This is a genomic window from Myroides gitamensis (genome assembly GCF_029894455.1).
GTDB lineage: Bacteria > Bacteroidota > Bacteroidia > Flavobacteriales > Flavobacteriaceae > Flavobacterium > Flavobacterium odoratum.
The window spans coordinates 2,594,428-2,709,770 of sequence record NZ_JARYHN010000001.1; the positions used below are offsets into that span (position 1 = coordinate 2,594,428).

Here is a 115,343-nt window from a genome sequence, read left to right on the forward strand (position 1 = left end):
ATCAACCATTTTCAATGTACCGAGCTTAGGTAAACTAAAGTGCTCTGAGCTGTATTTACTGCGTTTGCGCAAGATATTTTCTTCTTGTGTAAAGGTATTATCAAAAATATCTTTACTGAGAAAAACTTCTTTTTCCTTAAGCGTTTCACTATTTAAATACTGAGCTTGCAAAGATTCTTGAGCCGTTGCAACAAAACTACCGCAAAGAATAAACAAAGCGAATAACTTTTTCATATCTACTTTCGAGTATACGTTTGAAAAGTAAAAGCGTAGGCGTGTCGTTCATCTTGTGGATGATAACTCTCCTTTACCAATTGCCAATCGGAAGTTGAGAATTCAGGAAAAAACGCATCTCCCTCAAAAGAAGCGTGAATTTGAGTTAATTCTAATTTATCAGCGTAATCCAAAGCTTGGTGATAGATCTCACCTCCTCCTATCACAAACACTTCTTCTTCTTTTTGAGTAAGTGTTAGGGCTTCCGCTAAACTATGTACAACAATGCAATGTTCAGGAACAACGTAATCTTGTTGTCTGGTAATAATCACATGTGTTCGATTAGGTAATGGCTTAGGAAACGATTCAAACGTTTTACGCCCCATTATAATATAATGATGAGAAGTTAATGTTTTGAAGTGTTTAAAATCATCTGGTAAATGCCAAATGATTGCATTGTCTTTTCCTAATACCTTATTCTCTGCAATTGCTGCTATTAAAGTGATCATTATTTACTGTTTTGAATCGTCGTGATTTAAATCGCGTTTTACATCCACCAAAGGGAAATCTTTCTCCACTTTAGCGCGTAATTGTCTAATTTTTTCTTGTTGGATAGCGATTAATCGTTCAATTTCTCGCTCTTGCCAAGCAGGTCCCATAAAGCGATTAATAACTAATACATTAATCACGTGAAACAAGAGCAATAAGCCCCAAGCCCCTACGGCGTAAGTCCACCAAACGCCAACAATTTGCGGGTCTTTCACCCACATATTGATTCCGTATAGTACGATAGACCCTAAAAGAAAAACAACAAAGTGAAACAACAACATCTTACGTTGTTTGATTCGATTCTTTGCGTATTCGTACTGTTTAATTGCTTCCGTTTTTTCCATAGCATTTTTGGATTAGAATTATACAGATACTTTACCTTTTATCGCAGGATGAGATACATAATCTTCTAGTGTAAAATCCTCATAGGTAAAGCTAAAAATATCTTTTACAGCTGGATTGATTTTCATTTTTGGTAGTGCATAAGGTGTTCTACTTAGCTGTAGATTTACTTGTTCAATGTGGTTGTTGTAAATGTGAACATCTCCAAACGTATGAACAAAATCGCCCACTTCTAAATCACATACTTGAGCAACCATCATTGTCAATAATGCATACGAAGCAATATTAAATGGCACTCCTAAGAAAACATCTGCACTGCGTTGATACAGTTGACAAGACAATTTTCCTTCTGCTACATAAAATTGAAAAAAGGAATGACATGGAGGTAAAGCCGCTTTATTATTCGCTACATTTTCAGCAAAGGAAACGCTAGTATCCGGTAATACACTTGGATTCCATGCAGAAACCATAATACGTCTACTATCTGGATTATTTTTTAAGGTATCGATTACTTCTTTGATTTGATCAATTCCCTCACCGTTCCAATTGCGCCATTGATAGCCATATACAGGTCCTAAATCTCCATTTTCATCTGCCCATTCATCCCAAATACGAACTCCATTTTCTTTTAAATAAGCGATATTTGTTTCTCCTTTTAAAAACCATAAAAGTTCATGGATAATGGATTTTAAATGTACTTTTTTAGTCGTCACCAAGGGAAATCCTTCTGCCAAATCAAAACGCATTTGATGACCAAAGATACTCTTTGTTCCTGTTCCGGTACGATCTCCTTTTTGTACGCCTTTATCTAAAACTTCTTGTACTAAATTTAAATATTGTTTCATTCTTTCCCTCCTTAATTAACTATGATCGCTTACTAATTTCGTCTCTAATTCTTGCTGCCGTTTCGTAATCTTCATTACCAATAGCTTCATTTAATAATCGTTGTAAATCTTGTAATCCAAATTTACTATAGCCTTTTCCTTCAATATCTAGTTCTAGAAATTGCTCTACTTGACTTGCGATATCGTCATCTGCAGGATCTTCCTCCTCTACTTCTGGGTTTCCACTTAAAATAATTCCTGCTTTATTCATGATATCAGGATAGGTATAAATTGGAGCAAAAAAGCGAATCGCTAAAGCAATTGCATCGGATGTACGCGCATCCATCACTTCTTCGATTCCATTTTTTTCCCAAACTAAACTCGAAAAAAACACGCCATCCACTAATTTGTGAACGATAACATGTTTCAGTTGAATATCAAATGTATCGGCAAAACTTTTAAATAAATCGTGGGTTAAAGGTCTTGGAGGTCTAATTTCTTCCTCAATAGCAATGGCAATAGCCTGTGCTTCAAAAGCTCCAATAACAATAGGTAATTTTCGATCCCCATGCTCTTCATCTAAGATAAGGGCATAGGCACCATTTTGAGAATGGCTATATGAAATTCCTTTAACTGTCAGCTTAATCAAACTCATAATTATCTTTATAAAAACAAAAAACAGTAACTAAATCAAAGATAAACAATCTTTAGATTTTAGTTACTGTCTAAGTCAATTATCTAAATCAAAAAATGCTGATTACGCGTTTTTCGCTTTGAATTCTTTTAATTTCTCTACTAATTGAGGTACTACTTGGAAAGCATCTCCTACGACTCCGTAATCTGCTACTTTAAAGAAAGGAGCTTCTGGATCTGTGTTGATTACTACTTTCACTTTAGATGAGTTCACCCCAGCAATGTGTTGGATTGCTCCAGAAATACCAACAGCGATATAAAGATTTGCTGCAACTGGCTTTCCTGTTTGTCCTACGTGCTCTTCGTGTGATCTCCATCCCACATCCGATACCGGTTTAGAACAAGCTAGTGCCGCTCCCAATACTTCTGCTAAATCTTCTAACATTCCCCAATTTTCTGGTCCTTTCATACCACGTCCACCTGATACTACGATATCCGCGTCAGCGATTGTTACTTTTCCAGATACTTTCTCTACTCCTTCTACTTTTAAGCTGAAATCAGCATCATTTAAACTTGGAGCAAAATCTTCTGCAGCCGCAGCACCAGAAGTTTCAACCAATCCAAATGAATTTTTCCCTAAAGCAATTACTTTTACATCTGAAGTAATTTCAGTAAAATTAAATGCTTTATTTGAGAATCCTGTTCTTTTTACTACAAATGGAGCAGTACTTTCAGGTAAAGCAATTACGTTTGATGCAAAACCTGCATTCAATCCAATTGCAACTGCTGGAGCTGCATATAAACTATCTGTTGAAGAAGATAATACAACTACTTTAGCACCTTCTTTTTGAGCTGCTTGTTTAATTACATCTGCATATGCTTTTGCGTTGAATGTATTTAATTTATCGCTAGATACTTTTAATACTTTATCAACACCATATTTTCCTAATTCGCTAACATCAGCAGCATTAACTGTTACAGCAGTAACCGTTGTTCCCATTGATTCTGCTACTTTCTTCGCATAAGAAGCTAATTCTAATGCTACTTTTTTAAATTTTCCTTCTGCTGATTCAGCATATATTAAAACTGACATACTTTTTCTTTTTAAGATTAAAAACTACTAGATTAGATCACTTTTGCCTCGTTGTGCAACAAATTGATTAACTCATCTAAGTTATCAGGAGCAATCATTTTACAAGCTGATTTCGCAGCTGGTTTTTCGAATTTCACTGCTTTAGTTGCAGCATCCGCTCCAACAGGCTCAAGCACAGTTAATGCTTTTGTTCTAGCAGCCATAATTCCACGCATATTTGGAATACGTAAATCTTTCTCATCTACTAATCCTTTTTGCCCTCCAATAACCATTGGTAATTTTCCAGATATTGTTTCTTTACCTCCATCAATTTGACGGATTGCTTTTACAGCTGTTTCATCCACGTCCATACCTTCACATGAATTGATGAAATCATATCCTAAGATAGCAGCTAACATTCCAGGAACCATTCCACCATTGTAGTCTAATGATTCTTTTCCAGCTAATACTAAATCATATCCTCCGTTTTTCACTACTTCAGCTAATTGCTTTGCAACGAATAAACCATCAGTAGGCACAGCATTTACACGGATTGCTTCATCAGCACCAATAGCCAATGCTTTTCTCAATGTAGGTTCTGTGTCAGCTCCTCCAACATTTACTACAGTAACTGTAGCTCCTTGTTTTTCTTTAAACCAAATGGCACGTGTTAATGCATACTCATCGTTAGCATTGATCACAAATTGTACCCCATTTGTATCAAATTCAGCATCACCATTTGTGAAATTGATTTTTGATGTAGTATCAGGCACGTGGCTGATGCAAACTAATATCTTCATTATTATTATAGTTTTTTGTTTTACAATATTACTTGTGAACGAAAATAAGAATTAATTTCGAACTTTTTACTATGCAAGCATACTAATTTAGTTTGAATTAACCAAATAAAATTTACTAAATCGCCTAATAAGTCATAATCTTTATTGTGATTTTGTTCTTCAAATATTCATTCTTTGAAACAAAAGACAAAAAATTAAAAAGTTTGTAATTTCCAATTAGTCAAGATTCTATACTGATTGTAAAAAAAAAGTGCTTAACTTAGGTCAAACACTTTTCATTTCTTTGTCTGCTCCGTTTTTAAAAACTAACATTAACGATTAAATTTTCTCCTTCTGCCACGCCATTTTGAACTAGTGTACCATCTTTAAATACTTGAACAGTCATTTTAGAAACACTACTTTCTCCTTGAACAGCATGACCTGTAACAGCTACTACTACAGGTACATCTCCTGCAAAAGAACGGCTCCATCTTCTTCCATCATGATCCATAGTCTCTGTTTCCCTAGCCCCTTCTTTGACTTGAATACTCGTTATGCGGGCTTTTCCTGAAGTTTCTACAATCACCTCATAACGAAGAACTTGCTCTACATTCACCTCTAAATCTACCTCTTGTTTATGCCCATAAGCAACCATACCCACAGCAATAGCTAATACACTTAACGCTGTCATTTTCATTTTTTTCAACATAATTCACGGATTTTAAATTTAATTACAACTCTTGCAATACGCAAGATTTTTCTATTAAACCCTATATCAAAAAAACATCCATTTTCTCCTTTATATACTAAACGTATAAGCAATCGTATCTATATAATTGAATCTTATATCTAATTTTTTTTCTTCTTCAAAAAGAGAGACCGAATCATCTCCTTCTTTGCTTATCTTATAAACAAAAAAAGAGTCCAGCGGGGCTGAACTCTTTTTTTATATCTTTCGAAGTAGCTATACTTCTTTCAAGAATAAATTTAAATTACATTGAAATAGTTGCTACTAAAATACTTCCATCTGCTTTTGATGTCTTTACTACTTTTCCGTCTTTTACCACTTCTAAAGTTAAGACACCTGCTTTATCTGCAGCATCAACTGTACCCCCTGTAACAGAAACAGCTACTACTTTTTTACCAGAGAAAGACTTAGACCACTCTTTTTTTCCAAGCTCTGTAATCGTTTCTGTAGCTCCATCTTCAACCACTACAATATTATTAATTAGCGCATTATCCGATGTTTTAGCTACAATTTCATATCCATCCCCACTTGATGAATTGTCATCACTATTACATGAATAAAGCCCCATTGAAACCATCGCACATACAAGTGCAACCTTTACCTTTTTCATCATACTTTCTAGTTTTTTTTATTGTTTACAAGTACAAATAAAATGATGATTCGCAAATTGTACAACATTTTTTAACGAATCGGCAAAACTTCATCACCTTGCGTATTTTTTCCACAACCACACCCCTACATCAGTAGCTAATTTTGCCAAAAATTCACTCTTTCTCTCCTGATATCTCAACATCTTCCTACCACAGTACACTACTTCTTTTTTCTTGTATTCTTATTCCCGTATTCGAGAAGTGCCGTTAAAAAAAACAAAACAGAAAGTAAGATAAGCGAGGTAAGGATATTTTTTCATACTTTTGCTCCTATTGAATAATTTTACGGAAAATAAGAACTTATGAGAACGATTCAATTTAGAGAGGCCGTATGTGAAGCTATGAGCGAAGAAATGCGTCGCGATGAAACCATATATTTAATTGGAGAAGAAGTAGCGGAATATAATGGTGCTTATAAAGCTTCAAAAGGTATGTTGGACGAATTCGGTCCTAAACGCGTAATTGACGCTCCTATTGCAGAACTTGGTTTTGCTGGAATTGCTGTTGGTTCTGCTATGAATGGAAACCGTCCAATTGTTGAATTCATGACATTCAACTTCTCTTTAGTAGGAATCGACCAAATCATAAATAACGCAGCTAAAATGCGTCAGATGTCAGGTGGTCAATTCAACATTCCAATTGTATTTCGTGGACCAACTGCTTCAGCAGGACAATTAGGGGCTACTCACTCTCAAGCTTTTGAAAATTGGTATGCAAACGTACCTGGATTAAAAGTTGTGGTACCATCTAATCCTTATGATGCAAAAGGTTTATTGAAATCTGCTATTCGCGATAATGATCCTGTGATTTTCATGGAATCAGAGCAAATGTACGGAGACAAAGGAGAAGTGCCTGAGGGAGAATATACTATTCCATTAGGAGTAGCGGATATCAAAAAAGCAGGTAAAGATGTAACGATTGTTTCTTTTGGTAAAATCATCAAAGAAGCATTAAAAGCTGCTGAAGAATTAGAGAAAGAAGGAATCTCTTGTGAAGTAATTGACTTGAGAACTGTACGTCCATTAGATCAAGAAGCAATTTTAACTTCTGTAAAGAAAACAAATCGCTTAGTGATCTTAGAAGAAGCTTGGCCATTTGGAAGTATCTCTTCAGAAATCACGTATTTAGTTCAAGAACAAGCATTTGATCATTTAGATGCTCCGATTCAAAGAATTACAACTGCAGATACACCTGCACCTTATTCACCAGTTTTACTTGAACAATGGTTGCCAAATGCAAACGATGTAATCAAGGCAGTGAAAAAAGTACTATACAGATAAACTTTTTTAAGTAAAAAAATATTGTATATTTGAATTACTCCATCTTATTTTTAATAGGATGGAGTTTTTTGTTTACTCCCAAATTGATTATGAAAAAAAAGATATTATTTTACCTAGTTTTCCTTTTATTAGCTAGCTTTCAAGGCATTGCCCAAACAAAAGTAAGTGGTAGAATTAAAGATACGAGCAAAGTTGACGTATCTTATGCAAGTGTGTATTTCAAGAATTCCACCCAAGGAGTGATTGCAAATGAGCTTGGAAAATTTTATTTGGAAACTGAAAATAACTACGACACCTTAGTCGTATCATTCGTTGGATACAAAACAGCGTATGTTCCTTTAAAAAGCCGTACTAACCTCGATTTGAGCATTACCTTAGAAGAGGACAATATGCTTGAAGAAGTGCGTATTTTCACAGGTAAAACCTCCAAAAAGAACAACCCTGCTATTGATATCTTGCGTAAAATTTGGGAACGCAAGCGCAAAAATGGTTTGTACATGTTTAGTCAATACGAATTTGACAAATACGAGAAGATTGAATTCGACCTTAACTCTATTGACAGTGCATACCGCAAGAAAAAAATATTCAAAGGCATGGAATTCATTTTTGATCAAGTGGATACCAACCGCATTACAGGAAAAACATACCTCCCTATTTTCATCAATGAGAATATCGGACAAGTATTTGGAGATAATGTCGACAACAAAAAAATAGAAAAAACCTTAGGAAACAAAAACTCAGGTTTTGATACCAACCAACATATTATTGAGTTTGTCAAAGATTTATATGCAGAATATAATATCTACAATAACTATATCAAGATTTTTGATAAAGACTTCGTCAGTCCTTTATCTCGAACAGGAATCAATGTATACAACTACGTTTTAGCAGATAGTGCCTTTATTGATGACAAATGGTGCTATAATATTGTATACTATCCAAGACGAAAAGGAGAGTTGACATTCAAAGGTGATTTCTGGGTCAATGACTCCACCTTTGCCATCAAAAAAATTAATATGGAAGCCAGTCGTGATGCAAATATCAACTGGGTAAAAGAAATTTATATTGAGCAAGAATTTGACGTATTGAATGATTCCGTTTTCTTATTGACGCGTGATCACTTCATGTCCGATTTCGCTCTTTCGAAAAAAGAAGAATCCAAAGGAATCTATGGTAAGCGAACAACGGTGTACCAAAACCATCAATTCAACATCAAGCATCCAGATGATTTTTATAAAAAGGATGTCAATGAATATGATGAGTCGATTTATACTCGCTCGGATGATTTCTGGCAAACTTATCGTTTTGAACCTTTGAGTAAGGATGAGTTTGGTATCTACAAAATGTTAGACACCCTAAAAACCGTACCTAAATTTAGGTTTCTCTTCGACTTAACATCAACCATTGCTAGTAATTACTACAATATTCCGAAGTATAATTTCGACTACGGCCCTATTTTCTCGACCTTCGGTTACAACGATATTGAAGGCTTGCGTATGCGTGCTGGAGGGCGAACTTATTTTGGACCGAATGACAAATGGAGATTAGAAGGATATGGAGCCTATGGTTTCAAAGACAATAAATTCAAATATGGTATTAGTGGAAAAGTCTTACTTCACAGCCCATCGCGTTTTATCCTTTTTGGAGGAAACCGCCGCGATGTTGAGCAAATTGGGGTAAGTCTAACAGAAACGAATGATGTCTTAGGCCGTAGTTTCGCCTCGAGTTCTCTTTTTGCTAGTGGAGATAATTCCAAGCTTACCGACATCAATCTTTCAACAGTAGGGTTAGAGATTGAACCAGTCAAAAACTTGCGTTTATTAACGACATTCAGTTATCGAACATTAAAACCAGCCTCAGACCTCTTTAACTTAGATTACTATGTAGACAAAGAACGCACGATTATTTCAAATGAGACGAAGCAATCGGAAGTGGAAATGGCTATTGATTATACACCAGGGAAAAGAACGATTGGTTACGGCGTAGATCGCAAGGAAATTGATCAAAAATACCTCAAATTATACCTGCGTTACAGTCATGGTTTCAAAGGAGCTTTTGACAGTAATTTCCAATACGATAAATTGCAGTTATATGCTCGAAAACCTATTTTACTAGGTGGTTTTGGAACGTTTACTACTACATTTGAAGCAGGTAAAACCTTTGGAGAAGTTCCATTAGGTTTACTAAGTGTCGTACCAGGTAACCAATCGTGGTTTAACATCGAAAATACGTTTGCCAACCTGGATTATTATGAGTTTGTAACCAACGAATATGCTTCTATTCACTTAGAACACAATTTTGGAGGGCGTTTACTTTCCAGAATTCCATGGTTTAGGGATTTAAACCTAAGAGAGATTGTGGGGATTCGCGGAATCTACGGTAAAATTTCTCAAGAGAACATTAATTTGAATGCTTCTCAATTGGTATACAAAGCACCCGAAGATTTTTATTATGAATATTATGTAGGTGTAGGTAATATTTTTAAAATTTTCAGACTTGACTTAAGCTGGAGAGGAAATTACTTGGATATGCCAGATGCGAGAAGGTTTGCAATTCGAGGTTCATTTGGAATTTATTTCTAATATTGTGGATAAAACTTGGTAAACAGCACGAATTGAAGTATTTTTGCACCCATTATTAAGTTATTTGACTATAAAAAATAAATGAATATGAGTACATTCGAAACTTTTGATGCCTTCGTTGAGATCCCAGCAGGTAGTAGAAATAAATACGAATATGATTTTGATTTAAAACGATTGAGATTTGATCGTTTACTTTACTCAAACATGAGATATCCAGCTGACTACGGTTTTATTCCTGAAACGTTAGCTTTAGATGGAGATCCACTAGACGTACTAGTATTGTTTACTGAACCATCTCTTCCAGGAATGGTTGTTGAAGTAAAACCTATTGGTATTTTTTACATGGCTGATGATAAAGGACAAGATGAAAAGATTCTTTGTGTTCCTGTTTCTGATCCATTGATGAACAAATTAAACGACATCGAGGATGTGAATGAGCACTTCAAAAAAGAAGTAGAACATTTCTTCAAAGTTTACAAAGACTTAGAAAACAAAAAAGTTACTACAAATGGTTTTGGAGATAAAGCTGCTGCTGTAAAAATGATTCAAGAATGTACAGCGCGTTTTAATAACTTAGAAAACAAAGCAGAAGGTTTATTCAGCATCCGTTACTAAGCACAAAACAGTACAATACTATATAAAAGCTACTTCAGTTATTGAAGTAGCTTTTTTTTATGCCCGCTTCTTCCCTCTTCTTCCAATTAACTATAATCTTTTCTTTTACTCCACCTCCTATCAAAGTTTACGCTTCTTCAAAAGAAAACCCTAAGAACGAAAAAGGTTCAAAGTAGCATAGGAGATAATTCGAATAAATGCTTACTTAAAAGTACTCTGTATCTTCTTTTATTTCATCAAAAAAACCGCAATTATATTTAACTATACAAAAAAACAAAACAGATTACATATAATAATCACATTAAAATAGTGTATTTGATTAAAAATTATTATTTTTCAATTCAAAACATTTCAAATGGAAGAAGCAATAAAATTTATTAATGGCATACTATGGTCGAATGTATTTATCATTTTATGTCTTGGAGCGGGGTTATTTTTCACAATCAAAACGAAATTTGTTCAAGTGCGCTACATCAAGCAAATGGTAAAACTACTCTTCACGGAAGGATCTTCTGAAAAAGGGGTAAGCCCCTTTCAAGCGTTTAGCATCGCCATTGCTGGGCGTGTAGGCGTGGGAAATATTGTAGGCGTTGCTACTGCAATAGCTTATGGAGGGCCTGGAGCCATCTTTTGGATGTGGATGATTGCTTTTTTAGGTAGTGCTTCTGCCTTTGTTGAATCTACCTTAGCTCAGATTTACAAAGAAGAAAAAAATGGTCATTATTGCGGAGGGCCTGCTTTTTACATTGAAAAAGGGTTAAACAGTAAAAAGTTAGCCTTAGTCTTTGCTTTTGTAACGATTGTTAGTTGCGTGCTATTTTTACCCAGTATCCAAGGAAATAGTATTTCCATTAGTATTAAAGATGCTTTTCAAGTTCCTCAATGGATTACGGGACTTGCCGTTTGTGTTTTACTTAGTCTGACCGTATTTGGAGGTGCTAAAAAAATTGGCCGAATTGCGCAAGTTGTTGTTCCTTTCATGGCAGTCATCTATATTGTTATGGCTGTTATTATCATTGCCATAAATGCGAAAGAAATTCCTTCTATTTTTGCCTTAATCTTCCGCTCTGCGTTCAACTTAGAAGCTACTTTCAGTGGTATATTCGGTGCTGCTATTGCTTGGGGGGTGAAGCGCGGGATTTATTCCAATGAGGCAGGACAAGGTACAGCTCCGCATGCTGCAGCAGCTTCTGAAACATCTCACCCTGTTAAACAAGGACTAGTACAAGCTTTTTCCGTTTATATTGATACCTTATTTGTTTGTACGGCTACGGCGTTGATGATTTTATTTACTCATCAATACAATGTTTTTGATGAAGCAGGGAATTACATTGTCAATAACATCCCCGGTGTAGAGGTAGGTTCTGCCTATACAGTAAAAGCAATTGCTGTACACTTTCCTCTATTTGCCAGTCAATTCATTGCTATTGCGTTAACCTTCTTTGCTTTTACAACAATCATGTCTTATGTGTTTATTGCAGAATCTAATTTTAATTATCTAACTGATCAACCGAGAACTATTCTTCGTTGGTTGATGCGTTTGATTTTATTAGCTACGGTATTTTATGCGTCTATCAATGAATCTTCTACTGCTTGGGGCATTGGAGATATTGGCGTCGGACTTATGGCTTGGATTAACTTTATCGTTATTTTATTCCTATATAAACCCACAATTATTGCACTGAATGATTATATCGCACAGCATAAACAAGGACGCAACCCTATCTTTGATCCAGAAAAGCTAAACATTAAAAATGCGAGTACTATTTGGCATAGATTACTAAAAGAAAGAAAAAGTTAGTTGAACGCTAACAAACTCTTTCCTAACTTTGTAAAAAATTAAAAAACAAAATCATGCATTTTACCATTAGACCTGCACAAAAGGAAGATTTTGATGTTGTTCCTGAATTAATGTTACAAGCGATGGAAGACATCGTATTCAGTTTTATTCAACAAGAAGATATTGAAGAAGCAATTAATTTTCTAACTACTTTATTCAAACAACCAGATAACTTATACAGCTATCAAAATACATTTGTTGCTGTAGACGACGAAGAGAATGTGGTTGGCTCAATTACGGGATATAACGGAGATGATTTTATCAAACTAAGAGAGCCTGTACTAGAATTAATGCGAAACAAATACAACAACAATATGATTCCTGAACCTGAGACCGAAGGTGGAGAGTATTACCTAGACACCGTTGCGGTATCTCCTCTAGTACAAGGAAAAGGGGTTGGCAGTCATTTATTAAAAGCAGCTACAGATTTTGCTCGATCTCAACATTATAAACAAGTAGGATTAATTGTAGACTTAGAAAATCCTAATGCTATGAAATTATACGCAAGACTAGGATTTGTTCAAGGAAAACAACTTGATTTCGTTGGTGGAGAATATTATCACATGTACCTAAGATTCTAATTTATATAGGGGAATATCAAATTGATATTCCCTTTTTTCGTTCCCTATCTTTATTCCGCTCGAGACCCTCTCTTTTTGATAGAGATTATTTATATTTGCCTAAAAATAATAACAATGAGTAAAAATATCACGCCCTATAAAGATTCTCAGCTTGGAAAGAAACAACAAGTGGAGCAAATGTTCGATACAATTTCAGGCAACTATGACAATTTGAATCGAATGATCTCATTAGGGACGGATCAAGGTTGGAGAAGAAAAGTACTACAATTGGTTGCGGAGACAAATCCGACAACGATTTTAGATATTGCAACGGGTACTGGTGACATGGCGATTCTTTTATCAAAAACTAACGCTCAGAAAATCACAGGTTTAGACTTATCTGCAGGGATGCTGGAGGTAGGTAGAAAAAAAATAAAAGCTTTAAACCTAGACAATCGCATTGATATGATTCAGGGTGATTCTGAGAATTTACCCTTTGAAGACAACTCCTTTGACGCCATCACTGTGGGCTTTGGAATACGAAATTTTGAAAATTTAGAAAAAGGTTTAACAGAAATTTTAAGAGTATTAAAACCTAATGGAATTTTTATTATCTTAGAAACCTCAGTTCCGACTAAATTTCCTTTTAAGCAAGGGTACTTCTTTTACACTAAAAACATTATGCCATTCATGGGTAAACTGTTTTCAAAAGATCAAGATGCTTATAAATATTTATCTGATTCTGCTAAAAATTTTCCTTTTGGACAAGAATTGAACAATATTTTGGTAAAAGTTGGGTTTAAGACTGTAAAACACCGTCCGCAAACGATGGGTATAGCAACCATATATTCTGCTTCAAAGTAGTTATGAGAAAACTGTTTATCTTACTTATTATTCTATTCACCTCTGCAAATGTATCTGCACAGTGGATTTTTGGGAGAAATCCAATCTTAAATAAATCGGATTGGGACAAACAACGTGTCCACTACGGTTATTATATTGGAACAAATTTCTTGAATTTCAATTTTGACTACGATAAAGAGTATTACGATAAGCTCAAAAGTTTAGCTGGTGAATACGGCAGTGATCATACAGAAATACAAGTAACAACTAATATGGGTTTCAGTGTGGGACTTGTAGGGAACTTGCGTATTATGGAATATTTAGATTTGCGTTTTGAACCAGGATTAATCTATTCGAAACGCGATTTGAAATTTCCTCGCGCTTTTGTCATGGATTATTACATGAAAAACAAGCCCAATTCGGTTCCTACTATGCAGGAAATAACCAATTCCAGTACAAAATCAATCAGCTCTACGCTGATTCACTTACCTTTACTTTTAAAGTTTTCTGCTTTGCGTACAGGAAATATTCGCCCTTATGTACTCGGTGGATTTTCTGCTGACTTAAACTTAAGTAGCAATCACAAATCAGATGATGATAACTACGAAGGGGTTTGGAGAATGAAACAATGGACGACGAACTACGAATTAGGTGTAGGTGTTGATATTTACTTTGAATACTTCAAATTCAGCCCTTCAATCCGCGGTGTATTTGGTTTAGGCGATGAATTAATTCGCGATAAAGATCCGGATAGCCCTTGGACTGGTCATATTAGTTCAATGAAAACAAGAGGAGTTTTCTTAAACTTTACTGTACATTAAAAACACTTCTTCGGAATTCACTCAACACAATAGAGGTAGCCATAGCAACATTCAAACTTTCTGTTTGTTGTAAATTTCCAAAACGAGGAATTGTAATTTTACGAGAAATAAGCGCTTCTATTTCGGCAGAAATACCATTGGCTTCATTTCCCATTACGATTACGCCAGGTTTTACCTCTTTCATCTCATAGATATTTTCACCGCCTAAAAAGGTTCCATATAGTGGCACCTTTGCGCTTTGTAATAGTTCTGCTAAATCAGTATACACGATATTTACACGAGATACAGATCCCATTGTTGCCTGAATTACTTTAGGATTATAGCAATCTACGGTTTCTGATGAACACACTATATGGCTAATACCAAACCAATCGCATAAGCGAATAATGGTTCCTAAATTTCCCGGATCACGAATATCATCCAAAGCAACTACCCAATCCGAAAAATCAATCGTTTTACTTTCTAAGCAATGAAATACAGCCAAACAATTAGGCGTCGTAGTCAAAGCGCTCATTTTCTTTAAATCATCCGCAGAAACTCGCGTTACTTGATGTGTAGGAACGCCAAAATCCATCTCGTTTGTTACATATAAATGGTCTAAAACAAAAGATGATTGCAAGAGTTCTTGGATCACTTTAATCCCCTCTGCAATAAATAATTGGTGCTCTTTTCTATATTTTTTTTGATGAAGGCTTTTTATTCGCTTAATTTGGTTTTTGGTAACCATAAAAAAATGTATTTTTGATCTGTATATATCGATGTAATAAAGTTGGGCAATTTTTTATCAAAAATAGTATTTATTCTTATAATCTCTGCATGTTTTTTTTCGTGTTCCATAACGAAGAATGTGCCAGAGGATTATGATTTATTAATGGAGAACAGCATTGTTATCAATGATAAGAAAACATCTAAAGAAGAGATCTACAATCAGCTGTACCAACAACCTAATAGCAAATTTCCTGTTATTGGGTCGCGCCTGCGTTTGAATTTATACAACTTAGCAAGACAAGATGCAGATTCCAACTACCATGCTTGGTTAACTAGACATCCTAAAACAGACAAAACCTTAGAAAGCGTACTTTCTCGCAAACAAGTTAATCGCTTAGGTCAATCGTTCATCATTGCGGGTTTCAATAATTTCTTAATCAAAACAGGTGAACCTCCTGTATTATACGATAGCCTTAAAACGGAAAAATCCTTAACGCGATTGAAAAACTATTATTTCAACAAGGGGTATTTTGACACGAAGGTTACGAATGAAACCAAACGCATCGGTGAGCAGAAAATGACGAATTCCTATTTTATCACTACAGGAAATCCTTACCTGATTGATAGTATTTCTTATTTGATTGGTACACCTGCATTAAAGACATTATACGAAAGCAATCAAGCCAAAAGTTTACTGAAAACGAATACGGTATTTGATGTAAAGAACTTTGAAGAAGAACGCAAACGCATCACTTCTATTTATCGAAATCACGGGGCTTATCACTTCCAAGAAATCAATATTCGCTATGAGGTTGATACTATTTTAGATAGTAAAAATAAGGCCAACATTTTATTGATTGTCGATCAACAAACGGTCAAATCTGGCGATACTTTAAGTCAGGTTCCTTTTAAGATTTACCAAATTAGCAAAGTGAATATTTTCACGGATAATGTTTCTAAAAACAAAGCGTATGTATTGGACAGTATCCAATACAATGGTTTTAATATTTATAGTTCAACGAAACTCCAATATAAGCCTAAAGCTTTAACGGATGCGATATTTATTACTCCTGAAAGTACTTTCAGTGATTCGAGACGTATTCTTACCTCTCGTTCTATCAGTAATTTGCGCATCTTTAATTATCCTGTAATTGAATATGTTGAGGACCCTACTGATCCTAAAGGCGAAACTTTGATTAGTAATATCTATTTGACCTCGCGTAAAAAGATGACTTTCAATCCTTCTTTGGATGTGACCCACTCGAACATTCAGGATTTTGGAATTGGTGGTAGCATGGGACTATTATTTCGAAATGTATTTAGAGGGGCTGAAATTTTAGAATTTGGATTACGAGGAACCATTGGGTCCTCAAGGCAAATGAGCAACCCTAACGATGTGTTTTTCAACGTTACAGAATATGGAGCGGATATAAAATTAACTTTCCCACGCTTTTTATTCCCTTTTGCATCCAATAAAATCATCCCAAAAACCATGCTTCCTACAACGGCTATGAGTTTTGGTTTTGCAAGACAACGAAACATTGGTTTAGATAAAGACAATTTCACTGGTATCATCAATTACAGCTGGTATCCTTCACGCAAAAATTCTTTTAGCGTGGATGTAGCCAATATTCAATACGTAAGAAATACAAACCCGAACAACTACTTTAGTGTCTATAAATCTTCGTACAATACCCTAAATAACATTTCAAAAGAGTATGATGTACCTATAGACTACGTAGATGAAAGTGGAGATTTAACTATACAAGGTGAAGGTGCGAATCGCTTCATTAATGACGCATTAGCTACAACTAACCCTATGGGAATTTCACCAGAAGACTACAATGAAATTCGCAGTATTCAAGAGCGCAAGGTTCGCCTTTCTGAAAACAACTTAATTTTAGCTTCGAATATTTCCTTTAATTCATCAACGAGAACCGGAATTAATGATAATAGTTTCTATACTGTTCGCGCGAAAGTGGAAGCTGCTGGTGGATTACTTGATTTAGTTATGAATCGCGTAAGCGATAAAGAAGGTCATACAGGAAAGAGAACTTTATTTGATGTCGAATATTCACAATACATTAAAACGGAATTGGATTTTGTAAAGTATTGGGATATTGGACGTCAGCAAATTGTTGCGATTCGTCTATTTGGTGGTTTGGCGGTTCCTTATGGTAATGCCAATTCCATTCCGTTCTCTCGAAGCTATTTTTCAGGAGGATCCAATGACAACCGTGGATGGCAATCGTATCGTTTAGGTCCAGGTAAAAGCGGAGGAACGAACGATTTCAATGAGGCTAATATGAAACTCTTCTTCAGTACGGAATATCGTTTTAATATCACAGGTAAATGGAATGGGGCTTTCTTTGTGGATGCAAGTAATATTTGGAACGTATTTGACAATGTTGAAGACAAGAACTACACCTTCAATGGAGTAAGCTCATTCAAAGATCTAGCAGTGAGTTCTGGTTTTGGTATTCGCTACGACTTTAGTTTCTTTGTATTCCGATTAGATATGGGATTCAAAACGTATGATCCTTCGATTTACTCCAAACGCAAATGGTTTGGAGAATTTAGTATCAAAGAGTCTGTCTTGAATGTTGGTATTAATTATCCATTCTAATCAAATAATAATTAGTATTTTTGTCCAATAAATTAAACACACGACTATGGCACACAATATTAAACCTGGAGTAGCATTTGGAGATCAAGTGCAAGAAATATTCAACTATGCAAAAGAGAAAGGTTTTGCTTTACCCGCTGTTAACGTGACTAGTTCTAGTACAATTAATGGTGTATTGGAAACAGCGGCAAAACTAAATGCGCCTGTTATTATTCAATTTTCGAATGGTGGTGCATCTTTCATGGCAGGAAAAGGTTTATCTAATGAGAATCAAAAATCTGCTATTGCAGGAGCTATTGCAGGAGCAAAACATGTACACGCTTTAGCTGAAGCTTATGGTGTGCCTGTTATTTTACATACGGATCACTGTGCAAAAAAACTATTACCTTGGATTGATGGTTTACTAGATGCTAGTGAAGAACATATGACAAAATACGGAAAACCGTTATTTAGTTCGCATATGATTGATTTATCTGAAGAACCAATCCAAGAAAACATTGAAATTTCTAAAAAATACCTTGAAAGAATGGAAAACATGGGTATGACTTTAGAGATTGAATTAGGAATTACAGGAGGAGAAGAAGACGGAGTTGATAACTCTGGTGTAGATTCTTCTAAACTATATACACAACCAGACGAAGTAGCTTATGCTTATGAAGAGCTAAGTAAAGTAAGTCCTCGTTTTACCATTGCAGCAGCTTTTGGAAACGTACACGGGGTTTACAAACCAGGAAACGTAAAACTTACGCCAATCATCTTGAAAAATTCTCAAGACTATGTGGCTAAGAAATTCAACTTAGGACATAATCCTGTTGATTTTGTTTTCCATGGAGGTTCTGGTTCATCATTAGAAGAAATTAGAGAAGCAATTTCTTATGGTGTAATCAAAATGAATATCGATACAGATATGCAATTTGCTTATACAGAAGGAATAAGAGATTATATGACTTCAAAAATTGAATATTTAAAAACACAGATAGGAAACCCTGAGGGAGCGGATGTACCAAATAAAAAGTACTACGATCCACGTGCATGGGTAAGACAAGGAGAAATCACTTTCAATGCTCGTTTAGAAGAAGCATTTAAAGATTTAAACAATGTAAACACATTGTAATTTCTTCTCTAAACCTATTAACATAGTATAAACAAAACAGACATTTATGGCTTGGTTTAAAAGAACAGAAAAAGGAATTCAAACACCAACTGAGGACAAAAAGGATATACCAAAAGGTTTATGGTACAAATCACCAACAGGTAAAATTATAGATTCTGAAGAACTAGAAAAGAACCTTTGGGTAAGTCCAGAAGATGGTTACCATGTTCGAATTGGCAGTAAAGAGTATTTTGAAATTCTTTTTGATAATGGCGATTACAAAGAAATAGCAAAGAGTTTATCTTCAAAGGATATGTTGAAATTTGAGGATACAAAAAAATATGTAGATCGTTTAAAAGAAGCTACTTCAAAAACGCAATTGAATGATGCTGTGCGTGTAGCCGTTGGAAATTCAAAAGGAGAAAAATTAGTTGTTGCTGCAATGGATTTTGCTTTCATCGGTGGATCTATGGGATCTGTAGTAGGTGAAAAAATTGCAAGAGGAATTGATTATTCTTTAAAGCACAAAATTCCTTTTTTAATGATTTCTAAATCAGGAGGAGCTCGTATGATGGAAGCTGGTTTTTCATTGATGCAAATGGCAAAAACTTCTGCTAAGTTGACGCAACTAAGTGATGCTAAGATTCCTTACATTTCACTTTGTACAGACCCAACAACAGGAGGTATTTCTGCATCTTTCGCTATGTTAGGAGATATCAATATCGCTGAACCAGGTGCTTTAATCGGATTTGCTGGACCGCGAATTGTAAAGGATACAACAGGAAAAGATTTACCTGAAGGATTCCAAACATCTGAATTCTTATTAGAACACGGATTCTTAGATTTCATTACACACCGTAAGGAATTAAAGAAAAATGTAAACTTATACTTGGATTTGATTTTAAATCGTCCAATTAGATAATAAAAAAAGAGTTGCTGTACAGCAACTCTTTTTTTATTATCTTCAGATTATGTAGGCGAATGGCCATTCGCCTCTTCATTTCATTTTCTCTTTTCCCCTTTCCAATCTCCATTCTCCATTCTTCAGTATTACATTCCAGATCGAATCGCTTCAACGGGGTCTAATTTCGCTGCAGAACGCGCAGGTAAATACCCCGATATCAATCCTATAATGATAGATAATCCCAATCCAATACCAATATTAAACAGACTTAATACAAACTCAAAGTCCAGTAATACACTTACTCCTTTCGCAATCATCCAAACGACAATAATTCCCACTAATCCCCCGATTAAAGCCAATATAATCGACTCAAACAAGAATTGTAAGAGAATAACACGTCGCTTAGCTCCTATTGCTTTCTGAATGCCTATTAAGTGCGTGCGCTCTTTGACAGACACAAACATAATATTGGCAATCCCAAATCCTCCTACCAAAAGAGAAAACATACTGATAATCCACCCTACTACATTCATCTGCCCAATAATATTATCCAAAAATTCCATCATTCCACCGAATACATTGACAAAGAAATTGGTATCCTCCCCTACTTTTAAGCCGCGGAACGCACGTAATTTGGTTATTATTTCATCTTCAAAATGTTTGATATCTGCTTTTTCGTTGGGCTTTAAAATAATTACAGGTGTATACGCTTTGATATTGTCTCCAAACATTTGTCGAAATAAATTTACGGGGATATAAGCTGTTTCATCGTGACCTCCTCCTATAGAGATTGCTCCTTGCTTATCCAAAACACCAATCACCACAAATTTACGTCCGTATAATCGGATGTTCTTTCCTAAGGGATCTTGTCCAGGAAAAAGTGTATTGGCGATTTCATTTCCAATGACAATAACTCCGCTTCCATTCACCGCTTCTGATTCATTAAAAAAACGCCCACTCGCCATTTTTACATTGTCGAGGTATTGCATATCTGCACTACAAGGACGAACAATAACATCATTAGCATAATAACGATCCGCCTTCATATTTTCATTGCGCACGAAAAAATTAAAGGAAGCATATTCAACATCACTTAAATTTCGCTTTAAATAATCGTATTCTTCATAGGTTACATTCGGGAACTGATCAATCTTCCAACGCGGAATTTCTGATGGACCGAAGGAATGATTAAACACATAAATCATATTGCGATCAAATCCACTTAATTCAGATTTTATCGTGCGATCCATCGAATCTACAGCTGCTAAAACGGCAATAATAGAAAAAATCCCCACTGTCACCCCCAGGAGAGAAAGCAAGGTTCTTAGTTTATTTGTTCTCAATGCATTGATTGCAAATTGAAAACTACTGAGTAAAAGCCTAAAATATATTATCATAGCATCAAGTTCAACGACCATCCTATTAGTAGAAGAAGATTACAAAAGTTACACTTCCCTCCTATTTTTCTTTTAAAAAACAAGACAATTTACGCCTCTTAAAATTAAAATAAAAACTTCTATATTAACTTTATAAATACCTAGACATTAGTTATTTTTGCCGTTTAATTAATAACACACAATGAACACAACTAAAAAGATTCAATCGGCCTTAATTTCTGTTTTTAGCAAAGACGGATTAGAACCTATTGTAAGAGAACTACACAAAAACGAAGTAACTATCTATTCTACTGGTGGTACAGAAACTTTTATTAAAGATTTAGGTATTCCTGTTGTACCTGTTGAAGATATTACTTCTTATCCTTCTATCTTAGGAGGTCGAGTAAAAACTTTACACCCAAAAATTTTCGGTGGAATCTTAAACAGACAAGATCACGAGGGAGATATTCAACAAATGAAAGAATTTGAAATTCCTCAAATCGATGTAGTCATTGTAGATTTATATCCATTTGAAAAAACAGTTGCTTCTGGAGCGAACGAAGCAGATATCATTGAAAAAATTGATATCGGTGGTATTTCATTAATCCGCGCAGCTGCTAAAAACTTCAAAGACACGGTTATCGTACCTTCAGTAAATGAATACGATTTGTTTTTACAGATGTTGATTGAGCATAATGGTTCAACAACATTAGCACAAAGACGTTTACTAGCAACTAAGGCATTCCATGTTTCTTCACATTACGATGGAGCAATTTTCAACTACTTCAATGAAGCGGATGATACATTAAAAATCAGCCATGCAGAGGGAATTGAATTGCGTTATGGAGAAAACCCACACCAAAAAGGACACTTCTTTGGTGACTTCGATCAATTATTTAAAAAATTGCACGGAAAAGAATTGTCGTACAACAACTTATTAGATGTTGATGCTGCGGTAAACTTAATGAATGAATTCAAAGGAGAGCAACCAACATTTGCTATTTTGAAACATAACAATGCTTGTGGTGTAGCGCAAAGAAACACAATGAAAGAAGCGTATGTAGATGCTCTAGCTGGAGACCCTACTTCTGCTTTTGGAGGTGTTTTAATTGCGAATGGCACAATTGATGTTGCAACAGCACAAGAAATCAACCAATTATTCTGCGAAGTTGTGATTGCACCAGCATACGAAGAAGCTGCAATTGAAATCTTAAAAGAGAAGAAAAATAGAATTATCTTGGTTTTAAATGAAATTGAATTACCTAAAAAACACGTACGTACTTGTTTAAATGGTATTTTAGTTCAAGATAAAGATAATGTAACTGACAATAAAGACCATTTAACAACCGTTACTAAAGTAGCACCCTCTGATCAAGAAGTAGTTGATTTATTATTTGCTTCTAAAATCTGTAAGCACACCAAATCAAATACTATTGTTTTGGTAAAAGACGGTCAGCTTTGTGCTTCAGGAACAGGACAAACATCAAGAGTAGATGCTTTACGCCAAGCAATTGAGAAAGCTAACTCATTCGAGTTCAACCTACAAGGAGCTGTAATGGCAAGTGATGCATTTTTCCCTTTCCCTGACTGTGTTGAGATTGCTGGAAATGCTGGAATCACAGCGGTTATTCAACCAGGTGGTTCTATTAAAGACGATTTGAGTGTTACTTACTGTGATGAAAATAAAATCGCAATGGTTTTCACGGGGATTCGTCATTTTAAACATTAATTTACTAATTTTGTAGAACAACATAAATATTAACTCTAAAAGCCTTTTATATCTATGGGATTTTTTGATTTCATGACGGAAGATATCGCAATCGATTTAGGAACTGCGAATACCCTTATCATTCACGATGGAAAAGTTGTCGTTGACAATCCATCAATCGTTGCTAGAGATAGGACAACGGGAAAAATTATAGCCGTTGGAAAAGAAGCGAGTTTGATGCAAGGGAAAACTCATGGTAACATCAAAACAATACGCCCTTTAAAAGACGGAGTTATTGCTGATTTTGACGCATCAGAAAAAATGATAAGCCTCTTTATCAAAAGCATACCAGCTCTAAGAAAAAAAATGTTTACACCAGCCTTGCGCATGGTTGTATGTATTCCTTCAGGAATTACTGAAGTAGAAATGCGTGCAGTAAAAGAATCTTGTGAGCGTGTGAATGGTAAAGAGGTTTATTTAATACATGAACCTATGTCTGCTGCTATTGGTATTGGTGTAGACATCATGCAACCAAAAGGAAATATGATTGTTGATATCGGAGGAGGAACAACAGAAATTGCTGTTATTGCTCTTGGAGGTATTGTGTGTGATAAATCTGTAAAAATTGCAGGTGACGTATTCACGAATGACATCATTTACTATATGCGTACGCAACACAACTTATTTGTTGGAGAGAGTACAGCAGAAAAAATTAAAATACAAACAGGAGCTGCAACTGAAGATTTGGAAACTGCTCCAGAAGATATGCTAGTTCAAGGACGTGACTTGTTAACAGGGAAACCAAAACAAGTAACTGTTTCTTACCGTGAAATAGCAAAGGCATTAGACAAATCAATACAACGTATCGAAGATGCTGTAATGGAAACGTTATCTCAGACGCCTCCAGAATTAGCAGCTGATATTTATAACACAGGAATCTACCTTGCTGGTGGAGGATCTATGTTGAGAGGATTAGACAAACGAATCTCTCAAAAAACGGATTTACCTGTTTATATTGCTGAGGATCCATTGCGTGCAGTTGTACGTGGAACGGGCCTTGCCATCAAAAATATTGACAAATACAAAAGTGTATTGATAAAATAAACTAACCCATGCAGCAAATAATTAATTTCTTTATAAAAAACAGTACTAAGTTACTGTTTTTGCTGCTTTTAGTTATATCATTTGCCCTAGTACTCCGAACTCATACGTTTCACAAGAGTTCATTTATTAGTTCGGCAAATGGTGTGACAGGTTACGTCTATGAAAATGTAAATAATTTAAAGGAATACATGCGTCTTAAGACTGAAAATGACGCTTTAGTTCTGGAAAATGCCCTACTGAAAAAACAGGCTTTTAATAGTGCTGTTGTAACAGACTCTGTCCCTATTGAATTACCTCTTCTTACAACCCAAGAAGATATATACAACGTTATCGTAGCCAAGGTGATTAAAAATGAATTTAATACCAAGGAAAACTACTTAACGATTAAAGGTGGAGAACGAGAGGGTATTACAAAAGATTTAGGAGTAATCAATAGCAACGGAATTGTAGGGATTATTCAAAAATCATCCACAAAGTATTCTACCGTACAGAGTATCTTAAACGCAAAATCTAAAATCAATGCCAAGATTAAGGGATCAAATCACTTTGGTACCTTACAATGGGATGGTAAAAGCACAGGGTATGTTCAATTAAATGACATTCCCCGCTTAGCAGAACTCTTCCAAGGCGACACGATTGTCACTGGAGGTATTTCGGATATTTTCCCTGAAAATATTCCCATTGGTACAATCGAAAAAGCGTATACTACAGAAAGCTCGAATTACTTTACCATTGAAGTCAAACTTTTTAATGACATGACAAACTTAGGGTATGTATATGTGATTAAAAATAACGACATTAAAGAAATTATTGAACTAGAAGAAGCTACACGCAATGAATAGTACTATTTCCAATATTACGCGTTTTGTTATCTTGCTAATCGCACAGGTATTAGTATTTAACAACTTGGATTTATTTTCTTTTATAAATCCATTTCCGTATATACTTTTTATTGTACTTTATCCAACTGATGGCAACAAAGCGCTCTTTTACGTTTCTAGCTTTCTATTAGGATTAACCATAGACATGTTCGAGAACTCAGGAGGTGTACACGCTGCAGCTTCCTTGATACTCGCTTTTAGTAGGCCCTTAGTGTTGAAATTTTCATTTGGTATTAGTTACCAATACCACAACCTCAATATCTTCAAGAAAGTAACGAAAGATTTATTTTCCTCTATGGAGGTAATGGGTTATTTAATTATTACTGTAGTAATTCACCATGTTGTACTATTTGCATTGGAATTCCTGCGTTTTAATTTTATATTGGAAATCTTATTGCGAACTTTACTTACCACAGTAGCGACATTAATTAGCTGTATATTAATCCTCTATCTGATCAAACCATCTAAACGATGAGAAAGTTATTACTTCCTATTATCATAGTTGCAGTAACTATAACCATTCTTATTCGACTGTTCTATTTACAAGTCGTAGATGATACCTATATCAAAAAATCAGAGAATAATGCCTTAAAAATCGTTTATGAATATCCTGAACGCGGATATATATTCGATCGAAATAAAAAATTATTGGTCGCGAATCAACCTTCGTATGACATCATGGTCATCCCCAGAGAGGTAAAAGATATCGACACTCTAGCTTTGTGTAAATTACTCGATGTAACCCTCGATGATTTCAAAACAAAACTACAAAAAGCGACGGTTTATAGCCCTCGTCTTCCCTCTGTCTTTTTAGCGCAGTTAAGCAAAGCGGAATATGCTGCTTTTCAAGAAAAAATTCGCCATTTCAATGGATTTTATGTACAAAAACGTTCCTTGCGTGACTACCAAGTCAATGCAGGAGCTAATGTCTTTGGTTACATTCGCCAGGTTAATGAAGATAACATCAAGAGAAACCCTTACTATAGATCTGGAGATTTAATCGGTATTCAAGGGGTGGAACAGCAATATGAAGATATTCTTCGCGGTACTAAAGGAGTAAAATACATCCAACGCGATCGTTTCAATCGCGAGATTGGCTCTTTTAAAGATGGAGTTTATGATACTATTTCCATTAAAGGGAGTGATATCACCTTGACGATTGACTATGATTTGCAAGCTTATGGGGAGCTCTTAATGAAAAATAAACGAGGAGGAATTGTAGCGATTGAACCAAAAACAGGTGAAATTCTTGCTCTAATTAATGCTCCGTCGTATGATCCGTCCCTATTGGTCGGAAGAGAACGCTCTAAAAATTACACCAAATTATACAATGACTCTTTAGCAAAACCTTTATATAATCGCGTATTATCGGGAGAGTATTCTCCGGGTTCACCTTTTAAAATCCTAACGGGTCTAATTGGTTTGCAAGAAGGAGTTATCACAGAACACTCTGCTTTTTCATGTAACAGAGGATTTTATTATGGCCGTGGTGCCTGGATGGGATGTCACGATTCCGGAACATGGAATTTAAGACATGCGATTGCTTTATCTTGTAATACCTACTTTGCACAGACGTACAAAAAGATTATTGAGAAATATAAATCACCCGCAGAAGGAATTGATCGTTGGAGCAAGCACTTAGAAAGCTTTGGTCTAGGACAGTTTTTAGGGTATGATTTACCTGAAGGTCGAAAAGGTCATATTCCCAATTCGGAATATTACGATCGCTGGTATCCCAACAAAGGATGGAAAAGTACCACGACAATTTCCAACGCAATTGGACAAGGTGAGGTAATCATGACTCCAATGCAATTAGCCAATATGGCAGCCGCTGTAGCTAATCGCGGGTATTATTATACCCCTCATATCATCAAAAACATTGAAGATCACAATATTGATAAAAAGTTTGTTACCAAACAAGTAACTACAATTGATCCGAAACATTTTGAGCCAATCATCCAAGGGATGAATCAAGTGTTTCACATTGGTACTGGACGTAGTGTTGCGGTTCCACAGCTAGAGATGGCTGGAAAAACAGGAACAGTAGAAAACTTTACGCGTATCAATGGAAAGCGTTATCAATTGGCAGATCACTCTGTATTCGTCGCTTTCGCACCCGTAGATGATCCTAAGATTGTTATTGCCGTTTTTATTGAAAACGGGGTATGGGGAGCACGATGGGCTGCACCTATTACGAGTTTAATGTTACAAAAATATCTACTTCCAGAAATTGTTCGTCCTGATTTAGAAAAACGAATGCTAGAAGGAAGCTTAGAAAGTGAATACAACAAAGTTTTACAACTATACAATTTAGCGGATAAGCAGCAAAAATAATGAGAAGCGGAAGCGTACAAAAGCATATCGATTGGATAACTATTATGTTATATCTTTTACTAGTTGTAGCGGGATGGGTAAATATTTACTCTACCTCACTACCTAGTGAAGAAGCCAGTATTTTTGATTTTAGTCAAATCTATGGTAGGCAATTGGTCTTTATTTTGACGTGTATTCCCTTAATCATCCTCATTCTCGCTCTAGATACCAAGTTCTATGAGAAGTATGCCCTAATCTTTTATATTATCGGTATTCTCTCTATTCTTGGTCTATTTGTCTTTGGTAAATCAGTAAAAGGTCAAACCAACTGGTATCAGATTGGTGGATTAGGGGTTCAACCTTCCGAATTTGTAAAAACAACTACGGCCCTGTTATTAGCCAAGTACTTTTCGGACAACCAAGGTACTTTAAAGACGCTTAAAGAGCAGGTAACCGTTTTTATGATCATTGGTATACCAACCTTATTAATCTTAAAACACGATACAGGAAGCGCCATGTTGTTCGCCGCATTAATCTTTGTATTATTTCGCGAAGGATTACCTTCTTGGTATTTATGGTCCGCTTTTATTACAATAGCACTCTTTGTTGCAGCATTGATAGTAAAACCTTCCCTAATCATCACATCTATTGTATTATTAACACTATTACACTACTACTTTAACAAAAACATCAATAGAAACCCCTTTATTTATCTTATTTTAGCCACCGTAATGTGCGGCTTTGTTCTATCTGTTGATTACGTGTACGACAATGTACTTGAACCCCATCAAAAAGATAGGATAAACGTTTTACTCGGTGAAAATGTAGATCTTCAGGCCGAAGGATATAACCTCAATCAATCGAAAATTGCAATTGGTTCAGGTGGTTGGTATGGCACTGGTTTTTTACAAGGTACCCAAACCAAGGGAGGCTTTGTACCAGAACAACATACCGATTATATATTTACTACGGTTGGAGAAGAATGGGGATTCGTTGGTTCTAGTACAATTATCGTTTTATTTCTTTGTTTATTTTTCCGCTTAATCTATCTAGCAGAAAAACAAAAAAAGCGATTTAATAGAGTCTACGGGTATTGTGTCGTGAGTTTTTTATTCATTCACTTTGCCTTTAATATTACCATGTTAGTAGGATTATTCCCTACTATCGGGGTTCCACTTCCCTTTTTCTCCTATGGAGGATCGAGTTTAATTGCTTTTACATTACTACTATTCATCTTTTTGAAATTGGATGCCAATAGAATCAATGAATGGTAAAATTCGAACAACAATAGAATCAAAATAGAGAAAAAGAAAAATGAAAAAAACGTTTTTAATCGCTGGTATGATGCTACTTGGCACAACCGCTATGCAAGCACAAGAAGTACAAAAAGAAGAGTCTACAACAATTTTACCTGAAGTTCCTGTTGCGGAGATTGTAGAAAGCGCTGTAGAAGAAGCTCCAACTATGAGTACGGAAGAATTAAAGGCATTTGAGCAAGAACAAAAGCAAATTGAGCGCGAGCGCAAAGCAGAGCTTAAAAAGCAAAAAGAGATTGCTAAAACCCAAAAGAAAATCCAAAAAGCAACAGAGAAGCTAAACAAGACGAAAGCGAAGTACAACAAAGAGAATGACACGTTTAATCGCGATATGGCTTTAGGTAAAATTGCTCCTGTTCAAGAATTAAAAATCAAAACAAAACTGCATAAATACCAAACGCAAATTGCCAATTTGGAATTTGACATTAAAGCAGAAGAATACAAATACGAAACATTAACAAAATAAGAAAAAAGCGAAACTTAGGTTTCGCTTTTTTTGTTTACGGTTGACAGTTGACAGTGTATGAAAACAAAAAAACCGATAACTTTCGTTATCGGTTTTTTTCTGATGTGGTGCCTCCAGGAATCGAACCAGGGACACAAGGATTTTCAGTCCTTTGCTCTACCAACTGAGCTAAGGCACCAGTTGCTTATCAATAGTTTAAAATTTGTGGTGCCTCCAGGAATCGAACCAGGGACACAAGGATTTTCAGTCCTTTGCTCTACCAACTGAGCTAAGGCACCAGTTTTAAACTAAGTTACTAAAAGCTAATTTTGTGGTGCCTCCAGGAATCGAACCAGGGACACAAGGATTTTCAGTCCTTTGCTCTACCAACTGAGCTAAGGCACCAATTGGCTTTTAGTAGTGAACTTTTGTTCTCTTAAGCGGTTGCAAATATATAATACTTTTTTATTCTTCCAAAACTTCTCTAGCAATTTTTCTTTATTTATCTTTGTTAAACTAAGCAATAGAAACATGATCTATACCCTTGATATCGGAAACACCAGAACCAAACTCGCTATGTTTGAAAACAATAGCCTTTTGAAAACCGAATATCTTTCAACAAAAAACTTACAAGAAGAACTTTTATTTTTTTTAAAAAAAAATAAAACAAAGCCGAAAATTATACTCGCAAGCGTCGTTCATTTGGATTCTGAGCTGCTCAATTGGCTTCAAACCCATACTGATTTCATTCAAATCAGCCATACAACTCCTCTTCCTGTAGTGAATAAATATCAAACTCCTCATACCTTGGGGATCGATCGGCTAGTAGTCGCTGCTGGATCTACTATTGTTTATCCCAATACTGCCCGTTTAATCATCGATGCAGGAACTTGTATTACCTACGACTTTGTCAATACTGAAAATGAGTATTTAGGTGGTGCTATTTCACCTGGTTTACAATTACGATATAAAGCATTGAACGATTACACAGCAAAACTCCCTTATTTGCAAACGGAAGATATTAATTATTTTATCGGAAAAAATACAAATGAATCCATCCAATCGGGGGTTATCAACGGAATTGTTGCAGAAATAGACAATATTATCGACCATTATAAAAAAGATTATTCTGATTTAACAATAATTTTAACGGGTGGGGATACAGTTTTTTTGGCTAAAAGATTAAAAAATATAATATTTGCTAATCCAAACTTTCTTTCTGAAAGTCTGAACTATATATATCAATACATAATTGAAAATGATAAAAAGAATCATTCTTAGCTTTAGCCTTATTTTATCCGCTCAAGCTTTCGCTCAGCAAGGAACTGCATCTCCTTATTCGTATTACGGAATTGGAGACTTAGGTTACAATGGTACAAATGAATATAAAGCTATGGGAGGTACTAGTGTCTATTCAGATAGTTTGCACCTAAACTTATTGAACCCTGCTGCTATTAGCAAATTACAGGCTACTACATTCACTGTTGGATCTACCTCGAAGTTCTATAATTTCAAATCAGATAACAGCAATGACAACATAAAACGTCAAACAATTGATTATTTCGTTGTAGGATTACCTATTTCTAAAAAGTCAGGGGTTATTTTTGGACTTCAGCCTTATTCTTCTGTTGGTTATAAAATCGAAAGAGAGCAAATGAATGAGTTGAATCAGAAAGAATTCAATCAACTAGAGGGAACTGGAGGAATTAACCGTGTATTCTTGGGTACAGGATATGAAATAAACAAAAACTTTCAGGTTGGTATTCAAGCTAGTTATTTCTTTGGTAACACAGATAATACAAATACCATCGCGTTATTAGATGCTGGAGATGGATTTGGTTTGCTTACTAGTACAAATGAAAAAAGACGAATTGATTACAAAGGATATGAGATTCGCGCTGCTCTTCAATATGAAGGAAAATACAAAGGGTATGATTGGAAAGCCAATCTTACGTACAGTCCTGAAACGAAGTTAACAGCTGATAATGTAACGAACCTGAGAATTATCAATGCAAATGGTGGTATTGTTGATTCTAAAGAAATTTTTAATGGAAGTACGAAATTAACGAAACCGCAAGAATTAGCAATTGGAGCTGGTATTGGGAAAGATTTAAAATGGTTTGTTTCTGGACAATTCACGTATATTGAAAACAGTAAATTAGCATCAAGCTGGAGTACGGCCCAATATGCGGGTTATGAAGATACCAAACGTTATGCTGTTGGAGGTTTTTATATTCCTAAATACAATTCTTTCACAAGCTATTTTGATCGCGTTGTATATCGTGCTGGATTCCGTTATGAGAACACAGGTTTAGTATTGAAAAATGAATCAATCAACGACTATGCCTTTTCACTTGGTGCAGGATTCCCACTATTTGGGCGTTCTTTGTCTAATGTGAATATCGGGCTTGAGTATGGAAATAAAGGAACAAAAAACAGTGGATTAGTTAAAGAAAACTACTTTAACCTTTCTATCGGTTTATCTTTAAACGATTTCTGGTTCTTAAAACGTAAATTTGATTAATACAACTTATACATGTTGTTAACTAAAAAAACACTTTTTATTTCTTTACTACTCAGTAGCATCAGCTTTTTTTCTTGCGAGAGTAAGTTTAGAGATATTCAAAAAATACACGACAAAGCTCCATTTTATCCAGCTGGAATAGCAGAAAAAATGCGAGGTCAATACATTGATTCCGGAAGAGTCAAAGCGATTTTAGTTAGCGAAAAAATGCTTGATTACTCCACTGTAAAATACAAGTTTACCGAATTTCCAGAAGGAATTAACCTGACGTTTTTCGATAACAACAACAATAAAAACACCGTAGTAGCCGATTATGCTATACAGTATACTGCAACAGAGCTTATTGATTTAAGAGGCAATGTGGTGATTACAACACATGATAATAAGAAATTAGAATCCGATCAGTTGTACTACAACCAAAGATTAGATTGGTTTTACACCAATGGTAAATACAAAGCTTCGACAGACAAAGAAAACTTCACCCAAGGTGTAGGTGTTGACTTTGATGGAAAGCTAAACATTATTAAAGCTAGAAATAGCTACGCAGAAAGTATTAAAAAAGAAGAAAACTAAACCTATGAAAGCACTACAACTTATACCTTTTCTATATTTATTTGTTGCCATTCTATTCATCTATGATGGGGCAACTAAAATCATGGCAGGTGAGCCCTTCTCAAATTATTGGACAAGCTTTCTTGTTGCAGGTCTAGCTATTTTTATGTTCTTCTTCAGAAGAAAATACAGCAAAAGAATGGTTGACCATTACAATAAAAAATAATCATCAAGAAAATATACGTAAAACCGTAAAGTTTAAAACAAGCTTTACGGTTTTTTTTATCCTATAAAGCTCCTTTTTTCTTACACTTTCCTACTTTCATCTTTTTTTTATTTTTAGTCCATCCCTCGTTTTTCTCACCATTTTCCCCATCTTGAATCAAGCTTTAAGTAAAAAATTCTGTTTTTTAACATTAAAAAACAGCAGGAAACACATTCTTTCTTCAAAATAATAGGTTTACCCCTTTTATTATTAAAGAGATAATTGTATTTTCGCTCTCTGAAAAAAATTACACATAATAAAAAAACATGGCAGTTTTATCAAAAATTAGACAAAAGTCGGCGCTGTTAATTGCAGTAATTGGTATTGCTTTATTAGCATTCGTTATTGGAGACGTAGTTAGAAGCGGAGGTGCTGGTTCTTCAAGAAATATTGGAAGCGTAAATGGTGAAGATATCAATACGCAGATTTTTCAACAGAAAGTTTCCCAAGCGGAGCAAGGGAATCAAATGAGTAGAAATCAAGCCTATCAAATGGTTTGGAATACCGAAGTGAATAATATACTGCTAAAAACGGAGTTCGAAAAATTAGGTTTACAAATTGGAAAGGATCAATTAATCAACGTAGTGAAAACCAACCCTATGTTTGCTAATAGTCCTGAATTCCAAAATCAATTAGGACAATTCGACATGGCTAAGTTCAATGCTTGGGTTATGGCAATGAAACAAGCTGGACCAGAACAATGGCAAGCTTGGTTAAGCTATGAAGTTGAGTTAGAGAAATTTGGTTTACAACAAATGTACAATGCCTTGGTAAAAGGTGGAGTATACACAACACAAACAGAAGCTAAATATGCTTACCACGGTGAAAATAGCAAAGTAACTTTTGACTATGTAACTGTTCCATATAGCACAATCAATGATGATCAAGCGAAAGTAAGTGATTCAGAAATTACAGGTTATATGCAAAAACACGAAAATAGATTCAAATCTGAACCTACACGTGAGTTAACTTATGCTTATGTTGAAAGCACACCTTCTGAAAAAGACAAAGAAGATGTAAAAGAAACAGTTGAAGCTTTCTTAAAGCCAACAGTTCAATACAATGCTGAAACTAAAAAGAACGATACAATTGCAGGTTTTAAAGCAACAAAAGACTTAGTTGCTTTTATCAATGCAAATTCAGATGTAAAATTTGATAGCGTTTATTATGCTAAAAAAGATTTACCATTAGAATTCCAAGAACAATTATATAACTTACCAACAGGAGAAGTATTTGGTCCTTATTTATTCAATGATCATTACTGTATTTCTCGTATGGTAGGCAAAAAAGCTGGAGCAAAAGCAAATGCTGCTCACATCTTAATTTCGTATGCTGGTGCACCACAAAGTGCTGCTACTAGAACGAAAGAAGAAGCAAAAGCAAAAGCGGATGAAATCTTGAAAAAAGCTACTGCAGCGAACTTTGCTGAATTAGCTCAAGCTGAATCAGAAGATCCAGGATCAAAAGCAAACGGTGGTAAATACGAAGATATCGCTAAAGGACAAATGGTTAAACCTTTCGAAGATTTCATTTTCAACAACGCTACAGGTAAAATTGGAGTAGTTGAAACAGACTATGGATTCCACGTAATTCAAGTATTAGGAAAATCAGAAGGTGTACAAATTGCTACATTGGCTAGAAAAGTAGAAGCTTCAGAAGCAACAGCTGACGAAGTATTCGCAAAAGCAACAAATATTGAATCTGCTGCAACTTCAGGAAACTTAGTAGCAGAAGCAGAAAAAGTAAATGCAGTTGTTCAACAAAACGTAACAGTTCGTCCTTTTGACGAGTACTTACAAGCAGTTGGAGCAAGAAGTGAAATCGTTTCTTGGGCATTTAACAAAGAGACTAAAGATGGAGACGTAAAGCGTTTTGACATTCCTGATGGTTATATCATCGCTACTTTAGCTTCAACAAACAATACTGGTTTATTACCAATTGAAGAAGCTAGAAAAATTGTTGAGCCAATCTTAATGAATGAGAAAAAAGCTCAAGTAATTAAGCAAAAAATGACAGCTGCTACAGTAGAAGAAGTTTCTAAACAAACAAACGCTTCAATCGCAACTGTATCAGAAGTATCAAGACAAAACCCGTTAATTCCAAATATCGGAAACGAACCTTTAGTAGTTGGAACAGCTTTCGGAACAGCTTTGAATCAAAACTCAAAACTGATTGATGGAGCAAATGGAGTTTACATGGTAAAAACAACCAACGTTGCTTTAGCACCAGATTTAGACAACTACAACAACTACAAAACAAGAACTGAAAATGCAGTTCGCATGAGCGCTTCATCTAAAGTGTTACAAGCACTGAAAGAACAAGCTAAAATTAAAGACAACAGAATTGGAATGATCCAATAATCATATCAAAAGCCATCTACGATTAGATGGCTTTTTTTATTCTTTTCGTTTAACTAAGAAAAATACCTTATTTTTGCCCTGAATTCTATATTTAACACGATACATATGAAAGCATACGTTTTCCCTGGTCAAGGTGCTCAATTCACTGGAATGGGTAAAGATTTATACGAAAGTTCAGCAATTGCAAAAGAACTATTCGACAAAGCAAACGACATTCTTGGGTTCAATATCACAGACATTATGTTTGAAGGAACTGCAGAACAACTAAAAGAAACGAAAGTTACACAACCTGCTGTATTTTTACATTCTGTTATATTAGCAAAAACAATTGAGAACTTTAATCCAGAGATGGTTGCAGGACATTCATTAGGTGAATTTTCAGCTTTAGTTGCCAATGGTACCTTAGCTTTTGAAGATGCTTTAAAATTAGTATACCAAAGAGCTATGGCGATGCAAAAAGCATGCGAAATCGCACCTTCAACAATGGCTGCCGTATTAGGTTTAGAAGATGCTATTGTAGAACAAGTATGCAAGGAAATTGACGGTGTTGTTGTTGCAGCAAACTACAACTGCCCAGGTCAATTGGTTATCTCTGGAGAAACAACTGCAGTAGAAAAAGCATGTGAAAAATTAAAAGAAGCTGGAGCAAAAAGAGCTCTATTACTTCCAGTAGGTGGAGGATTTCACTCGCCTATGATGGAACCAGCTAGAACAGAATTAGCTGCTGCTATTGAAGCAACAACATTCAACCAACCTTCTTGCCCTGTATATCAAAATGTACCTGCTCATGCAGTAAGTGACCCAGAAGTAATTAAAAATAATCTTATTGTACAATTGACAGCTCCTGTAAAATGGACACAAGCAGTACAACAAATGATTGCTGATGGAGCAACTTCATTTACAGAAGTAGGTCCAGGAAAAGTTTTAACAGGCTTAATCAAAAAAATTGACAAAGACGCTGAGACTTTCAATATCTAAAATTCAACTAACCATACTTATAAAATCCTTGATTCCAAAAGTGTCAAGGATTTTCTATTTCATTAAAAACCGTGGAAAAATTATCACTTCAAGAGTGGGTATTAATCTTTACACTCGCTAGCTTAACCGCTTTAGGTCCATTAGCTATTGACATGTATTTACCTGCTTTTCCAAAGATAGCTACTGATCTACAAACAGACGTAAGCTATGTTCAAATATCTTTATCAACCTTCTTAGGAGGCTTAGCAGTAGGTCAATTATTTTGGGGACCAATATCAGATAAATATGGAGCTAAAAAGCCCATTATCTTATCATTGAGTATTTTCATCCTCACTTCTTTTGCTTGTTTGTATGTCTCTGATATCAAAATGATGTGGGCATATCGTTTTTTACAGGCTTTCGGAAGTAGTGGCGGACTTGTCATTGCGCGTTCTATTGTCAATAAACGATTCGATAAAGACAAAACACTAAAGATATTTAGCATCTTAGCCCTTGTTGGCGGGGTTGCGCCTATTGTTGCGCCTATTTTAGGAAATGCTGTACTCAAGTACTTTGATTGGCCTCATATTTTTACTGCCATGGGAGTGTTTGCTCTTTTTAGTATTGCCATGACCTTTACCTTTTTAAAAGAAGACTTTTCTAATCGCTTGCCTTCTTTAGAAGTAAAATCCATCATTCAAAACTACTTGAGGCTTTTTGAAAACAAAACATTCATAACCTATACCTTGGTTGGAAGTATCGCCTTCAGTTGTTTGATGCTTTACATTTCCAATTCTCCTGTACTTGTGATGGAAGTTGGAGGATTGAGTAGCACAGCCTTTAGCATCGTTTTTATGGTGAATTCGTGTGGGTTAATGGTCGGTTCATTCCTTACCTCCTCTTTTTTAAGAAAACGCCTAGAACCGAAGCAAATCATAACCTTAGGTACTAGCATACAATTAATTTCGGCTTTGGTCTTGTTTGGGTTCATTGTAACAGATGCCTCCATTTATTTCCAATTGGTGCCGCTTTTCTTTTTTGTTTTGCCCTTGGGGATGCTTTTTCCTACTTCAACCACTTTGGCTTTATCACCATTTAAAGCAGAATCAGGTATTGCCTCTCGCCCTATTTGGGGCTTCTCAATTGGCGTTTACCTTTTTGACTTCTGTCCTATTAAATACACTAAACAATGGTTCTATGTATGTTGTTGCACTCTCTTTAGCGGCTTGCGCCCTATGTTCCTTGCTCATCAATACATTGACTCAAAAAAATTAAATAAAAAAAGCCTTGATTTCTCAAGGCTTTTTTTATAGGGTTCAAGGACTATCTTAAAAATGCTTTAATCTCGTCCGTGATAAATTTAATTTGATCTGCCTCTAATTCAGAGTGCATCGGTAATGACAATACCTCTTTCACCAATTGATTTGTCACTGGAAAATCTTCTTCCTTATAACGAGGATCTAGATATGCCTTTTGATTGTGCAATGGAATTGGGTAATAAATTGCACAAGGAATTCCTTTTCCTTGTAAATGTGCCATCAATGCATTTCTATCTGCATTCACGATACGCAAGGTATATTGGTGGAATACATGACTATCATCATCCCCTTCTACTTTTGGCGTAATTACATTCGGATGATTTGCTAAAGCTGCAGAATATTGAGCTGCTGCTTCTCTTCTTGCTTTGTTGTATTGATCTAAACGCGGTAATTTTGCGTTTAATACTGCTGCTTGTAAACTATCTAAACGAGAGTTAACCCCAACAACATCGTGGTGGTAACGCTCATACATTCCGTGATTCACAATTCCGCGAATGATATGTGCTAATTCGTCATCATTTGTAAAAATAGCTCCACCATCACCGTAACAACCTAAGTTTTTAGATGGGAAGAACGATGTTGCTCCAACATGAGCAATTCCTCCCGTTTTTACTTTTTTACCATCCGAAAAAGCATAGCTTGCTCCAATACCTTGTGCATTATCTTCAATTACATATAAATTGTGCTCAGCAGCAATTTTCATAATTTCCTCCATGTTAGCTACGTTCCCAAATAAATGTACAGGTACAATTGCTTTCGTTTTAGGAGTGATTGCTTTTTTAATCGCTTCTACATCAATATTCATGCTATTTGGACAAACATCCACTAAAACAGGAGTTAACTGTAATAAAGCAATTACCTCCACTGTTGCAGCAAAAGTAAAATCAGCTGTGATTACCTCATCACCAGGTTGTAACCCTAGTCCCATCATAGCAATCTGTAATGCATCAGTTCCATTTGCACATGGAATTACGTGCTTTACCCCTAAATACTTTTCTAAATTAGCTTGAAAAGTATGTACTTGAGGTCCGTTGATAAATGCAGAAGATTCTAAAACTTCTTGGAAAGATTGATTTACTTCTTCTTTAATTCCTTCATATTGACCTTTTAAGTCAACCATTTGAATTTGTTTCATCACATTGGATTTAGTAGTATCTCAAAGTCTCTGGCTCCTCCTTATTTTAGAGCCAAACAACTTGACTGTCGATATGTTTTACAGCTACAAAAATACTAATTTCTTTACTTCAAAAATCTTTTCTTTACTAAAAGAAACGTAATTTCGCTAGATAAACTATTCCCTATGCTATTTCTTTATAATCTACTTATTCATATCGCCACTGCAGTCTTGCATCTGATTGCCTTATTTAATAAAAAGATTACCTTATTTGTTCAAGGACGAAAAGCTTCTTTTGCTATTTTAAAGGAACAGATTCAACCTAGCGATCGCGTCTTTTGGATTCACGTAGCCTCTTTGGGAGAATACGAACAAGGTTTACCAATCATGGAAAAACTGAAGCAACAATTTCCTACACATAAAATTGTTTTAACCTTCTTTTCTCCTTCAGGATATGAAGTTAAAAAAAATAACACCATCGCTGATGCGACCTTGTATCTTCCTATGGATACAAAAAGCAATGCTCAAGCCTTTTTGAAACTCGTTCACCCAGAAAAAGTTTTTTTTGTCAAATATGAATATTGGCCAAATTACCTCAATCAACTAAAAAAACAACAAATTGAAACGTACTTGGTTTCTGGCATTTTCAGACCCAATCAGGTATTTTTTAAATGGTATGGTGGTTTTTACAGAAATGCCTTGCATGCCTTCACTTATTTCTTCGTTCAAAATGAAGAATCACGTGCGCTTCTTGCCTCTATTCAACTTAACAATAGTACCGTAGTTGGTGATACGCGTTTTGATCGCGTAAGTCAGATTTTAGAAAACGATAATACCTTGGCTTTTTTAGAAGAACTAACACAGGGTAAAACCAAAAAGACAATTGTAGTGGGGAGTTCATGGCCACAAGATGAAAAGATCATCGTTGATTACATCAATCAAACACAGGATGACACCCTCAAATTTGTCATCGCTCCACACAATATTAAACCAGAGCAGATCAATCAACTCTATCAATCTATTGAGAAACCCAAACAACTCCATTCCAACTATATTCCAGGTGCGACCGATTTAGCTCAAACGCAGGTCTATATTATTGACGCCTATAGTTTGTTAACCAAAGCCTATAGCTATGCTACAATAGCTTATGTAGGTGGTGGTTTTGGAGCGGGTATTCACAACATCTTGGAAGCAGCCACTTTTGGGGTTCCTATTCTAATTGGTCCGAATTACAAGAAGTTTCAAGAAGCTAAAGACTTAATTCAATTAGGCAGTTGTATAGTTATTAACAATGAAGTCGACTTTATTAACAATTTGACCGAGTTATTAACAAATGACACATTGCGTTGTGAATTAAATCACATCAGCTCTACCTTTATTCTAAGTAATAAAGATGCAACAAACAAGATATACAACCACGTATTCAATAAGTTACAATAAAAAATATTTTTATATTCATTAAAAAGTTATTAACATTACATTCTATTACCTTAGCAATGAATTGTTGATAACTTGAAAAAAGTGAAGTTGGCTCTTGCCAATAAAACGAAAAAAAGGTAAGTAAACACTTTTGTTTACTTACCTTTTATAATATGAATTAATAATTACACTATAGGTAACTTATAGAAAGTTAGAGGTATATAAAAATTATATGAATACCGAACGAGCAATATAAGGCAAATTATTGATTCACACAACACCTTTAGTACTATTTGTTAAATTAAACTCGCACCTTAAGATTATTTATTTTTTAAACGATCTCAATCTTTACCTAGGCTCCCACTTCCTTTACTTATCTTATAAAGCCTTGGGAAAACGATTTTTTTTTAACATCCCTAGTCCATCTTTCCTTTTCTATTTTCACAGTTAGATTATCACTTTTATTTTGCTGAATCTCACAGTAAGAAAATGAGCGTTCATCACTGCTCATCGTCCGTTTACCTCCATCATTATAGTAAAAACAACAATTCTAAACTATCGTTCTATTTTTCGCACTACTCTTTCCTAAAAATCGAATAAAACGGCATATCGGCATTTAACACGGTGTTTATTTTTCTCAAAATACACTTAAAATAGTGGATGGATACGCAAACCGTAGCTCCTATTACCTGAATAGTTGTATCTTGCCTGAAATAAAAAAATAACGAACACTTTTATGAACTTAAGACTTAAAAACGCATTTAAACTGCTCGTTGCACTTCTTATTGTTCCTGTTTATGCACAACAAGGAGGTATGTGGATTCCTTCTTTGCTAGAGGGAATGAATGAAAAGGAAATGACGACCTTAGGAATGAAAATGTCCATTCAGGATATTTATGATGTGAATAATTCAAGCATGAAAGATGCTGTTCCACACTTTAATGGTGGATGTACATCAGAGGTTATTTCTCCTCAAGGATTATTATTGACAAACCACCACTGTGGATATGGTCAAATTCAGGCACACTCTTCAGTAGAGCACGATTATTTAGCAGATGGTTTCTGGGCTAAATCACAAGCAGAAGAATTGCCAAACGACAATTTGGAAGTTACTTTCATTGTGCGTATTGAAGACGTGACAAGTGCAGTCATGCATGGAATAAAAGCAAAAGATACTGAAACCCAAAAACAAGAAAAAATCAACGCGAACATTTCGCGTACTGTTGCTACCTTCCCGAAAAAGGATTGGCAAGAGAACAAGATTAAATCTTTCTATGAAGGAAATCAATACATTTTATTTGTTACAGAAACCTTTAAAGATGTGCGTTTAGTTGGAGCTCCGCCTTCATCAATCGGTAAATTCGGATCTGACACAGATAACTGGGTATGGCCACGTCATACAGGAGATTTTTCTTTGTTCCGTATTTATGCAGATAAAAACAACCGTCCAGCTGCTTATTCAAAAGACAACGTACCCTATACACCGAAACACTTCTTCCCTATTTCATTAGATGGAGTAGCACAAGATGACTTCACTATGGTATTTGGATACCCAGGTCAAACACAAGAATATTTACCTTCTTATGCTATCGAGCAAATCATCAATGATTTGAACCCAGCTAAAATTGGAGTACGCGATGTTGCTTTAAAAATTACAGATGAATACATGCGTAATGACCAAGCGATTAAAATTCAATATGCTTCTAAATATGCAGGTACTGCCAACTACTGGAAAAAGTGGATTGGAGAAAGTCAAGGATTGAAAAAGAGTAATGCTGTAGCAGCGAAAAAAGCATTCGAACAAGATTTTATTGTACGAGCAAAGAAGAGCAAAAACGCAAAAGAGTACACTGCGATTTTACCTCAATTCGAAAAATTATACCAACAGATTGCTCCTTATTCATTAAGTAGAGATTACTTCATGGAAGTAGCCTTGCGCAATGGAGAATTATTAGCAGCAGCTTGGCGTGTGTATGGTGTTGAAAGCGCATTAAACAATGAAACTCAATTCCAAAGTAGAAAAGCAAACTTGTTGCGTTCACAAGAGCGTTTCTACAAAAATTACAACAAAGATGTTGATCAAGATGTATTCAAAGCTATTGTAACCTTATATAAGGAGAAAGCACCAAAAGCTTATTTAGCTCCTGAATTACAACAAGCAGATGTAGCTTCTTTAACAAAGGACATTTACACCAACAGTAAATTAACTTCGTATGAAGGGCTAAAAGAACTATTAAGTGGAGATGCAAAACAAGTCAAAGCTGCTTTATTAGCTGATAAAGGCTATGTTTTTGCTAAAAGCTTAATTGAGAATTATCAAACCGCTATTTTACCTCAATATGAGGCTTTAGATTTAGAGATTAAAGCATTACAGCGTACCTATATGAAAGCGCAATTAGAACTTTATCCTGATGCTAGAATTTTCCCTGATGCAAACAGTACACTACGTGTTACGTATGGTAAAGTAGATGGATATGCACCAAAAGATGCTATTTATTATGAGCCTGTTACTCATTTAGATGGAATCATGGAAAAATATGTTCCTGGGGATTATGAGTTTGATGTACCAGCAAAATTAGTTGAACTATATCAAGCTAAAGATTACGGTGCTTATGCAGAAGACGGTAAACTACCTATAAACTTCATTGCAACTAACCACACAACAGGAGGAAACTCAGGAAGTCCAGCTATTGATGCGCACGGAAACTTAATTGGGTTAAATTTTGACCGCGTTTGGGAAGGAACGATGAGTGACATTTATTATGATCCAGCTATCTGTAGAAACATTATGGTAGATGCACGCTATATTTTATTCATTATCGACAAGTTTGCAGATGCAAAACACCTGATAAATGAGATGAAATTGGTAAATCCTAAAAAAAACAAAAAATAACACACTGATTTACAGTGTATTATAAATTATTTTTTTATAGAAAAATATTTTACAAAAACAAATTGTTGAATGAAATATTTTCTATATTTGTATCGAATTAATAATTAACTTTTATAACTTTAGTAAAATGAAAAAAATCGCATTAAGCATTGCTTTAGTAGCTATGATGGGTGTATCTTTTGTTTCTTGTAAAGATACTGCAAAAGAACCTGCAACAGAAGAAGTAACAACAGAAGAAGTAGCTGCTCCAGTTGAGACAGTTGTAACTGAAGAAGTTGTAACTGAAGAGGCTCCAGCTACTGAAGAAGCTCCAGCTACAGAAGAAGCTCCAGCTACAGAAGAAGTTGCTAAATAATTTTAGCTAGCAATAAAAAAAAGCTCTCACTAGGTGAGGGCTTTTCTTTTTTATATGCGTTTCGCTTTTTAATTTAAAGCGATTAATTCTTCTATCAATTTTCTATCATTCGATAAACGAGGCACCTTGTGCTGTCCCCCCAATTTATCACTCCCTTTCAGCCAATCATAAAATAATCCTCGGCGCGCTTGATGTAAGACCAAAGGGTTTAATGTCATATTATTATAACGCTTGGCTTCATAATCGGAATTCACTTCCTGGATACATTTATCTAATACTTCAGCAAACTTGTTTAAATCTTGTGGTGCTTTGGTAAATTCAATCATCCATTCATGCGCTCCTTTTTCTTTACCTACCATAAAAATAGGTGCTACGGTATATTCAGCAATTTCTACTTGAAACAATGAACAAGCCTTCGCTAAGGCTCGATCTGTATTCTCCACCATTAATTCCTCGCCAAATACATTGATATGATGCTTTGTTCTACCTGTAATCTTAATTCGATAGGGCAATAAACTAGTAAAACGAACGGTATCCCCAATCAGATAGCGTACCAATCCGGCATTCGTCGTAATTAACATGGCATAATTTTTCCCTAATTCTACATCGCGTAAAGAAACGATTCGCTGTGCACTTGTTCCAAAAGTATCCATCGGAATAAATTCATAGAAAATACCATAATCTAGCATCAACAACAGTTCATTGCAGCCATTTTGATCTTGAATAGCGAAAAACCCTTCTGATGCGTTGTATATTTCATAGTATTTGAAATCACCACTTGGCAACAATTTCTGGTATTGCTCTTTATAAGGTTCAAAACTTACCCCGCCGTGAAAATATACTTCCGCATTTGGCCATAGCTCTAATAAGCTTCCCTTGCCCGTATCTTGCATAATCTTATTGAAAAGCACCAACATCCAAGAAGGCACTCCCATAAAACTAGTTACATTTTCATTTTGAACTTCTTTGATAATGGCATTCATCTTGGTTTCCCATTCTGCCATCAATGATGTTTTATTGGAAGGAGTACTACTAAACTCAGCCCAAAAAGGCATATTATCAATCAAGATTGCCGATAAATCTCCAAAGATGGTATTATTGTCTTCATACAACTGTTTACTTCCTCCTAAACGCAGTCCTTTACCTGTAAATAGCTGTGAATTTTCATTGTTGTTGAGATACAAACACAACAAATCTTTGGCTGCTTTATAATGGCAGTTTTCTAGTGCTTCATTACTAACTGGGATGAATTTACTCTTTGCATTGGTTGTACCACTTGATTTAGCAAACCATCGAATCGGTTCAGACCAAAAGATGTTGTTCTCCCCTCTCCTCGCCCTTTCTATATAAGGTTCAAATTCTTCATAGGTATAAATGGGCACACGTTCCGCAAATGTTTCATAATTTTTAATACTAGCATAATCATATTGCTTTCCTAGTAAAGTTTTTTCATTGGCTTTAATCAAACCTAAAAAAACATCATTTTGTACCTCATTTGGGTACTTTCGAAATAAATCTATTTGATGAATTCTCTTCTTGAGAATCCATGAAGCAATAGAATTAACAATTGTCAGCGCCATATATACATTATTAATAAAGTAAACTCCTTTTTCTTGTAAAAAGAGAATCTAAACAATAAAATTTGTTTTTGTACTTTTACTCCTTACCCAAAAATAACACTTTTATTTATGCTATACGAAGGAGTTTTAAACAAAATGCAAACGGAATGGAGCAGCCCTATTGAATACTATTTAGTCTTTCAAAATAACTTCATCAATTTGAATCAAGTATTAGATCGTCAACTGAAGATTTCATTTGTCGATTATCAATGTTTGAATTGTGGGCAACACAAAAAAATCTTCCGTCAAGGGTTTTGTTATGACTGTTTTTATGCAAGTCCGGCAGTAGGTGATTGGATTATGCGTCCCGAATTAAGTACCGCTCATTTAGGCATTGCAGATCGCGATTTGGACTACGAAAGCAAGGTTCAATTACAACCTCATATTGTCTATTTGGCTGCATCTAGCGATGTGAAAGTAGGTGTTACTCGAAAAACGCAAGTTCCCACGCGTTGGATTGATCAAGGCGCCTCAAGTGCTATCCCAATTGTTGAAGTACCCAACCGCTATTTAGCTGGAATAACGGAAGTTGCGTTAAAAGGACTTTTTACGGACAAAACCAATTGGCGCAAAATGTTGCAAAATGATACTATTACAACGGATTTACTTGCTATTAGAAATACTCTAGCAGATAAACTCCCAGTAGAAGTACAGCCTTTCTTTGATACAACAACAGCTGATTTGTATGAATTGAATTATCCTGTACTAGAATTTCCTACAAAAATCAAAAGTTTAAACTTAGATAAAACACCAACCTATCAAGGCGTTTTAAAAGGAATAAAAGGACAGTATTTACTATTCGAAGATGGTACTGTTTTTAATATTCGAACGTATGAAGGGTATGTTGTTCAACTTGATATTGAATAAAAAAAAGAGGTTATTCTTCGTCTAGGATAACCTCTTTTTATTCTAATCTAGCATTTAATCGATTTTCTATTGTTCTAATTCTTTGAAGCAAATCTTTCCATTCTAAACTATGCCCTAGTATCATATTCTCTTGCATCAATTCATAATCCGATTTCCAATTCGATAACACCTCATCAGGTGGTATAATACTCAGTTTTCCTTTTTTGTGATTCAAATAGTCTATACCCCGTATAGGATTCATTATTTTACGATGTGCTACAATTAATTCAAATAATTCATTATTTGCTAAGGCTTCTTCTCCATAACTAGACTGCATGATTTTATCCAAATCATAAAGATGCCTACTTAATCTTTCAACTCTTATTACACCAGTCGGTTTTAAAAACTCCTCATGTAGCAATAAAACTTTTTCTAAAAAAGTCCGTGTCGGAACAACAACACGTACATTAAAGAGAAGTATTGAAAAAATCTGTTTAGTATAATACTGATCAATAAAAGAAGAAATTAATTTTGATTCAACAGGTTCTGTCAGAGATCGAGCTCCTATTTCTAAGATTACGCGTTTTTGGATATAACTAACAACCTCTGGAATTTCAGATACGTAATACACTTCTAAAACCATAGGATCGCTCATATCATTTACCTCATTTTGGTATCTAATTTCATATGAACTCGAAGAAATCCCTAACAACTCTAATTGACGAATCAATTCTTCTCTAAACTCATGTATAATGAAATGCCCTGAGGCTTTTCTTAATTGCTTTATTTTTGTCTTTGAATTGACCACATCAAAGCCCAATAAACTTTTATCAAGAATTAAATCAATGTCCTTTGAAAAACGCTCAATCAGATGATACGCTTTACTCAATGAAGTACCTCCTTTAAAAAAAATAAATTCCGTGTATTTCGACTGAAAAATAGCTTTTAATAAAATAGTAACCCACCAATCCTTTTCTATAGCAAAAATAGGTAAACCATAAAAATTTCCTGTTTGTTCTAATACCTTCTTCTTTTGTTCTTTTTTTAGATCAATCCACATACGCATTGGAATAATAAAGTCTATTAATTTCTTTTTGAATCCATACTGGAGCGTATCTCAATTGACTTTGTATCATCTTTCTATCAACTTTTAGTACAGCAGGTGTAATTTGCTTCAAAAATAAAAGAGTTACTTCTTCTTGTCCTTTTGCTTTAAAAGCTTGAACAATAAGATAAAGCAATTGATCTTTTATTTCGAAAGTTTTAGGCACTGTACGTTTAAAAAGAAGTATACGATTCCCGATTTTAATTTCTCTTGGAGAACCATCAGTTAAGTAAACTGCTTTCAGCGGAATTTGCGTAGTTAATCCTAACAAATATTGAGCCATAATTCCAGTTGGAGCAATTCTAATTTTATCGCGTTTTGCTACTTCTTTTGCAATTTCTTCAACACTTGGATAAATTGCCCCTAGTACTGTATCACGCTTGGGTTTTACATAAATTCCTGTAGCAAGTCTCTCAATACATTGTTTTTTCTCCAAACGAAAAAGCACCTGACGAATATTGTCAGATGTACCGTATTTCACAAAATCATCTGCAAAAAAAATAGTGCGTTTCGATGATTTAATAATTTTATTTTCTATTTGATTATGAATTGAGTAAGACATAAAATTACATTTTAATATGTAACAAAAATAATACAAATTTGTGACAAAATACTCTTTAATTTACAATTGTAAAAGCCTTATTTCAACTTGATATTGAATAAAAAAAGGAAGCTGTACAGCTTCCTTTTTTTGTTATTCGCTTTTTTCGTTATTCACTTTTCTTTTTACCAAAAAGATCTTTCAATCCTTTTCCTATTTTCTCTACCGTTTCTTCGGCTTCTTTTTTCTTTTTCTCACTTTCTGGCGTAGTCTCTCCTGTAGTATTGTCTTTGTCCTTATTTCCACCAGTCAAGAGATCTTTTAATGCATCTTTTCCTTTATCTAAGTATTTGTTTGCCTGATCTTCTGCTATTTGTTTGGTCAGGTTTGTTACGACTTCATTCATATTCGTTCCTACCTTTGGTGCACTAAAATCACCCGTCAATCCAACTTTTACAGGAATAGCATCATATTTCGCGCTTTCTTGTGGGCTTAATTTAGTCAATAAATTCGCTACATCAGAACCAAGCATTTTAGCAGGTACTTTAAAATCTAACGTATAATTCATCTGTTGATCAAAACCATGTTCTCCAGAAACTTGAACATTCATGTCTTTGACTTTCAAATCAAAAGGAGAAACTTGTACTTTCCCATCTTTAAACTTCAGGTGAATACGCTTATTATTCAAATCAAGTTTACTTAAATCAACAAACTTCACCGCTGAATCTAAAGAAGACAACAACTTTGAATTTGCTACATTGACTTGTGAATTTAAGATATCACCCGTAAGATCCCCAGAAAGCGTATTCATTATAGGAGAAAAATCACTGCTTGCCAATTGTCCATCTAATTTGATGTTAGCATTAATATTTCCTGCGATAATTCCCGCTATAGGCGCAATCTTTTTCAAGAACTCAAATTGAGTAAATGTCTCTTTAATATCGAGTGTTTTCAGTCCTAAATCCATAGCAAACTTAGGTTGTGTTCCCTTGGTTGATACATCCCCAGCAAATAACAATTTCCCTCCGAATATATCTGTTGTCATATTTTCTAAGCGTGCTGTTTCATCCTTTACAATCAGGCGACCTTTTACATTTTTCAACGTTAGATTATCATACACCACGGTTTTAGCATCTGCATTCAAAGTACAATCCAAGAAAGCAGGAATTTTTAACGATTCTGCTGTCTTTGCCGCAGGTGCTTGCTCTTCTTTTGCTTTCTCTGTTGTAGGAGCTGTATCCTCTTTTAATAAATCCGCTAGAATAAAGTTTGTTGAGCGAACATTAAAATTTCCTTTCAACGTTTGTTTATTGAATAAGAATCCATACAAATTATCCAAACGTCCATCTGCTGCTACGTCCGTTTGTCCTGTAACTAAAGCAAATTTATTCAAGCTGACAAAATTCGGATTAAATGTAATCGCTGCCTCTTTGATATCCAATGGCTTGGCCATGGCATCCGATGCAAAATGGAAATTTGTCAAACTAATATCCCCTGCATTTCTAATATTTTGATACTGACTCTTCTCTACGGAATTCATATCAAAATTCGTTGCTACATTGGCTTTTAAAATTCCCGTTAAAGGAACGTCCATTTGTATTGGATAAGCCTTTGTCACATTGGCTAAATTGATTATTCCGTTCAACTTAGCATCTACGATAGGGTTCTCTGTGATATTTTTAATATTCGCACTTGCATTGAATACATCTTGATCAATTTTAAACGACAGCTTATTCAAATCAACATAGGTATCTTTCATTAGCCCTGTTTTATTCATGATTTGCATATCCAATACAATTTGCTCTACTGCTTTTGGCAAATCAGGGTACTTGAATGAAGCTTTATTCGCAGCCATTTCAATCGCTAATGTAGGAATAGTCGTTTCCGTTAGATTTCCTTTCACTTGCCCTGCTACTTTAAATTCACCTGTTGTTGTTACCCCTTTCAGCCCTCCTGCATATGCTTCGGGAATTAATCCTAAAAAGTTTTTAAAGTCTGAATCTGGTGTAGCGAAAGACAAATCAAAAGCCTGCCCCTCTTCTAACAGTTGAACTTTTCCATCAAATTGTAAAGGCAGTTGATTAATCAATGCTTTATTTTCTTTGAAGGTGTAAATCTGTTGATCCATATCCATACCAATCATAGCATCCAAAGACAGCTGTACTTGATTCAAGAAAGCAGTTCCGTCCATCACAAAAGAGACCTTCGCCTTTGATTTTGTATCTAAATCTAAAACATTAGCGGTTAAATTTCCTTTTCCTTCATGATTAAACTCGTCAATAACAAACTGCATTTTTGAACTTAAATCCGTGTAAGTAATCTTCGTATTTTCAATTTGATAATGTTGCAGAGCCAGAGAGAATGGTTTATCTTCTTTATCCTCCTCTTCTTCTTTATCCTCTTCATCTTTCAATGCGATGTCGTAGTTGGCAATGCCTTGTTCATTCACTAAAACATGGATTGCTGCATCTTTTAGTAAGATTTCTTCGATGTTCATCGGCTTATCTGCTCCATTGAATAATTCCATGACAGACATCTGCAATCCGATGGTTTGTGCCTGCAATAATGTATCCCCTTGAAAAGGCGCTGTATTGACAATCGTCAGCCCATCAATCGTTACGGTTGCTTTCGGGAAATTCTTTAATAAACTCAAATTTACTTTATCAAAAGACACCGTTGCAGTTAGGTTATCATTGATTGTTTTGAGTACTAAATCTTGAATTTTTCCTTTAAATAAAAATGGAGCGACAAGTAGTAAGAGGAAAATCCCCAGTACAACTCCACCAATCCATAATCCAACTTTTTTCTTCATAGTCATTTAATTTTCATACAAAATAACAAAAAAAAGAGTCAACTCAAATGATATGAGTTGACTCTTTCCTATATTAGGTAAATCTTAACCTATTGAATCTTAATTTCGAAAGGCATGATTGCCTGTGCTCCTTTTAGTGAATTAAAGTAATTTAATCGCTCCATCATTTCAAAATTCTCTTGTCCGATTTTTTCTTTCAGCAATTCATCTTGTGTTTGCATGATTGATGCACCTAAGAAGTTGCGCAATAAATCATTGAATTTTAATTCGTATTCTGGATAACTAACGACGTTGTAATCTTCGATTTCTACTTTACTTGCCGCATAAGCAATTGCTGCATCTAATCCTCCTAATTCATCCACTAATCCTTTTTCCAAAGCATCTACACCTGTCCAAACGCGTCCTTGTGCAATTTCATCTACTTTTTCAAATGTCATTCCACGACCAGCCGCTACGCGATTTACGAAAGTCTCATAAATAAATTCGATACTTTCTGTTACTTCCGTTTTAAACGATTCGTCTACTTTTCTGAATGGGCTATAAGAAGCTGCATTTTGATGTGTTTTTACTTGTTCTGCATTCACACCATATTTGGTTGCTAAGGTGCTAAAGTTTGGCAACATACCAAATACTCCAATCGATCCCGTAATCGTAGCTGGATCAGCAAAAATACGATCAGCGCCACAAGAAATATAATATCCTCCTGAAGCCGCTAAATCTCCCATAGATACAATTACAGGTTTTACTTTTTTCGTCAATTCAATTTCTCTCCAAATCAACTCCGATGTTAAAGCACTTCCTCCTGGGCTATTTACACGCAATACAATTGCTTTTACTTTGTCATTCTGACGTGCTTTTCTCAATGCTCTATTCACAGATCCTTCTCCAATAAAGCTCACATTCCCTTCACCATTCAAGATTTGTCCTTGAGCATAGATTACGGCTATTTGATCTGTTGTTGTTTTTTTCGTGCTTGGTGCACCTGCTTTGATGTATTCTAATACATCTATTTTGTTGTATTCTTTATCTTGTGCAAGATCTAATGCTTTTTTAATTCCAGCGTGATATTCATCTTCATACGCTACTTTATCCACCAATTTTACTTGTAATGCTCTTTCTGGTGTACGAGCAGCTAAGTTCGTTGCGATAGCATTTAAACTATCTACAGAAATATTTCTACTTTTCGAAATATCGTTTACGAAGGTTCCCCAAATAGAGTTCAAGAAAACTGTAATTTGTTCTCTGTTGGCTTCACTCATTTGTTTTTCTAAATAAGGCTCAACCGCACTTTTATATTTTCCGTGGCGAATCACTTCCATGTGAACCCCTGTTTGATCTTGCAATCCTTTTAGATATAAGATTTCTGTTGATAACCCACGGAAATCAACCCCTCCTACTGGGTTTACGTATACTGTATCTGCAACAGAGCTCAGGTAATATTCTCCTTGTGAAAACGTATCAGCATAAGACACTACAAATTTTCCACTTTGTTTAAAGTCTTGTAATTTTTCTCTAATTTCTCTGCGTTGTACAAATCCTAAAGAAGAAACGTTATTGAGCAATGAAATTCCTTTGATGCGGTCATCTTCTTTTGCTTGTTCTATTGCCATCAATACATTCGAAACACCGTCTTTACTTTCGTCGCTAAAGTTGAAATCTTTATAACTAAACTTTCCACCGTAATCATATTGAACGGTTGATAAATCTAAGGTAAGAACGGAATTATTCTTCACGATTACTTTATCTGAGCTTCCAGCTACGGCAGCAAAGACAATTAAACCAAAAAACAACAAACCGAAAAAGATGAACAGTCCTAGTAATGTTGCTAATAAATTTCTTAAAAACTTCATAGTATTCTATTTTACTGGATTAGTATACGCTATCGAACAAATGTTACAAAATAAGTATTTTATTTTCATTCAATATCTCCTACAAAGTTAGCATTAATTAAAATTTCTTTTACTTACTTTTGTCCCATGAATACGCAAAATACGCTGGTTTTATCCCTTGGAACCAATCAAGGCGACAAAAAAGCAAACCTTAATAAAGCTATAGACCTGATAAATAACGAAATAGGAACTGTTATTACTGTATCTCCTATTTACGAATTTCCTGCATGGGGGTTTGAAAGTGAGCCATTTTTTAACTGTGCCCTAGTTCTTCATACCCTTTTAGATGCACAAACTGCTATTGCTAAAATCTTAGAAACAGAAAAAAAGTTAGGCCGCATTCGTCATCAACAGACGGGTTATGCAGCGCGAATTATTGATATTGATATTATTGCGTTCAACGATGCAATCATCCAAGAACCCAATTTAGTGGTTCCTCATCCGTTGATGCAAGAGCGTCTTTTTGTGTTACAACCCATGGCTGATTTGCAATTAGACTGGGTTCACCCTATATTCAAAAAAAACTGCCAACAATTAGTACAAGATTGTACCGATCAAACGACATTCAAAAAAGTAGATGTACTATCAGCTCCCTTGCAAAATCATCCCCTACGCAAATTAAATTTCGTAGCCATTGAAGGGAATATTGGAGCCGGTAAAACAACGTTGACACACCGCATTGCGGAAGATTTTAACGCCAAGAGTATTTTTGAAGGTTTTGCTGACAATCCTTTTCTTCCTAAATTTTATGAAGATGCCAAGCGTTATGCCTTTCCATTAGAAATGTCCTTCTTAGCGGATCGCTATGCTCAACTTTCGGATGATTTAGCTCAATTTGATTTGTTTAAAGAATTTATCATTGCGGATTATTATATTTTTAAATCCTTGATTTTTGCTCAAATCACCTTAGAGGAAGATGAATTCCGCTTGTATCAACAAGTGTTTGATATCATGTATAAAGAAACACCGAAACCAGACCTTTATGTTTTTCTCTATCAGAATACCGATCGCTTATTGGAGAATATTCAGAAAAGAGGGCGTTCCTATGAAAATGATATTTCAGGACAATATTTAGATAAAGTTACTCAAGGTTATTTCAATTTCATGAAAACCCTACCAGCAGAAAAAGTATTAGTCATTGATATTTCTGATTTAGATTTTGTAGCCAATCAAGCAGATTATATCCAAATCTTAAATCAGATTGAAAATAAATTGACAACATAAAAAAAGCTCCAATAACCTTGTGTTGATTGGAGCTTTTATATTTTTATCGCATTTGCTGAAATAAATCCCAAATGACAATTCCTGTACTTACTGCTATATTCAAGGAATGCTTTGTTCCGATTTGTGGTATTTCAATTACACCATCACTCAAATCTACTACCCCTTGAGAAACACCTTTTACTTCATTTCCGAATACTAACGCATATTTTTGCTCGTCTTCGATTTGGAAATCGTTCAACATCACACTATTTTCTACTTGTTCAATGGCTTGAACGGAAACTCCTTCTGCCTTCAATCGCTCTACAACCTCAACAACATCCTTGACATATTCCCAAGCGACAGTTTCTGTTGCTCCTAGTGCAGTTTTGTGTATTTCTTTATTGGGTGGTGTTGCTGTTATTCCACATAAATACACTTTCTCTACCAAAAAAGCATCACACGTTCTGAAAACAGATCCGATGTTATGTAAACTTCTTACATCATCTAATACAACAATAATCGGTGTTTTGTCTGATGTTTTAAACTCGTCAACACTCTTTCTATCTAATTCGCTATTGGCTAATTTTCGCATAATAATGGACTATATTTTTGCAAAAATATTGATTAAACTAATACTAGACCAATATTTAATCCATGAAAATTAAAAAGGGGCTTTCCTTAATTACTTCTTTCCGTTTGGTGTAAATAAGTCTATATTTTTAACTAATCTTTCATATCGTTTAATTGTTAAACCTTTTGAAGTTCAATATTTTTGTAGGCTAAAATTTGAATATGTTTCACGAATTAATCAAAAAAGTAATTACCTCTGCTGTTCTCATCTACACTGTTCGTTGTCTTCTTGGTTTCTGCATAGGCTATTATCTTTATATTCACTTTGAGGATCATGAAACCTTGTGGACGATTATTTCGATTATTTTAGTCATTTCACCAGAGGGACAGAATTCAAAAAAGCTCTCTATTGAGCGCTTTAAATCCAATTTGGTTGGTTCAGTTGTGGGTTTAATTTGTTTGGAAATTCACACCCCTAATTTGTATGTCATTCTTTTTGGTATTGTCTTGACAATTCTAATTTGCTACTTTTTCAAAATCCTAAACATGGCTCGTGTAGCCCTTGTCGCTTTGGTTATTATTCTAGTTCAACAGAGTACTGGATTGACAGAAATGACTCCCTTAATGCGTTTCTTAGCGGTAACCATTGGCTGTTTAATTGGTTTAATGGTTGTTATTCTAACCTCCATGCCAATCCGTCGATTGAAGCGATATTACGACCTTCCTTTATCGTAAAAAATCTTTCTCTTTTAGCTATCTCGCTAATCTTACTGTATATTTGTACCTTCGTCTAAATACCTAAAAACACAAAATATGGCTGCGAAAGAAAAAGCGACAAAAGAAACTCCATTAATGAAGCAATACAACGAAATAAAGGCTAAATATCCAGATGCTTGTTTGTTGTTTCGCGTAGGAGATTTTTATGAAACTTTTGGAGAGGATGCTATTCGTACGGCTCAAATTTTAGGCATTACCTTAACCAAACGTGGCGCTGGATCTTCTAGTGAAACGGAGTTGGCAGGATTTCCTCATCACTCTATTAATGTTTATTTACCCAAATTAGTCAAAGCAGGACTTCGCGTTGCAATATGTGATCAGCTTGAAGATCCTAAAATGACAAAAACAATTGTAAAGAGAGGAGTTACGGAATTGGTAACCCCAGGTGTTGCCTTGAATGATGAAGTCTTACAATCCAAATCCAACAACTTTTTGTGTGCGATTCACTTTACCAAAAAAGCCTTGGGTATTGCTTTTTTGGATGTATCAACAGGAGAGTTTTTTACTTCAGAAGGTGATGCAGAATACATGGATAAGCTTTTACAAAACTTCAATCCAAGTGAGATTCTAGTACAAAAAAGCAACAAAGTTACCTTTCAACAGGAATTTGGATCAGCCTATAATCTCTTCTTTTTAGATGATTGGGTTTTCAAAGAAGACTTTGCTTTTGAATCCTTAACCAAACACTTTCAAACCAATTCATTAAAAGGATTTGGTATTGAAGATTTGACTGATGGTATTATTGCGTGTGGTGCTGTATTACATTATCTTTCAGAGACCCAACACACGCGTATCAAACATATTTCAAACATTCAACGCATAGCGGAAGATGCTTATGTGTGGATGGATCGCTTTACTATCCGAAATCTAGAGCTTTACCAAAGCAGTAATTTCAATGCCATAACCCTATTGGATGTCATTGATAAAACGTTATCTCCTATGGGTGGAAGGCTACTCAAACGCTGGTTGGCTCTTCCTTTAAAAAAGAAGAAAAGCATAGTAGAACGCCATGAAATTGTGGAGTTATTGACACAGAAACAAGATACACTTGCCTTTTTTCAAGGGCAGATTAAAAAAATATCCGATTTAGAGCGGTTAACCTCTAAAATTGCAACTGGGAAAGTATCCCCTCGAGAGCTTTTATTCTTAAAAGAGTCTTTGGATGCTATTATCCCTTTAAAAGAACAAGCCTTAAAAAGCAAAAATGATTCCTTAAAAATTATTGGGGATCAACTGCATGATTGTGGTTTATTGCGAGAGCGCATTGCTCAAACGATTCATCCGGATGCTCCTGTGGCCATTAACAAAGGAAATGCCATTGCTTTTGGCATTAATGAGGAATTGGATGAGTTGCGCAATATTTCATCTACAGGTAAAAGCTACCTCGATGAAATGGAGCAAAGAGAGAGCCAAAATACCGGGATTCCTTCGTTAAAAATAGCTTTCAATAATGTATTTGGATATTACATCGAAGTACGCAATACGCACAAAGATAAAGTACCTGCCGAATGGATTCGCAAACAAACCCTAGTCAATGCGGAACGCTATATTACGGAAGAACTAAAAGCGTACGAAAATAAAATCTTAGGGGCTGAAGAAAAAATCAGTCAGCTTGAAGGTCAGATTTACGATGAGTTTGTTCAATGGTGTGGGCAATACATCCAACCGGTACAATTAAATGCGCATTTAGTAGCTCAACTAGACTGTTTGTCTTCGTTTGCTCAATTGGCTTTAGAAAACAATTATGTACGTCCAGTACTCGATGATAGCTATGACTTAGAAATTAAAGATGGCCGTCATCCTGTAATCGAAAAACAATTGCCTTTTGATAAGCCTTATATAACCAACGATGTATTTTTAAATAATTCGACCCAACAAATCATCATGATTACCGGACCTAATATGTCGGGAAAATCTGCTATTTTACGCCAAACGGCTTTAATTGTACTGCTAGCTCAAATGGGGTGTTTTGTACCTGCAGCAGCTGTTCGCATGGGAGTTGTAGATAAAATTTTCACTCGTGTAGGAGCTTCTGATAATATTTCGATGGGAGAATCTACTTTTATGGTAGAGATGAATGAAACCGCTTCTATTTTGAATAATATTTCCGATCGCAGTTTAGTTTTATTGGATGAAATTGGCCGTGGAACGAGTACCTATGATGGTATTTCTATCGCCTGGGCAATTGCTGAATTTTTACATCAACATCCTTCTAAACCGAAAACTTTATTTGCTACGCACTATCACGAATTAAATGATATGCAAGAGCATTTTGAGGGAGTCAAAAACTACAACGTTTCCGTTAAAGAACTAAAAGACAATGTTCTGTTTATTCGAAAACTGATTCCAGGCGGAAGTGCTCATAGTTTTGGTATTCACGTAGCTAAGATGGCAGGTATGCCTCAAATTGTTATTAATCGCGCACAAAAAATGCTGAAACAATTGGAAAAAACTCATCACAAGGATGGAGATGTACAACTGAAACCAGTAGAACAAGATTTACAATTGAGTATTTTCAATATTGATGATCCATTACTCAGTAGTTTGAAAGATGAATTATCCGTCATTGACATCAATACTTTAACGCCAGTAGAGGCTTTGATGAAATTACATGAGCTCAAAAAGATGATTCAATAAGTAAAAAATAATACAAAAAAACTAGATATTCGACTTACTCCTTGGGGTAAGTCGATTTTTTTTTAAAATAATTTAGCTGATTATCCACTGACTGCCAAATGCTTAAAAAAAATAGAAAAAAATATTGTAATTGCGTATTTGCACAAGTAAAAAAATGTTTTACATTTGCACTCGCATTACAGAAATAATGCACGATCATATAAACGCTTGCGAAAATAGCTCAGTTGGTAGAGCGCAACCTTGCCAAGGTTGAGGTCGCGGGTTCGAACCCCGTTTTTCGCTCGAGAGTTTTTTATCACGCTCGAGTGGTGGAAGTGGTAGACACGCTGGACTTAAAATCCAGTGAACAGTAATGTTCGTGCGGGTTCAAGTCCCGCCTCGAGTACAAAAGTCCCAAGTTAACGCTTGGGACTTTTTTTATTTTAGCTTGTTTTGTTTTTAAGAGCACTATCAGAGATAAACAGAAACAAAGAATAAAAGCGAATTTCCATTTCCCCTATACTAACATCATAAAACAAATTCTCTTTTCTTCGATCTTTATTGACTGAAAGCCATTCAAAAGGAGACGTAACGAGTAAAGTACGGCTAGAGATAAAACCGTTTTTTTAGTTATTTTTTCTTTTTCAATACCTTTCGTCTTTTTTAAAAACATATTTTATCTTTAAAAAACACCATTTAAAGTTAATTTACCCTTATTTTATTATTTTTTGCAGATAAAAAAACCAACACATACCTTTGCACTGTTGTTCCTCATAAAAAATTAAATAACATGCAGAAAATAATAAACGCTTTTTCGACACTACACAATATGCAACTCCTATGGTCTCCTTTTGCTATGAAAATGGAAACTATGTGTATGTCTTAACGAAAGCAAAGCTTTATTATTTTTTGTTCTACAAAACAGAAAAGGAGGCTTTGGTAGAGCCTCCTTTTTTTTGTATCGTTTTTTAAGCAGCAAAAAACGATAGTCCATGATATGCTGCTAAAAATAATCAAATTTTTAGTGAAAATGAAAAGTATTCAACTTCGGCTACTCCTAGGTAGCTTGCTATTGCTATGCAATATAGCGGTAGCCCAACAAATAACGGTAACAGGTGTGGTACGTGAGCCAAACGGAGATTCACTACCTGGTGTTTCGGTTATTGTATCCAACACCACACATGGGGTACAAACAGATTTAAATGGACGATATAGTCTCAGCGTCAATGAAGGAGATATATTGTACTTCGATTATATAGGATTTAAACCCCAATCCATCCCAGTAAACAAGCAAAGTGTTATTGATGTTGTTCTACTCGAAGATGCGGTTCATCTAGATGATGTTGTTATTGTAGCGTATGGTACACAAAAACAAAAAGCCGTAGTAGGTGCCATTAGTCAAATCAAAAGTGATGTTCTAGACAAACAAGTAGCTACTTCTGTGGTAACCGCGCTTCAGGGAACGGTAGCTGGAGTAAACATCATCAATTCAAGTTCTCAGCCAGGTGAAAGTCCAACCATACGAGTACGTGGAATAGGTTCTATTAACGCCTCAGCAGATCCGCTAATTATCTTAGACGGGGCTCCCTATTCGGGAAACCTCAATTCGATTAGTGCGGATCAGATTGAGGCAATCAATATACTAAAAGATGCCTCTTCTACTGCCCTATATGGTTCTAGAGGTTCTAATGGGGTGATTCTAATCAAAACAAAAATGGGAAAGCGCAACAGCGAACCTGAGGTACAAGTCAAATTAAGCTCTGGGGTTGCCTTTGATGCTGTACGCACACATAACGTATTGGATACCGAAGGATACACCACCTATCTTTGGGAAGGAAGAAAAAACAATTACCAATATGTATTAGGGCAAGAAGAAGCAATTGCACGAAAAAATGCCTCTGATGGATTAGTCAGTTATTTTGGTTATAATCCTTTTGGGACCAATCAACCTGTTGATTATAATGGTAACTGGACGGTTAAGGATCCGTTGTTATGGGAAACGGATTGGAAAAAAGAACTACAGCGAAATCAAGCGTTCAGAAATGAATATAACTTTAATATTGCTGGCGGAAGTGACAAAACCACCTATTTCTTATCTGCCAACTACCTCAACCAAGACGGAATGATTAAGACATCTAATTTTGAACGTACAACAGTTCGTTTAAATCTAGAAAGTCAGATTACAGATTGGTTGCAAGTAGGAGCCAATACAGCGTATGCTAGTTCCAATCAGAACTTCCCTACCCAAAGCGGGACCAACTTGTATAGCCCGATGAATTGGATTTACGCTATGCCTAGTGTATTCCCTGTGTATAAAAGAGATGCCAAAGGGCAACTAGTTTACGATCCAACTGGAGGGAAAATTTACGACTACGGCAATGCCTCAAGCAAAGACGTTAATAGTGTTCGTCCGATTATGAGTGGTGAAAATGCGGTAGGTATCTTATTTAATAATAACACCATCAACCGTCGTTCTTCACTCAGTTGGAATGGTTTTGCTAAAGTTGATTTGACTGAAGGACTCTATTTTAAATCCAACTTATCTTATGAAAAATACGATTACAACGTAAAAGAATACAACAATGCACAATATGGACAAGCCTCTAGCGTCAAAGGGCGTGTTCAAAAAACAAAGGACACTTCTGAAACGATTAACTTTATCAATGCGTTACACTATGACAAAGTTATCGATGATCACCATTTTGCAGCCGATGGGATTGTTGAAGCCTATCGTTTTAAACAAGATTTGTTTCATGCTTCTTCTACGGGATATCTACCTGGAAATACTGAAATTGGCAGTGGTACAGCTTTAGAAAGCATTGAAGGATACGAGGTAGAAGATCGTTTAACGAGTTATTTAGGGCGTGTTAGCTATGATTACAACAATGCGTATTTTATAGAAGGTTCTTTCAGACGTGATTCAAGTACGCGTTTTGACAAATCTGTAAGGGCAGGAAATTTTTATTCTATTGGAGGTTCCTGGATTGTTTCTTCTGAAGATTTCCTAGCCAATCTTTCGTATATCGACTTACTTAAACTAAGGGTTTCCTATGGAGAATTAGGAAACAACAACCTAAAAGATAAATATTTTCCTTATTTGAGATTATTCGAAACGGGATATAATCAATTGGACAATCCTGGTGTTGTATTGGGAGACTTAACTGATCCTTATTTAACTTGGGAGAAAACCGCTTCTTTCAACGTCGGGCTTGATTTCAGTTTGTTTAACAATCGCCTTGAAGGTTCTGTAGATTATTACAAAAAGCGCTCTATTGATTTGTTATTTGCGATTCCACAAGCACCTTCTACAGGAAATCTTGAGTTACTATCGAATGCAGGGACTATTGAAAACTACGGATTAGAAGTGAGTTTAACCACTCACCTTCTCCGCACAAAGGATTGGAAATGGGATACATCACTAAACTTTTCAATCGACAGAAATAAAATTAAATCGTTAACGCAAGACAGTTTCATTAGTGGTCTAAACCGTTGGGAAGAAGGTCGTTCACTTTATGACTTTTACCTTAGAGAATGGGCAGGTGTAGATCCAAATGACGGATATGGAATGTGGTATAAAGATGTATTAGACGCTCAGGGACAAGTAACGGGACGAGAAACGACAAAAGACTATGATGAAGCGACTCGTTATTACAAACAATCGGCCCTGCCTAAAGTTGTGGGAGGTTTCAATACAAGTCTGTCTTATAAAAGCTTTGACTTTAGTGCTTTTTTCAATTTTAGTTTAGGTGGTTATATCTACGACAATGATTACGCTAGTTTAATGGGGGGAATTTCTAAAGGATATCAAAGTTCACCAGATTTGGAAAATCGTTGGCAAAAACCAGGGGATATTACAGACACGCCAATCATCTTGAATGCTTCTAATAATTTTGCTGCTACTTCAACACGATTTTTATACAAAAATGATTATCTCCGTTTGAAAGCCCTAACAATAGGATATTCCCTTCCGGTTGATCGTTTAAGTAAAATAAAACTCAAGCAAGCGAGAGTATATATACAAGGGGAAAATTTATTGACCTTCCAATCGCATCAAGGAATTGATCCAGAACAAGCAATTAATGGCGTGACGAATTATCGCGTTCCTTTATCTGCTACTGTTTCGGTTGGATTAAATATTAATTTTTAAAAGCGCAAACACATGATACAATCAATTATAAAAGCAATTATTTTAATCATACTATCTAGTAGTCTTCTGGGTTGTTCCTCTGATTTCTTAGATGAACCTCAACCTAAAGATAGTATTTCTCCCGACATTGTTTTTGGGAGCAAAGAAGGAGCAACCTCTTTTCTATCGGGCATTTTGAGATTACAAAGGATGTCAATGATTAACGACGAAGCATCAGGTCTTCATAGCATTTTATTTGCCCGAAGCGTAAAAGGAGCAGATTTAATCCAAAAACAAATCTGGTTTGATGATGATTACGATCATCAAGTCTATGTAAGTACCGGGACACGAGCTATATTTTCATGGAGATTACCCTATAAAATCATCGATCAAGTTAACAACTTAATTCAAGGGGTTAAAGCGAGTACTAAAATCAGTTCAGAAGATAAAAACACCTTAATCGGGCAAGCATTAGCACTTAGAGGTTATTACTATTTTCAGCTCGCTATTGAATTTGGAGATGCTTATCTATCTCCAGAACACTCTAATTTCCCTCCAATTTATACCGAACCTACGGCTACTCCAGCTCCCTTTACCACGAAAGAGGAGTTTTTCAGTCGCATTGTAACGGATTTAGAAGAAGCCACTACTCTTTTAGATGAAAAAAGAGAAAATAAATCCTACATCAATAAAGCCGTAGCACAAGCGTTTTTAGCGCAAGTATATCAATACATAGGAAAATGGGAATTGGCGCAGAAAAATGCAGCAGCAGCCTACGGTGGGCATCCTCTTGAAGTATTACGCGCGGAAGACTATAACAAGGGCTTTGCTTCTATCCAAGCAGCAGAATGGTTATGGGCTTTACCACAAAGCGCGGACCAAACCGTTTACTATCGTTCACACCCTCATGCCATGATGGATCATGTGGCCGTGGCTTACCATGGTACGTTCATTAATGATGCTTTTGTACAACAATTCAGTGCTACGGATGTCCGCAACTTATTTTCAAATTTTTATGAGAAACCAGCAGGTGATTGGCAAGAATACGTAACTTCTAAATTTACGTTTACTTTTGAATCTGACATTCCTATTCTTCGTTATCCAGAGCTTATTTTGATTGATGCCGAGGCCGCTTACCATCTAGGAGATGAAACCAACGCACGTAAATTGCTTGATGATATCCGCCGAAATAGAGATACTGCCGCACAAGCAACTACAGCCAGCGGTACCGATTTATTGGAAGCTATCTTACTCGAACGACGAAAAGAATTATATGGCGAATGTGGTGTAGAATGGTTTGATGCGAAGCGACTATTAAGAGGCATTAATCGTACGGGAAATCACCGCACCAAATTATCCATCGCTCCTTTAGATAAACGCTTCCAATTACCTATTCCACAAGAAGAACTAGATGCACGTAAGTAAAACGTATACTGAATGATACGATAAAAAAAGCCCTAAGTCAAACTTAGGGCTTTTTCATGTATTTAAATCTTTCTTCTTCTTATGAAGAACATCGCTTATTTACTCTCTCACAATGAATTGTACACTTTGTTGTGTTCCATTGCCTTTGAGCACAAGAATATAAGATCCCGTTGCTAAAGTTGAAGATAATTCTATTTGTTTATCTGTAGTTCCTTCTACAAACTCCCCTTGTTTGATTACTTGTCCTTTGACATTGTAAATCACATAACTCATTGCTTGTTGTTGATCTTCATCTAAACGAACGTGTAACGTTTGATTTTTCTGGACAGGATTTGGATATATTCCCCAATCTGCTGCTGCTTTTTGCTCAATATAAATTGGACAACTCACCACCTTTTTACCATTATACAACGTCAAGACTACATGATACTCTGCACCAACTTCTAATACATCGCTGATGCTATTTCCTGCTGAATACGCTTGTTGATCTCCAATAGGTTCTCCATTTTTAAACCATTCATATCCTTTGAATACATACCCTCCATTGGTTTTCTTATTGTTGTTTACCAATAAGACATTGTTGTATTTCTGATATACAAGATTGGTTGTAGCGAGGCGTTTTTCAATATACACAGTATACGTTTCCTGTTCGGTTCCACGAGGAGAAGTCACGGTAATAACTTGTTTGTACGTACCGTATTCTTTTACAGCTACAGTTATATACGTAGAAGGTGATACTTGCACTCCATCTGCAACCTGAACTTCGATAATTACTTGATCTTGTTCTTTTTCACAACCAATCACAACATACACTTCTTTCTCTGGTTTTCCATACGAAACACCATCAATAATTAAGTTTTCAATCTCCACTGCTTTACTGGTCACTTCAATTGTTCGTGCCACAGGTATCGCTGGGCTGTAATTTTCATTTCCAGGTTGAGAAGCGGTAATTGTAACGAATCCTGTGCGTAAGAAACGCACCATTCCTCTTTCATCTACCGTTGCCACTTCTTGATCTATTGCGTCGTTAATATGATAAGAAACAGGCAATCCAGAGCTAGCCGTTGCTGTTAGTTGTAACGTTGGTGTATCTTCAATCACCACAGTACTTACCACCTCAAAATCAATTACTTGATTTGCTTGAACTATTTTTAGCGTTCCATTCAACGTTAGAACTTCATAGGCAGGCCCAAAATCTACTGTTGCTGTCACTTCATATACACCAACTTCAGTCTGATTGTTATTGGTATAGGTAATTTCAGCCTCAGCCCCGACATTTCCTTCCACTTGTAGGGATTTTACTTGACCATCATAAACAAAAATTCGATCAGATAATGAAACACCCCTGATTGGGCTTTGTTTAATTTCAAAATCAGCTCCTGTAAAAGAAACTAGTTCGTAATTTGCTCGTACAGCTAAAGTACCTTGGTTGATGGCATATAATCCTATTTCCTCCCCTGTAACACGTGTTAAACGTCCTGTTGTTACCTGAATAAGCTGGTCACCTCTTTGTAAACCAATGGCATCAAACAAGAAAACGGGATCTGCCTCGCCATATCCTTTTGCTTGGTTTTCTATCACGACGATTTCTAAAGGTGCGGGTGTAATTTTAAACTTCTCTTGCCCTGCTACAGTCAAGATATAATTCCCAGACAAAGCTTGTATACCTCCTAAAGCATAATTATATACCCCTACATTTTCTCCTATTTGTCTACCGAGTAACCCCGTTAAAGCTGTAGCTGCAGTATCATTAAATTTGAGCCCTGTAACAGTATACGAAAACACAGGATCTACTTGTCCATATACTTTTTGCATGCCTGCATCAGGCACAACCACCAAAGCCGCAGGGGTAATACTCAATTCACTGGCTTGAAAGATCAATTCATAATTTGCTCCAATCACTTGTAGAGTTCCTTGACTGATGGCATAATTACCTACATTCTCTCCTGCTACACGACCTAGTATTCCTCTTAATACAGTAGCCTCTGTATCATTGTTTAACAACCCTGTTACTTGATAAGTAAACACTGGATCCGCTTCACCATATTCTTTCGTCTGCTCGTTGGCAGTTACAATTAATTCTGCGAAAATAATCTTGAAATCCGCACTGATAAACGTAATCTCATAGTTTCTTCCACCACTTAGAGTACCTTGTGTAATGGCATACATTCCCATTTCCTCTCCTGCTACTCTAGCAAGGGCACCCGAAAAAACAGCTAAAGTATCCGTATATTTAAATCCAGTGGCTGTATAAGTAAACACAGGATCTTCAGTACCATATCTTTTTTCTTGGCTACTATCTGCTATAACGGTGAGCATGGCTTTCGTTACTGTTAAGGTAAAAGTTACATCTTCAGCAGGTAAGTATACATTATTTCCTGGTTGACTTGCTGTAACAGTTGTCGTTCCCACTCCTTTTATCACCAGTTTTCCATTTTCAACTACAGCTACTGTTTCATCTTCTACCGCATAACTCAATGCCAAGCCACTATCTGAAACTCCATGTATAAAAGGTATATCACCATATACTTTCGTAACATCTTCTGCTGTGATTACCTGACTATCTGGAGGTAATGTACTGAATGTCACTGGTCCATACCAAACTCCACATGGTAAAGCTCGCACATATACATCATAATCAGTATCCGCTATTAAATCCGTAAACGTATAAGGCGTTGTTACATTGTCTACTGTTGTTCCAGCTCCTCGTACAAAACCAGCTGGCCCATATTCAATTTCAAATGTTGTTCCTTCCGATTCGATATGCAAGACCGTTTCCTCTTCATTCACTTCAACTTCTGCAAGCGTAACCTCGTCACATGGCACCCCTCCTGAAATATCAAAATCATCCAATGCAACGTCAAGATTAGCAAACACCTCAAGGACATTGGCCTTCACTCTGATTTTTACATACATACCTGCATAATCTTCAAGATCATACGTAAACGTTTGCCATCCACTTGTTCCATTGGTATTGATTGTTCCTACTTGGGTATAAGTTTGACCGAAATCCGTAGATAGTTCAACTGTTAAACGACCTAAACCAGTGTAAGCTGGATCACCAAAATCGTCTGTTAGTAAATATTTAAAAGAGAAGGTATCTCCATATAGTATAGGTCCAACAGTAATGGTTGAAAAACTCCCCGTTAGGACTCCACCTAAAAAAGAATAATCATATAAACTCGTATGAATACTATTCCCTTGATCAGTAGTTACTGGTGTAAAGCTCCAAGTTGCCCCAGGCAATGGAGCCCATCCTAAAGGATAAACTCGTCCTCCACTAAAATCTTCATGCCAAGGGGAAGGTGCAATAAGAATATCATCAAAGGATAATGGTCCAGCCCATACACTTTCTTCATCCGAGCAAATATTGCGCACATAAAACTGATACGCTTGCGTTGTTGCTAAATCTGTAAAGGTATAAGATGTTGTTGTAATATTCTCAATGATTGTACCATTTGCACTACCTTGTACAAAACCAGTAGGTCCATATTCAATTTCAAACTGAGCACCATCACTAGTCCAATTCAATGTAAATCCAGTAGGTGTAATATTCGTTTTCGTTAATCTTATTGGAGGCCCACAAGTAGGACAAGGCCCAATTGGTAACGTTTCTGATACGAGTTCTTCACAGGCCGTTACAGTTCCTGAAATATCATTAGCACCTCCAACTGTCACCGCATAATTTACCTCATTATCACAGTCACCCCAAAATTCATCATCCACTGTAATTTGCAGCGAATATGGATGGTTTGAACCAGTATACGAACGATTAATCACAAAATTTCTATAAGACCAAGAATCATAAGGACCACCACTGAGAACAGCGCGTCCATCTGCATCGAGTAATTTCCAAGTAGTTACATCTCCATAACTAGGGAACGTTAAATTAATTCCAATCTCACAGCTTACGCCTGGTTCAGGAGTTTCATTATCAGAATCCACATCCAACGTAAAATCAATGGCTTGACCAAATGAGTCATCATTGCTACCCCAATCCTCATCATATCCACTAATCCAACAAGGATCTATATTCACTTCAAAACCCAACGCAATCCAAGTTTTAGTAATTCGTATACGTGTTGCACCTGCTAAAGCTGTTGTTGGTACAGCAATATCGAATGAAACACTGAGTCCATCTTCTCCATCAGAATCCTCCAATCTTCCGATATAATAGATTTCGCCAGCATCATCTAAAAAACCATTGTGGTTCCAATCAATAAAAGCATAGATATCATTTTCATCTCCATATGTATTTCCATGAACCGTTAAGGTATAGGTTTGTCCTGCGACAACCTCAGCAACCTCAGCTGTATGATCCACTAAAAAATTCATATCATTTGTATTGGTTATTTCTAGCCCATCAAATTCAATTTTGGTAATTTCTTCCACAGCAAATCCATCTACTTCACAATAAGGCGAAGGAAATTGAGCAAAAGCAAGGGGACTACTTAAAAGGACTAAAAACAAAAATAGCTGTTGGAGCCATCGGTTGTTTTTTTTTGCCTTTGTAGTTAAAACATTTAGGTAAGTAATGTTATTCATAATAGGTCATTTGGTTATACATCCAGTACTAGCACAACATCGTCATATTAAGGGTTGTTTATTTAGTTAACTAATTAACAAAACCTTTCATATAGGCCATGGAGTAAACAATATTTTAAATAACAATATATAAAAATATATGCTATTATTTTCAATATTTACAAAAAAATATTACACATTACATAAATTAAACAAAACAAGTCGATGTTAATAAAAAACAAATATAAAAAGAGTTGTATCGTCTATTTAAGATTTCCACCGAATGCAGGGTATTACACTATTAGTTGAAAAGAAAGAAGAAGCAAGTATAAAAAAAGAGCTCAATCCTTTCATTATCAATCAGAAGCAAAAACCATTCAATTTTATCCTTAAAAAAGCTTGCAAAACAATAAATTCTATTCTATATTTGCACTCGCAATACAGAAGTACTGCACGATCTTACAAACATAGGCGAAAATAGCTCAGTTGGTAGAGCGCAACCTTGCCAAGGTTGAGGTCGCGGGTTCGAACCCCGTTTTTCGCTCCAGTAATTTATTACGCTCGAGTGGTGGAAGTGGTAGACACGCTGGACTTAAAATCCAGTGAACAGTAATGTTCGTGCGGGTTCAAGTCCCGCCTCGAGTACAAAAGTCCCAAGTGAATGCTTGGGACTTTTTTTTTGGACAAGTGCGAATTGCAATTCGCGTCAACAATCTTGAATTTATTACATTTTTATTATGAGCGCAATCGTTATTAGCCAGAAAGAAAATGAGACGTATAAGTTCACATTTGAACATCGCAGAGGACGAACTCTACTTACAAGCCAAGAACACACGACCAAAGAAGAAGTCTATGAAACCATTGACTACCTCAAAAACAACTTCTCTGCAGTTGAAGCTATACGTTTCAAAACACCTAGTGGTAAATTTTATTTCAAAACCGTTATTGAAGGGAACACTTTCGGTACTAGTCGCCGATTCAATACTGAATTGCGTTTTGAAAATGGCATTGAAGAAGTAATTCAAAATTTCACTTCAGCAGAAACACTGGATTTATCCCTTGATATTTTTGGAGATTTCCCAGAAGAATAGCCTAACAAAGAAAAAATAAAAAATCAGCTACAAAAAAAATAAAAAACCAAAATACTGATTACCAACAGCTAAACATAACTGTTCAAAAAAAGTTTTAATTTTCTTTATTTTTTTCTTGTGACACCTATTTTTTATTCTATCTTTGCACTCGCAAAACAGTTCTAATACTGATGAGCAAAGGCTCGAGTGGTGGAAGTGGTAGACACGCTGGACTTAAAATCCAGTGAACAGTAATGTTCGTGCGGGTTCAAGTCCCGCCTCGAGTACAAAAGTCCCAAGTTAACGCTTGGGACTTTTTTTTATCCTTATTTTCTACTTTATTTGAATAACTATTCTTTCGATAACTGTATAAAAAAAGGAGCCTAGTATAAAACTAAACTCCTTCTATTTTTATATTAATTAATAATAATTAATCCTTCTTTTTAACTTGCTGCTTCTAATCTTTGCATTAAGTTTTTATTCAATGCCTGCTCTGTATAAGCACGATCAACGACCAATTCCTTCACTTCCTCTTTACTCGGTAGCTCATACATCGCATCCGTTAAAATAGCTTCGCAAAGCGAACGCAATCCTCTTGCACCAAGTTTGTACTCTAATGCCTTATCTACAATATAATCTAAAGCTTCATCTGTAATAGAAAAAGCAATACCATCCATATCGAATAATTTCTCATACTGTTTGATCAACGCATTTTTAGGCTCTGTAAGGATCGCTCGTAGCGTTTCCCTATCCAATGGGTTCATATACGTTAAAACAGGCAAACGACCGATGATTTCAGGTATTAAACCAAAGTCTTTGACATCTTTCGGAATAATATACTGCATCAAGTTGGTGCGGTCTACTTTTTCTCCTTCTTTGATCGATCCATATCCTACAGATTGGAAGTTCAAACGCTTCGAAATAATACGTTCGATTCCATCAAATGCACCTCCCGCAATAAAGAGAATATTTTTAGTATTAACCTCAATAAACTTTTGATCCGGATGTTTTCTTCCTCCCTTAGGCGGAACATTCACTACACTTCCTTCCAACAGTTTCAACAACGCCTGTTGCACCCCTTCACCTGACACGTCACGTGTAATAGAAGGATTATCGCTTTTACGGGCAATCTTATCAATCTCATCAATAAAGATAATACCGCGCTCTGCTTTTTCAACATCGTAATCTGCAGCTTGAAGTAATTTAGTTAAAATACCTTCCACATCTTCTCCTACATATCCTGCTTCTGTCAATACTGTAGCATCCACAATAGCCAACGGCACATTCAACATCTTCGCAATTGTTTTTGCTACCAATGTCTTCCCTGTTCCCGTTTGCCCAACCATCAAGATATTACTCTTCTCGATTTCAATATCCTCATCCTCTCCATTCATCTCTTGTAACAAGCGTTTGTAGTGATTATATACCGCTACAGCCATTACCTTTTTTGTTTGATCTTGACCAATGACATATTCGTCTAAAAAAGCACGGATTTCCATTGGCTTTTTCAGCAATAATTCATTGGATAGACCTTCTAAATGTTTTGCATCTTCTTCTTCAAGAACAATTCCATAAGCTTGGTCCACACAACGATCACAAATATGCGCATCAATACCTGCGATAAGAATATTTGTTTCCGATTTTGGACGTCCGCAAAAGGAACATCTCATCTCTTCTTTAGCCATATTTATTCTCTAATTAGAACCTCATCAATCATACCATAAGCTTTCGCTTCTTGAGCAATCATCCAATAGTCTCTATCGCTATCATGATGTACTTTCTCCATCGTTTGACCCGAGTGTTTTGCTATAATTTGATACAATTCATCTTTTAATTTTAATATCTCTCTTGCTGTGATTTCAATATCAGATGCCTGACCTTGTGCTCCACCTAATGGTTGGTGAATCATCACACGTGAATGTGGTAACGCAGAACGTTTACCATCCGCACCTGCACATAGTAAAACAGCTCCCATTGAAGCAGCCATACCTGTACAAATTGTAGCTACATCTGGTTTAATAAATTGCATCGTATCATAAATACCTAAACCAGCATATACTCCTCCTCCTGGAGAATTCACGTAAATACTAATATCTTTTTCATTATCTACACTAGACAAGAACAACAATTGCGCTTGGATAATGTTTGCCACATAATCGTCAATTGCAGTCCCTAAAAAGATGATACGATCCATCATAAGACGAGAGAAAACATCCATCGAAGCGACATTCATTTGACGTTCTTCAATGATGTAAGGAGTCATACTGCTTACGATTTTATCGTAATACATGCTATTTATACCGTGATGTTTGGTGGCGTATTTTTGAAATTCTTTTCCGTAGTCCATAAATTATTTCTTTTTATGATTAAAAAAATGAGCGTCTATTCATTCAAATAGACGCTCAAATATACTTATTTTTCAGGAAAGAATTATTCTCCGTACATTTCCTTAACGAAATCTTTGTAAGAAACTTCTTTCACGTTTGCTTTTACTTTGTCTGTGAATAAAGCTAACATTTTCTCATTCATTGCTTGTTCAGAAATACGTCTTACCTCATCTTGGTTAGACATTACTCTAGCAACGATATCTTCAACTGTTTTATCATCTGGTTCAGTTTGACCGAATTGAGCCAACTGTTCTTTGATTAATTTTGTTGTGTATGCTTTAATATCTTCGAAAGTTAATTGTAACTCATATTGAGTCATTACTTTACCTTCAATTAATTGGTAACGTAAACCTTTTTCAGATTTTTCGTATTCCTCAGCAGCTTGTTCAGCAGTCATTGGAGTTTCACCAGCAGTCATTAACCATTTTTTCAAGAATGTTGCAGGTAATTCAAAAGAAGTAGTTTCTAACAATGATTCAAAAACGTCATTTAAGAATTTTTGATCTGCTTGAGAAGCGAATTGTTTTTCAGCATCTTCTTTGATTTTTTCTTTCAATTGTTCTACTGAAGTAACAACATCTTGTCCAAATAATTTATCGAAAAGCTCTTGGTTTAATTCTGCCTTTTCAGACTCGTTGATTTCGTTGATTGTAAATACAACATCAACTTCTAATCCGTGAACTTGATCGTGATCAATTCCTAAAACATCCATTAATTTGTGATCATCTTCGAATAACCCTTTTGTGTTAACCGTAACTTGATCACCAACTTTTTTGTTTAAGAATTTCTTTTGGTTTGTTTTTGTTCTGAAATCAGCAACAGCGATTGTTACATCTTTATTGATTCCTTCTTCTTCATTTGTAAAAGTACCAACTAACTCAGAAGTTTCTTCAACTGCCTCTTTCGATACTAATTTTCCGTATTGTTTTTGGATATACTCTACTTGCTCGTCTAACATCGCCTCATCAGCAACGATATTAAATTTAGTCACCTTAGTTTTTCCTTCTAAGTCAACAGTAAACTCAGGAGCCAATCCTAATTCGAAATCAAATTTTAATACATCAGCATCCCAGTCAAAGTTCTCGCTCATTACTGGAAGAGGATTTCCTAAAATATCTAATTTTTCATCTACAAGATAGTTATTCAATTTCTCTTGCAACATTTTGTTTACTTCTTCGAACAATACAGATTTTCCGTATTGTTTTAGAATCAAACTCATCGGTACAGCACCTTTTCTAAATCCAGGAACGTTAGCGTTCTTTTTATAGTTAGATAACACAGTATCTACATTACCTTGGTAATCTTCTTTTGCAAGTTCAATAGTAACAATTGCATTAAGAGCATCTACATTATTTCTTGTAATATTCATTTTTTGATGTATTTACATATAAAATTGGGTTGCAAAAATAAATTATTTTTACAACCCGTCCAACTTTTTAAGTGTTTGTCTTTCAACTATTAAATTTTTTATCTCTTTCTTGGCTCACCATTTTGCAGAATCCCATTTACGATTGATTGACAAAACGCTAAGATTAAACTGAATAATAAAGCATACCAAAATCCATTAACCTGAAATCCGTCAACGAAATAAGCACTCAACATGATAATTACTGCGTTAATAACGAACAGAAACAGCCCCATGGTTACAATTGTAGCGGGTAGTGTCATAAATACTAGAACAGGTCTCAAGAACATATTCAGCAATCCCATCACTACAGCCACCCATAAAGCGGAAGTCCATCCTACCACGTGTACACCTGGCAACAGCCAACAAAGAAAAACAACTAAAGCTGTTGTAACTAATAATCGAACTATAAAACTCATTTATATCATTTTTAATTTTGCAAAACTAAGGTTGGTCCTGGATAAACAGCAGGATTCACTAGAGGAATATTTGCTTTATAGTGTTTGTTGATCACACGTAAAATTTCAGCTGCGATAAACGCATACCCTCTAGGGTTCAAATGTACACCATCTAATGAAAACATAACGGTATTTAAGTTCCCCATTCCTTTAAAATAATCTGCCGTATAAATTTGACCATCTTCCACTCTCAATCCACTAACTGCTTTGCGCAACAAATCATTCATATCCGCAACAGCTAATCCTTTTTCATTCGCCACATTTTTGATAATTGAATTAAATGCATTGGTAGCTGCTTGTACTTTTTCTTGCTCTACCACATTCAATACAAATTTATCATCGATTGGATATGTAATTCCCTTTTTCAACATGGCATCCATTTCTGGTTTACCTGTTGAAGGTAATGCACCACCAATTTGCGCTCTACTTGTCAACAACATTAAATCTTTTGCTGTTGCATGTCTTGCTTGGCCAAAGCCTTTTGCGATAAAAGCAATTTCTTGATCAGATAATTTAATTGGAAATTTACCTGAATCCACTAACATTTTTATGATCACATTTAATTGTGGTTCTAAATTATCTAGTGATTTATCTTGAATAAGTAGCGGATTCGCTTTCGTTTTATCCAACAATTGTAAACGATCACCTTGCCCCAGTTGAGTTAAAACTTCTTTAAACATTCCAATCAATAGATTCAACTGACCAAAAACAGCATCTTCGTTTTGTCCAGGCTGAACGATAGCCGCTGATGTTATTGGATTATAAGGAACCGTTGTAAAAAACGGAATGGTTGTTACATCAGGTACAGTTGCTACTACTCCTTTTGCACCACCACTAACTAGTGTATTTACAATTCCTTCATACGCCATTTTAAATACACCTACATGCGTAATATCATTTCCTCCATATTGTGTAAGATCTGTTCCATTCGCTTGCTCATTTTGATCTAAACCTTCTCCTCCTGAAGTCGCATAAGCCAATACGTCATTTGCTCCAATCCAGTTTGTAAAAAAGGTCGGTTTTAACGTCATGACATCCGCCATTACCGTTGTCTCATCAGAAGTAGCCGTACGAACAAAATAAGGATTTGCCTTTCCTGCTAATAAATTACTCATACTACCATATCCTGGCGCAATTAAATGAAATGTTTTTGCTCCTGGAACACCTGCATTATGATAAGCCTTTTGTGCTCTTTTGTTTACATCTAAAGTCACAGTTCCCTTTTTATTTTCAGGGCTACTGGTAGACATATTCATCACCAATTTAGTATCAAAACCAGGTAGTGGATTTCCATTAATCAACATCCCTCCTACGTCGTTTGTATCATCATCCAAAGGGGGTTGAGTAAATGGCCCACCGCCTACAACTTTAAACTGTTGTGCTAAGATATTTGGAAACGAATTTTGTTGCCCAGAGCGATACAAAGTTCCATCCATATACCCAGCGGTTAAGGAATTTCCAATAGCCACATAAGAAGAAAAATCAGCTTCACCTGCATAGTAAGTATCTGAATTGATTTCATCTTTAATAGAAGGCTCACATCCTACAGCTATAACAGCTAAAAGTGGCGCTATATATAAATATTTTCTTTTCATTTTAAATCTCTTTAATCATTAAAAACTATACGTAATTCCTACACCACCACCTTGTAACAGCAGATTTATACGTTCCTCCAAACGAAACGTTTTGTCCATCCTCTTGAAAATAATCGTACGAGCTATTGGTATCGCTAAAGTGTAAGTAAGAGAATACTAGATCCACCCCAATTCCGTTTTTAAATTTATAGGTTAAACCTCCTGTATATGCACGCGAATCATTTCTAGGTGTTTCTGGTGCAAAGTATCCTTTTTGTACAGGACTTTCATCATAATACCACCCAGCACGTAATGTCAATTGCTCATTTACACTGTATTGTGCTCCTACACGGTATGTACTTGAATCTTTATAATTTCTAGGATTTACTGATGTTGGCACTGCGCTATCAACGAATTCAATCACCAAAGCATCATATACTTTCCAGAACGTTCTATTGTAATCAAAGGCAAATACCCATTTATCCCAAGTATAAGAAGCTCCCACTGTCAACTCAGCTGGCAACGGCATTTCTGCTTTGATTTTTCCATCCTTAAACAAGTCTTGTCCAAAACCAGGAACATTAGAGAATTTAGCTTTTCCACTATTTTCCTTCATTATAATTTTAGAACGGTAGTTTAATCCAAAACGCAAATGGTCATCCACGCTTACCAAATAACCTGCAGTCCATCCCCAAGCGGTAACATTTTTCGCTTCGATATCAACACTTGTTCTTCTTCCTTGCTCATCGGTCATACTACGAGATACGTTTCGATCAAATGTAACCCCTCCATTAACAAAGATAGGTCCCCCACCAAAACTGAAGTGCTTACTTACCTTGAAAGCAACCGTTGGTTGGAAGTAGAAGGCCTTTAAATCGATGTTATTCACCAAATGTGACCCTTGCCAATCTCTATCCCAATCGACAGCACTTCCATAAGGCGTATAAACCGCTAAACCGACCGTCATCCAATCCGTTGCTTTATAAGTCCCATAGAGATAAAAAGGCGTCCCCGGGTTACGCGTATCATTTTCCCATCCATAGGTCTTATTTTGAAATTTGGTATCAGCGACCAAATAATTCATTCCAGCAGAAAAGTTAAACTTATCCTCTAGATAAACTGATGCACCTGGGTTAAAAAATAATGATTCAGCACCACTACTAATAACAGCCACCCCTGCATGTCCCATCGCAAGCTGTCTATTTCCTTGCATACTAACGCGATAACCACCTGCATACGTAGATGCCGTGATGAGCGTCAGAAGGGATAATGATAATACCTTTTTTATCATAATTAACACTTATTTTATTTCATTTATAGTAAATATAAAAAGATATCCTAATTTGACAAATTTTTAATACCCACTTTAACACTAAAAAAGAAAAAATAGAAATAAAAATACTATTTTAAAAAAAGATTCAAAGCATAAACTTACTTTATTTAGCACATATTCATTTTATCTCTTAATTAACAAATACAATCGCATCTCTTTTCAACATTCTCTTAACAGTACTTTGCTTTCCGCATCAAAAACAAAAAAAGCTGTCCTAACAAGTTAAGACAGCTTTTCAAAAATATAAACTAAAAAACGTAAGAATTCAATTTAATACTGGAGGTAAATCCATCCACTATAGGTATCATTTAAAATATTTTGCATCACATAGAAGTACGTTCCTGCTGGTAATAATTTATTTCCTGAATTGGATTGCCCATACCATTCCTTTTCATATTTCCCTGCGTTATAAACTAGTATTCCCAATCGACTATACACCTTCAGACTGATTACATCGTAATTACTTAAATCTAAATAATCATTTAATCCATCTCCATTTGGTGAAATTCCCCTAGGAATAAATACCTTTTGATAATTAACATCCATACAACTCTCACAAGCTTCTACTGGATCTTCATTATCTTCTGCTGTAACCGAAACGATATTAATAAAAGCATTTGTATGTTTTTCTGGTATGGTTAAGGTCACTTGATAAGTCACTTGATCCCCCACATCTAATAATGCAATTACATCAATCATATCTCCTATTCCAGATGTTCCCAAAGAACTTGTCCATTCCATGTGTTTAACCCCTTCTGGCATCATATCTATTACTTCTACATCTACAGCCGATCCTGGTCCTTTATTTTCAACAACAATAGTATATGTTGTTTGTTGCCCTGGAACATAGTACTGTATCCCATCATCTTTTACTGCGTGTAAATCTGCTCGATATAAAATTGGCGCAATCGTCGGATCATTGCGTTGTGGAGTAGTAGGATCATCAGACAACTGTGTCATTGTTCCACCATGGGTAATCGCTTTTAAAGAGGCTTGATTAATTACCTCTTTCGCTCTAAAGTCTTCTTCAGTAATGGTATGGTACGCTTGTACCGTTACCGATTCTTTCGGATCTAACACAGAAATTGTAGCAGGACTTAAAGATCCTGGATCTGCGTTTTCATCCGTCAATACAATATCTTTAATCGCAATTTCACCAATATTTTTCACAATAATTTCATACTCAATACGATCACCAATACGGATATAGTCCTTGTCCACTACTTTTTTAGTAAATTCTAATTTACCTAAGGCAACAATGGCTTCATCAGTATTGTTATCTGGATTAGTGTCGATATTATCACCTTCTACTGTAGCGATATTTTTATATTCCCCTCCACTTTTAATTTTCACCTTAATTTCAATAGTAACTTCTTCTTGTGACTCTAATGCTCCAATTTTCCATTCTCCTGTCGTTTCATCATAACTTCCCTTATCTGCTTCATAGCTAACAAACCCATATCCTGAAGGCAATAAATCAGTCACCACAACATTAGGATCTGTAAAAATTTCATCCAAGTTTTTCACTGTAATAATAAATACAGCAATGCTTTCCTCTTGTGATTTTACTTTTTTCGTGATAGCTAAATCTGTACAAGGTTTCACTAGTACATCTAGTGGAAGTGACATATTACTCCAACCACATTCTTTTTTAATCTTCACCGCATACATTCCACTCGCAACTACATCAATAAAATTTTCCGTAGTAATCTCTAAAGATTCTCCATTAAAAAACCACTCATATTCCAATGAATCTTCTTCCGATTCTATTCTCACTGTACAGTTGTCATTTTGTTGAATCTTGATTGGCGATTTTGCAGCCTCTCCAAAAGAAGAGAAAAAAGCAGACATAGAAAATCCATCTCCTTGTTGCACCAAACTAGCTGTTAAAGGCAATTCAGAACGCAGAACAATATTTTCTGGATTTCCAATAGACGTATGATTAAACGTAATCATGTATAAACCACTATTTCCTAATGGCACTCGATTTCTTCCTGTTAACGTTTCAATATTTTGATTGTTGATGTAAACAAGTTCTGTTGAGTGTTCAATAATAGCGAATCCCATATAAGGTAATCCTCCATCATTATAATTCACGAATTTCTTGGTTTGAATATTGATTGATCCTGCACAACCACCAATAGGCAATACGGTAGAAATATCCGTTTCACATTCAACTGCTGTACCTGCATAGACAATTACTTCGTTATCTGACACAATCAAACTAGAAGAATTGGGATTTCGACCATCCCCATGATAAAACGAATAGTAATCTCCTGCATTAGTTAATACTTGCGTAACCATTGTCCCAGTTTCCACCCCTTGTGGTGTATAACTCTTGATGGTAACTGTTGTATTATCCTTTGTTGCTACAATTAAACTCTGTTCTGATCCTAAAAATTGATTGCGTTGCGTATCATTGGGAATTGTTCCTTCGCCACGAACTACTAAATAGCGATTCCCCAACATATGTACAGGCGCTACTTGGTCAAAAGTTCCATCTTGTCCGTTAATTCCACCTGGCCCACACAATCGAGGTGTATCTCCCCAGTTTCCTACATTGACTACGACAGACTTCGTTGCTTTTAAATAGCTACCTAAGGGCGCTTTAAATAATCTACTTTGTCCTTGCTCCAGTGTAAAAGTCATTACACCTGTTGTTTGTTGAATTTCTACCTCCGTTTCATCCTCAGTTGCCATTACAGAATAAACGGGTGCATCCTCATATAGTCCCTGTGTACTTTGTCTATAGTATCCCAAGCGAAATTCCACACCTAATCCTTCCTCACCAAAACTCACTAAAGAGGCATTTCCTTTAATATTTTCCACCCCTAAAGAATTCCAACCTACCGTTGCGTCTGATGCAATATTTCGCATATTCACTAATACAGGTTCAGTTGCCTCAACCAATAACCCACGATCATTATATGTCGTGTTAACAACATTTCGATTCTGTGTATTAGCAGTTCCTACAAAACGATACGCAATAGGATTGTTCGCTGTTACCGTTAACGTTGTTAAAGGAGTTCCATCACTTTTTTTCAATACTACATCTACAGGAGTTGCTGACAAAGTTCCTATTACGATTTGATTAGCGGTGCTCCAATATTGCCATGGTGCTGGCGCTATATGATGGGTCTTATAGTATTGAGCAAATACAGCATTACTCAACAAAAGTAAAATACTGAGAAGTAAAAAGTTTTTTTGTTTCATAAATATAGTTGGATCTAAAGTGGTTTATACTAAACCTGCGTTGGTAAGCTTCAGGTTAACTCTATTCTAAAATAAAATCCGTCCAATTTAAGTTAAATTTAACTATTCAGCAAATTATACAAAATAAAAAAATAACCAAAAAATACTATTTTTTTTATTTTAACACCCAAACTTTAATATTTTAAATAAAAAACGTATTTTTATTTCACCATTCAAATAATGAAAAACAGCCCTACTTCCCGATAATTAACAAAAAAAGGCTCTTGCTAGTTAGCAAGAGCCTTTTTCAATATTAATGTATCATCGTTTTTTACGCTAAAAATTTCGAAACGATTTCAAAAAACAGCTGTGGATTTTCCGCATGTAACCAGTGTCCTGCACCAGGAATAGTTTCAATCACAGCTTGAGGAAAATGCTGTTGAATGAGTATTTCATCTTTTTCTTGAATGTACTTTGATGCACCTCCACGTACAAAAAGAGTTGGTTTATCAAATAAAGCAGTTTCATCAATACCTTCACCAACCACATTTTCATCTCTATTAAAAACGTCCAAGTTGAATCGGAAAGCCAATTGATCTGGTTCTTTCCAATATAAACTTTTCAACAAAAATTGTTTTGTACCAAAATCTGTAATTCGCGCACTTACAATATCATCTACTTCTTTTCGCGAAGGCTTCGTTGAAAAATCAACTGCATTTAATGCCTCTAAAATATCTTGATGATGCGGAGCGTAAGAGCGAGGAGAAATATCTGCAATAATTAATTTCTCTACGCGATTCGGATATTTTGTTGCCAAATGCATGGCTACTTTTCCTCCCATAGAATGCCCTAATACAATAGCATCACACATATTATAATGATCCATATAGCGAATGATATCCTCTACCATTACCTCATAAGACCATTCATCAGAATGAAAACTACGCCCGTGGTTTCTCAAATCTACCAAGTGCATCTCATATCCTAATGCTGTCATTTGTCGACCAAACGTATTCCAGTTATCCGACATACCAAAATACCCATGCAATACTAGCATTGGTATTCCGCCTTCTCCTTCAATTTTTGAATATAAAATCTCTTTCATTAGCTCAATTTATTTATATACATATTCACTACATTTTCCAATCCTAAATAAAGCGATTCTGCAATTAGTGCATGTCCAATAGACACTTCTAATAAATTTGGAATATTCGCTTTAAAGAATTGAATATTATCTAAACTCAAATCATGTCCTGCATTAATACCTAGATCTAATTCAACAGCCAATTCTGCTGCTTTAATATAAGGTTCAATTCCCTTCTCATTTCCTAAACCATACTGAGTTGCAAATTCTTCAGTATACAATTCAATGCGGTCTGTTCCTACCATCTTTGCCCCTTCAATCATACTCAACACAGGGTCCACAAAAATAGATGTGCGAATTCCTTGTTGCTTACACTCTTGAATCACTTCAGTTAAGAAGCCTTTGTGTTTCACCGTATCCCAACCAGCATTAGAAGTCAATGCATCAACGGCATCTGGTACTAATGTAACCTGCGTCGGTTTACATTCAAAAACCAACTTCAGAAAGTCATCCATTGGATTCCCTTCAATATTATATTCTGTATGAACAACCTGCACCAAATCTCTTGCATCTTGATAACGAATGTGACGTTCATCTGGTCGAGGGTGAATGGTTACACCTGCAGCACCAAATTTTTGAACATCTTCAGCAACTTTTAATAAATTAGGTACATTACCACCTCTAGAGTTTCTTAAAGTAGCAATTTTATTGATATTTACAGATAGCTTTGTCATAATTAAGATATTAAAAAACAAAAATACAAAGTATAATTAAGGCTTATTGGTTTATTTTTAATTATTTTGCAAAAGCATTTCAATCAGACGCATTTTGATAACCTTAGAATCTTTATTCATCGACGCACCTACCCTCACTAGCGACATGCAAGTGAGTGAGGTCATAGCCTTTTTAGATCAGCACGAGTATTCACACCTTTCCCTTGTCGATTCAGACAACAAGTGGATAGGCAATATCGCGACCGATTTATTGTATGATGTAGATGAAACAGAAAAGATTGCGAATCTACAGTATCATGTAGAATCTTTTTTTGCTTTTGCCTCTGATGATTTAGCTAAAATTGCTGATACATTTATTCTCAATAGCTGCAATTTATTGCCTGTACTTGATGAAGAAATGTACCTCAAGGGCATGTTACCTAAAGCGGCATTAACAGCCAATTTACTAGAAAGTACCTTTCTAACGGAACCTGGAACGACGCTCATCATTGAAATTAATGCTGAAGCTTACAGTCTTTCTACCGTAGTACAACTTGTAGAAAGTAACAATACTAAATTACTCGGTATTCTAGTACTTCAAACCAAAGACAATCAAACACAATTGCTGTTGCGACTTAGTCAACGAAACATTGAGGCAATTATTCAAGACTTTAGGCGTTTTGATTTTACGATTGTCTCGCATCACGACGAAGACTTACATCAGAACAAGCTGATTGAGCATTCTAATTATCTAAACAAATTTTTAAACCTATAGTATGAAATTTGCAATTTACGGGCAAACCAATAAAACCATCGTACAACAAATCGTTCAACGACTTTTAAATGTATTAGAGACGTACAATCCTACTATTATTTTTGAAAGTAACTTTTACAATCTTTTGAACGAGATCAATATCTTGCCGACGACGTATGAAACCTTTGGAGATGAGAATGAACTTCCTACGGATGTGAATTTCTTTATTAGTATTGGTGGCGATGGTACGATGTTGAGAGCCGCAAATTTTATCAAAGACAAAAATATTCCCATTGTTGGAATCAATGCTGGTCGTTTGGGATTTTTAGCTAATATTCAAGAAGACACAATCGAAGAACATTTACCTCATTTGTTTAAAAACACCTATAAATTATCGAGAAGAGCGCTACTCACTATTGCTTGTGATCCTGTGGCTAATTCCAATTTCGATATTAATTTTGCCTTAAACGACATCACGGTATCGCGTAAAAACACGACTTCTATGATTACGGTTGAGACTTATTTAGACAATGAGTATTTGGCTACGTATTGGGCAGATGGGTTAATCATTTCAACACCTTCTGGATCGACAGGATATTCGTTGAGCTGTGGAGGTCCAATTATTGAACCAGAAACAGGTTGTTTTGTTATTACCCCTCTGGCTCCACACAATTTAAATGTTCGTCCATTGGTCATTCGAGATAATCTTACAATTAAATTAAAAGTCAACGCAAGAGAAAGTCAGTTTTTACTTTCTGTTGATAGCAGTACACAAGCAGTAAACAACGAAACAGAAGTAACTATTTCAAAAGCACCGTTTACGATTAATTTGGTAGAATTTCCACAACAAAGTTTTATCAAGACATTGCGAAATAAATTACTTTGGGGAGAAGACAAACGCAATTAAATAAGCATGTAGCGCCATTTTTTTTGCTACATTTATTGTTTATTACAAGATTTTGTTAGTATTTGCTTCAACAAAATCTTTTTTTTCAAACAAAGAGAGTTCATTATTACTATATTTGTGAATTATTTTAACAAAATGAAAAAGGCCTTAATTACATTTATCTTACTACTTACCATGCCTTTAGCATACGCTCAAATCCATGAGGTAGGCTTTGGTTTAGGTGGTACAAACTATGTAGGTGATATTGGATCTGCACAGTTTATCAATCCAAAGAATATAGGCTATAACGTTTTTTATAGATGGAACAAAAGCCCTAGACATTCGTATCGTTTGAGTTTTAGTCAACACAAACTAACAGGAAATGATGCAGATGCTTCTAGTGAAAGTAGAAAAGAAAGAGGCTTGCGTTTTGATAATACACTACAGCAATTGAGCTTGGGTATTGAATTTAACTTTTTTGAATTCGATTTACACCAAGAGAATTTCGCCATGACTCCTTATCTTTACGCCGGTTTATCAGGTATTCGTTATTCTGATATTTACCACAGAAATAAAAAAATGATTAAAGGGGATAAAAAATACAATGCGGCAATACCGTTTGCAGCAGGAATGAAAATTCGAGTAAACCCTCAGATTAATATCAATGCAGAAGTTACCGCAACTTATACTTTTACTGATAATTTAGATGGTAGTCATCCTACTTCTTCTAGTACCAAACGCTATCGTTTTGGAAAAAGTGGAAATGATTGGTTTTTCTATTCAGGAATTACAATAAGTTATACTTTTGGACATAATCCTTGTTATTGCGCAGATTAAATGAAATTGAAAGAACAAATTAACATGAGTAATCTACCAAAGCACATTGCAATTATCATGGATGGCAATGGTAGATGGGCGAAACAAAGAGGTTTTCTACGAACAATAGGCCATGAGAATGGTGTAAAATCCCTCAGAACAACCATCACGACATGCGGAGAATTAGGTGTTGACTATTTAACCCTATACGCTTTTTCTACAGAAAATTGGAATAGACCCAAATATGAAGTAGATAAACTGATGGAATTATTGATCAAAGCGTTGACCAAGGAAATCCCAACTTTTATGAAGAATGATATCGCTTTAAATGCGATAGGAAATATTGATTTACTTCCAGAAAAAGTTCGAGAAAAGTTAACAGACGCAATTGATAAAACGAAAGAAAACAAAAGGATGACTGTAACTTTAGCACTAAGTTATGGCTCCAGAGCAGAAATAATACACGCAATTAAGGAAATTTCTATTAAAGTTAAAAATAATATAATTTCAGAAGACAATATTGACGAATCAATTATTAATGAGCATCTTTACACGCATAATATGCCTGATGTTGATTTGTTAATTCGCACAAGTGGAGAGCAAAGAATAAGTAATTTCTTGCTTTGGCAAATAGCTTATGCAGAATTGTATTTTACGGAGGTATTATGGCCAGATTTCTCTGAGGACGAGCTATATCGTTCTATTCTATCCTATCAAAACAGAGAGAGAAGATTTGGAAAAACTAGTGAACAAATTAAATAAAAACGAAAATAATGTTTCAAAAAGGCATCTCACTTTTTGCTCTGTTTATTGCAGGTCTAATTTGTAGTAGTGCACAAGCACAGCAAGGGGACAACATTCCTACTTTAGAAACCCCTAAAACCTACATTTTAGGAGATATAAAAGTAACTGGTAAAATTAATTACAATCCTCAAACGGTTGTAACTTTTACAGGTTTAAATAAAGGTCAAAAAATTTCTGTTCCAGGAGAAGAGATTTCGGATGCTTTAAAAAAACTATGGAAACTAGGTTTTTTTAAAGACATTAATTTTTACGAAACATCTGTTGTTAACGATACTATCAATTTAGAACTTACTTTAAATGAGTTACCTCGTTTAAATAGCGCTAAAGTAAAAGGCTTCAAAAAAGCGAAGTCTGAAACGGTAATCAAAGAAGCTAAATTGACAAAAGGGAAAATCGTTAATGAAAACTTACTTTCTACAACGAAATATTATCTTTTAAATAAGTACAAAAAAGACGGTTTCTACAATACAAAAATCACATTAAATACGGTACCAACTGATTCAACAGGCAGATACGTAGATTTAGTTGTAGGTATTGACAAAGGAAAAAAAGTGCGTATTTCAGATATTACTTTTGATGGTAATGAGCAATTGACAAACAAACAGTTGCGCAAAGCATTAAAAGATACTAAAAAACGCAGTCCATTCAATCCGCTGCGTATATTTAAACCTTCCAAATTTATTCAATCGAAATACGAGGAGGATTTAACACGCTTAGTGGATAAATACAAAGAAAAAGGATACCGAGATGCACGTATTATTACTGATACGACTGCTTACAATCCAAAAACAAATCGCATGGCGATTAACATCGATGTAGAAGAAGGGAACAAATACTACATCGGAGACATCCGTTTCATTGGAAACACCGTTTATACGAATAATCAACTTCGCAATATCTTGGGAATTGATAAAGGAGAAGTATACAATGGTGTGTTATTAAATAAACGTATTCAAGATTCTTCTAATCCAGATGCGTATGATTTAACCAATCAATATCAAAACAACGGATATTTATTCTCTAATATTACTCCAGTAGAAGTAAAAACAGCGAATGATACGATTGATTTCGAGATTCGAATTACAGAAGGACCTATTGCTCGTTTCAACAACATTACTGTTCGCGGAAACGAATATACGCATGATCACGTTATCCACCGTACGTTAAAAACAAGACCTGGAGAAATCTGGAGCAAAGCGATGGTTATGGAGACAATGCGTCGTTTAGGGGCATTGAATATTTTTGATGCACAAGCCATTGTACCAGACATCTTAAATCCAGATCCAACATCAGGAACGGTAGATGTGGAATGGTCAGTAGCTGAAAAAGGTTCGAGTCAGATTGAATTACAAGGAGGATACGGTGGAGGAGGTTTCATCGGAACCTTAGGATTGTCATTCAATAACTTCTCTTTGAGAAATATCTTCAATAAAAAAGCATACCATCCTTTCCCTATGGGAGATGGTCAATCTTTAGCCTTGAGATTACAAGGAAGTTCATACTACCAAACGTATAGTTTAAGTTTCTCTGAACCATGGTTGGGTAGAAAAAAACCAGTCAACTTATTTGGTACCATTGCTTATAGTACACAAAACTTATACGACTACTACAACAGAAGAACAGACCGTAGTAGAGGTTTTAATATTACAACGTTACAATTAGGGGTTGCGAAACAATTAAGTGTTCCAGATGATTATTTTGTATTATCACATACCCTTAGTTTCCAATACTATGATATGAAGAACTATAACACTGGACTATTTACGTTTGGTGATGGTTCATCGCGAAATTTAGCGTATCAAATTGAATTAACGAGAGACAACCGAGGAATGGATCCAAACTTCCCTACTTTCGGTTCGTTCTTTAGTATCAGTGGAAAATTCACTCCACCTTACTCGTTATTCAACAATGTTGACTACAAGAATTTAGGAAATCAACAAGAATACAAATACAGATCTAAAGCAGGACAAGTTGATCCAAATACTGGATTAGTAATTCCTGAAGGTACATACTTAAATGCAGCTGGACAACCAGTAAGTAACTGGCAAGATGCTACTGCTGATGCGAGTAAAGTTGACCAAAAACGTTTCAACTGGTTAGAATATTATAAATTAAAATTCAAAGGTGATTGGTATACCACAATTTTTGATAAATTAGTATTTAGAACAGTAGGAGAATTCGGTTATATGGGAGCGTATAATAGCAACCGTGGTGTTGTTCCATTTGAGCGCTTCTATGTAGGAGGAGATGGATTAGTAAACTTCTCATTAGATGGCCGTGAGGTTGTTCAGTTGAGAGGGTACAAAAACCAAGCATTGACACCAATCAATCAGTATGGTGAACAAATTGGTGGTACCATATACAATAAATTCACCCTAGAATTACGTTATCCTATTACACTAAAACCAAGTGCCTCAGTATATGTATTATCATTTGCCGAAGCAGGAGCAGCATATGATTCATTCAAAGATTACAATCCATTCGATTTAAAACGATCTGCTGGATTGGGTGTTCGTGTGATTATGCCTATGTTTGGTCTATTGGGTATTGACTTTGGATATGGATTTGATGCACCTCCAGGAACAACTCAGAAAAACGGTTGGGAGACTCACTTCATCCTTGGTCAACAGTTTTAGTGATACACTTTGCTAAAATTTAACAAATTATGAGGTATCTTTTTATTTTTTTAATCAGTATTTTTGGATATTCCTTTTCCTTTGCACAAGGAGGGTCTGCCCGAGTTGCTTATATTGATATGGAACTTATCTTGCAACACGTCCCGGAATACACCGAAGCTAGTGCACAATTAGCTTCCCGTGCAGAAGGCTGGAAACAAGAAATTGATAAGAAAAAGGAAGAGATTAAAAAGCTCAAAACGGATTTAGCAAATGAAAGGGTATTGCTAACTCGTGATTTGATTAATGAAAAAGAAGAAGACATCAGTTCTCTTGAAGACGATCTTTTAAAATATCAACAAAAATATTTTGGTACAGATGGAGAGTACTTTTCGCAAAAAATAAGTTTAGCGAAACCGATTCAAGATCAGGTATTCTCTATGGTACAAGATATTGCTGAAGCTAGAAAATACGACTATGTTTTAGACAAGAATGCAGAAACTACGATGTTAATAGCGGATAAACGATATGATATTAGTAATTTAGTCATTCGTCGGATGACCTCTGCTCGAAGAAAACAAAACATGACTGCGGAACAGGTTGAAGCAGTAGAGCAAGAGGAAAAAGAAGAAGATACTATTTCGTTGAGACAAAGTAGACGTGAAGAACAGCAACGAAGAAGAGAAGAAGCTGAACGTCAAATGCGTCAAGAACAGAAAGAGGAAAAGCAGAAACAACAGCAAACTTCTAATCAGCAGGAGCAAACGAACAAAGAAGACGCTTTAAAACGTCAACAGGAAGAGAAGTTGAAAGAGTTAGAAGATAAAAGAGCAGAAGCTGAACGTTTAAGACAAGAAAAGATTGAAGCGCAAAAACAAGCGTTGAAACAAAAGCAAGAGGAGATTGAACAGAAGAAGCAAGAAGATAAACAAAAGAGAGAGCAACTTCAATTAGATCGAGAAAAGCAAATCAAAGAGCAGCAAGAAGAAGCTGAAAAGCAAAAAGCTGCTAGAGAAAAAAGAGAACAAGAAGAAAAAGATAGACGACGAGAAGAAGCAGAAAAACAGCAAAAGAATGACAAGAATGAAGAACTTGAAAAATTAATTGCTGAAAGACAAGCTGCCGAAGCTAAGCGTAGAGCCGACCTAGAGCAAAAGAAAAAAGAAGCACTAGAACAACGTCAACGACAAATCGAGGAAACTCAACGTAAACAACAGGAAATTAAAGATCGTGTTCAACAAGAACAAGAAGAGAAACGCAAGAGAATGCTTCAAGAACAAGAAGAAATGAAAAAACAGATTGAAGCCGCAAAAAGTAACAAGTAAAATAATATAAAAAACGAATACAATGAAAAAAATGAAATCCTTATTGATTGCAGCAGTAATGTTTTTTGGCGTTAGCTTAACAACAGCAACAGCTCAAACTAAAGTTGCACACATCGATGTTCAAGCTTTGATTACAGAAATGCCTGCTATGAAATCAGCTGAGGCAGAATTGAAAACATTAAGCGAAAAATATCAAAAAGAATATGGAACAATGGTATCTGAGTACCAAACAAAAGCTCAAAAATACCAAACTGAAGCACCTACTGTAGGAGACAAAGTAAACGAAGATAGACAAAAAGAAGTTGAAGATCTTTTACAAAGAATCCAACAGTTCCAAACTACAGCTTCACAAGATTTACAAAAGAAAGAGGTTGATTTAACACAACCAATTTTTGAGAAAGCTAGAACTGCAATCCAAAAAGTAGCTCGTGCTCAAGGAATCCAATATGTTTTAGATTCTTCAATGGGTTCAGGAGTTTTATTAGCTGATGGTACAAACTTAGCAGCTGATGTAAAAAAAGAATTAGGTATTAAATAATTTTTATATTTTAATAAAAAAGTCCGTTATTACAACGGACTTTTTTATTTTTGTTCTACTTATGAAAAATACAAATCCCATTGGTCTATTTGACTCTGGTATAGGTGGAACCACAATATGGCAGGAAATACACAAACTAATGCCTACGGAGGACACCATTTTTTTAGCCGATCAAAAGAACGCCCCTTATGGTACACAAACCAAAGAAGCTATTCTTGCCTTATCCCATAAAAACATACAATACCTTGTTGATCAAGGTTGTAAACTTGTGGTTGTTGCTTGTAATACAGCTACAACCAATGCCATTCAAGAGTTGCGTTCTTCTTTCACTATTCCTATTATTGGAATAGAACCCGCAATTAAACCTGCATCCTTATTGACTAAAACCTCAACCATTGGCGTTTTAGCTACAAAAGGAACCATTACAAGTGATTTATTTACTTCTAAGCTGAAACTATACCCTAATGTTAAGATAATTGAGCAAATAGGCTATAATCTCGTTACCTTGATTGAGTCAGGACAACTGCACTCCCAAGAAATGAAAGATCTTTTACAACTGTATCTATTACCGATGGTAGAACAAGGCATGGATACCCTTGTATTAGGCTGTACGCACTATCCTTACTTAACGCCTATTATTAAGACTCTAATACCCGAACATATACTGATTATAGATTCTGGAGAAGCTGTAGCCAAACACACGCAAAAAATATTGGGAGAACATCATTTATTAACCCCACACACAAACAAGGGTAGTACTGTATTTTACACAAACGTTAACCCAAGTATTTTACAGACTTTTGCACCTGAAGATATCCAAGTTCAACAAATTGAATTTTAATAAAAAAGCATGGAACTTTCCATGCTTTTTTATTCAAGGTACTTAATCCCTTACATTCTTTAATTGGGAGAGCTATCATCCTCCCCTACTCTTTTTTTTTATTCTTTGAACCAACTAGAGTACATCACGTAATTCGTTGCTATACGCTCTATTTCCCCAGCGAAGTTAGAAGCATTTATATCTTTTACTTTTTTGGCAGGAACCCCTGCATAAATACTTCCAGATTCAATTACCGTGTTTTGAGTTACAACAGCTCCCGCAGCAATAATGGTGTTGCTATGCACCACACAATTATCCATCACAATCGCCCCCATTCCAATCAATACATTATCATGTATAACACAACCATGTACCATGGCATTGTGTCCAATAGATACATTATTTCCAATAACCGTTGGATGTTTTTCATAGGTACAATGAATCACCGCTCCATCCTGAATATTGACTTGATTTCCTATGGTAATCGAATTCACATCTCCGCGAATTACCGCATTGAACCAAACACTACACAATTCTCCTATCGTAACATCACCAACGATAGTCGCATTTTCGGCAATGTAACAATCCGCTGCTATTTGAGGGTATTTTCCTCTTATTTCTTTTATTATCATACTTCATTATATTTAAAAAAAAGTCCCGATAAATATCGGGACTTTTTTTTTAATCATGTAAGTTAGGACAGTTACAATCTAATGAACTTCGTTTTCCAAATAAATTAACTCCAAGTGTAAACAAGTGGAATCCTCCTTTGTTAAACGTATTATCTCCTAATTCATGTGTATACGTGTAAGTCAAACTAAACATCTTGTAAGATCCTCCTAATAGTGGACTAATACTTTGATTTGCTTGTTTCTTCGTTTTACCACTTTTCATGTACTCAGCTCTGTTAAAGTCGCGTCTATAAGAAACCCCTGCCCAAAGCTTTGCGTTGTCAAACGTTTTATACACTTTCATATTCACATCTGCTAACTTCATTTCCGTTTCTTCAACATACTGTACTAAAACCGAAGGCTCATACATCCATCCACCGTTATAACGTGTGTTTCCGAAAGTATATCCCCCACCTAATAAATAGCGGCGGAAATTACTGCTTTCTGCATCCGTGTACAATTCTCTTTTACTTGTAACTGCATTTTTAACTGTGAACATAGAGAAAAAATCCCCACGGTGATAAGCTGCTCCAAAGTCAACAGAGAAATAGCTGTCTTTTACTTCAAGACCACCACTTAGAATCGGATCATATCCAGAACCAAACTCTGTTTCATCTAATGTAGTTCGTGCAAAACCTGCACTCATACCAAACGATAACATATTCAATTCATAACGCGATTCACTAAATGTGATATGGTGTGCATACGTCAACTTCGCTCCTGTTTCTGAATGGTACCCATTCTTATCTTTGAAAGCGATGATACCAATACCCGATCGTTCTCCGACGCGGGTATTGATTGTTAAAGTTTGAGTTTGCGGTGCATCATCCGTATCTCCCCATTGTTGTCTTATCGCTCCTCTTACTTGTGTACTATTTTTCAAACCAGCCATTGCAGGGTGAATCAAATAATAGTTATCAGCTAAATAATCCGAATACATAGGTAATCCACCGTCTTGCGCATTACTCATTTGAGTAACTAATAACGCAACTGCTAAATATCTTTTCTTAAATATTTTCATATCCTAATTATCGTTTTAATGAGAAGTGCCCTTTATATTGAACTTTTCTAGGAACTTGATTCGCTTGTTTAGCCTCTTCTAAATATTCTACAGTAAACCAATAGTCTGTTGATGGCATTTGTTTCCCATTAAATGTACCATCCCATCCTCCACTAGCAGGATTAAACTGAGAAAGTAATTTACCATATCTATCATAGATATAAATCACTGCTTCTGGATGTCCTTTTAATGTTGGAATATTCCAAGTATCATTAAATCCATCACCATTTGGTGTAAAAAATCTTGGATACCCTAAAACAAATACGTCAACATATTGAGGACAAATTGATCTCTGATCTTTGTATCTAACCCAAACTCTATGTGAACCATTTAATACGTCATAGAAGATTCTTGAATCTTGGTAAGCACCTTCATCTAAAGCATACTCAAACAATCTAGTGTCTGTTGGGCTTTCAATTATAATTGAAATTCTTTCTTCTCCGTCAATTGCACCAATAATACCTTTTGAGTCAACATTCATTACTTTGATTTTGATATCCTCAACAAAGTTAAGTGTTATATCATTACTAGTATTTGAACATTGTTGTCCTTTGAACTTAACAACTACTCTAAAAACATTTCCTGATTCAATACTTTCAACTACATAGTATGATTTTGTAGCTCCAGCAATTGGTGTAAACCCACCTATAGCTCCTCTTCTCTCCCATTGGAACTCATAATCTCCTCCTTTGAATCCAGAATCAATCGTATACGGATCAACCAATTTACCTGTATTGTAATCGATACATACTAATGTACTCACTTGTAGTACTGGTGCTATTGGTGTTTCAGAAACAGTCAATGTGAATCTCGTTTCATCTTGACAGAAGAACTGAGCCCCCACTTGTTTAATCACTGCTACGATTTCATGTGTTCCGATTGGTAATCTGAAACGTCCAACATCTCCAGCATCAATTAATGCATTATTATAATAGTACTGTACTTCTAGATCAGCTGGATCAATAATTTGTGCTCCTTTAATCTCATCTGTAAACAAATTAAGATTGAATACCGCAGTACCTGTTGGACCTGCTGGTGTTGCACATTTCTCAATTCTCGCTTTATCTGTTGTGCTAATTGGGAAGGCTACTACTTTTTGTTCAATTGACAAGATTAACTTATCCACATAGAAACAACCCGTTTTAATATCTGTTAATCTAACATAAATCTCTTGTTGGTTTGGAACGATATTAACGTAATCATACATGATTGGGTTTCTATCATTCATTGCTGCATTCAAGTTCGTATAGAACGTAATCGTATAATCAGCTGCATTTCTACCTTCTAAAATCTCATCGAATTTCGTTCTCAAATCAAATTTCTCAAACTGTCCCGGATTATCCAAACAATGAATATACGGTTTCAATGGGTTAAAATACGGTTGAAGATTTACTTTCACTGGTAATTTTACAATCACATAACAGCTATCAGGTTGACCCGCGTTATTTTTCGCTACTCTTACCCAAACAATTCTAGTACCTGTAACATAGTTTGTAGGAAATTGAATTGGATTTACATTTCCAATAGCATCTGCTTCAGATTCAAAATAGCTGAACAATAAATTCGGATCTTGATTTCTCATATCCTCTTCAGCTAATTTCAAATTAAATTCCGCTTTACCATCTCTAGTTTGAAACTCACACATTTCTAATGGCATAGGGTTGTAATTTGGCAATGGTAATGGTTTGACTCTAATAACCAACGGTCTATAGCTTCTACAACCGTTTCTACCTTCAACAGATACCCAAATCGTTTGAGGATTTGTCCTATTTACATAGTTTCTTGTATTCTGAATCGGGTTACGATCATTTTCAGCATCTTCTTTTGATTCATAGTAACCAAATACAGCACCAAATACCTCAACACCTAATAAAAGATCTGACTCTCTTTCATGTAAATTAAATGTAGCAGAAACACCTGGTAACGTTAAATCTTGACATAGCTCAATTGGTGTTAATACTGCTGCAATCTCCAAAGGATTTTTAATCTCCAACAAGAATGAGCCCAATACATAGCATTTCGTTACTGTATTTTCAATTCTAACCCAAATTCTTTGATTTAATCTCGTATTTGTAAACACTTCTGGTGTAGTAATTCTATTTCTACGATTTAATGCATCATCTTCTGTTAGATAATAAACAATACTAATGTTAGCAGGATCAACTTGTTGTTCAGCTAAAATTCGGTCATTTTGAGCTGTTAAATCGAAAATAGCACTTGTACCATCATGTCTGTCTGTACACATAACTAAATTTTCAAGTGCTACAGGTAACGTTGGCGCTGCTACTGCAATAATTCTCAATGGTTTCACAGTAAAACAACGTGTTACAGGATCTAGTGCCTTCACCCAAACTGTCGATACTCCTGGTTGAATATTCGTGTAATTTCTTGGATTTAAAATACGATCAATATCGTTATATGCATTCTCTTCTAATTCATAGAAATGATACTCTAAACCAACAACACCTACCTGAATAGTATTGATAATATCCTCTAAGTTAAAAGAAGTTACTCCTGTTTCTCCATAACTACAAACTTGGAATGGTTCAGCGGTAATATTCAATGTTGGTAATGCATCCACGCGTAGTGCTAACGTTCTTACAACATGACATCCAACTTCGTTTTCAATGCGAACGAAAATGGTTTGGTAATAAGCTGTTTCATTTTCATAGCTATTAGGCAATCTATTGCGATTCGCATCTGCATCCGCTTCTGTTTTATGGTAGCTAATAACTAAACCTTGCTGACCATTTGCAATTACATTTTTGTATGCTAACAAATCGAAAGTTCCAATACCGTTATTCTCTGGCGCACTACATAATTTATATGTCGGTAACATCGCAGGAACATTAGGTAACAGTTTCGTCGTTAATACCAAACGTGTTACTGCATAACAGCCTGTTGCTCTATCCTGTACTCTTACCCATACTACATAAGCTGTAGTATTAGAGAATGCATTTGCATTATCAATAGCGAACTCTGCTCTGTGGGCATTATTTTCTGTTAAGTAGTACGTAATTTCAAAGTTCGCTGCATTTTGACCTCCTAAAATTTCAGGTTCTTTCAAACGCAAATCATAAATCACTTCTCTATTTTGACTATCTACACAAGCAGCAAATGGTGTTGGTGTAACAATTCTAGGTGAACGTGAAATCACTAATTCAATAGGAATAATTTCAAAACACCCTGAACGATCAAAAGCAATTCTTGCATAAATCGTTTGATTATTAGGAACAGTATTTGCGAATGTGTCTGGTAAGTTATTAATATTTCGTTGTGCATCAGCCTCAGAAATAAAATAACGTACACTTATATTAGGTAATATATTACCAAACAATTGGAATGTAATTGTACTCGTTGAGAACTCAGCAATACCATCATTATTTGTTGAACAATTAAAAATCGTTACGTCATCAGCATGCTCTGGAATATCCGCTACAATTAAATCGATTGGCGTAGTAGCAAAACACTTCGTTCTTGCATGCTCTACACGCGCCCAAATGGTTGAAGCTGTTGTTTGAAGAATATTTGGTAAACGGTTAGCTACCAATCCTGCAATTGCAGCTGCTTCTGTTGGGTAATAACTAACAACTAAATTAGGTCTACCTCCAGTTAAAGCTAGATTGTTCAATGGTAAATTAAATTCCCCGATCGATTTCTCTGTATTAATAGGGCATCCAAAAATTTCAGCTACTGGAAAGATAGTAGGTACTTCTTCAATAAACAATCTAAAACTAGTAGTTGCATAAGCTTCCGGATTCGTATCACTTTGCACACGTACATAGATTACTTGTCCATTTGTTCCTGTAAAGGCAGCCGCATCAGCTGGAGGAATAGCATTGTTTCCTGCTAAAGCGCCCTCTTGCGTGGTATGATACGTAACAGTAAATCCAGGTGTATTGTTATATACAATTGGTGTTTGTACAGTTAAATCAAAAATAGTTGATGGATTACAGATAATTAAATTATCCAAATTACGCAATTGTAACGCACAATTATTTACTACTAAATAAAAACTCTCAACAGTATAACAATTTAAACTCATCCCAGGATCAACGGCTCTCAACCAAACTTGTCTTGGACTATTGTTAATATGTACAACCTGATTCACATCTATTGGGCTTCTATCCAATTGAGCATCCATTTCACTATTATAGTAATTAAATATCACATTTGGATTTGAACTTACTGATGGTTGAACATCACGTAAATTAAATGTTCCTCTTCTTGTAGTTTGGTCCATACAAGCATTTAAGTTACTAGGCTTATCCGTGAATAAAACTGGGTCAACTGTAACTGTAATATCTTTAGTATATGTACAATTAAAATTATCTGTTACTTCATAAGTATAGGTATAAGTACCTGGAGTAACTGGGCGAACCAAAGCTTCACCATTTTCAAGATTCACAATCCCCTCACCTATCCAACGTTCTGACTTCACTTCTGGAGCAAATGATAAGTCGGCAGGTATAATAGATTCATCAAATATTAAGCTCCATGAGAAAATCCAACCATTATCTATTGCTAATTGATCTAAAATTTCAATTTTCCATTCTCCATTTAATTCTGTACCTACGAAACCTTGAAAAGAATCAACTGGTAAATAAGTTCCAGGATTAGCTGCTGGTCTAACAGTACCTTGAGGCGGCATCGATACTTGAGTTGTAGGAACACCAGGCCCTCCAACAATAATATTACCGGGAGCCATATTAAAACAATAGTCCCATCCTACACCAGGACCTTCTGCTTCATCTGCATCTTTTCCCTGTAACCATCTAGGAATACCAAAAGTTCTACCTGCACCAGCTTGATTGTGTAATCGAACTCTTTGACCATTTGGAGAAACCAAAGTAATTATTAAATCTCCCATATAGGAATGCTCCATATTCAAACAAACCGTAACGTGATTCATGTCTTCCAATTCTTGCCCTAAACAGAACTGATCGACAAAAATACTAGTAGTATATAAATCACGTCCATCTGGAATAAAAGTAGTTCCTGCTACTGGAGGAATTGGTTCATAATCATATTTTTTCAGCTCTACATCGGAAAATAGCATTATTGTTTCATTTAAACAATAATTAGGTTTATCTGTTGTCAATGTAATTTCAGCTTCATTAGAAGAAACCTGCACAACTACACTTACTAAATTTCTACTTTTACATCCTTCAGCATCAATAGCAACCAAGCTAAATTTATAAGACCCTTCTTCATCAAATTGAGTCGTAATTTCTTTTCCTCTATAAATGATGTTATTTAAATTCTCATCTTTTCTGTTTAAAACCCACTCATATTTTGCACCTTCATTATCTCTTTCAAAGACACCATCTGCTTTTAATGTAAATGGTGTTCCTTTACAAACGCGAATTACTCCAACATCTTCAGGACAAACAGGAACTACATTAGGGTCAATTTCAGGAACTGATCCCGCAAAAACAGCTCTGATATTTTGACACTCTCCTCTACAAGAAATTTTTGCACGCCAACCTGGCATTGTAGTTTCATCATCCGAAGTGAATACAAAAGTTAAACACCCATTGGTTGGTCCTAATGCTCCTACAACCGAAAAAGGATCTTCAATATGACCTGAATATGTAGCAATAGCCGCTCCATTTGCATTTTCACCTGCAAAAACAGTCAAAATATCAGCATTTGCTTCAGTAATAAAACTTTCAAAGTCAATTACTATATAATTGTCTTCATTATCAGGACAAATAGTAAACGTAAAGTTTTCATTATTTCCATAATGATTATCAAATCCACCCGAATCAAAGAAATAACCCGAACAGGTATCTATTCTCCCATTTTGAATGGGATATGGAGTATACTCTGAATTATTTTGAGCATAAATCAGAAAACTACATAATAAAAATAATAGGTTAATAATTTTTTTCATACTGCTATCTTCTATAAGCTTGTTGATGAATAATAATTACAAAATTTGTGTTATCTACTCGATACAAGGCATCTCTATTTTCGAAAAATGCCAAATTGTACTTTAACACATTAAATGTATTTAAATCAAATGTTACATCCCGTGTTAAAGCAGTATTGTACTTGTTAAACAAAGGTACAGTTGACAATAATTGATGTTTTTCACCTGAAACGAAAGCTTCTTCCTTAATTTCTACTCTCTCATTCAGTAGCTGCATTAAGGCATTTACTCTAGCTTCAGATAACAATTGCTTATTATCTCGATAGACTTCTGCAATTCGAGGATCTAAAGTCGTCGTTCTATCTTGAGCTCTTAAAGAAAATCCCAAGAGTATAGCTCCAACTAAGATAATGACAGAGCTAAAAACCATTTTAAACTTCATACGTTACACACTTTATAAAAATTATTATTCATTTATTACTATTATAAAATTCTAAAATAGATTAACTTACGTTCAGAACTGGAATTAAAAGGCTTCTATTTTTCGCGCTGTTAATTCATACTTAATTATATGTTAATTATATGTTTAAAAAACCAAATATACAGATTCGTAGAATATAAGTTTGTTAATTTTGAAAAAAAATAAAACAAAATGTCGCACATTAAAATTCAAAATACTCAAAACCCAGCAATTGTCAAGTTTATCCTACCTGATTTCATCACAAAAGGAGACAATTTTGAGTTCAAAAACATTGATGAAACTACTCAATCTCCTTTAGCACGAGAACTTTTCTACTTACCTTTTGTAAAAACGGTATTTATTGCAAATAATTTCATTGCTATTGAAAAATTTTCAATTGTTGAATGGGAGGACGTGCAAGACACGGTTGCAGACCAAATCCAAACTTTCATGGCTAAAGGTAAGAAAATCTTAATAGAATCTAAAGATGATGCCAAAAAACATCCTATTACGATTTATGCAGAGTCAACTCCAAACCCAGCCGTAATTAAATTTGTTGCCAACAAGGCATTAACCAAGCAAGGGGTTGAGTTCAAAAACATTGATGAAGCCAAGGCTTCTCCTTTAGCGAAAGAGCTGTTTAAACTGCCTTTTGTACGCGAAGTATTCATTGATGAGAACTATGTTTCTATTTCTAAATATGAGGCCTTTGATTGGAATGAATTCATTCAATCGACACGCTCTTTTATTAAGGAATTTTTAGAAAAAGGAAATTTAGCGGTGGATGAAGCTTTAGTAACTAATATAGAAGAATTAGAAAAACAAGCGGATATTCACTTTGACTCTTTAGATGAGAAGTCACAACGCATCATTAATATTTTGGAAGAAAATGTAAAACCAGCAGTTCAGGCTGATGGTGGAAATATCGCTTTCCAAAATTACAATGAAGATACCAACGTGGTTCAAGTTATCTTACAGGGTGCTTGTAGCGGTTGTCCATCTTCTACTTTTACCTTAAAGAATGGTATTGAGAATATGCTACGTCACATGCTTGCAGACGAAGCTATCGTTGTAGAAGCAATCAACGGATAATATCCCAAGTAATAGTATTAAAAAAAGCGCTTGAAGTGATTCAAGCGCTTTTTTTAGCTATAAGTTGAACGATTTAAAATTCCTTACCCTTTCGAAGTAAATTTAGTTCGTTTCTGATCGAGGTCAAATTGTTCAAATAATTCCAACAACCCTATAGTTGCTTTTACCAAATCATCAGTTTCAAACAAGATAGAGAAATACAACTTACTGTTCTTTGGACTTGTTTCTGTTGTGCGAATACGAACGATTTGCTTTTGAATTAATTTATCAATCGTTAGCGTAATCTCTTCTTTGTTCGCTAAGACATCACTAATGCGGTCAAACTTCTCTTCTAAGAAGATAGTTCCAATCTCATCTAAGAAGCTTTGTAGTTTATTGTCAATTAGCTTTAAGTCGCGAATCTGATTAAACTTCAGCTTCTTGTGGTTATTGTCCACGTGTGTATAGCTATTCTGTGTAATAAATAAGGTTGACTTGATAATATCTTGTAAGAATCCAAGCGTTAATACGTAAAACTTACTTGCTCCTACCGTAGTTTCATCTAAATTCTTAATGAAGAAATACACATTTCCGCGCAAGCTATCCACTTCTTTTTCCAGCTGTTTTAACTTTTTTCTACACGCTTTTAAATCCGCGTGATTTTGCAAAGCTACTCCATCAATCACACGAGTATATAATTCGTTTGTACGAACAATAACCTTAGCAATTTGAGCCGAACTCTCTGAAGCTACTTCCTGGATGGTAACAATATCAATTTTATTGAGCTTTTCCGTTTTGAGTTTTTTCTCTTGCTCTAAACGCTGATGCATTTTATTACTTCTATACAATAGAATACCCACTAAGATCAACATCGCTACTAAAGCATAAACTTCTCCTATATATAAGATGTAAGCTGTAATTAAAGAAGCCACAAAAGCAACAATAGCTGTTACAAACCATCCACCAATTACGTTAAATACCCCTGCTACACGATAAACAGCTGAATCTCTATCCCAAGCTCTATCAGCAAAAGAAGTACCCATTGCCACCATAAACGTAACATAGGTTGTAGATAAAGGTAGTTTCATCGACGTACCAATGGAAATCAAAATACTCGCCACCATCAAATTGACAGAAGCACGTACCATATCAAAAGCTGGTTCATCTTCCTTGTTCTTGCTTTTTGATTTTACCTCCGGTTGCTCAAAACGCTTATCCATGCGGATTTGCCATGATTTCGGAAGGAAATAATTCACAATTCCACCCAAAATAACCATGCTGCGTACTAAAGCCTTTGACAATAAATTCGGTGAGAACTTCTCATCTGAGGAATCTGAACTCTGACGGGCTAAGTTCATTTCTGTTTCGATTACATTGCGTGCCTTTTTCGATGTCCACAACGTATAAACCATCACCGCTCCAGCTAACAATAGGAAATAGAAGGGTGCTTTTACGCTTTCTTCTGCCAATTTCCCCATCATATAAACATCGGGCGCTTGTCCTGAGCTTTGAAAGAATTCAAAAGATTGAATCGCAGCAATAGGTACCCCAATAAAGTTCACCAAATCATTTCCTGCAAAAGCCAAGGCTAAAGCAAATGTTCCGATGATAATAATAACACGTAGGATATTTAGCTTAAACAGAGACATGAGCATCTGAGAGAACAAGGTCCAAAACACAAAGCTTGCTCCTAGAATAATTAGTTGATTGTGATCAATCCAATTTGATGCTTCCTTAGTCAAGAAACTCGAACCTTTTAATCCTTTTATTAAGATAAAGAATGAAATTGCCGTAATTGCCGTTCCTCCAAATAAAGCACCAAAGTATTTCAATTTACGTTCTACTTGGAACGTAAAAATTAGACGCGATACATATTGAACTAACGTACCTAATGTAAAGGACAATAGAACCGACAACAAAATACTCACGATAATTTCGGAGGCCTTTTTGGTATTGATATACGATGGCAAAGTAGCCCAACTGTCGTCACTTGTTACAATTTTTACTACAGCTAAACACACCGCAGCTCCCAACAATTCGAATACAATCGAAACCGTTGTAGACGTAGGTAATCCTAGCGTATTAAAGACATCCAACAACAAGACATCCGTAATCATTACGGCTAGGAAAATAATCATTACATCGTTGAAGGTAAACATACTGGGGACGAAGATTCCACTTCGGGCAATCTCCATCATACCACCAGAAAACACCGCTCCAACCAAAATACCCAAAGAAGCGACCAACATGATACCTTTGAAAGACATCGCCTTTGATCCAAGTCCTGAGTTTAGGAAGTTTACAGCGTCGTTACTAACTCCAACAGTCAAATCTATTATCGCCAATATCCCAAGGGCTATCAGCATTACAATAAAAATCTGTTCCATTTATTCTTTTATTTTTTGCGTACTGCAAAAGTGCTTATATTTCTGTAATCCAACGTTAACTTAATGTTATCCTTTGTTTTTTTTGGTTGTGGGTTGTGGGTTAGGTTATGGGTGAGGAGTTATGGGTTAGGGGTATGAGTTAGGGGGTATGAGTTAGGGGTTGTGAGTTAGGTCTCGACAAATGCAACTGTGCTCGGATTTCCAATAAAATTTTCCTTAATTTTGTTACTCAAACACAAGCTACGAATATGAATGAACTCCAACACGCTTCAAACCCGTATTTAAGACAACATGCTTCCAATCCTATTCATTGGAAAGCTTGGCATCCAACTGTTTTTGAGCAAGCCCAAGAACAGAATAAATTGGTTATTGTCAGTATCGGATATTCAACTTGTCATTGGTGTCATGTTATGGAAGAGGAAAGTTTTACCAATCCAGCTGTTGCCGAGGTAATGAATCAAGATTTCATTTCGATAAAAGTAGACCGTGAGGAGCATCCCGATGTGGATGCTTACTATATGAAGGCCGTTCAGCTAATGACCAAACAAGGAGGATGGCCTTTAAATGTTGTTTGTTTACCGGATGGAAGACCTATTTGGGGAGGAACTTATTTTCCGAAACAAACTTGGGTAGATGCTTTAACACAACTCGCACAATTACACCAAAACAAACCTGAAGCTACCCTTGAATTTGCCACCAAATTACAAGAGGGAGTTTATATAATGGGACTCGCACCTGTGGCAAACGAAGAAAGTCGATTCAATTTGGATATCGTGTTAGAGAAATGGAAACAAAGTTTCGATTTAGAATACGGTGGTTACCAACGAGCTCCTAAATTTATGATGCCCACCAACCTACTCTACCTTCAAAAAGTTGGTGATCTGACACGAGATAAAGATTTACTTCACTATATTGATTTAACCCTCACCCAAATGGCGTGGGGTGGGATATTTGATGTCTTGGAAGGCGGTTTCTCTCGCTATTCTGTGGATTTCAAATGGCATATTCCTCATTTTGAAAAAATGTTATACGACAATGCCCAATTGTTAAGTGTATATAGTGATGCCTATAAACGCACAGCTAATCCACTGTATTTAGAAGTAATTACCAAAACCATACAATTTATTCAACGCAATTGGCTATCTGATTGGGGCGGAATTTATTCTGCTTTGGATGCAGATAGTGTAAACGACAAAGGTATTTCACAAGAAGGGGCTTACTACGTTTGGACGGAAGCTACCTTGCGTCGTATTTTAGGAGATGACTTTTCTTTATTTGCGCAAATATTTAATGTCAATGCTTATGGCTATTGGGAAGAAGGTCATTTTGTACTTATTCAAAATCAAACTTTGGCTTCTATTGCTACAGCTAATCAATTGGATGTTTTTGACTTACAAGAACGCAAAAAGAAGTGGGAACAATTGCTGTTACAAGAACGAGATCACCGACCGAAACCACACTTAGACGACAAAATTATCTGCAGTTGGAATGCCATGTTGATTATAGGGCTACTAGATGCCTATAGTGCGACAAACGAAACAAGTTATTTACAACAAGCAGAAAGCATTTACCACTACATTCAAACGTATTTATTGGATGAAGAACGAGGATTATTTCACTCTTCTCACAATCAAAACGCACATACTTTAGGGTATTTAGATGATTACGCCTTTTATATTCAAGCTTTAATTCGCTTGTTTGAGCACACGGCAAATCAAGATTATTTATGGCAAGCCAAACGCCTCATGGATTTGACCTTAGACTTATTTTTAGACGAAAAGAGTAAGTTCTTCTATTTTAATCAGGCTAGTCAGGCTAACCATATCTTGAGAAGCATTGAAACAGAAGATAACGTAATTCCTTCTGCTAATGCAGTTTTATGTATGAGTTTACTTCAATTGGGCGTTGCATTTGAGCATACTCATTACACCCAGCTTGCCCAACACATGATTGAAGTGATGCAATCTAATTTAGATTACCCTTCAGCCTATTCACATTGGCTATTAGCAATGTTATATACAAATGCTCCTGCAGAACTAGCCATTGTTGGTACCGATGCTCTAGAAGCTAGTTTACAAGTTCAGGCTAACTTAATCAGTAAGACTTTTGTTTTTCCAATTAATCAACCTAGTACAATACCGTATTTTGAAAAATATACGATCCAAGAAACTACACAGTATTACCTTTGCGAAAACAGACATTGTTTAACGCCAACCACTGATTTAAGTAGCTTAATTAAACTGTAATTTATGGAAAAATTCGATCATTTATTGACGTCTTATATTGAAAATGCAATTGCCTATATTCCGCATATTGTAACCTCCCTTTTGATACTTGGTTTGGGGTTGTGGGTCATTAAAATGTCGCAGACAATCGCTAGGCGTATCATGACAAAGCGCAATATAGACCCAACGTTTTCAAGCTTTATACTCGATGTTTTACTTTGGGGGTTTCGCATTTTACTTTTTGTTGTTATCGCCTCCAAACTAGGCATTCAAACGAGCTCGTTTGTTGCGATAATTGGCGCCATGAGTTTGGCTATTGGGCTTTCATTACAAGGCTCGCTCAGCAATTTTGCTGGGGGCGTTTTGATTATTCTCTTCAAGCCTTTTCGCATTGGAGATATTATTGAAGCCCAGGGAGAAACAGGAAAAGTATTGAGTATTCACATATTTTCCACGCAAATTGTCAACTATCAAAACAGCGTTATTTACCTGCCTAATGGAGTTTTATCCAATAGCAAGATTAAAAATATATCGCAAAATAACTTGAGAAGATCAGAGGTACTTGTTCAGACGAACTTAACCAAAAATACCAATCTATTTATTGACCAGTTGTTAGAAGAGCTTCAGTCCAATGACAAAATCTTATCACAACCAAAACCTCGAGTATTAATTAAAGAACTACTCGACACTAAAATTACCTATGTGGTACAAGTATGGGTAGACAACGACAACTTTACCGCTGTCAATTCATTTATCTTACTAAAATCAAGAGAAATAAGTGATGCTTTATAATCACTTATTTCTTTTGTTTTACAGGCATCACAAAATCCTTCAAGTAGTAAGGTTCAAAATAAGCCACATCTACAAAGTCTTTTGCCGTATATTTTTCATAACTCAACGCGACCATTTCTTTGGCAGAAGGGTAGACAATAGCATCAATGAATTTAAAATTAGTTGCTGTTAGTACAGTTGCACATTTCATTGCTCCATCCCCAATGAAGTAAACGGGTGTTTTCCCTTCTAATTCACTAAAAGAAGCCTCGTCAATCACTTTTGCCTCAATAGGCTTAACCAATACTCCTTTATGAGAAAAAGTGGCGCAAAACACCTCCATTCGCCTTGCATCAATCATCGGGATAATCCATCCGCTATTCACTTGCAATTGCTTCGCTAAAATCTGCAACGTATCTAGCGCAATCATCGGGATATTTAGTCCATAGCACAAACCTTTAACGGATGACACACCAATGCGCAATCCAGTATAAGATCCAGGTCCTTGACTAACGGCAATAGCCGATAGGTTTTGCATTGTTAACCCGTTTTCTTTGAGCAGCTCTTCTATAAACACATGCAACTTCTCTGCATGAGAAAAATTTTCTTCTGCTATTTCTTTCACTCCTACAAGTGCTCCATCTACAGACAAAGAGACAGAACAGTTTTTAGTTGCGGTCTCTATATTCAATAGTACAATCATTCTTTCGTTTCTTCTTTCTTTATCTTATCATTGTGTTTCAAGGTTTTACTAACTGTTGAGTAAGGTCCTGTAATGATGACATCCCCTTGCTTCAACCCTTGAACAATTTCAATATTTTTATCGTCTTGAATTCCTGTTTTTACAAAGCGCAATTGGGCTACGCCATTGGCTTCTACAAACACCGCTTCTTTAAGCGCTTCACTCGTTTGTGCTGCTTTATTGCTCTCTTGATTACTCAATGTATCTGCAGGACTACGCATAACAACCGCACTAATTGGCACGGCAAGTACTTTATTTTTAACGTGGGTAATAATATCTACAGCTGCCGTCATCCCCGGTCTGAAAGGAGAATAATCTTCCAACTTTCCGTCGAGTAAATCCTCATAGGATTCACGTAAAATTTTAATCTTTACCTTGAACGTTGTTACCTGATCCGCAGATAAGGTTTGATTGGATGCTGAATTGGAAATACTCGTTACAATTCCCTTAAACTCCTTTTTCAAAAAGGCATCCACATTGATTTTTGTTTCATCCCCAACTTTCACTTTGACAATGTCATTTTCGTTGATGTTTACTTCAACTTCCATACTATTCAAATTCGCTACACGCAATAGTTCTGTACCCGCCATTTGTTGCGTTCCAAGTACACGCTCCCCAAGTTCAACATCTACACGAGAAATTGTTCCTGCACTAGGTGCGTAAATCGTTGTTTTCAACAAATTTACTTTTGCTTCTTCAACTGCTGCTCTTGAACTTTCTACATTGTAAAAGGCAGAATTTTTATTGGCTTTAGCAACTTCATACGAACGCACCACCTGATCCCATTCTGAACCCGAAATAACGCCTTTCTCAAATAAGGTTTTGTTTCGTGCAAAGGAAGCTTTTGTTTCTTTCAACTGTGCTTCTGCTTGTTCCAATCCAGCTTTACTTGTTGACAACATCGCCACCATACGATCTAGATTAGATTCATACAAGTTTGGATTGATCACAACTAGCAAATCGCCTTTATTGACTACCTGTCCTTCTTTGACTGGCAAATTTATGATTTCTCCAGATACTTCTGGTGTTATTTTAATCTCAATTTCAGGTTGAATTTTCCCTGTACCAGAAACCGTTTCTACTAAATTGATTTCATCAACAGCAGCTAACTCTACCACAGTAGATACATCCTTCGTCGTAAAAAACTGTATCCCAACAAAGAGACCGACAACGAGTGCTAAAACAATAAATATATATTTCTTTTTCATCCCTTAATTTCTTTTAAACAGCGGTAATCCGAAGTAGTATTCTAATATTTTATTCTTAAAAATGTAATCGTATTTAGCTTTGAGAAGATTCGATTGAGCCGTTACGTGTAAGTTTTGATTTTGATTGAGTTCAAAGATATTAATCAACCCAACTGCATAGCGTTCTCTTGCATACTCTAACGATTTTTCTCGAGATTCCAGCGTTACAACACTAGCTTCGTAGGTTTGAAAACTACTCTTGGTATCCGTGTAAGCTTTGAAAACCAATTGTTCTAATTTCAATTCCTCAGTTTCTTTCTCGTATTGCATCTGTTCCAAAGCCAATTGATTGAGTTTTACTGTTTTTCTTGTTTTTAATCCGTTGAATATAGGCACGGTCAAACTCAAACCAAAGGTTGAACTTTTGTTGTTGTCAATTTGTCTAAAAAACGACTCTGGACCACCATACACATTCATCATTCCTTGGCGCATCACGGGTTGTCCTGAACCTTCTACAAACCCAATTTGATCTAAACCTTCCGTCGGATTACTTCCGACAATTCGATCTTGATAACGCACATTAGAACCAAAATTATAGAATCCCGTCAGTTTAGGATAATAAGCTCCTTTGCTTATTTGTACTTCCTTTTCTGCCAATTGCACATTGAGTTCTGCCGTTTTAATATTCGTCAGAGATTCAAAAGCGCGACTGGTAATTTCTTCGGGAGTATATAACATCAATTCCGATTCTGTTATTTTATAATCTGAATCTTGAACATCAAAGTGTTCATAATCTCGAATTTGAAGCAATTGAGCTAGATTCAATTTTGCGATAATCAATTCATTTTCAGAGCTAATCAAACGCTGCGTAGAAGAAGCAACTGTTGCTTTTACATCCAGTAAATCTCCTGCTGGCACCGCCCCTGCATTCACCAAGACCTGCACTCTACTTACTTCGTTTTCATCATAGTCTAATTGAACTTTGTTCGTATGTACCAATTCTTTGTTGAAGATAATTTGTAAGTACGAATTAATCACTGCTAAGGCAATATCTTCTTTGATTTTTTGGACTTGATAGACTGAAGCTACATGTTCCAAACGCGCTTTTGCTAATCGCTTTTGCTTTTGTAGACCATCAAAAATATCAATCCCAACACTCAATCCAACGGTAGATTCCTGCAAGGTACGTTGTCCAATCGTTCCTGTTTGAACATCTGGTTGGTCTACCATCGTCCAAGAATGATTAGCCGATCCACTCAAGACAGGTAAAAAGTCGTATCGCGCCATATCCACAGTAACGACATTGCGCTGTTCACCTATTTCGATTTGCTTGACGCTAATATTGTGTTCGATAGCATAATCAATACATTCGTCTAGCGTCCAACGCTTCTCTTGTGCTAAGACAGGCAAAGCAAGAAAAGAAAACAGGACTGAAATGTAAAATTTACTCAAATTCATTGCAAATTAATTATCTAAACTATAAGACGTGAAGTAGAAACGATTGTTACATTAAAGGTAATAAAAAAACCGCCTTCTTAGGCGGTTTGTTCTTTTAAGCTCCTTTAACTCTTTTTCTTTTTATATACTTTGTAACTAAAATACAAGGCAAATCCAACGAGTAAATAAGGAAATATCATCAAGTAAACAATACCATTGTTTACGGCTTCTGCTTTTACTCCACCATCTTCCGTTTCTAATACAGCTCTACACATGGCGCACTGAGCAACTGCCGTTTGAGCAGAGGCTAAGATAAAAAACGCAACTAAAAAATAAAACTTTTTCATACGAGTCTAATTTACGTAATAAGGAGAAATCATTAAATATACGATTACCCCTGTTACTGCAACATACAACCACATCGGATAAGTAATACGCGCCAATTTTTTATGGCGTTGGTATGAACCTGAAATACCACGTACAAATGTGATTAATACGAAAGGAATAATGATAATAGACAATAAGATATGCGTGATCAAAATAAAGAAATACGCATAACGGATAAATCCTTCTCCTCCGTATTTCGTTTCGATTGAAGTCATATGGTAAGCAACATACATCGCTAAGAAAGCAACCGAACAAGCAATACACAATTTAATTAAACGCTCGTGTAAGGCTTTATTTCCTTTTTTAATAGCAGCTACTGCCCAAACTAACAATACGGCTGTAATTCCATTAATAGTAGCGTAAATTGGGGGTAAAAAACTCAAGGGTTGCACATCATACCCTAACTTTTGCAAGTTTACGCCAAATAGAATCGCTACAACCACAGGAATGGTGATGGACAAAATCCAAATCCACTTGGTATATTTTTGTTCTAATTCTTTATAATTTTCCATGTCTTATTCAGCTAACAATAATTTAATATCTTCTTTGATCCATTGAACACCTTCATCTGATGTACCATCATAGTATAACACTGGGTTTCCATGCTCATCAATTCTACATCTGATATTCCCTTCTTTATCAATTAAAGCAAATAAACCTGAATGCTCAAATCCTCCTGGCGCTTCTGGGTTAACTCCTGTATATAAATTGAATTTAGCTGCTAAATCATAGATGTATTTTGCATCGCCAGTCAACATGTGCCAATGAGGAATTGTAACGCCTAATTCCTCCCCATGTGCTTTCAACGCTTCAACGGTATCATTTTTAGGATCAATTGTGATTGACGCAATACCGAAATCCATATGTGGACGGAAGGTATCTTGTAACTTCAACATATTTTGATTCATAATCGGGCAGATTGTCGGGCAATTCGCAAAGAAAAATTCGACTACATACACTTTCCCTTTATAACTAGCATTATTGATGGTCTTATTGTTTTGATCGACTAGTTCAAAACTTGGCGCCTGTCCAATAACAACTAAATCTGACTTTTCGAATTTCTTAATAATCTTTGGCACTGCCCAAATTCCGAATACCAATACAACTAAAGAAATCCAGATATATGATTTATCTTTCATATCTACTCTTCATTACTATTAATGCGTTTATACTTTTTTAATGCTAATCGATATTCAGCCAATACAACTTTTACATCATCCATCATATCATTGTGTAATTCCGCTGCTGAAATGGTAGAATATCCTTCTTTATATTCAAGCTCTCCTGCTTTGTTTTTACCTTTTCTTCCTCTAAGGTTACGGTCTTTATCAACGATATACACATTGAAACTTGCTAAATCATCATCTAATTTACCAACTAGACCTAAGCTCTTATAAAACGTTTGAATTTCTTCTGGTTCTAGGAATAAGTAGTTCCAGTTTGACATATCCGAAATTGGACTTAGATCATCCACTACTTTTTGTGCTTCTGCTTCAGATCCCTTAGGTAGAACCATCACCAATTGAAAATCGTCAAAGTCTTTATAGCGGTTGTAGATTTTTTGATTGAGGTTAAAGGCATCTCCACGGTCTCTGTATAGATGTCCACCAGGGAATCCCAATACGGTAATGCGGCCTTGCAAAACAGGTTGTTTGTTTAATGAAGACTCACCTAGCGGTAGTTCATTTACATTTTCACTAATGATGGGTAAACGTTGAAATTGATTCACACCAGTAGCGAAAAAAAGATAAGCACAAATAGGCATTACAAAAAGCAATACGAGTATGATATATTTTTTCACTTTACAATAAATTAAATAGCTAGACAAAAATAAAAAAAGGCGGTTAATAAACCGCCTTTTAAATTATAATAACTTATTAAAATATCCACTTATATTGTGCATTGTGGAATACTTCATATACGTAGTTTCCTTCAATTAAAACCAAAGTAATTAAATAAACACATAGGAAAGCTAAAACTCCCGCTACCGTCCATCTAAATGCTGTTTTCTCTTGTTCTAAGTGCATGAACGACCACATGATGTAGTACGCTTTCCAAATTGTTAAAACAATGAAGATATAATTTAACAAACTTAATCCAAAGAAATGTACGTGATGTATGCTTTCTGGTTTAAAAATACCTAATACAACCTCTACAATTGTGATTGCTGATAAGATAAAGAATACTTTCCAGATTTTCTTTGCGTTTGAGTGGTGTGCTGTTGCATCTGCTGCCATATCAAATAATCTTTTATAACATTAAACTAAATAGAAGAATGTAAATACAAACACCCATACTAAATCTACGAAGTGCCAATATAATCCTCCTTTTTCAACCATTTCGTATGAACCTCTTCTGTCATACGTACCTAATAACACATTAAAGAAAATGATAATGTTAATTAAGATACCTGTACAAACGTGGAATCCGTGGAATCCAGTAATAAAGAAGAAGAAATCAGCGAACGTTTTGTGTCCGTATTCGTTGCGGATCAAGTTAGCTCCTTCAACAACTAATACTGCATCTTTCAAACGCTCAACAGAAGCTTCTCTTGAAAGAATTTCTTTGTGTTTTGCATCTGTTGTATTTTGTGTACGAATTCTGATTGCAGGATTCGCATCAAAACCAGCTTGAACTTCAGCTAAAGAATACGTTGATTGGCTAGGTCCATTTACGAACCAAGTTGCTTTAGCTCTTGTTAATGTAGCTTCCCCACGATTTGGATCTAAAACTACAAAATCAGCTAATGCGATTTGTTTTCCATCTTCTCCTACGAATTGTAAGATTGATCCTCCTCTAGTTTCTACAGCTCCATAAGAACCATTGATGAAGTTTTTCCATTCCCAAGCTTGTGATCCAACGAACACTAAACCACCTAGGATAGTTAAAAACATATAAGTTGCCACCTTTTTTCTCTTCATTTGGTGACCAGCATCAACTGCTAATACCATCGTTACAGATGAGAAAATAAGAATGAAGGTCATTAAGGCCACATAGTACATTGGTGCATCTACACCATGTAAGAAAGGAAAGTGGTTAAACACCTCGTCTGCAATCGGCCAAGTATCCATGAACTTGTATCTTGTAAAACCGTATCCTACAAGGAATCCACAAAATGTTAATGAATCTGATAATATGAAGTACCACATCATCATTTTACCGTAGCTTACATTTAGAGGCCCTCTTGCATCGCCTCTTACTTCAGTAGCTTCTGTAGTAACTGTCGCTCCCATAAAAAGTTATTAGTTATAAAGTTCCCAAATTTAATTTAAATTTTCTATTTAAAGAATGTAAAAAACAAAAACAAATAGACCCAAAGTATATCTAAGAAATGCCAGAACCATGCACATAGCTGTATTCCAACGTATTGCTCAGCATTATACTTTTGTTTAAAATGATTATAAATTACCACGAGTAAAGAAATCATCCCTCCAAACAAGTGTGCAATATGCACAATTACAATGACATATAAAAATGAAGTTGTAATTGTACTTTCGCTTCCTGTAAAGAAGTAGCCTTCGCTAATTACCTGTCCAAAGCCTTTGAATTGCAAAAAAACGAATAAGAGACCTAATATCAAAGTAGAAATTAAATAAATCGTACCACTTTTAACATTTCCCTCTTTCGTTGCCTTCAAAGCAAGGTGCATCGTCACACTGCTAATTACAATTGCAACGGTACTAATTGTAAAATCTAATGGCAATACAAAATCTGCAAGCCAGTCAGGTCTAGACTTACTTACCACGTAAGCACTTGTCAAACCTGCAAACACCATGGCAATACTTCCAATAGCAAATAGCAACATTACTTTTAATGCTCTACCTTTTTTCTCGTATTGCTCTTGCGCTACAATATTTTCCATATTCTATCTGTATAAACTATCGTAAAATTTTATCTAACACGTAAATAATCTGGATTAATGAGATGTAAGTTACACTTACTAACATTAATGCACGAGCGGCTTTATCCGTTCTTTGCTTATAAAGCTTTACGGCTGCTGTAAGCATCCAAATTCCCGCTAGTAAAACTAGACCCGCTGCAATTGGTGTCAAATACAATCGACCTGTTACATTAAATACTGGGAATATAGAAACGATGATCAGCCAAATGGTGTACAAAATAATCTGCGTTAGCGTCTTATTATCTTTCTTTCCAGTTGGTAACATGGAGAATCCACCACGTTTATAATCGTCAAACAAGAACCATCCAATTGCCCAGAAATGGGGAAATTGCCAAAAGAATTGAATTAAGAATAAGGTTCCTGCTTCGATACCGAAGTTATTGGTTTCTGCAACCCATCCTAACATAAAAGGAATTGCTCCAGGAAAAGCCCCAACAAACACAGATAGTGGTGTTATGGTTTTTAACGGAGTATAAACACTTGTGTATAAAAAGATAGAGATTGCACCAAACATTGCTGTTTTAGGGTTGATGGCATACAAGATTCCAATCCCTAAAAGCGTTAACACCACAGCTAGAATAAAAGCGGGTGTTGGCTTCACACGACCCGATGCGATTGGTCGATTTGCTGTGCGGTTCATTTTAGCATCTAAATCACGTTCAATAATTTGATTGTAAACGTTAGATGCTCCAACCATACAATATCCCCCTACTGCTAGAGCGATGATGGTCATATAATTTATGCTTCTAATATCCGGAACAGCTAAAACATAACCTGCCAAAGTGGAAAACACTACACTAAGGGCAAGTCCCATCTTAGTCATTTCTTTAAATTCCTTAAGGATAGAAACCGATTGTTTATTTTCAGAAGAAATATTCAAAGCTGTTTTCATTTGTTTTTAATGAGTTGCAAATATAATCCATTTTTTAGAACTATACCTATAAACATACGTTAGAGCTTTGAATATTCACTTATTTTAATCTTTTAGTAATTTTCAGTACTACCCTTCCCCTCAACGATAACTTTTGCCGAAGAAGTTCCTAATCTTTTAACGCCTAAAGTAATCATTTCGATAGCGGTTTCTCGATCGCGAATTCCTCCAGCTGCTTTTACAGGTAGTGGACCTGCGTTTTCCAGCATTAAAACAAGCGTTTCCATCGTTGCACCATTGGGTTTCCCTCCCTCTGTCTGATAAAAACCAGTCGATGATTTCACAAATACTTTATCGTATTCTGTTTCTTTGAAATTACTCAATACCACATTTTTAATCAACGCTGTTAGTTTAACGATTTCTGTATTCGTCAAAGCTGCTACTTCAATAATCCATTTCACTACTTTCCCTTGTTCTAAACCGAATTTAGTACAAGCGTAAACTTCTTCCTTCACGGTATCAACAGCTCCCTTTTGAAAGGCTTTATAATCTACGACATAATCCAACTCGTCTACTCCATCTTCAACGGCTTGTTTCGCTTCTTTTAGCTTTGCTTCCAATCCTCCATCTCCTTTTGGAAAGTCGATCACGGTACCAATCAAAACTTTAGAGTTGTTTTGATCTACTAATGCTCTTCCCGCTTTTACTTCTTCAGGGCGAATCATTGCTAGCTTAAACTGCTCTTCAATCGCTTCTTGAATTAAGTCGGTCACAACTTTCTTATTTTCTACTTCTGTCAAACCTGCTTGTTCTGCAGTTTTCAAATACGTAGAATCCATAAACTCTCTCAAATCTCTCATTATTGTAAGTACTTTTTATTAATAAAAAAAGCCCCATGACTGGGGCTCTATTTTTTTTTATGCGTTGTTATAAGTAAACCAAATAAAATTCCAATTGCACTTCCCAGTGAATTAGCGAAAAAATCCGCCCATTCTGCACTTCGTGAATTGGTGAAAAAATATTGACCTAACTCTACTCCTCCACCTAAGAACGTTGCAATAGTAAAGATAGCTATTCCTGTTCTTATTTTCGTCTTTTTACTGCTGTTTTTTTTGCTCGAAAACAAAAACCAAATAATGGAGAAAACAAAGTAAAAAGTAAAATGCGCGACTTTATCTTTATTCGGAATATTAAAGAAAGACGTTTTGGGTATTGAGGATGCTTCAGCTAGACATGCGTATAGAATAAAACACGTCCAAAGTAATCCTGCAATAAAAAATACCTTACGCGCCAATCAATTCTTTATATGCTGCATCTGATAACAAAGCATCAACTTCGCTTAAATCAGAAATTTTAATCTTAATCATCCATCCAGCTCCATAAGGATCTTGGTTTACTAATTCTGGTTCTGTTTCTAACCCTTCATTGAATTCAATTACTTCACCTGATAAAGGTAAAAACAAATCTGAAACTGTTTTCACAGCCTCTACCGTACCAAATACTTCATCTTTATCCAAAGTTTGGTCTAAGGTTTCAACTTCAACATATACAATATCTCCTAACTCTCTTTGAGCGAAATCTGTAATACCTACTGTAGCGATATCACCTTCGATAGCTACCCATTCGTGGTCTTTTGTGTACTTTAAATTAGCTGGTAAATTCATTTTGTATTATTTTTTAGCAAATGTATAACAATCTTATAGATTTCGAAACAAATTCAACTAATTTCCAAAACTATATCGCATCGTCAATCCGGTACGAATATTTGTAATTGGATACATAGTTGAAATAACCGCTTTAGAGAAAGAATGATCGTAGAAGAATATCGCAGTTAAATTCTTACTCAGCATGTAATCTGCTGTAATTAATAATTTCCACATATCTTGTCCACCTCCCACTTGGTTGTTGTTGTAATCTAAATAACGCACAATCGTTTCGCGTTTACTCAAGGTCAAATCAACTTTGATATTGATGTCGCTTTCAATACGCCCTCCCATTCCATTATTTGCATACATGGAATTGAATCCAACATTCTTAATTCGGTATCCCAATCCGATTACATAATCGTTTCCGGATGTTTCCGTTAAGAGGTTATTGTCAAAACTCAACGCCAAGGTTCTATCTTTTCTAATTTCTGCCAAGATTTTAATGGCCGAATTTGTTTCCAAATCAAAGCGAATTAACGGGTTAAATTGCTCCGTTAAAATAGCATTATTTACGACTGTTTGAGCAGGGTAATTTCCATATTGATTCACTTCATTTGGCTTCTCATAGTATTCAAAATTCGAACTAAATGAGCCCAAGGCATACGTTGCTGTATACCCATGGTGAATAGAGAATCTTCTGAATTTACTCTTTATCCACGGAATGCGCATTAACCCCGTATAACGAAGGTTCCAGTTTGGCAATGGAATATCTCTAAACATACTCGTAGATACTTTGTCTGCTCCTTTACCTGTATAAGCCGCTAAGAAAGATGGAAGTAATACTTCTTGGCTTCCTTTGCTGTATCCAACAGGGAATCCTTCTTTATCTAAATTAGCTGGATTATTGATATCAATTCCTCTTGCTGTTGCCAGACGATTCGCTACAATCAAACGATTTTCTTTCATGCGTTCAAATGCTGCCGAATACTCTAGTGAATTACTTGAAAAAGCACTACTCAACATAATAGTTGAAATACTGAAGTTTCCATAATTATACGGCGACTGAGATTGGTATTCATTATTCAGCACTTGGAATTGTTCCGCATAATTCTCCGACTTCATTCTTCTTCCTGTTACATCAATCGTCAAGTCTGGAATTGGATTAACACTTGCTGTAAAGTTTAGCGTCTTGTTTGACACTTCTGTATACTCTTGGTTAAACTCAGGGAAGTTAGTTAAATACCCGTGACTTGCCGCTTGATAACGCACATCAGCTTGATCTCCGAAGACAAATCCCATGGTTGGTTTTGATGTTCCGAAGAACCCAACACTTGGCATAAATCCAGGTAAAACAGTTCCACTATTTTCTGAATAGTTAATCTGAATCGTTTTTACAGATGTCAATAACCCAATAGCAAAATCAGTTAAAGCGCCTCCTGTAGAACCACCTTCTTTTTCCTTCTCTTGTACCACTTTTTGACCAGGTACAATCGCAGCTTTCTTCGCAGGCGTTTTCTTCGCTGTATTGCGTTTTACTAATCCAACGTAGCGATACAACGTTTCTAAACTGAAGGTTGTATTTAATTGTTGCGTTCTTGAGTTTTGGATAGTATTTCCTAAGTTATAATTAACCCCATCAAATTCAATCTCCCTAAACGCATCCGAAGCACGTTGCCAATTGTACGTTCCTGTATATGCATACGAAGAGCGAACAAAAGCAAGGAATGGTATCTTATTTAACGGTAAATCATAATTCAATGTAAACTGTTGCGTAAACTGATTCGGTTCTCCAACGTTGAAATAATCATCCCAAATCGTGCTATTTTCAATTACATTAAATTGACTGTCATAATAATTTCGAACAATATTATTACTTCCTCCTACGTAATTTAAACGCAGTGATTTCGTCAAATCGAAATTAAATCCATAATTGTAATTGAAATAATAATTACGTCTGTATAATGGATCCAACCCAATTCCTTCCACATCAATCAAACGGAATTGTTGTTTGTTATATTGACGCATGATATTACTACTAAACATGATATTAGACGGTAAATAATTGAAGTTAAAATCCTTCAATATTTGCCAATATCTTCCTTTCATAAACTCCATTTTTTTGAATGGCTCGATTGGTTTCACCTCAAAGCTGTACGCATAATCCAAAGCCGATCTCGTTTGCTGATCAATCATGGATTCCACTTCAAAATCATGGTGAATCACTTCGTTGTATGAATGCGAT

Annotated in this window: 92 protein-coding genes, 8 tRNA genes and 1 pseudogene (2 of these 101 only partly in view); 50 read left to right on the forward strand and 51 right to left on the reverse strand. The window is 35.6% G+C overall.

Going from position 1 to position 115,343, the window contains the following annotated elements; translation table 11 throughout:
- The 9 genes from M2306_RS11495 to M2306_RS11535 form a co-directional block, all read right to left on the reverse strand.
- A protein-coding gene (locus M2306_RS11495; RefSeq protein WP_259187794.1) for a hypothetical protein crosses the window boundary here: on the reverse strand, positions 1 to 234 show its 5' portion. 561 nt of this gene lie to the left of the window's left edge; only the first 234 of its 795 coding nucleotides appear in the window; the start codon lies at positions 232 to 234; its stop codon lies beyond the left edge, outside the window.
- Between the two features lie 2 nt (positions 235 to 236).
- Positions 237 to 722: a dihydrofolate reductase gene (locus M2306_RS11500; RefSeq protein ID WP_002990062.1), complete on the reverse strand. Its 486-nt coding sequence runs from the start codon at positions 720 to 722 to the stop codon at positions 237 to 239.
- Positions 723 to 725: 3 nt separating this feature from the next.
- Positions 726 to 1,106 (reverse strand): 2TM domain-containing protein, encoded by a 381-nt coding sequence (locus M2306_RS11505; protein WP_115092515.1) that lies wholly within the window; start codon positions 1,104 to 1,106, stop codon positions 726 to 728.
- A gap of 18 nt (positions 1,107 to 1,124) precedes the next feature.
- Positions 1,125 to 1,949, reverse strand: a complete 825-nt coding sequence (locus M2306_RS11510) for a thymidylate synthase (RefSeq protein WP_002990059.1) — start codon at positions 1,947 to 1,949, stop codon at positions 1,125 to 1,127.
- Between the two features lie 19 nt (positions 1,950 to 1,968).
- Complete coding sequence (locus tag M2306_RS11515; RefSeq protein WP_002990056.1) at positions 1,969 to 2,583, reverse strand: bifunctional nuclease family protein; 615 nt, start codon at positions 2,581 to 2,583, stop codon at positions 1,969 to 1,971.
- A 102-nt stretch (positions 2,584 to 2,685) separates the two neighbouring features.
- On the reverse strand, positions 2,686 to 3,654 hold the full coding sequence (locus M2306_RS11520) for an electron transfer flavoprotein subunit alpha/FixB family protein (protein WP_115092513.1): 969 nt from the start codon (positions 3,652 to 3,654) through the stop codon (positions 2,686 to 2,688).
- A 32-nt stretch (positions 3,655 to 3,686) separates the two neighbouring features.
- Positions 3,687 to 4,433, reverse strand: coding sequence for an electron transfer flavoprotein subunit beta/FixA family protein (locus M2306_RS11525; protein WP_259187790.1), 747 nt, complete (start codon positions 4,431 to 4,433; stop codon positions 3,687 to 3,689).
- 298 nt (positions 4,434 to 4,731) lie between these two features.
- A complete protein-coding gene (locus M2306_RS11530) occupies positions 4,732 to 5,121 on the reverse strand; it encodes a hypothetical protein (RefSeq protein ID WP_115092512.1) in 390 nt (129 codons plus the stop codon).
- Between the two features lie 283 nt (positions 5,122 to 5,404).
- Complete coding sequence (locus M2306_RS11535) at positions 5,405 to 5,773, reverse strand: hypothetical protein (protein WP_115092511.1); 369 nt, start codon at positions 5,771 to 5,773, stop codon at positions 5,405 to 5,407.
- Between the two features lie 339 nt (positions 5,774 to 6,112).
- Between M2306_RS11535 and M2306_RS11540 the strand changes: the two genes are divergently transcribed.
- The 7 genes from M2306_RS11540 (at position 6,113) to porT (ending at position 14,351) form a co-directional block, all read left to right on the forward strand.
- Positions 6,113 to 7,090 (forward strand): pyruvate dehydrogenase complex E1 component subunit beta, encoded by a 978-nt coding sequence (locus M2306_RS11540; RefSeq protein ID WP_115092510.1) that lies wholly within the window; start codon positions 6,113 to 6,115, stop codon positions 7,088 to 7,090.
- 89 nt (positions 7,091 to 7,179) lie between these two features.
- Positions 7,180 to 9,672 carry a DUF5686 and carboxypeptidase-like regulatory domain-containing protein gene (locus M2306_RS11545; protein ID WP_259187789.1) on the forward strand — a complete coding sequence of 831 codons (2,493 nt, stop codon included), beginning with the start codon at positions 7,180 to 7,182 and terminating at the stop codon, positions 9,670 to 9,672.
- Between the two features lie 87 nt (positions 9,673 to 9,759).
- Positions 9,760 to 10,287, forward strand: a complete 528-nt coding sequence (locus M2306_RS11550) for an inorganic diphosphatase (RefSeq protein ID WP_259187788.1) — start codon at positions 9,760 to 9,762, stop codon at positions 10,285 to 10,287.
- 355 nt (positions 10,288 to 10,642) lie between these two features.
- Positions 10,643 to 12,088 carry an alanine/glycine:cation symporter family protein gene (locus M2306_RS11555; protein WP_115092509.1) on the forward strand — a complete coding sequence of 482 codons (1,446 nt, stop codon included), beginning with the start codon at positions 10,643 to 10,645 and terminating at the stop codon, positions 12,086 to 12,088.
- Between the two features lie 53 nt (positions 12,089 to 12,141).
- Positions 12,142 to 12,708 (forward strand): GNAT family N-acetyltransferase, encoded by a 567-nt coding sequence (locus M2306_RS11560; RefSeq protein ID WP_259187787.1) that lies wholly within the window; start codon positions 12,142 to 12,144, stop codon positions 12,706 to 12,708.
- 114 nt (positions 12,709 to 12,822) lie between these two features.
- Positions 12,823 to 13,551, forward strand: coding sequence for a bifunctional demethylmenaquinone methyltransferase/2-methoxy-6-polyprenyl-1,4-benzoquinol methylase UbiE (ubiE, locus tag M2306_RS11565; protein WP_259187786.1), 729 nt, complete (start codon positions 12,823 to 12,825; stop codon positions 13,549 to 13,551).
- Between the two features lie 2 nt (positions 13,552 to 13,553).
- The gene (porT, locus tag M2306_RS11570; protein ID WP_115092506.1) at positions 13,554 to 14,351 is read left to right on the forward strand and encodes a type IX secretion/gliding motility protein PorT/SprT; all 798 of its coding nucleotides are present in this window, start codon (positions 13,554 to 13,556) and stop codon (positions 14,349 to 14,351) included.
- On the opposite strand, the gene M2306_RS11575 is transcribed toward porT, so the two are convergent.
- Positions 14,338 to 15,078, reverse strand: a complete 741-nt coding sequence (locus tag M2306_RS11575; RefSeq protein WP_115092505.1) for a TrmH family RNA methyltransferase — start codon at positions 15,076 to 15,078, stop codon at positions 14,338 to 14,340. The two genes, porT and M2306_RS11575, sit on opposite strands and share 14 nt — an antisense overlap.
- A 42-nt stretch (positions 15,079 to 15,120) precedes the next feature.
- Between M2306_RS11575 and tamL the strand changes: the two genes are divergently transcribed.
- From tamL to accD, 3 genes are read left to right on the forward strand one after another with little or no spacing between them, the layout of a single operon-like run.
- Positions 15,121 to 17,685, forward strand: a complete 2,565-nt coding sequence (gene tamL, locus M2306_RS11580; protein ID WP_445482715.1) for a translocation and assembly module lipoprotein TamL — start codon at positions 15,121 to 15,123, stop codon at positions 17,683 to 17,685.
- A 46-nt stretch (positions 17,686 to 17,731) separates the two neighbouring features.
- Entirely contained in the window at positions 17,732 to 18,799 is a 1,068-nt protein-coding gene (fbaA, locus tag M2306_RS11585) for a class II fructose-bisphosphate aldolase (RefSeq protein WP_259187785.1), read from the forward strand.
- A 46-nt stretch (positions 18,800 to 18,845) separates the two neighbouring features.
- Positions 18,846 to 19,700 carry an acetyl-CoA carboxylase, carboxyltransferase subunit beta gene (gene accD / locus M2306_RS11590; RefSeq protein WP_002990020.1) on the forward strand — a complete coding sequence of 285 codons (855 nt, stop codon included), beginning with the start codon at positions 18,846 to 18,848 and terminating at the stop codon, positions 19,698 to 19,700.
- A gap of 128 nt (positions 19,701 to 19,828) precedes the next feature.
- Here the strand turns inward: accD and M2306_RS11595 are convergent, their stop codons facing one another.
- The gene (locus M2306_RS11595; protein WP_259187784.1) at positions 19,829 to 21,079 is read right to left on the reverse strand and encodes an ABC transporter permease; all 1,251 of its coding nucleotides are present in this window, start codon (positions 21,077 to 21,079) and stop codon (positions 19,829 to 19,831) included.
- Between the two features lie 181 nt (positions 21,080 to 21,260).
- On the opposite strand from M2306_RS11595, the gene purH reads away from it, so the two are divergent.
- The 7 genes from purH to M2306_RS11630 are packed head-to-tail and all read left to right on the forward strand — an operon-like array spanning position 21,261 to position 28,846.
- Positions 21,261 to 22,787 (forward strand): bifunctional phosphoribosylaminoimidazolecarboxamide formyltransferase/IMP cyclohydrolase, encoded by a 1,527-nt coding sequence (purH, locus tag M2306_RS11600; protein WP_259187783.1) that lies wholly within the window; start codon positions 21,261 to 21,263, stop codon positions 22,785 to 22,787.
- A 54-nt stretch (positions 22,788 to 22,841) separates the two neighbouring features.
- Positions 22,842 to 23,870: a rod shape-determining protein gene (locus M2306_RS11605; protein ID WP_060872609.1), complete on the forward strand. Its 1,029-nt coding sequence runs from the start codon at positions 22,842 to 22,844 to the stop codon at positions 23,868 to 23,870.
- An 8-nt stretch (positions 23,871 to 23,878) separates the two neighbouring features.
- Positions 23,879 to 24,712: a rod shape-determining protein MreC gene (gene mreC, locus M2306_RS11610; RefSeq protein WP_115092502.1), complete on the forward strand. Its 834-nt coding sequence runs from the start codon at positions 23,879 to 23,881 to the stop codon at positions 24,710 to 24,712.
- Positions 24,705 to 25,226: a rod shape-determining protein MreD gene (locus tag M2306_RS11615; RefSeq protein WP_115092501.1), complete on the forward strand. Its 522-nt coding sequence runs from the start codon at positions 24,705 to 24,707 to the stop codon at positions 25,224 to 25,226. Before mreC ends, M2306_RS11615 begins: the two co-directional genes overlap by 8 nt.
- Entirely contained in the window at positions 25,223 to 27,085 is a 1,863-nt protein-coding gene (gene mrdA / locus M2306_RS11620; RefSeq protein ID WP_115092500.1) for a penicillin-binding protein 2, read from the forward strand. Before M2306_RS11615 ends, mrdA begins: the two co-directional genes overlap by 4 nt.
- The gene (gene rodA, locus M2306_RS11625; RefSeq protein ID WP_002990006.1) at positions 27,085 to 28,338 is read left to right on the forward strand and encodes a rod shape-determining protein RodA; all 1,254 of its coding nucleotides are present in this window, start codon (positions 27,085 to 27,087) and stop codon (positions 28,336 to 28,338) included. The genes mrdA and rodA overlap by 1 nt, the downstream gene beginning before the upstream one ends.
- 40 nt (positions 28,339 to 28,378) lie before the next feature.
- Positions 28,379 to 28,846: a hypothetical protein gene (locus M2306_RS11630; protein WP_115092499.1), complete on the forward strand. Its 468-nt coding sequence runs from the start codon at positions 28,379 to 28,381 to the stop codon at positions 28,844 to 28,846.
- A 105-nt stretch (positions 28,847 to 28,951) separates the two neighbouring features.
- On the opposite strand, the gene M2306_RS11635 is transcribed toward M2306_RS11630, so the two are convergent.
- The 3 genes from M2306_RS11635 to M2306_RS11645 form a co-directional block, all read right to left on the reverse strand.
- A tRNA-Phe gene (locus M2306_RS11635) sits at positions 28,952 to 29,024 on the reverse strand.
- Between the two features lie 27 nt (positions 29,025 to 29,051).
- A tRNA-Phe gene (locus tag M2306_RS11640) sits at positions 29,052 to 29,124 on the reverse strand.
- Between the two features lie 33 nt (positions 29,125 to 29,157).
- Positions 29,158 to 29,230, reverse strand: a tRNA-Phe gene (locus M2306_RS11645).
- A 126-nt stretch (positions 29,231 to 29,356) separates the two neighbouring features.
- On the opposite strand from M2306_RS11645, the gene M2306_RS11650 reads away from it, so the two are divergent.
- The 7 genes from M2306_RS11650 (at position 29,357) to M2306_RS11680 (ending at position 36,796) form a co-directional block, all read left to right on the forward strand.
- Positions 29,357 to 30,106, forward strand: a complete 750-nt coding sequence (locus tag M2306_RS11650; RefSeq protein ID WP_115092498.1) for a type III pantothenate kinase — start codon at positions 29,357 to 29,359, stop codon at positions 30,104 to 30,106.
- The gene (bamG, locus tag M2306_RS11655; protein ID WP_259187782.1) at positions 30,084 to 31,349 is read left to right on the forward strand and encodes a BamG family beta-barrel-assembly machinery protein; all 1,266 of its coding nucleotides are present in this window, start codon (positions 30,084 to 30,086) and stop codon (positions 31,347 to 31,349) included. The genes M2306_RS11650 and bamG overlap by 23 nt, the downstream gene beginning before the upstream one ends.
- 12 nt (positions 31,350 to 31,361) lie before the next feature.
- Complete coding sequence (lptC, locus tag M2306_RS11660) at positions 31,362 to 31,922, forward strand: LPS export ABC transporter periplasmic protein LptC (RefSeq protein ID WP_259187781.1); 561 nt, start codon at positions 31,362 to 31,364, stop codon at positions 31,920 to 31,922.
- A 4-nt stretch (positions 31,923 to 31,926) separates the two neighbouring features.
- Complete coding sequence (locus M2306_RS11665) at positions 31,927 to 32,127, forward strand: hypothetical protein (protein WP_002989994.1); 201 nt, start codon at positions 31,927 to 31,929, stop codon at positions 32,125 to 32,127.
- 305 nt (positions 32,128 to 32,432) lie between these two features.
- Positions 32,433 to 34,526, forward strand: coding sequence for a peptidylprolyl isomerase (locus M2306_RS11670; RefSeq protein WP_259187780.1), 2,094 nt, complete (start codon positions 32,433 to 32,435; stop codon positions 34,524 to 34,526).
- Positions 34,527 to 34,631: 105 nt separating this feature from the next.
- The gene (gene fabD / locus M2306_RS11675; protein ID WP_259187779.1) at positions 34,632 to 35,504 is read left to right on the forward strand and encodes an ACP S-malonyltransferase; all 873 of its coding nucleotides are present in this window, start codon (positions 34,632 to 34,634) and stop codon (positions 35,502 to 35,504) included.
- 71 nt (positions 35,505 to 35,575) lie between these two features.
- Positions 35,576 to 36,796: a multidrug effflux MFS transporter gene (locus M2306_RS11680; RefSeq protein WP_498882863.1), complete on the forward strand. Its 1,221-nt coding sequence runs from the start codon at positions 35,576 to 35,578 to the stop codon at positions 36,794 to 36,796.
- 10 nt (positions 36,797 to 36,806) lie between these two features.
- Here M2306_RS11680 and M2306_RS11685 read toward each other — a convergent pair whose 3' ends face one another.
- Positions 36,807 to 37,937: a DegT/DnrJ/EryC1/StrS family aminotransferase gene (locus M2306_RS11685; RefSeq protein WP_259187777.1), complete on the reverse strand. Its 1,131-nt coding sequence runs from the start codon at positions 37,935 to 37,937 to the stop codon at positions 36,807 to 36,809.
- Between the two features lie 165 nt (positions 37,938 to 38,102).
- On the opposite strand from M2306_RS11685, the gene M2306_RS11690 reads away from it, so the two are divergent.
- The 3 genes from M2306_RS11690 (at position 38,103) to M2306_RS11700 (ending at position 42,583) form a co-directional block, all read left to right on the forward strand.
- Positions 38,103 to 39,356 (forward strand): 3-deoxy-D-manno-octulosonic acid transferase, encoded by a 1,254-nt coding sequence (locus M2306_RS11690; protein WP_259187776.1) that lies wholly within the window; start codon positions 38,103 to 38,105, stop codon positions 39,354 to 39,356.
- A gap of 715 nt (positions 39,357 to 40,071) precedes the next feature.
- Entirely contained in the window at positions 40,072 to 42,228 is a 2,157-nt protein-coding gene (locus M2306_RS11695; RefSeq protein ID WP_259187775.1) for a S46 family peptidase, read from the forward strand.
- A gap of 127 nt (positions 42,229 to 42,355) precedes the next feature.
- A complete protein-coding gene (locus tag M2306_RS11700; RefSeq protein ID WP_002989980.1) occupies positions 42,356 to 42,583 on the forward strand; it encodes a hypothetical protein in 228 nt (75 codons plus the stop codon).
- 68 nt (positions 42,584 to 42,651) lie between these two features.
- Here the strand turns inward: M2306_RS11700 and M2306_RS11705 are convergent, their stop codons facing one another.
- Complete coding sequence (locus M2306_RS11705) at positions 42,652 to 44,163, reverse strand: GH3 auxin-responsive promoter family protein (protein ID WP_115092490.1); 1,512 nt, start codon at positions 44,161 to 44,163, stop codon at positions 42,652 to 42,654.
- 108 nt (positions 44,164 to 44,271) lie between these two features.
- On the opposite strand from M2306_RS11705, the gene M2306_RS11710 reads away from it, so the two are divergent.
- Positions 44,272 to 45,069, forward strand: a complete 798-nt coding sequence (locus M2306_RS11710) for a DUF2797 domain-containing protein (RefSeq protein ID WP_002989977.1) — start codon at positions 44,272 to 44,274, stop codon at positions 45,067 to 45,069.
- A gap of 37 nt (positions 45,070 to 45,106) precedes the next feature.
- On the opposite strand, the gene M2306_RS11715 is transcribed toward M2306_RS11710, so the two are convergent.
- The 4 genes from M2306_RS11715 to sppA form a co-directional block, all read right to left on the reverse strand.
- On the reverse strand, positions 45,107 to 46,108 hold the full coding sequence (locus M2306_RS11715; RefSeq protein WP_259187774.1) for a nucleotidyl transferase AbiEii/AbiGii toxin family protein: 1,002 nt from the start codon (positions 46,106 to 46,108) through the stop codon (positions 45,107 to 45,109).
- The gene (locus M2306_RS11720) at positions 46,098 to 46,715 is read right to left on the reverse strand and encodes a DUF6088 family protein (protein WP_259187773.1); all 618 of its coding nucleotides are present in this window, start codon (positions 46,713 to 46,715) and stop codon (positions 46,098 to 46,100) included. Before M2306_RS11720 ends, M2306_RS11715 begins: the two co-directional genes overlap by 11 nt.
- Before the next feature lie 148 nt (positions 46,716 to 46,863).
- Entirely contained in the window at positions 46,864 to 49,506 is a 2,643-nt protein-coding gene (locus M2306_RS11725) for an AsmA-like C-terminal region-containing protein (protein WP_259187772.1), read from the reverse strand.
- An 89-nt stretch (positions 49,507 to 49,595) separates the two neighbouring features.
- Positions 49,596 to 51,356, reverse strand: a complete 1,761-nt coding sequence (sppA, locus tag M2306_RS11730) for a signal peptide peptidase SppA (RefSeq protein WP_259187771.1) — start codon at positions 51,354 to 51,356, stop codon at positions 49,596 to 49,598.
- A gap of 126 nt (positions 51,357 to 51,482) precedes the next feature.
- Here sppA and folK point away from each other — a divergent pair, with 126 nt between their 5' ends.
- Entirely contained in the window at positions 51,483 to 52,619 is a 1,137-nt protein-coding gene (folK, locus tag M2306_RS11735; protein ID WP_259187770.1) for a 2-amino-4-hydroxy-6-hydroxymethyldihydropteridine diphosphokinase, read from the forward strand.
- Positions 52,620 to 52,662: 43 nt separating this feature from the next.
- Here folK and M2306_RS11740 read toward each other — a convergent pair whose 3' ends face one another.
- The gene (locus tag M2306_RS11740; protein WP_259187769.1) at positions 52,663 to 53,190 is read right to left on the reverse strand and encodes an RNA methyltransferase; all 528 of its coding nucleotides are present in this window, start codon (positions 53,188 to 53,190) and stop codon (positions 52,663 to 52,665) included.
- A gap of 200 nt (positions 53,191 to 53,390) precedes the next feature.
- Here M2306_RS11740 and M2306_RS11745 point away from each other — a divergent pair, with 200 nt between their 5' ends.
- The 6 genes from M2306_RS11745 (at position 53,391) to M2306_RS11770 (ending at position 62,112) form a co-directional block, all read left to right on the forward strand.
- Positions 53,391 to 53,903, forward strand: a complete 513-nt coding sequence (locus M2306_RS11745; protein WP_259187768.1) for an FUSC family protein — start codon at positions 53,391 to 53,393, stop codon at positions 53,901 to 53,903.
- A gap of 78 nt (positions 53,904 to 53,981) precedes the next feature.
- Positions 53,982 to 56,582 carry a DNA mismatch repair protein MutS gene (gene mutS, locus M2306_RS11750; RefSeq protein WP_259187767.1) on the forward strand — a complete coding sequence of 867 codons (2,601 nt, stop codon included), beginning with the start codon at positions 53,982 to 53,984 and terminating at the stop codon, positions 56,580 to 56,582.
- A gap of 209 nt (positions 56,583 to 56,791) precedes the next feature.
- Positions 56,792 to 56,864, forward strand: a tRNA-Gly gene (locus tag M2306_RS11755).
- Positions 56,865 to 56,881: 17 nt separating this feature from the next.
- Positions 56,882 to 56,967: transfer RNA gene (locus M2306_RS11760), tRNA-Leu, on the forward strand.
- A 624-nt stretch (positions 56,968 to 57,591) separates the two neighbouring features.
- A complete protein-coding gene (locus M2306_RS11765; protein WP_259187766.1) occupies positions 57,592 to 60,708 on the forward strand; it encodes a SusC/RagA family TonB-linked outer membrane protein in 3,117 nt (1,038 codons plus the stop codon).
- 12 nt (positions 60,709 to 60,720) lie between these two features.
- Complete coding sequence (locus tag M2306_RS11770; RefSeq protein WP_259187765.1) at positions 60,721 to 62,112, forward strand: RagB/SusD family nutrient uptake outer membrane protein; 1,392 nt, start codon at positions 60,721 to 60,723, stop codon at positions 62,110 to 62,112.
- Between the two features lie 99 nt (positions 62,113 to 62,211).
- Here M2306_RS11770 and M2306_RS11775 read toward each other — a convergent pair whose 3' ends face one another.
- Positions 62,212 to 66,657 carry an MBG domain-containing protein gene (locus M2306_RS11775; RefSeq protein WP_259187764.1) on the reverse strand — a complete coding sequence of 1,482 codons (4,446 nt, stop codon included), beginning with the start codon at positions 66,655 to 66,657 and terminating at the stop codon, positions 62,212 to 62,214.
- A gap of 450 nt (positions 66,658 to 67,107) precedes the next feature.
- Here M2306_RS11775 and M2306_RS11780 point away from each other — a divergent pair.
- The 4 genes from M2306_RS11780 to M2306_RS11795 all read left to right on the forward strand — a co-directional run bounded on the left by M2306_RS11780 (position 67,108) and on the right by M2306_RS11795 (position 67,993).
- Positions 67,108 to 67,183, forward strand: a tRNA-Gly gene (locus M2306_RS11780).
- Between the two features lie 12 nt (positions 67,184 to 67,195).
- A tRNA-Leu gene (locus M2306_RS11785) sits at positions 67,196 to 67,281 on the forward strand.
- Positions 67,282 to 67,373: 92 nt separating this feature from the next.
- A complete protein-coding gene (locus tag M2306_RS11790) occupies positions 67,374 to 67,727 on the forward strand; it encodes a hypothetical protein (RefSeq protein ID WP_115092481.1) in 354 nt (117 codons plus the stop codon).
- A gap of 180 nt (positions 67,728 to 67,907) precedes the next feature.
- A tRNA-Leu gene (locus M2306_RS11795) sits at positions 67,908 to 67,993 on the forward strand.
- A gap of 156 nt (positions 67,994 to 68,149) precedes the next feature.
- Here the strand turns inward: M2306_RS11795 and clpX are convergent.
- From clpX to M2306_RS11840, 9 genes and pseudogenes are all read right to left on the reverse strand, one after another.
- Complete coding sequence (gene clpX, locus M2306_RS11800; RefSeq protein ID WP_115092480.1) at positions 68,150 to 69,391, reverse strand: ATP-dependent Clp protease ATP-binding subunit ClpX; 1,242 nt, start codon at positions 69,389 to 69,391, stop codon at positions 68,150 to 68,152.
- A 2-nt stretch (positions 69,392 to 69,393) separates the two neighbouring features.
- A complete protein-coding gene (clpP, locus tag M2306_RS11805; RefSeq protein ID WP_002989952.1) occupies positions 69,394 to 70,053 on the reverse strand; it encodes an ATP-dependent Clp endopeptidase proteolytic subunit ClpP in 660 nt (219 codons plus the stop codon).
- Positions 70,054 to 70,136: 83 nt separating this feature from the next.
- Complete coding sequence (tig, locus tag M2306_RS11810) at positions 70,137 to 71,462, reverse strand: trigger factor (protein ID WP_115092479.1); 1,326 nt, start codon at positions 71,460 to 71,462, stop codon at positions 70,137 to 70,139.
- A gap of 98 nt (positions 71,463 to 71,560) precedes the next feature.
- Complete coding sequence (locus tag M2306_RS11815; RefSeq protein ID WP_115092478.1) at positions 71,561 to 71,917, reverse strand: phage holin family protein; 357 nt, start codon at positions 71,915 to 71,917, stop codon at positions 71,561 to 71,563.
- 11 nt (positions 71,918 to 71,928) lie between these two features.
- Positions 71,929 to 73,551, reverse strand: coding sequence for an SGNH/GDSL hydrolase family protein (locus M2306_RS11820; RefSeq protein WP_115092477.1), 1,623 nt, complete (start codon positions 73,549 to 73,551; stop codon positions 71,929 to 71,931).
- A gap of 18 nt (positions 73,552 to 73,569) precedes the next feature.
- Positions 73,570 to 74,821, reverse strand: a pseudogene (locus M2306_RS11825) (OmpP1/FadL family transporter).
- A gap of 312 nt (positions 74,822 to 75,133) precedes the next feature.
- Positions 75,134 to 78,076: a CLIPPER-2 domain-containing protein gene (locus M2306_RS11830; RefSeq protein ID WP_259187763.1), complete on the reverse strand. Its 2,943-nt coding sequence runs from the start codon at positions 78,074 to 78,076 to the stop codon at positions 75,134 to 75,136.
- Positions 78,077 to 78,386: 310 nt separating this feature from the next.
- Positions 78,387 to 79,160, reverse strand: coding sequence for an alpha/beta fold hydrolase (locus tag M2306_RS11835; protein ID WP_115092474.1), 774 nt, complete (start codon positions 79,158 to 79,160; stop codon positions 78,387 to 78,389).
- Positions 79,160 to 79,873 (reverse strand): pyridoxine 5'-phosphate synthase, encoded by a 714-nt coding sequence (locus tag M2306_RS11840; protein WP_115092473.1) that lies wholly within the window; start codon positions 79,871 to 79,873, stop codon positions 79,160 to 79,162. The genes M2306_RS11835 and M2306_RS11840 overlap by 1 nt, the downstream gene beginning before the upstream one ends.
- 94 nt (positions 79,874 to 79,967) lie before the next feature.
- On the opposite strand from M2306_RS11840, the gene M2306_RS11845 reads away from it, so the two are divergent.
- From M2306_RS11845 to murI, 8 genes are all read left to right on the forward strand, one after another.
- Positions 79,968 to 80,627, forward strand: a complete 660-nt coding sequence (locus tag M2306_RS11845; protein ID WP_259187762.1) for a CBS domain-containing protein — start codon at positions 79,968 to 79,970, stop codon at positions 80,625 to 80,627.
- 1 nt (position 80,628) lies between these two features.
- The gene (locus tag M2306_RS11850) at positions 80,629 to 81,513 is read left to right on the forward strand and encodes an NAD kinase (protein WP_115092471.1); all 885 of its coding nucleotides are present in this window, start codon (positions 80,629 to 80,631) and stop codon (positions 81,511 to 81,513) included.
- Positions 81,514 to 81,648: 135 nt separating this feature from the next.
- Entirely contained in the window at positions 81,649 to 82,329 is a 681-nt protein-coding gene (gene porG, locus M2306_RS11855; protein WP_115092470.1) for a type IX secretion system protein PorG, read from the forward strand.
- On the forward strand, positions 82,330 to 83,070 hold the full coding sequence (uppS, locus tag M2306_RS11860) for an undecaprenyl pyrophosphate synthase (RefSeq protein ID WP_002989928.1): 741 nt from the start codon (positions 82,330 to 82,332) through the stop codon (positions 83,068 to 83,070). It begins immediately after the preceding gene.
- Between the two features lie 11 nt (positions 83,071 to 83,081).
- Complete coding sequence (locus tag M2306_RS11865; protein ID WP_115092469.1) at positions 83,082 to 85,748, forward strand: BamA/OMP85 family outer membrane protein; 2,667 nt, start codon at positions 83,082 to 83,084, stop codon at positions 85,746 to 85,748.
- A 29-nt stretch (positions 85,749 to 85,777) separates the two neighbouring features.
- Positions 85,778 to 87,052, forward strand: a complete 1,275-nt coding sequence (locus M2306_RS11870) for an OmpH/Skp family outer membrane protein (protein WP_259187761.1) — start codon at positions 85,778 to 85,780, stop codon at positions 87,050 to 87,052.
- Between the two features lie 22 nt (positions 87,053 to 87,074).
- Complete coding sequence (locus M2306_RS11875; protein WP_002989920.1) at positions 87,075 to 87,590, forward strand: OmpH/Skp family outer membrane protein; 516 nt, start codon at positions 87,075 to 87,077, stop codon at positions 87,588 to 87,590.
- Between the two features lie 61 nt (positions 87,591 to 87,651).
- The gene (gene murI, locus M2306_RS11880; protein WP_115092467.1) at positions 87,652 to 88,431 is read left to right on the forward strand and encodes a glutamate racemase; all 780 of its coding nucleotides are present in this window, start codon (positions 87,652 to 87,654) and stop codon (positions 88,429 to 88,431) included.
- A gap of 98 nt (positions 88,432 to 88,529) precedes the next feature.
- Here the strand turns inward: murI and M2306_RS11885 are convergent, their stop codons facing one another.
- The 4 genes from M2306_RS11885 to M2306_RS11900 are packed head-to-tail and all read right to left on the reverse strand — an operon-like array spanning position 88,530 to position 96,458.
- Positions 88,530 to 89,042 carry a gamma carbonic anhydrase family protein gene (locus M2306_RS11885; RefSeq protein ID WP_115092466.1) on the reverse strand — a complete coding sequence of 171 codons (513 nt, stop codon included), beginning with the start codon at positions 89,040 to 89,042 and terminating at the stop codon, positions 88,530 to 88,532.
- 49 nt (positions 89,043 to 89,091) lie between these two features.
- Positions 89,092 to 90,102, reverse strand: a complete 1,011-nt coding sequence (locus M2306_RS11890) for a PorP/SprF family type IX secretion system membrane protein (protein WP_115092465.1) — start codon at positions 90,100 to 90,102, stop codon at positions 89,092 to 89,094.
- Between the two features lie 7 nt (positions 90,103 to 90,109).
- Entirely contained in the window at positions 90,110 to 96,037 is a 5,928-nt protein-coding gene (locus M2306_RS11895) for an FIDD domain-containing protein (RefSeq protein ID WP_259187760.1), read from the reverse strand.
- A 4-nt stretch (positions 96,038 to 96,041) separates the two neighbouring features.
- A complete protein-coding gene (locus M2306_RS11900; RefSeq protein ID WP_147279650.1) occupies positions 96,042 to 96,458 on the reverse strand; it encodes a hypothetical protein in 417 nt (138 codons plus the stop codon).
- Between the two features lie 210 nt (positions 96,459 to 96,668).
- Between M2306_RS11900 and M2306_RS11905 the strand changes: the two genes are divergently transcribed.
- Positions 96,669 to 97,568 (forward strand): NifU family protein, encoded by a 900-nt coding sequence (locus tag M2306_RS11905; RefSeq protein WP_259187759.1) that lies wholly within the window; start codon positions 96,669 to 96,671, stop codon positions 97,566 to 97,568.
- 83 nt (positions 97,569 to 97,651) lie between these two features.
- Here M2306_RS11905 and M2306_RS11910 read toward each other — a convergent pair whose 3' ends face one another.
- On the reverse strand, positions 97,652 to 99,934 hold the full coding sequence (locus M2306_RS11910) for an inorganic phosphate transporter (RefSeq protein WP_259187758.1): 2,283 nt from the start codon (positions 99,932 to 99,934) through the stop codon (positions 97,652 to 97,654).
- A 248-nt stretch (positions 99,935 to 100,182) separates the two neighbouring features.
- Between M2306_RS11910 and M2306_RS11915 the strand changes: the two genes are divergently transcribed.
- Both M2306_RS11915 and M2306_RS11920 read left to right on the forward strand, forming a co-directional pair.
- Positions 100,183 to 102,180, forward strand: coding sequence for a thioredoxin domain-containing protein (locus M2306_RS11915; RefSeq protein ID WP_259187757.1), 1,998 nt, complete (start codon positions 100,183 to 100,185; stop codon positions 102,178 to 102,180).
- A gap of 3 nt (positions 102,181 to 102,183) precedes the next feature.
- Positions 102,184 to 102,951 carry a mechanosensitive ion channel family protein gene (locus M2306_RS11920; RefSeq protein WP_002989899.1) on the forward strand — a complete coding sequence of 256 codons (768 nt, stop codon included), beginning with the start codon at positions 102,184 to 102,186 and terminating at the stop codon, positions 102,949 to 102,951.
- A 4-nt stretch (positions 102,952 to 102,955) separates the two neighbouring features.
- Here the strand turns inward: M2306_RS11920 and tsaB are convergent, their stop codons facing one another.
- From tsaB to sov, 15 genes are all read right to left on the reverse strand, one after another.
- Positions 102,956 to 103,633, reverse strand: a complete 678-nt coding sequence (gene tsaB, locus M2306_RS11925) for a tRNA (adenosine(37)-N6)-threonylcarbamoyltransferase complex dimerization subunit type 1 TsaB (RefSeq protein ID WP_259187756.1) — start codon at positions 103,631 to 103,633, stop codon at positions 102,956 to 102,958.
- Positions 103,630 to 104,880: an efflux RND transporter periplasmic adaptor subunit gene (locus M2306_RS11930; RefSeq protein ID WP_115092458.1), complete on the reverse strand. Its 1,251-nt coding sequence runs from the start codon at positions 104,878 to 104,880 to the stop codon at positions 103,630 to 103,632. Before M2306_RS11930 ends, tsaB begins: the two co-directional genes overlap by 4 nt.
- Before the next feature lie 3 nt (positions 104,881 to 104,883).
- Positions 104,884 to 106,317, reverse strand: a complete 1,434-nt coding sequence (locus M2306_RS11935) for a TolC family protein (protein WP_259187755.1) — start codon at positions 106,315 to 106,317, stop codon at positions 104,884 to 104,886.
- Between the two features lie 104 nt (positions 106,318 to 106,421).
- Positions 106,422 to 106,643 carry a hypothetical protein gene (locus M2306_RS11940; protein ID WP_002989890.1) on the reverse strand — a complete coding sequence of 74 codons (222 nt, stop codon included), beginning with the start codon at positions 106,641 to 106,643 and terminating at the stop codon, positions 106,422 to 106,424.
- A 6-nt stretch (positions 106,644 to 106,649) separates the two neighbouring features.
- Positions 106,650 to 107,195 (reverse strand): DUF420 domain-containing protein, encoded by a 546-nt coding sequence (locus M2306_RS11945; RefSeq protein WP_002989888.1) that lies wholly within the window; start codon positions 107,193 to 107,195, stop codon positions 106,650 to 106,652.
- A gap of 3 nt (positions 107,196 to 107,198) precedes the next feature.
- Complete coding sequence (locus M2306_RS11950; RefSeq protein ID WP_115092456.1) at positions 107,199 to 107,822, reverse strand: SCO family protein; 624 nt, start codon at positions 107,820 to 107,822, stop codon at positions 107,199 to 107,201.
- A 2-nt stretch (positions 107,823 to 107,824) separates the two neighbouring features.
- Positions 107,825 to 108,448: a hypothetical protein gene (locus tag M2306_RS11955; RefSeq protein WP_115092455.1), complete on the reverse strand. Its 624-nt coding sequence runs from the start codon at positions 108,446 to 108,448 to the stop codon at positions 107,825 to 107,827.
- Between the two features lie 112 nt (positions 108,449 to 108,560).
- Entirely contained in the window at positions 108,561 to 108,920 is a 360-nt protein-coding gene (locus tag M2306_RS11960; protein ID WP_002989883.1) for a cytochrome C oxidase subunit IV family protein, read from the reverse strand.
- Positions 108,921 to 108,941: 21 nt separating this feature from the next.
- Positions 108,942 to 109,916: a cytochrome c oxidase subunit 3 gene (locus M2306_RS11965; protein WP_115092454.1), complete on the reverse strand. Its 975-nt coding sequence runs from the start codon at positions 109,914 to 109,916 to the stop codon at positions 108,942 to 108,944.
- Positions 109,917 to 109,960: 44 nt separating this feature from the next.
- Positions 109,961 to 110,545 (reverse strand): cytochrome c oxidase subunit 3, encoded by a 585-nt coding sequence (locus M2306_RS11970; protein WP_259187754.1) that lies wholly within the window; start codon positions 110,543 to 110,545, stop codon positions 109,961 to 109,963.
- A gap of 16 nt (positions 110,546 to 110,561) precedes the next feature.
- Positions 110,562 to 111,476, reverse strand: a complete 915-nt coding sequence (cyoE, locus tag M2306_RS11975) for a heme o synthase (RefSeq protein ID WP_002989876.1) — start codon at positions 111,474 to 111,476, stop codon at positions 110,562 to 110,564.
- Between the two features lie 92 nt (positions 111,477 to 111,568).
- Positions 111,569 to 112,315 carry a deoxyribose-phosphate aldolase gene (gene deoC, locus M2306_RS11980; RefSeq protein WP_259187753.1) on the reverse strand — a complete coding sequence of 249 codons (747 nt, stop codon included), beginning with the start codon at positions 112,313 to 112,315 and terminating at the stop codon, positions 111,569 to 111,571.
- Positions 112,316 to 112,362: 47 nt separating this feature from the next.
- Positions 112,363 to 112,749, reverse strand: coding sequence for a VanZ family protein (locus M2306_RS11985; RefSeq protein WP_259187752.1), 387 nt, complete (start codon positions 112,747 to 112,749; stop codon positions 112,363 to 112,365).
- Entirely contained in the window at positions 112,739 to 113,119 is a 381-nt protein-coding gene (gene gcvH, locus M2306_RS11990; RefSeq protein ID WP_115092450.1) for a glycine cleavage system protein GcvH, read from the reverse strand. Before gcvH ends, M2306_RS11985 begins: the two co-directional genes overlap by 11 nt.
- 57 nt (positions 113,120 to 113,176) lie before the next feature.
- Positions 113,177 to 115,343, reverse strand: partial view of a T9SS outer membrane translocon Sov/SprA gene (gene sov / locus M2306_RS11995; RefSeq protein ID WP_374759759.1) — the end only. Its footprint extends 5,204 nt past the window's final position; 2,167 of the gene's 7,371 nt are visible here — the last part of the coding sequence; its start codon lies beyond the right edge, outside the window — the gene reads right to left on this strand; it ends in the stop codon at positions 113,177 to 113,179.

Coding starts and splice junctions, on each gene's coding strand:
- M2306_RS11650 (WP_115092498.1), top strand. CDS start 29,357: ATGATCTATACCCTTGATATCGGAAACACCAGAACCAAACTCGCTATG.
- M2306_RS11950 (WP_115092456.1), bottom strand. CDS start 107,822: ATGAAAGATAAATCATATATCTGGATTTCTTTAGTTGTATTGGTATTC.
- M2306_RS11915 (WP_259187757.1), top strand. CDS start 100,183: ATGAATGAACTCCAACACGCTTCAAACCCGTATTTAAGACAACATGCT.
- M2306_RS11515 (WP_002990056.1), bottom strand. CDS start 2,583: ATGAGTTTGATTAAGCTGACAGTTAAAGGAATTTCATATAGCCATTCT.
- tig (WP_115092479.1), bottom strand. CDS start 71,462: ATGAATATTACAAGAAATAATGTAGATGCTCTTAATGCAATTGTTACT.
- M2306_RS11595 (WP_259187784.1), bottom strand. CDS start 21,079: ATGATAATATATTTTAGGCTTTTACTCAGTAGTTTTCAATTTGCAATC.
- porG (WP_115092470.1), top strand. CDS start 81,649: ATGAAAAAGGCCTTAATTACATTTATCTTACTACTTACCATGCCTTTA.
- M2306_RS11740 (WP_259187769.1), bottom strand. CDS start 53,190: ATGCGAAAATTAGCCAATAGCGAATTAGATAGAAAGAGTGTTGACGAG.
- M2306_RS11840 (WP_115092473.1), bottom strand. CDS start 79,873: ATGACAAAGCTATCTGTAAATATCAATAAAATTGCTACTTTAAGAAAC.
- M2306_RS11895 (WP_259187760.1), bottom strand. CDS start 96,037: ATGAAAAAAATTATTAACCTATTATTTTTATTATGTAGTTTTCTGATT.
- M2306_RS11525 (WP_259187790.1), bottom strand. CDS start 4,433: ATGAAGATATTAGTTTGCATCAGCCACGTGCCTGATACTACATCAAAA.
- M2306_RS11725 (WP_259187772.1), bottom strand. CDS start 49,506: ATGAAGAAAAAAGTTGGATTATGGATTGGTGGAGTTGTACTGGGGATT.
- M2306_RS11540 (WP_115092510.1), top strand. CDS start 6,113: ATGAGAACGATTCAATTTAGAGAGGCCGTATGTGAAGCTATGAGCGAA.
- M2306_RS11900 (WP_147279650.1), bottom strand. CDS start 96,458: ATGAAGTTTAAAATGGTTTTTAGCTCTGTCATTATCTTAGTTGGAGCT.
- M2306_RS11765 (WP_259187766.1), top strand. CDS start 57,592: ATGAAAAGTATTCAACTTCGGCTACTCCTAGGTAGCTTGCTATTGCTA.
- deoC (WP_259187753.1), bottom strand. CDS start 112,315: ATGAGAGATTTGAGAGAGTTTATGGATTCTACGTATTTGAAAACTGCA.
- fabD (WP_259187779.1), top strand. CDS start 34,632: ATGAAAGCATACGTTTTCCCTGGTCAAGGTGCTCAATTCACTGGAATG.
- M2306_RS11770 (WP_259187765.1), top strand. CDS start 60,721: ATGATACAATCAATTATAAAAGCAATTATTTTAATCATACTATCTAGT.
- M2306_RS11685 (WP_259187777.1), bottom strand. CDS start 37,937: ATGAAACAAATTCAAATGGTTGACTTAAAAGGTCAATATGAAGGAATT.
- cyoE (WP_002989876.1), bottom strand. CDS start 111,476: ATGAAAACAGCTTTGAATATTTCTTCTGAAAATAAACAATCGGTTTCT.
- ubiE (WP_259187786.1), top strand. CDS start 12,823: ATGAGTAAAAATATCACGCCCTATAAAGATTCTCAGCTTGGAAAGAAA.
- M2306_RS11775 (WP_259187764.1), bottom strand. CDS start 66,657: ATGAATAACATTACTTACCTAAATGTTTTAACTACAAAGGCAAAAAAA.
- M2306_RS11955 (WP_115092455.1), bottom strand. CDS start 108,448: ATGCCTATTTGTGCTTATCTTTTTTTCGCTACTGGTGTGAATCAATTT.
- M2306_RS11870 (WP_259187761.1), top strand. CDS start 85,778: ATGAGGTATCTTTTTATTTTTTTAATCAGTATTTTTGGATATTCCTTT.
- M2306_RS11700 (WP_002989980.1), top strand. CDS start 42,356: ATGAAAAAAATCGCATTAAGCATTGCTTTAGTAGCTATGATGGGTGTA.
- M2306_RS11965 (WP_115092454.1), bottom strand. CDS start 109,916: ATGGGAGCGACAGTTACTACAGAAGCTACTGAAGTAAGAGGCGATGCA.
- M2306_RS11705 (WP_115092490.1), bottom strand. CDS start 44,163: ATGGCGCTGACAATTGTTAATTCTATTGCTTCATGGATTCTCAAGAAG.
- porT (WP_115092506.1), top strand. CDS start 13,554: ATGAGAAAACTGTTTATCTTACTTATTATTCTATTCACCTCTGCAAAT.
- M2306_RS11690 (WP_259187776.1), top strand. CDS start 38,103: ATGCTATTTCTTTATAATCTACTTATTCATATCGCCACTGCAGTCTTG.
- M2306_RS11695 (WP_259187775.1), top strand. CDS start 40,072: ATGAACTTAAGACTTAAAAACGCATTTAAACTGCTCGTTGCACTTCTT.
- M2306_RS11790 (WP_115092481.1), top strand. CDS start 67,374: ATGAGCGCAATCGTTATTAGCCAGAAAGAAAATGAGACGTATAAGTTC.
- fbaA (WP_259187785.1), top strand. CDS start 17,732: ATGGCACACAATATTAAACCTGGAGTAGCATTTGGAGATCAAGTGCAA.
- lptC (WP_259187781.1), top strand. CDS start 31,362: ATGTTGTTAACTAAAAAAACACTTTTTATTTCTTTACTACTCAGTAGC.
- M2306_RS11830 (WP_259187763.1), bottom strand. CDS start 78,076: ATGAAACAAAAAAACTTTTTACTTCTCAGTATTTTACTTTTGTTGAGT.
- M2306_RS11875 (WP_002989920.1), top strand. CDS start 87,075: ATGAAAAAAATGAAATCCTTATTGATTGCAGCAGTAATGTTTTTTGGC.
- M2306_RS11555 (WP_115092509.1), top strand. CDS start 10,643: ATGGAAGAAGCAATAAAATTTATTAATGGCATACTATGGTCGAATGTA.
- tsaB (WP_259187756.1), bottom strand. CDS start 103,633: ATGATTGTACTATTGAATATAGAGACCGCAACTAAAAACTGTTCTGTC.
- M2306_RS11865 (WP_115092469.1), top strand. CDS start 83,082: ATGTTTCAAAAAGGCATCTCACTTTTTGCTCTGTTTATTGCAGGTCTA.
- murI (WP_115092467.1), top strand. CDS start 87,652: ATGAAAAATACAAATCCCATTGGTCTATTTGACTCTGGTATAGGTGGA.
- accD (WP_002990020.1), top strand. CDS start 18,846: ATGGCTTGGTTTAAAAGAACAGAAAAAGGAATTCAAACACCAACTGAG.
- M2306_RS11970 (WP_259187754.1), bottom strand. CDS start 110,545: ATGGAAAATATTGTAGCGCAAGAGCAATACGAGAAAAAAGGTAGAGCA.
- M2306_RS11890 (WP_115092465.1), bottom strand. CDS start 90,102: ATGAAAATATTTAAGAAAAGATATTTAGCAGTTGCGTTATTAGTTACT.
- M2306_RS11905 (WP_259187759.1), top strand. CDS start 96,669: ATGTCGCACATTAAAATTCAAAATACTCAAAACCCAGCAATTGTCAAG.
- uppS (WP_002989928.1), top strand. CDS start 82,330: ATGAAATTGAAAGAACAAATTAACATGAGTAATCTACCAAAGCACATT.
- M2306_RS11545 (WP_259187789.1), top strand. CDS start 7,180: ATGAAAAAAAAGATATTATTTTACCTAGTTTTCCTTTTATTAGCTAGC.
- M2306_RS11930 (WP_115092458.1), bottom strand. CDS start 104,880: ATGAAAAAGAAATATATATTTATTGTTTTAGCACTCGTTGTCGGTCTC.
- M2306_RS11935 (WP_259187755.1), bottom strand. CDS start 106,317: ATGAATTTGAGTAAATTTTACATTTCAGTCCTGTTTTCTTTTCTTGCT.
- M2306_RS11940 (WP_002989890.1), bottom strand. CDS start 106,643: ATGAAAAAGTTTTATTTTTTAGTTGCGTTTTTTATCTTAGCCTCTGCT.
- M2306_RS11665 (WP_002989994.1), top strand. CDS start 31,927: ATGAAAGCACTACAACTTATACCTTTTCTATATTTATTTGTTGCCATT.
- M2306_RS11605 (WP_060872609.1), top strand. CDS start 22,842: ATGGGATTTTTTGATTTCATGACGGAAGATATCGCAATCGATTTAGGA.
- M2306_RS11920 (WP_002989899.1), top strand. CDS start 102,184: ATGGAAAAATTCGATCATTTATTGACGTCTTATATTGAAAATGCAATT.
- sppA (WP_259187771.1), bottom strand. CDS start 51,356: ATGAAGTTTTTAAGAAATTTATTAGCAACATTACTAGGACTGTTCATC.
- M2306_RS11500 (WP_002990062.1), bottom strand. CDS start 722: ATGATCACTTTAATAGCAGCAATTGCAGAGAATAAGGTATTAGGAAAA.
- rodA (WP_002990006.1), top strand. CDS start 27,085: ATGAGAAGCGGAAGCGTACAAAAGCATATCGATTGGATAACTATTATG.
- M2306_RS11670 (WP_259187780.1), top strand. CDS start 32,433: ATGGCAGTTTTATCAAAAATTAGACAAAAGTCGGCGCTGTTAATTGCA.
- M2306_RS11630 (WP_115092499.1), top strand. CDS start 28,379: ATGAAAAAAACGTTTTTAATCGCTGGTATGATGCTACTTGGCACAACC.
- mreC (WP_115092502.1), top strand. CDS start 23,879: ATGCAGCAAATAATTAATTTCTTTATAAAAAACAGTACTAAGTTACTG.
- clpP (WP_002989952.1), bottom strand. CDS start 70,053: ATGGACTACGGAAAAGAATTTCAAAAATACGCCACCAAACATCACGGT.
- folK (WP_259187770.1), top strand. CDS start 51,483: ATGAATACGCAAAATACGCTGGTTTTATCCCTTGGAACCAATCAAGGC.
- M2306_RS11820 (WP_115092477.1), bottom strand. CDS start 73,551: ATGAAAAGAAAATATTTATATATAGCGCCACTTTTAGCTGTTATAGCT.
- M2306_RS11815 (WP_115092478.1), bottom strand. CDS start 71,917: ATGAGTTTTATAGTTCGATTATTAGTTACAACAGCTTTAGTTGTTTTT.
- mutS (WP_259187767.1), top strand. CDS start 53,982: ATGGCTGCGAAAGAAAAAGCGACAAAAGAAACTCCATTAATGAAGCAA.
- M2306_RS11550 (WP_259187788.1), top strand. CDS start 9,760: ATGAGTACATTCGAAACTTTTGATGCCTTCGTTGAGATCCCAGCAGGT.
- gcvH (WP_115092450.1), bottom strand. CDS start 113,119: ATGAATTTACCAGCTAATTTAAAGTACACAAAAGACCACGAATGGGTA.
- M2306_RS11715 (WP_259187774.1), bottom strand. CDS start 46,108: ATGTGGATTGATCTAAAAAAAGAACAAAAGAAGAAGGTATTAGAACAA.
- M2306_RS11505 (WP_115092515.1), bottom strand. CDS start 1,106: ATGGAAAAAACGGAAGCAATTAAACAGTACGAATACGCAAAGAATCGA.
- M2306_RS11710 (WP_002989977.1), top strand. CDS start 44,272: ATGCTATACGAAGGAGTTTTAAACAAAATGCAAACGGAATGGAGCAGC.
- bamG (WP_259187782.1), top strand. CDS start 30,084: ATGATAAAAAGAATCATTCTTAGCTTTAGCCTTATTTTATCCGCTCAA.
- M2306_RS11615 (WP_115092501.1), top strand. CDS start 24,705: ATGAATAGTACTATTTCCAATATTACGCGTTTTGTTATCTTGCTAATC.
- clpX (WP_115092480.1), bottom strand. CDS start 69,391: ATGGCTAAAGAAGAGATGAGATGTTCCTTTTGCGGACGTCCAAAATCG.
- M2306_RS11960 (WP_002989883.1), bottom strand. CDS start 108,920: ATGGCAGCAGATGCAACAGCACACCACTCAAACGCAAAGAAAATCTGG.
- M2306_RS11885 (WP_115092466.1), bottom strand. CDS start 89,042: ATGATAATAAAAGAAATAAGAGGAAAATACCCTCAAATAGCAGCGGAT.
- M2306_RS11945 (WP_002989888.1), bottom strand. CDS start 107,195: ATGGAAAATTATAAAGAATTAGAACAAAAATATACCAAGTGGATTTGG.
- M2306_RS11560 (WP_259187787.1), top strand. CDS start 12,142: ATGCATTTTACCATTAGACCTGCACAAAAGGAAGATTTTGATGTTGTT.
- M2306_RS11720 (WP_259187773.1), bottom strand. CDS start 46,715: ATGTCTTACTCAATTCATAATCAAATAGAAAATAAAATTATTAAATCA.
- M2306_RS11850 (WP_115092471.1), top strand. CDS start 80,629: ATGAAATTTGCAATTTACGGGCAAACCAATAAAACCATCGTACAACAA.
- M2306_RS11745 (WP_259187768.1), top strand. CDS start 53,391: ATGTTTCACGAATTAATCAAAAAAGTAATTACCTCTGCTGTTCTCATC.
- M2306_RS11835 (WP_115092474.1), bottom strand. CDS start 79,160: ATGAAAGAGATTTTATATTCAAAAATTGAAGGAGAAGGCGGAATACCA.
- M2306_RS11520 (WP_115092513.1), bottom strand. CDS start 3,654: ATGTCAGTTTTAATATATGCTGAATCAGCAGAAGGAAAATTTAAAAAA.
- M2306_RS11535 (WP_115092511.1), bottom strand. CDS start 5,773: ATGATGAAAAAGGTAAAGGTTGCACTTGTATGTGCGATGGTTTCAATG.
- M2306_RS11910 (WP_259187758.1), bottom strand. CDS start 99,934: ATGGAACAGATTTTTATTGTAATGCTGATAGCCCTTGGGATATTGGCG.
- M2306_RS11575 (WP_115092505.1), bottom strand. CDS start 15,078: ATGGTTACCAAAAACCAAATTAAGCGAATAAAAAGCCTTCATCAAAAA.
- purH (WP_259187783.1), top strand. CDS start 21,261: ATGAACACAACTAAAAAGATTCAATCGGCCTTAATTTCTGTTTTTAGC.
- M2306_RS11530 (WP_115092512.1), bottom strand. CDS start 5,121: ATGTTGAAAAAAATGAAAATGACAGCGTTAAGTGTATTAGCTATTGCT.
- M2306_RS11510 (WP_002990059.1), bottom strand. CDS start 1,949: ATGAAACAATATTTAAATTTAGTACAAGAAGTTTTAGATAAAGGCGTA.
- mrdA (WP_115092500.1), top strand. CDS start 25,223: ATGAGAAAGTTATTACTTCCTATTATCATAGTTGCAGTAACTATAACC.